The sequence below is a fragment of the Azospirillum griseum genome, assembly GCF_003966125.1.
In the GTDB taxonomy this organism is placed as follows: domain Bacteria; phylum Pseudomonadota; class Alphaproteobacteria; order Azospirillales; family Azospirillaceae; genus Azospirillum; species Azospirillum griseum.
Window position 1 is genome coordinate 261,445 of sequence record NZ_RXMA01000001.1, and the last position, 109,884, is coordinate 371,328.

A 109,884-nucleotide genomic window follows, 5' to 3' on the forward strand; every position below is an offset into this window, starting at 1 on the left:
CAGCTCGTCCAAATCATCGACCAGGGTGGTGAAATCGGCCAGATGGTGGATTTGCCGGTTGGCGAGCGGCCGGTCGGACAGGCCCTGGTTGCGCCAGTCGAAGGCCAGCGCCTGGAAACCGCGTGCGGTCAGCCCATGGGCGGTCTCCGTGTATTTCTCGATGAACTCGGCGCGCCCGGTCAGGATCAGCACCGTGCCGCGCGGTGGGGTCGCCGTCGGTTGCCAGCGCGCCCAGCGCAGCGTCGTGCCGTCGCGCAGGCGCAGCGTGTCAAAGACCGGGTCGGCCATCGGCGGTGTCTCCCCCATTCCCGGCGCCCCATTCCCGGCGCCCCGTTGGCGCAGCCGTCGCCGGGCGGTGATTGAAGCAGCCCGCCGCCCGCCCGTCCACCCCCTCCGTCCTTGGGATCATCCGTGCCCGGCCGGGTCGCGACGGGCCAAGTCGCGGCAGCGGCATGGTGTCGCAGCGCGCCTTGTCACCAAGTAACCACACCCGCCGGTTCGGGTTTCCCGTCGAGTCGCGGCCGCTCGCGGCAACGCAACAGACATTTCGTTGCGCCAACGAACAAAGAGCCGCAAATCCTCCTTTTTGTTGCAACCCGGCGGTCATTTGTGGACAGGATGTTGCGCCAAAACGCTCGATCCACCCTCGCGCGCCCGTTTTTCGGCCTGATCCGGGGGTTTTACGCTAAGCCACTGGACAATATGAGCTTCTTCGGAGCCGCTTCTGCGGCGAAGTATTCGCACCAACACCAACCCGGCTTTTTCGTCCGCAGGACTTTGTGGCAACGCGGTCGCAGGGGCCGACAATCCGCCTGAATCTTCGTCGTGGCGTTAGAGATTTTTTTGCATTTTTGCCGGACACATGGTGCCATTCGCCTCGTTGCACTGCACATGACGCGGTGCGGCACAGTGGCTGAATCAAGTGGCTGTATCAGTGGCATCGGGCGCCGGGGTTCGGCGCGGGAAAAAGGAAAGCGCGTGATGGACGATGTGCGTCAGGTCCGCAAGGACATCGAAGGGTATTGCATCGAAGACCTCGCCGTCGGCATGACGGCGTCGTTCGCCAAGACCGTGACGGAAGCGGACATCGTCCTGTTCGCCGGCATTTCGGGCGACACCAACCCGGTCCACCTCAATCAGGAATACGCCGCCGGGACCATGTTCCAGGGCCGCATCGCCCACGGCATGCTGACCGTCGGCTTCATCTCCGCCGTTCTGGGAACCAAGCTGCCCGGCCCGGGCGCGATCTACATGTCGCAGAACCTGAAGTTCAAGGCCCCGGTGCGCGCCGGTGACACCGTGACCGCGCGGGCCACCATCACCGAACTGATCCCGGAAAAGCGCCGCGTCGTCGTCCGCACCGTCTGCACCGTCGGCGAGACGGTGGTGGTCGATGGCGAAGCGATGCTGATGGTTCCGTCGCGCGGCTGAGCGCCGCCACGCTGATCGCTGGAAAGGGTCCGCGTCCCGCCGTCGGTGCGTTTACCGCGCGCCGACGGCGTTCTATATAGACGCCCCAGAAGGTTTCTCCAGATCGGGGCGCGCATGCGACTCTACAGACACACCGCCGACCTGCCCGCCGGGGAGCGCGGGGCCGTTGTGGCGCTCGGCAATTTCGACGGCGTGCATCACGGCCACCGCGCGGTGATCGGCACCGCCCAACGTCTGGCGCGGGATTTGGGCGCGCCGTCCGCCGTCCTGACCTTCGAACCGCACCCGCGTTCGGTCTTCCGCCCGGACGATCCGCCCTTCCGCCTGACCCCCTTCCACATCAAGACCCGCCACATCCAGGCGCTGGGCGTCGATCAACTGATCGTCCGCCATTTCGACGAACGTCTGCGCACCAAGACGGCACAGGCCTTTGTCGACGACATTCTGGTCGGCGATCTGGGCGTGCGTCACGTCGTCTGCGGCTATGATTTCCTGTTCGGGCACAAACGCGTCGGCGACCCGGCCTTTCTGGAAGCGGCGGGGCAGGCCCACGGCTTTGGCGTGACCATGGTCGGGCCGGTCAGCGATCCCGAGGGCGGCGTCTACTCCTCCACCCGCGTGCGCGACGCCCTGGTGGCGGGCCGCCCGCGCGAGGCCGCCCATGTGCTGGGCAGCCCGTGGGAGATCGAGGGCCGTGTCGCCCATGGCGACAAGCGGGGCCGCACCATCGGCTTTCCCACCGCCAACATCGCGTTGGACGAGTATCTGCGCCCGGCCTTCGGCGTCTACGCCATCCGCGCCGGTCTGGATCGCGGGGCCGAGACGGTGTGGCACAAGGGCGTCGCCAATCTGGGGGCACGCCCGACCGTGGGCGGCACGGTGGAGCGGTTGGAAGCCCATCTGTTCGACATGAGCGCCGACCTGTACGACCAGCATCTGCGGGTGCAACTGGTCGAGTTCCTGCGCCCGGAGCAAAAATTCGCCAGCTTTGATGCGCTGAAGGACCAGATCATTCGCGACGCCGAGGCCGCCCGCGCGGTTCTGGCCGACTCCTGACACCGGAACAGACGGACGGGGACCGACGATGGAACGCGTGCTGATGCTGCTGTTCATGCTGAACCAGGGCGGGCCGACCACCCTGGATTTCGCGACAATGGAGCAATGCAAGGCGGCCGAGCCGCTGATCGTCCAGAATTACCGGGAGATGACCGGAAACAGCGTGCTGGCGCGCTGCGTCCGCCTGTCGCTGCCGCCCTCACCCCTACCGCCGCCCTCGCCACAGACCCCGGCCAAACGGCCCTGAGCAACCCGCTTACAGCCCGAAACCGCATTCCGGCTCCCCGCAGCCGGTCTGGTCGGGAGCGACGCGGGCGTTCCAGGCGTGGAGCCAGTCGGCAAAGGCATCGGGGGGCATCGGGCGGGCGTAGTGATAGCCCTGCCCCATGCAACAGCCGTCCGCCTTCAGCATCCGGCTTTGCGTCTCGCGCTCCACCCCTTCGGCGATCACGGTCAGCCCGAGGCTCTGGCCGATCTGGATCATCGCCCGGACCAAGGGGCGGTTGGCCGCGTCGATGTCCAGTTCCTTGACGAAGCTGCGGTCGATCTTCAATTCACCGACCGGGAAGCGTTTCAGATAGCTCAGGCTGGAATAGCCGGTGCCGAAATCGTCGATCGACAGGGTGACGCCGAGGTCACTGAGGGCGTCGAGCGTGTCGTGCACGCTGACCTCCTCGATCATCATCAGCCGTTCGGTGATTTCCAGCGTCAGATCGCCGGGCGGGACCCGCGCCACCGCCAGAACATGGCGCACCTGTTCGACCAGATCGCCATGGGCGAAACGCTCGGGCGACAGGTTGACCGCCATCCCCGGAACCACCAGCCCATCCGCCCGCCAACGCGCCAACTGCGCAACCGCGTTTTCCAACACCCACCGGTCGATCTGGCCGACCAACCCGCATTCCTCGGCCAGCGGGATGAACTCCATCGGCGACACCGCGCCCCAACGCGCGTGGGTCCACCGGATCAGCGCCTCGACCCGATGGAGTCGCTGCGTCTCCAACCGGATCTGCGGCTGGTAGTGCAGGGTGAAATCACCCCGGTCCAGCGCCTCGCGCAGCGCCGCTTCCATCTCCAGCCGCCGCACCGCCTGCTCGTTCATGTCGCGGCGGTAGAAATGGCAGCGGTTGCGCCCGGCCTGCTTGGCCCGGTACATCGCCGCGTCGGCCTGACGCAGCAGCGTGTCAAAATCCAGCCCATCGTCGGGATGGACGGCGATGCCAATGCTGGCCGTCGGCGTCAGGGTCAGATCGGCGATGGTGATTGGCAACGACAGGGCGGCCAGAATGCGTTCGGCCACCAGAGAGGCGTGGGCGGCGTCGCAGCCCGGCAGCAGGGCAACAAACTCATCCCCGCCCAGACGCGCCAACGTGTCGCCATCCGGGAACAGGCGGGTCAGCCGCTGCGCCACCTCCACCAGCATGCGGTCGCCCGCCGCGTGGCCCAAGGAGTCGTTGATCGTCTTGAAACGGTCCACGTCCAGGAACATCAGCGTCACCGGTTGCTTGGTGCGCCCGGCCAGCGCCAGCGCGGCGGTGGCCCGGTCTTTCAGCAATTGCCGGTTCGGCAGGCCGGTCAGGGTGTCGTAGAAGGCCAGCCGGTTGATCTCCGCCCGCGCGCGGTCATGCTCGATCGCCAGCGCGCACAGATGGACGCAGGCCTCCAGCATGCGGCGGTGAAAGGGCGTGGCCTGCCGGGGTTCCCGATAATACAGGGCGAAGGTCCCCAGCACGCGGGCGTCGCGCCCCTTGATCGGGTGGGACCAGCAGGCGGCCAGACCATGCGACAGGGCCAGATCGCGGTAATCGGCCCACAGCGGATCGGTGGCGATGTCCGACACCTCGACCGGCGCGTTGCGCCACGCCGCCGTCCCGCAAGACCCCACCGACGGGCCGATCCGCACGCCATCGATTGACGCGCAAAAGGCGCTGGGCAGCGACGGGGCCGCCGCGTGGCGCAGGCTGGTTCCATCCTCCAGCAGCAGCACCGAACATGTGACCTCCGGCGCGCAGGTTTCCACCTGGCGACAGAGGAAATCCAGCACCAGCTTCAACGACCGTCCGGCGGCAACCAGTTCCAGCACGTCCTGTTGCAAACGGGCGATGGCGTTGGCGCGCTCGCGCTCCTCAAACCCCTGCATCTGGCAAAAGGCCAGGGGTTCGGGAAAGCCGGTCAGCATCTGCCAATGGAGATCGACGGGAACCGGTTCGGCGCGCAACGGGCGGATGATCCCCGCGCCAGGCAGCGGCCCTTCCTCGCGCAGGGCGGCCCACACCGCCCCCCATTCCCAGCCGCCCAGATCCAGCACCGTCAGCAAGGGCCGCCCGATCAGACCAGCCCCCCCGCCGCCGCGCGCGGGACGCCCGGCCCATTCGGCAAAACAGGGGTTGCCGCTGACAATCAGGCCGTCGCCCCCAACCCACACCAAACCGGTCCCGCACTGCTCAACGGTCGCCCGGATCAGGGAATCGGGCATAACGGCCTTGTCCAACGTTCCGTCGGCGAAATCCATGGCGCGCGTCCTCCCGGATGCCTGCGTGGCCCGGCCTGATTCTTAAGGAAAATGTTACCATGGATACAGGCCGGACGGTCAAGCCCCGCAACACGCCCGAGGACTGGCCAAGGCCAGACAAACGAAAAGGGGAGAGTGGTTGCCCACCCTCCCCTTTTCCTTTGGTCGTCTTTACAGCGCGCCGTTCATCATCGGGAGATCAACGGCTTTTGCCATCACGAGCAGCCGGTGGTCGAACCGCAGCTGTCGCACTTCAGGCAGGTGCCGTTGCGCACCAGGGTCATGTTGCCGCACTCGCCGCAGGGATCGCCCTCATAGCCACGGGCGCGCGCCTCGCGGATGCGGTCAAACCGCTGGTCGCTGGTGCTGCCGCCATAGGCGGTGCTGGTCACGGCGCTGGCGGCAACATGGCCTTGCGCGGCCACCACGCTGCCCACCGCCGGGCTGGACGCCACAGCACCCTGCGCCGCGCTCGCCACCGCCTGGGTGGTGGTGTCGGTGCCGGCCGCCGCCAGGGCCGCCGCCGCGCTGGCGCGCTGGACCTGCCCATGGCCGCCGTGCAGGACGCGCAGGTTGTTGCGGACATAGCCGGTCGAGGCCACACGGCGGACGAAGTCCGACGGCTGCGGGTTGTCCGGCAGGTCGCCCTGCTTGTCGCCGCTGCCGACGGTGAAGGGCAGCAGATCTTCCGGCGTGGCGTGGGCCAGATCGGTGCGGCCCAGATAGGAGATCGCCACCTCGCGGAAGATGTAGTCGATGACCGAGGTCGCCATCTTGATGGTGTCGTTGCCCGTCACCATGCCCGACGGCTCGAACCGGGTGAAGGTGAAGGCCTCGACGAACTCCTCCAGCGGCACGCCATATTGCAGGCCGATGGACACCGCGATGGCGAAGTTGTTCATCAAGGAGCGGAAGGCGGCCCCTTCCTTGTGCATGTCGATGAAGATTTCGCCGATGCGGCCATCCTCATACTCGCCGGTGCGCAGATAGATCTTGTGGCCGCCGACGTTGGCCTTCTGGGTGTAGCCCTTGCGGCGGTGCGGCAGGCGTTCGCGCGACGAGATCTTCCGCTCGACGATCTTTTCGACCACCTTTTCGACGATGCGTTCGGACACGATCTGCGTGCGGGTGGCGTTCGCCCCCTCGACCACCGCGTCGATGGTCTCGCCGTCCTCCTCATCCTCCAGCACGGCGGCTTGCAGCGGCTGGCTGAGCTTGGAGCCGTCGCGGTACAGCGCGTTGGCCTTCAGACCCAGACGCCAGGACAGCATGTAGGCGTCCTTGCACTCCTCCACCGTCGCCGAATTCGGCATGTTGATGGTCTTGGAGATGGCCCCGGAGATGAAGGGCTGCGAGGCCGCCATCATGGTGATGTGCGACTGCCAGGACAGGAAACGCTTGCCGATGCGGCCGCAGGGGTTGGCGCAATCGAACACCGGCAGATGCTCGTCCTTCAGGAAGGGCGCGCCTTCCAGGGTCATCGCGCCGCAGCAATAGGTGTTGGCGGCGTCGATCTCCACCTTGCTGAAGCCCAGATGGGTCAGCAGGTCAAAGCCCGGCGCGTCCAGCGCCTCCATCGGCACGCCCAACGTCTGCACGCAGAAGTCGGCCCCGATGGTCCAGCGGTTGAACACGAACTTGATGTCGAAGGCGGTGGCGAGGTTGCCTTCCAACCGCTCCAGCAGCTCGTCGGTGAAGCCCTTGGCCTTCAGCGCGGCGTGGTCGATGCCCGGCGCGGTCTTCAGCGTGCCATGGCCGACGGCGTAGCGCTCGATCTCCCCGATCTGCTCCGGGTTGTAACCCAGCGTCTTCAGCGCTTCCGGGACCAGACGGTTGACGATCTTGAAGTAACCGCCACCGGCCAGCTTCTTGAACTTCACCAGGGCGAAATCGGGTTCGATGCCGGTGGTGTCGCAATCCATCACCAGTCCGATGGTCCCGGTGGGGGCGACCACGGTGGCCTGCGCGTTGCGGTAGCCATGGGCCTCGCCCAATTCCAGCGCCTCGTCCCACACCCGCACGGCGGCGGCGGCGAGATCCTGGTCGGGGCAGAGGTCGGCGACGAAGGGGACCGGGGCAACGGTCAGCCCCTCATACCCGTCCATCGCGCCGTTGGCGGCCCGGCGGTGGTTGCGGATGACCCGCAGCATGTGGTCGCGGTTGGCGTCATAGCCGGGGAACGGCCCCAGCTCCTGCGCCATTTCCGCCGAGGTGGCGTAGGCCACGCCGGTCATGACGGCGGAGATGCCGGCGCAATAGGCGCGGCCCTCGTCCGAGTCGTAGGACAGGCCGGACGCCATCAGCAGGCCGCCGAGGTTGGCAAAACCCAGGCCCAGCGTGCGGAATTCATAGGAGAGCTGGGCGATTTCCTTGGACGGGAACTGCGCCATCAGCACGGAGATTTCCAGCACGATGGTCCACAGACGGCAGGCGTGTTCGAACGCCTCGGTGTCGAAGGAGCCGTCCTTCAACCGGAAGGTCATCAGGTTCAACGACGCCAGATTGCAGGCGGTGTCGTCGAGGAACATGTATTCCGAGCACGGGTTCGAGGCGTTGATGCGCCCCGACGCCGGGCAGGTGTGCCATTCGTTGATGGTGCTGTCGAACTGCACGCCGGGATCGGCGCAGGCCCAGGCGGCGTAGCCGACCTTGTCCCACAGATCGCGGGCGCGCAGCGTCTTCATGACCTTGCCGTTGGTGCGACCGATCAGGTTCCAATCGCTGTCATCCAGAACGGCCTGGACGAACTCGTTCGACACGCGCACCGAGTTGTTGGAGTTCTGGCCCGCCACCGTCAGGTAGGCTTCCGAATCCCAATCGGTGTTGTAGGTCTTGAACTCGATGCTCTTGAAGCCCTGACCGGCGAACTGGATCACGCGCTGGATGTAGTTCTCCGACACCTGATCCTTGCGGGCGGCCAGGATGGCCTTCTTCAGCTCCTTGTTTTCCTTGGGATCCAGCCCGCTTTGCGCGGCGGCCATCACCGCCGTCAGATGCTTCTGGCAGATCTTGGAACCGGTGACGAGGGCGGCGACCTTCTGCTCCTCGTTCACCTTCCAATCGATGTAGCCTTCGATGTCCGGGTGATCCATGTCCACCGAGACCATCTTGGCCGCGCGCCGGGTGGTGCCGCCCGACTTGATCGCGCCCGCCGCGCGGTCGCCGATCTTCAGGAAGCTCATCAGGCCCGACGACTTGCCGCCACCCGCCAGCTTCTCGCCCTCGCCGCGCAGCTTGGAGAAGTTGGAGCCGGTCCCGGAACCGTACTTGAACAGGCGCGCCTCGCGCACCCACAGATCCATGATGCCGCCCTCGTTCACGAGGTCGTCGGCGACCGACTGGATGAAGCAGGCGTGCGGCTGCGGGTGCTCATAGGCCGAGGCCGAGGAGGTCAGCAGGCCGGTCTTGAAATCGACGTAGAAATGGCCCTGGCTGGGGCCGTCGATGCCATAGGCCCAATGCAGGCCGGTGTTGAACCATTGCGGGCTGTTGGGTGCCGCCATCTGGGCAGCCAGCATGAAGCGCATTTCGTCGAAGAAGGCGCGCGCGTCGGCCTCCTGATCGAAATAACCGCCCTTCCAGCCCCAATAGGTCCAGGTCCCGGCCAGACGGTCGAACACCTGACGGGCGGAGCTTTCGCCGACGAAACGCTTTTCCTTGGGCAGGGCCGCCAGCTTCTCGGTGTCGGCCTCCTTGCGCCACAGCCAGGAGGGAACGGTGTTCTCCTCAACCGGCTTCAGGGCGGCGGGCACACCGGCCTTGCGGAAATACTTCTGGGCCAGAATGTCGCTGGCGACCTGGCTGAAGCCTTCCGGCACCTCGATGTTGGTCTGCTGGAAAACGATCGAACCGTCGGGGTTGCGGATTTCGCTGGTGGCGCGACGGAAGCCAAGGCTGGCGTACGCATCCTGGGCTTCATTCGTAAAACGACGCTCGATCCGCATGGTCCCGCTATCCCCTGATGAATCTCGACAAAGCAAGGTGACGACGCGGCACACGCTTGCGCTGGTCGCTGGTCGTCGGTTGCTGTAAGGTTGATGTCATCCTAGACACCGACGCCCCCACAGGCAAGAGGCCGAACGGCCCCGGACACCACATATTGTGGTTGACACGGAAAACTGCGACCAAATCCAGCACGCCCAGCGTTTCCGCCATTTTCCAGGCCGCCCTCAGGACCGCGACCGGCTTTTTAAAAACCGCCTCAGAAGCGCGGCGTTTTGCGACCGCTTTGTCCACCCGGTTTTCAACAGCGCCAGGGGTTGGGAACGCAAGATTTTGTGGGCTTTTCCACAGATCGCCACCATCAGGCCCCTTGGGACGACTCGGGGATGATCGCCATCGCCACGACACCGGGCGGAAGGGCGCGACTCGGGTCGGTCCGATTCCGACCGGGCGAACCGGTTGCGGGGTGAACAATGCGTTTCAAAAACCACCCGTCCGGGCGCGCGGGGCACGCCGCGCCGTCACCCGCACCCACAAGATATAGTCGGTCGGGCCGGACGCGCCCCAAAAGGACCGCCCCGGCCCGCAGGCCCCGGCCGGCTCAGTCGATCAGCAGATCCAGGGTGGACCGCACGACCTGGACGATTTCCGCCCCTTGCAACGGCACCGGCAGATCGCGCCCGCCGACGATGATCGACAATTCATGCTCGGTGGTCGGGGCGAACCGGGCAATCTCCTGCACCAGATCGTCGGGCAGGATGACCTCGCGCGGCACGCCTTCGCGAGCGGCCACGCGGTCGCGCCAGCCGTTGAGGGCGGCGGCGATCGCCGCCTCGATCTGCTGCGATTCCTCCTTGCGCCGCAAATCGGCGTAGAGGACCAGCACACGCCAGCCGTCCACGGCGTAGGCCGTATCAATGCGCTGGACCTCGACCGTCCGCAGGAAATTGGACAGCCGGAGCTGCGCCTCGTCGGCGGCAGCGTCGGGAATGATGAAGGTGCGGATTTCGGTGCTCATCGCCCGTCCTTGTGGTGAAGGATCCCCCGGTGTCCCACAAGCCTACACGACAAGCGGCCCGGCGGGCAAACCGCGACCACAGCGCCCGGTCCCGCCCGACGGTCCCAACCGGGACGGTGCCGCGATCGGGATGCAAAAATGCGATCCATCGCGGCGATCGTGTGTATTATTTCTTAAAATGCCAGACACCCCCATGTTCACAATAAGGACACTTGCGCATGTGAACAGCTGCGTGTGATAAGCCCGCAAGTGACGGCCCACACAACACGGGCTGTCATCAAAATGAAATCTTTTGCATCGTAAGATGAAGGCTCAGGTCATGCTGATGACGTCACCGGACCATTCGATCCCCGCCCCGCGTTGGGTCCGGGAACAACCACGGAGCGCCGCCATGGACTTCACCGTTATCGATGGTCCCACCAGCACCGAAATCCGCCTGCAGGGCCGGATGACCTTTTCCGACCATGACACCTTCCGTTCGGTGATCGCCGCCTTCGACCGTCCGGCGGGCCACCGGATGGTTTTCGATCTGTCGGGGCTGGATTTCGTTGATTCCTCCGGTCTGGGCATGTTCATCATCGCCCGCGACACGGCGCAGAAAAAGAAGCTGGACTTCACCATGCGCGGCGCGCGGGACGAGGTGCAGCGCCTCATCACGCTGGCCAAGCTGCACAAGGTTTTCACCATCGACGCCTGACGGCGGAACCCGCGCGGAGGGCGGGGCGCATGGAGGGTTCTATCGAAACTCCCGCCTCGCTCTATGGCCTGGATCTGGGACTCCCGCTGGGGGATTTCCGGGTCCTGATCGCCGACAACAGCCGGTTCAACCGCCGCACGCTTGCCCGCTTCCTGCAATGGATCGGCATCGACAAGGTGGCCTTCGCCACCGACGGGCCGGAGCTGATGGACCAGATCGAGGCGTTCGACCCCGATCTGTTGATGATCGACGCCCAATTGCCCCCCATCGATGGCATGGCGCTGTGCCGCATCCTGCGCGCCAACCCGCGCTGGCGCGACCTGCCGATCCTGATGCAAAGCACCCGGCAAACCGACCAGATCCGCTCGCTGTGCTTCCAGGCCGGGGCCACCGACCTGCTCGCCAAGCCGATCAACCCCGGCGAATGCGTCGCCCGCGTCCGGTACCATCTGGAACGCCGCGCCATGGTGAGGGAGTTGCGCGCCTTCCACGAACGGGTGGAGCGCGACCTGAAACAGGCCCGTTCCATGCAATTGGCGCTGGTCCCCGACTCCGAGTGGCTGGAGGCGATGGCCGGGCGCAACGGTCTGCGAATCGACCCGGTCTTTCAAACCTCCCACGAGGTCGGCGGCGATTTCTGGACGGCGTTCGAAATTGGCGGTGGGCAGGTCGGTGTCTTCGTTGCCGATCTGTCGGGGCACGGCATCGCGTCGGCCATCAACGCCTTTCGCCTGCACACCCTGCTGACCCGCACGCCGGCCGAGGAACTGCGCGACCCCGCCCGGCTGATGACCCAGTTGAACCAGCGGCTGACCGACATCCTGACCGTCGGGCAGTTCGCCACCGCCTTTTACGGGGTGATCGACCCGGCGCGTGACACGCTGCTCTACGCCGCCGCCGGTGCCCCGAATCCGCTGCTGGGCAGCCGGGGCGGGTTCCGCACGCTCGACGCGTCGGGCATGCTGCTGGGGGCCTTCGCCGACGCCGAGTATGAGACGCGCGTCACCCGCTTCCTGCCCGGCGACACGCTGTTCCTCTATTCCGACGGGCTGACCGAGGCGCGCGACCGCAGCGACACCATGCTGGGGGAGCTGGGCTTGGCCGATCTGGTGGAGGAGGCGGTGCGCACCGCGCCCGAACACCCCTTTCCCTGGCTGATGGCGCGCTTTGCCGAGCGATTCGGCACCGGCCTGTACGATGATCTGACCGCCCTGTGGATCGCCCGCGACCCGCTTTGAGCGTGGATGGACAGGGGGGCCTGGGGGACGGTTGGACGAAGGCGCAATGGGGAAATCCGGTTGCCTTTCCGTCGGTTTCCCGGCAGCACAGTCGGCCATGACCGACACCCGCCACCCGATTCCGCCGCCCACCCTGCCCGTCCTGCCGATCGACCCGGTGCTGCCCGACCTGCTCGCCGCCCTGGAGTCGCGCGGGGTGGCCGTGCTGCAAGCCCCGCCCGGTGCGGGCAAAACCACGCGGGTCCCGCTGGCGCTGCTCGATCAGGCGTGGTTGGGCGGGGGCAAGATCCTGGTTCTGGAGCCGCGTCGGCTGGCCGCGCGCGCGGCGGCCCGGCGCATGGCGGCGATGCTGGGCGAATCGGTGGGCGAGACCGTCGGCTACCGGGTCCGGCTCGACACCCGCGTCGGCCCGCGCACCCGGATCGAGGTGGTGACGGACGGCCTGTTCCTGCGCCAGCTTCAGGAGGATCCCGAATTGCCGGGCGTCGGCGCGGTGCTGTTCGACGAGTTCCACGAACGCGGCATCGACAGCGATCTGGCGCTGGCCCTGGTGCAGGAGGCGCGTGGGGCGCTGCGCGAGGATCTGCGGCTGGTGGTGATGTCGGCCACGCTCGACGCCGGACCCGTCGCCGCCCTGCTGGGCGACTCGGCCCGGGGCGACGCCCCGATGGTGACGAGCCAGGGCCGCGCCTTTCCGGTCGAAACCCGCCATCTCGACGCCCCGCCGCCGGGCGGACGGATCGAGGACGCGGTCGCCGCCGCCATCCGCCGCGCCCTGCGCGAGGACACCGGCAACGCCCTGGTCTTCCTGCCCGGCACCGGCGAGATCCGCCGGGTGCAAAGCCTGTTGGAAAAGATCGATCTGGGCGGGGATGTGGTGGTCGCCCCGCTCTACGGCGATTTGAGCGCCGAGGCGCAGGACCGCGCCATCGCCCCCGCCCCGCCCGGCCAGCGCAAGATTGTGCTGGCCACCGCCATCGCCGAAACCAGCCTGACCATCGACGGCATCCGCATCGTCATCGACAGCGGCCTGATGCGCGTCCCGCGATTCGACCCGCGCGCAGGCATGACGCGGCTGGTGACGGTGAAGGTCAGTCAGGCGTCGGCGGAACAGCGCCGGGGCCGCGCCGGACGCCTGGAGCCGGGCGTCTGCTACCGCCTGTGGCCGGAGGCGACGCACAAGGCGCTCGCCCCCTTCAGCGCGCCGGAGATCCTTGACGCCGATCTTGCCCCGCTGGCGCTGGAGTTGGCAGTGTGGGGCGTGGCCGATCCCGCCGCGCTGTGCTGGCTCAACCCACCGCCCGCCCCGGCGCTGGCGCAGGCGCGCGGCTTGCTGGCCGGGTTGGGAGCGATGACGGCGGACGGGGCCATCACCCCGCACGGCCGCCGCATGGCCGGATTCGGCGTCCACCCCCGGCTGTCGCACATGATGCTGACCGGGCGGCGGCTGGGGCATGGCGCGCTCGCCTGTCTGGTCGCCGCACTGCTGGGCGAACGCGACATCCTGCGCGCCGCCCCCGGATTCCGCGACGCCGACCTGCGCCTGCGCGTCGATCTGCTGCGCGGCGAGGAACAGGGCGGGCGCGGGGCCGCGCGGGGCCTCAGCCTGGACCGGGGGGCGGCGCAACAGGCGCTGAAGCAGGCGCGCAACTGGCGGCGGCAGCTGGGCCTGCGCGAGGAGGCGGGGCCGACCGGCGGCGACAGCCACGCGGTTGGTCCGCTGGTGGCGCTGGCCTACCCCGACCGCATCGGCCAGCGCCGCCCCGGCGGCGCGCCGGGCGGGGTGGCGGCGCAATACCGGCTGTCGGGCGGGCGCGGGGCCTATTTCCAGGACGCCGAACCGCTGTCGGCGGAGGAATGGCTGGCGGTGGCCGATCTGGACGGGGCGGCGCGCGAGTCGCGAATCTTCCTCGCCGCCCCGGTCGCCCTGGCCGATCTGGAGGAGCTGTTCGCCGACCACATCCGCCTGGAGACCATCGTCGCCTGGGACGCGCGCGAACAGGCGGTGTTGGCCCGCCGCCGCCGGATGCTGTTCGCCCTGATCCTGAAGGACGAGCGTCTGGCCAACCCTCCCGCCGGGGCCATCACCGCCGCGATGATCGAGGGGGTCCGCGCCCTGGGGCTGGAGGTTCTGCCCTGGTCGGACGAGCTGCGGAGCTGGCGCACCCGCGTCGCCTTCCTGCGTCAGCGCGAGGGGGAGGAGTGGCCGGATCTGTCCGACGCCGCCCTGCTCGCCACGTTGGAGGACTGGCTCGCCCCCTTCCTGGACGGCGTGTCGCGCCGCGCCCATCTGGAGCGCGTCGATCTGTCCAACGCCCTGCGCGCCCTCCTGCCGTGGGAGCTGAAAAACCGCCTGGACGCCGAAGCCCCCACCCACATCACCGTGCCCAGCGGGTCGCGCGTGCCGATCGATTACAGCGGCGATGAACCGGTGCTGGCGGTGCGGCTGCAAGAGATGTTCGGGCTGGCCGAAACCCCGCGCATCGCCGGGGGCCGGGTCCCGCTGCTGCTGCATCTGCTGTCGCCCGCCCGCCGTCCGGTGCAGGTCACGCGCGACCTCGCCAGCTTCTGGGCCAACGCCTACAAGGCGGTCAAAGCCGATCTGAAGGGGCAGTACCCAAAGCATTACTGGCCCGACAACCCGCTGGAGGCCGAACCGACCGCGCGGGCCAAGCCCCGCCCGCGTTGACCGGCAGGCCACCGCGAACGAGCACACGCCGCTGTCGCCCGCCCGGTGGTCGGTGTATCCTGAACCAAACGTCCCGCCGGGGTTGCGCGCCATGCCGGTCATTGATGCCGCCCAACGCCAGAAGATCGAAGACGCCCTGCTCCGCAAGGCCGAGGATCTGATGCGCCGCATGCGGCGGGAGGCGGACACCGCCGCCCCCGACCAGATCGACGCGCTGGCAACCGCGATGGCCGAGATGCTGAAGGCCAAGGAGTTTCCCAGCGTCCGCGCCGCCGAGTTCCGCGAACTGACCAAGATCGTCCAGCGCGGCGTCTACCAGCGCAGCGTCGACACGCTGTTGATCCAGGCCGAACGCTGCGGCCATCGCGGCGACGACAAGGGCCGCAACGCCCTGCTGACCGCCGCCAAGGACCATTTTGCCAAGGCGCTGCGATTCGGCGCCGACGACGAGTTCCGCCACGGGGTGGAACGCCGGGTGCAGGCGACCTTGATGACCAGCAAGGACGGGGTGGACGACCGCACCAAGGAAGCCGCCAAGCGCAAGCTGGACCAGCACGACACCGGTGCGCGCCCACCCAATGGGATCGAACACCGCCGCGCCATCCGTTACCTCGACCCACCGCTGACCGTGCTGGCGGAAGGGCGGCGTTGCACGACGATCAACTGGAGCACGCGCGGCCTGCTGGTCGATCTGCCGCCGGAGGAGTTCCACCACGCCATCGGCGGCAAGCTGCGGCTGGAGCTGAGCTGCACGGAGGTGCCCGGCGTGGGCGGGCGGCAGATCGCCCACGTCGTCCGGCTCGACCCCGACCGCCGCGCCGTGGCCCTGGCCTTTCCCGACATCAGCACGGTCATTCTGGACCTGATGCACGCCATGAAGGACGCGGGCATCAAACCCGAACCGGAACGCTGACATCAAGACGGACGGCAGCGGAGACACCCGCCGCCGTGCCGGTCCGGCCTGTTCTCGGCCCTGCTTTGCTCGGCCCCGCTTTATTCGGCCCTGCTTTACTCGGTCGTCACCTGCTGACGGGCAAGGTCAAGGAGATGGGCCATCTCCTTTTCAACCCGGTGGTCGGAGATGTCCACGCCCTTGGCGTGCAGGTCGGCGGTGATGCGGTCGCGGATGTCGTGCGGCCCCGGCGTGCCGATGTCCACCTCGACGATCTGACGGGCGTAGGCCTTGGCCTCCTCCTCCGTCATCCCCATCAGCCCGGCGGCCCACAGACCCGCGAGCGTGTCGCGGCGCGTGCGGATGCGAAACAGCAGGTCTTCGTCGTGCTGGAACTTGTTCTCGAAGGCCTTTTCGCGGTCATCGAAGGTCGTCATGGACCTCGGCTCCTTGCATTTGGTGAGACGCGTTTGGGGTGCACGCGTTTGGATTTCGCTCCCAGTTGGCTGATTATACAGCCGGATGGGGGCCGCCGTCACGATCAAGCGTCAGGGGGGGCAAGCGTCCGTTGGGCAACCACCCCCTTGCGGAGACGGGATGGCCCGCCGACATATCGGGCCGACATAAGGGGTGCGCCATCAAGATGACAAGGTTCCCATGTGCAGCGTGATCCTTCTGCGGCAACCAGACGCAACCTGGCCGTTGCGCCTGGCCGCCAACCGCGACGAGATGGCCGGACGCCCGTCCCAGCCGCCCGGCCGCCATTGGCCCGACCGCCCGAACGTGGTGGCCGGACTGGATGAGTTGGCGGGCGGTTCCTGGCTGGGGTTGAACGATGAAGGGCTGGTCGCCGTCGTCCTGAACCGGGAAGGCACGCTGGGGCCGGAAACCGGCAAACGCTCGCGCGGGGAACTGGTGCTCGACGCGCTCGACCACGCCGACGCCGCCGACGCCGCCCGCGCGCTGGCCGCGCTCGACACCCGGGCCTACCGCCCCTTCAACCTGCTGGTCGCCGACAACACGAACGCCTATCTGGTCCGCCATCGCGGCGACTCCCCGCGCCATCGGCCCGAGGTGACAGAGGTTCCCCCCGGCACCCACATGCTGACCGCCCGTGATCTGGACGACCCCCGCGACCCGCGCATCGCCCTCTATCACCCGCTGTTCGACCACAACACCCCGCCCGACGGCGAAACCCCGGAATGGGGGCAATGGCCGACCCTGCTGGGCAGCCGGATATGGGAAGGCGAGAAGGGCGAGCGCGGGGCGATGGATTTCCGCCTGCCCATGGGATTCGGCACGGTGTCGAGCGCGCTGATCGCCCTGCCCCACCGCGACCGCCCCGACCTGACCCCGTCCTGGCTCTTCGCCCCCGGCCGCCCCTTCGAAACCCCCTTCGCCCCGGTGGATCTCGGGTGAGCGGAGCCTCGCGCACTCGGCACCCCGAGGTCGCGTTCCCCCGACATTGTGTTCCCCCGACCGGCTTGCTATATGACTGGTCGCACCTTCCTGGACCGGCAAGCTCTCTTGACCGGTCCTTACGCATTTGGACGACCACGCGATGACACGACGCCGGCGCATCTATGAAGGCAAGGCGAAGGTTCTGTTCGAAGGGCCGGAACCCGGCACTCTGGTGCAGTACTTCAAGGACGACGCGTCCGCCTTCAACAACCAGAAGAAGGGCGTCATCACCGGCAAGGGGGTGCTGAACAACCGCATCTCCGAATATCTGATGAGTCGGCTGTCGGAAATCGGCGTGCCCACCCATTTCGTGCGCCGTCTGAACATGCGCGAACAGCTGGTGCGCGAGGTCGAGATCATCCCGATCGAGGTCGTCGTGCGCAACGTCGCCGCCGGGTCGCTGTCCAAGCGTTTCGGCATCCCGGAAGGCACGCCGCTGCCGCGTTCGATCATCGAGTATTATTACAAGTCCGATGAGCTGAACGACCCGATGGTGTCGGAGGAGCACATCACCGCCTTCGGCTGGGCCGCCCCGGCCGACCTGGACGACATGGTGGCGCTGTCCCTGCGGGTGAACGATTACCTGTCGGGCCTGTTCCTCGGCAACGGGCTGCGGCTGGTCGATTTCAAGCTGGAATTCGGCCGCCTGTGGGAAAATGACGAGATGCGCATCGTGCTGGCCGACGAGATCAGCCCGGACAATTGCCGCCTGTGGGACGTGAAAACCAACGAGAAGTTGGACAAGGACCGTTTCCGCCAGGATCTCGGCAAGGTCGAGGAGGCCTATCAGGAGGTCGCGCGCCGCCTGGGCATTCTGCCCGAGGGCGGCCCCAGCGACGTCAAAGGCCCCAAGACCCTTCAGTAACCCGATTCCACCCGCCCCCACTTCTATCCTTTAGCGAGCGACATCCGATGAAGGCCAAGGTTCACGTCACCCTCAAGCGCGGCGTTCTGGATCCCCAGGGCAAGGCGATCGCCCACGCGCTGCAAACGCTGGGCTTTTCGGGTGTCAACGACATCCGCGTCGGCAAGGTGATCGAACTGGAACTGACCAGCACCGACGAAACCGCCGCCCGTGCGGAGGTTGAGGCGATGTGCACCAAGCTGCTCGCCAACACGGTGATCGAGGATTACGCCATCGAGCTGGTGGCCTGATCGCGCGGACCACAGGGATCGGGGGCGGCGGTTCATGAGCATCGACGATCAGACCGCCCGTCTCGCCGCCCTCGACCCGATCTTTGCCGAATGCCTGCGCGTCGGCGGCCCCCTGCGGCGTGATTTCTCCCGCCCCAGCGGTTTCATCGGCCTGCTGCGCATGGTGATGGAACAGCAGCTCTCCACCACGGTCGCGCTGGCGCTGTGGGACAAGCTGCGTTCCCGTTTGGGCGACGTGACGCCCGACACTATTCTCAACACCGACGACGACACCCTGCGCGCCTGCGGCTTTTCCCGGCAAAAGGTCGGCTACGCCCGTGGCTTGGCCCAGGCGGTGGCCGATGGCCGTCTGGATTTCGACGCCATCCACAGGATGCCCGACGAAGAAGCGATCGCCGCCCTTGTCACCCTGAAGGGAATCGGGCGCTGGAGCGCCGAGGTCTATCTGATGATGGCGCAGGACCGGCCCGACATCTGGCCCGTCGGCGACCTTGCCATTCAACTGGGCGTGCAGCGTCTGAAGGGCTGGGCCGACAAACCCACCCCGGCGCAGCTTCTGGCCGTCGCCGAACCCTGGCGACCCCACCGCAGCCTCGCCGCCAAGCTGGTCTGGCACCATTACGTCAGCCTGCAGGAACAGGCGCGCGCGGCCAAAACGACGGCTGGCAAAGCAACGGCTGGCAAAGCGAAACAGGCCCCCCGATGATCGACCTCCCCCTGCGCGCCGTTCTGGTTGGCCGCGTCGCTCCCTTCGGGCCGGAGGGGCGGACCAGCGCCATCCACAAGGCCCCGGTCGATGGCCCGCGCGCCGTTGGGGTGAACGGCTTTCTCGACGACGAACAGGCCGACCGCCGGGTCCATGGCGGGCCGGACAAGGCGATCCACCATTACCCGCTCGACCACCACGCCGCGTGGCGGGCCGAGTTGGGGGCGAGCGTGCCGCATCTGGACGCACCGGGCGCGTTTGGTGAAAATCTGTGCACCGACGGGGTGACGGAGGCGGACGTCTGTCTGGGCGACCGCCTGCGCGTCGGCACCGCCCTGCTGGAGGTGGCGCAGGCCCGCCAACCCTGTTGGAAGCTGAACCACCGCTTCGGCGTGCCCGACATGGCCAAGCGGGTGCAGACCACCGGCCGCACCGGCTGGTATTATCGGGTGATCGAGGGCGGCTCCATCGGCCCCGCCGACCGCCTGACCCTGGTCGAACGCCCCTGCCCCGACTGGCCGCTCACCCGCCTGCTGCGGGTGCTCTATGTCGACACGCTCGACCGCGCGGCGCTGACCGACATGGCCGCCCTGCCCGCACTGGCCCAAAGCTGGAAGACCCTCGCCGACCGACGTTTGACCCGCGACGCGGTGGAGGACTGGACCGGACGCCTGACCGGCGGCTGATCCGGCAACCGCCACAACCACATCAGCGGCCCACCGATCCTGTCCAGGAAGCCGCGCCCCGAGAGAGACTCCGCGTTCCGGCGTGGGTGCGCAAACGCCCCCGTCGCGGAACGTCACCCAGGCCGCCCGGTGGCCATCCGGACACCAAAAGGCCCGGCTGAAGCCGGGCCTTTGCGTCTGAGCCCGATGCCATCCGGGATCCCTTGGGTCAAGCCCTCAACTCGCCCTTGCGGGAAAGTGCGGCGGCTGGGTCTTCCGCCCTCAGCAGACGCCTTCGCAACGCGCAAGGCGATGGAAGGGTGGCCGCCGGGCAGGGACGTAACCCCCCTGCGTTCGGTCGGGCCACCTTTCGGTGGGCCGACGCCAGCCCGTATTGTCCGGTCCACACGGCAGCCAAGGCACACAATGGAGCCGTGGCAAAAATTTGCAAGAAACAATTTTTGGTTGGCGGAGGCGCGCCGGTGGGGATAGCCATAACCTCCCCATGCACCCTTGGGATGCAGCCGGCTTGTATGTGCCCGGCGCGCGCTCACCCTATACGAGTTCCGGCCACCCCTCAAGCCATCGTCGTTGCCGCAAACGTCACGATCACCCTGCTCGCAGACGGCGACGGCCCGGAAGCGGTTGGTGACACCAAAAGGCCCGACCGAAGCCGGGCCTTTGCGTCTGAGCCGTGCCCTATTGCGGATCTCTTGGGATAAACCCTCAACTCACCCGTACGGGAAAGTGCGGCGGCCAGGTCTTCCGCCCTCAACAGACGCCTTCGCAACGCGCAAGGCGATGGAAGGGTGGCCGCCGGGCAGGGACGTAACCCCCCTGCGTTCGGTCGGGCCACCTTGCGGTGGGCCGACGCCGGCCCGTATTGTCCGGTCCACACGGCGACCAAGCCTCATAGTGGGCCAACAGAAAGAATGCGCAAGGCCCAATTTTGGGTTGATTCCCACTGGCGGGTGTCCGCGCGTCGGCCTGCCCCATCAGCGGACATCACAGCGCCGCCCGGACCGGGTTCCCACCGTTGCGGCGGGCGGGCTGGGTGCCTTGAAATGCCCCCGTTCGGGCATCACCCGCCCAAACCCTCATCACTTGGCATCCTTCTTGCGCAGGAAACGGGCAGCCCGGATCGGGTTCGCCCGCCTTTTGCGCTGTTTTCTTGGCCCCTGCCCGCTCCGTCGGCACTTCCGCGCTTGCGCAAAACTGCACGATCTGTTAGCAGATTGCCTATTATTTAGGCATAACGCTGAAGGTTTGTGCAAATGGATGCGGCAAAGACGGGGGGCGACGTTCTGTTCGTCCTGATTGGCGCGGTCATGGTGCTGGCGATGCACTGCGGTTTCGCCCTGCTGGAGGTTGGGACCGTCCGGCGCAAAAATCAGGTCAACGCGCTGGTGAAGATCCTGTCGGACTTCGCCGTTTCGACCTTGGTCTATTTCGTCGTCGGCTACAGCGTGGCCTATGGCGTCGATTTCCTGGTCGATGCCAAGACCCTGGTCGGCAAGGGCGGCCCCGGCTTCGCCGCCTATGGCTATGATCTGGTCAAGTTCTTCTTCCTGGCCACCTTCGCCGCCGCCGTTCCCGCCATCGTGTCGGGCGGCATCGCCGAACGCGCCAAATTCTGGCCGCAGCTGGCCGCCACCGCCGCGCTGATCGGCCTGTTCTACCCGCTGGTGGAAGGCAGTCTGTGGGGGACGCGGTTCGGCCTGCAAGCCTGGATGACGGCGACCTTCGGCCAGCCCTTCCATGATTTCGCCGGATCGGTGGTGGTGCACGCCTTTGGCGGCTGGGTGGCGTTGGGCGCGGTGCTCAATCTGGGCAACCGGCGCGGGCGCTACCGGGCCAACGGCTCGCTGATCGCCATCCCGCCGTCCAACATCCCGTTCCTGGCGCTGGGGGCCTGGGTGCTGTGCGTCGGCTGGTTCGGCTTCAACGTGATGAGCGCGCAGACGCTCGACGGCGTGTCGGGTCTGGTGGCGTTGAATTCGCTGATGGCGATGGTTGGCGGCATCATCACCTCGCTCCTCATCAGCCGGACCGATCCGGGCTTTGTCCACAACGGGGCGTTGGCCGGTCTGGTCGCCGTCTGCGCCGGGTCGGACATCATGCACCCGCTGGGGGCGCTGGCCGTTGGCGGCATCGCCGGGCTGCTGTTCGTTTGGGCCTTCAACAAGTGCCAGATCAATTGGAAGATCGACGACGTGCTGGGCGTGTGGCCGCTGCACGGGCTGTGCGGCCTGACCGGCGGCCTGCTGGCCGGTGTGTTCGGGCAGGAGACGTTGGGCGGCCTGGGCGGGGTGTCGCTGGCCGCGCAGACCGTCGGCACGCTGGGCGGGGCGCTGTTCGGGCTGGCCGCCGGTTATGCCGTCTATGGCGTGCTGAAGCGCACCGTCGGCATCCGGCTGGATCCCGAGCAGGAATACAAGGGGGCCGACCTGTCCCTGCACCACATCACCGCCTATCCCGAGGAAGACGCGCCCGGCATGTGAAACGGGGCCCTGTGAGCGGGCGGCATGCGAGAGTCGCGTGATTTTGCGGACCGCCGCCCTTGCTTTGGCGGGGCGGCGGCTTTAGTGTCCGGCCCGAACAACTCCCCCCTTGATGCCGGATTTTGCCCGCCCCATGAAGGCCGCCATCGTCGTTTTCCCCGGCTCCAACCGCGAACGCGACGCCGTCGCCGCGCTGGAAGCCGCCAGCGGAACCAAGCCGTATCTGGTCTGGCACCGCGACACCGAACTGCCCAAGGTCGATCTGATCGTCGTGCCCGGTGGTTTTTCCTATGGCGATTACCTGCGCTCCGGCGCCATGGCGGCGCATTCGCCGATCATGCGCGAGGTGAAGGCGCGGGCCGATCAGGGCGTGCGGGTGCTGGGCGTCTGCAACGGCTTCCAGATCATCACCGAAGCCGGTCTGCTGCCCGGCGCGCTGATGCGCAACGGCGGGCTGAAATTCGTCTGCCGCGTCCAGCATCTGCGGGTGGAGAACACCGACAGCCCCTTCACGGCGAAATACGCCAAGGGGCAGATCGTGCGTTACCCGGTCGCCCATGGCGACGGCAATTATTGGGCCGACGCCGACACGATCCGGCGGCTGGAGGGCGAAGGCCAGGTGGCCTTCCGCTACGTCGCCGACGAGACCCGCGCGGACCCGCGCGGCAACCCCAACGGCTCGGTGTCCGACATCGCCGGCATCTTCAACGCCAAGCGCACCGTGCTGGGCCTGATGCCGCACCCCGAAGACGCGGTGGAGGGCCTGCACGGCAACACCGACGGCAAGCCGATGTTTGATGGTCTGGTGGAGGCCCTGTCGTGACCGCCGAAGCGACCCGCGCGCAAGAGCGCCCCGTCACCCTGGAACTGGCCCGCGAATTCGGCCTGTCCGAAGCGGAATACAAGAACGCCCTGGAGATTCTGGGCCGCGTCCCGACCTTCACCGAAATGGGCATCATTTCGGTGATGTGGTCGGAGCATTGCTCCTACAAATCCTCCAAGCGCTGGCTGAAGACGCTGCCCACCACCGGCCCGCAGGTGATCTGCGGCCCCGGTGAAAACGCGGGCGTGGTCGACATCGGCGACGGCGACACCGTCATCTTCAAGATGGAAAGCCACAACCACCCGTCCTACATCGAACCCTACCAGGGTGCGGCGACCGGCGTGGGCGGCATTCTGCGCGACGTGTTCACCATGGGCGCGCGCCCCATCGCCAACATGAACGCCCTGCGCTTCGGCGCGCCCGACCACCCCAAGACCCGCCATCTGGTGGCGGGCGTGGTGTCGGGCATCGGCGGCTATGGCAACTGCGTCGGCGTCCCCACCGTGGGCGGCGAAACCAACTTCCACCCGGCCTACAACGGCAACATCCTGGTCAACGCGATGACCGTGGGCGTGGCCAAGGCCGACAACATCTTCTATTCGGCGGCGGCGGGCATCGGCAACCCGGTGGTCTATGTCGGCTCCAAGACCGGGCGCGACGGCATCCACGGGGCCACCATGGCCTCGGCCGAATTCACCGAGGATTCGGAGGAGAAGCGCCCGACCGTGCAGGTTGGCGACCCCTTCACCGAAAAGCTGCTGATCGAAGCCTGCCTGGAGCTGATGGCCACCGACGCCATCGTCGCCATCCAGGACATGGGGGCCGCCGGTCTGACCTCCTCGTCGGTCGAAATGGCGGGCAAGGGCGGTCTTGGCATCGAGCTGACGCTCGACAGCCTGCCGATGCGCGAACAGGCGATGACGCCCTATGAGATCATGCTCTCCGAAAGCCAGGAGCGCATGCTCATCATCCTGAAGCCCGGTCGGGAAGAGGTGGCCAAGGCCATCTTCGACAAGTGGGAGCTGGATTTCGCCGTCATCGGCACGCTGACCGACACCGGCAACCTCGTCATCAAGATGTATGGCGAAACCTGGTGCGACATGCCGATCGCCCCGGTGTCGAACGCCGCGCCGGAGTATGACCGCCCGTGGGAACCGACCCCGGCGGCGGCCGAGGTGCCGGACAGCGTGTTCGACGGCTACAGCCTGTCGCTGGGCGAGGCCCTGGAAACGCTGTTCGCCTGCCCCGATCTGGCCTCCAAGCGCTGGATTTGGGAGCAGTATGACAGCCTCGTCGGCGGCGACACCCGATTCATGTCGGGTCAGGCCGACGCGGCGGTCGTCCGCGTGCCGGGCCAGACCAAGGCGGTGGCGATCACCACCGATTGCACCCCGCGCTATTGCTTGGCCGATCCGGTGCGCGGCGGCGCGCAGGCGGTGGCCGAGGCGTGGCGCAACCTGTCGGCGGTCGGTGCCCTGCCGCTGGCCATCACCGACAACATGAATTTCGGCAACCCCGAAAAGCCCCGCATCATGGGCCAGTTCGTCGGTGCGGTTCAGGGCATTTCCCAGGCATGCACGGCGCTGGATTTCCCGGTCGTGTCGGGCAACGTCTCGCTCTACAACGAGACGAACGGCGAAGCGATCCTGCCCACCCCGGCCATCGGTGCCGTCGGCACCCTGCCCGACGCGATGATCGCGGTCGGCATCGCCTTCCAGGCGGAAGGCGACGTCATCCTCGCCATCGGCGAACCGGGCCGCCACATCGGCCAGTCGCTGTTCCTGCGCGAAATCCTGGGCCGCGAGGACGGCCCGCCGCCGCCGGTGGATCTGGCGGTGGAGCGCCGCAACGGCGATTTCGTGCGCGGCCTGATCCGCGAGGGTCTGGTGGCGTCGAGCCACGACGTGGCCGACGGCGGCCTGATCGTCACCATCGCGGAAATGGCGCTGGCCAGCGGCATCGGCGCGCATCTGCCCGCGCTGGACAACGCCCACCCGCGCGTTCTGTTCGGCGAGGACCAGGCCCGCTACGTGCTGGCCGTCCGCCCGGACGTGGCGGCGACGGTGCAGGAGAAGGCCAAGGCGGCGGGCGTCCCGGTCACGGTGCTGGGCGAAACGCGTGGCGCGGCCCTGTCCTCCAGCGCTGGCGAGATCGTTTCGCTGAAGCGCCTGAAGGACGTGAACGAACGCTGGCTGCCGACCTACATGGCGGCGGAGTCGTAAGACCGGCGGTCCGCCGCCCCCGTCCCCGGTTGGATCGGGGGCGGCGGACCAGCCCACTGCCGCACGGCCCAATGCCTCCGGTGTGGCCCCGCGCCATACCCACACCCCGCGCAGGGCCACAAATCCACGGCCCGAGGGGTGACAAACCGCGCCCAGCCCCCTACCTTCTTGCCCTGAACGGTTGCCCCGGCGGGGCACCCCCGGACCGGGGACACGGAACAGAGCGAGGATGCGCCATGGCGATGGAAGCCGCCACGATTGAACAGCTCATCAAGGAAGGCATCCCCGACGCGGTGGTGCAGATCGTTGATCTGCGCGGCGACGGCGATCACTACGCCGCGCACGTCGTCTCGGCCACCTTCAAGGGCAAGAGCCGGGTGAAGCAGCACCAGATGGTCTATGGGGCCTTGCAGGGCCGCATGGGCGGCGAACTGCACGCGCTGGCCCTGACCACCGCCGTGCCGGACAACGCCTGATCCGCGAGCGCCGCCGGCACGACACCACCACACAGGACATCAGCGCCCACCCCGCCAACGGCGCAGACCGCCGGGGCCGGGCCTCATCGAAACAGGGAGACGGGACATGGTCGATCAGAACGTCGTCGAACGCATCAAGCAGGACCTCGCCAGCAGCGACGTGGTTCTCTACATGAAGGGAACCCCGGTGTTCCCGCAATGCGGCTTCTCCGCCGCCGTCGTCCAGGTGTTGAGCCATGTCGGCGTCGCCTTCAAGGGCATCAACATCCTGGAGGATCCGGGCCTGCGCCAGGGCCTGAAGGAATTCTCCAACTGGCCGACCTTCCCGCAGCTCTACGTCAAGGGCGAGCTGGTCGGCGGCTGCGACATCGTCCGCGAAATGTACGAAACCGGCGAGTTGCAGCAGCTCTTCACCGACAACGGCGTGGCCACCGGCGTCAACGCCTGAGTGGTTGTTCCGGTCGTCAGACGCAAAAACCCCGCTTCGGCGGGGTTTTTTGTTGCCTTCCTGGAAAGCACAGACCAACGCGTCATGCCCGCCGCGCAGCCGGGCCATGCCATCGCCCCGCTGCTCGACTGCACAAATTGTGTGCTAAACGAACCGTATGGCACATCCCATTTCCGCCCCGGCGGGCGACCGCTCCACCGCCACCGCGTTTGCGGCGGCTTTGGGGTCCTTTCTGATTTGGGGACTGGTCAATCCGGTCTATTTCAAGCTTCTGGGCGGCATCGGGCCGGTGGAGATCGTCGCGCACCGGGTGGTGTGGACGGTCGTTCTGGTCGGGATCGCCGTGCTGGCGCTGCGCGGGCCGATGGCGGTGGTGCGCGGGGTTGGCTCCTGGCGGCGGCTGGGCATCTTCATCGTCACCACCCTGCTGGTGACGGTCAACTGGACCGTCTTCATCTGGGCCATCGGCAACAACCGCCTCGTCGAATCGAGCCTTGGTTATTACATCAACCCGCTGGTCAACGTGCTGTTGGGCGTGCTGTTCCTCAGCGAACGGCTGAACCGCAACCAGATCGCCGCCGTGGTCATCGCCGGGCTGGGGGTGGGCAGCCTCGTGCTGTCCTACGGCTCGGTCCCGTGGGTGGCGCTGTCGCTGGCGATTTCCTTTGGCTTCTACGCGCTGATCCGCAAGAAGGCGGCGATTGACCCGGTCATCGGCCTGCTGGTGGAAACGCTGCTGCTGGTCCCCTTCGCCCTGACCTATCTGCTGACGCTGGGCTGGGACGGCTCCTTTGGCCACACAGTCGGGACCAGCCTGCTGCTGACGCTGGCCGGGCCAATGACCGCCGTGCCGCTGCTGCTGTTCATGGTGGGCGCGGCCAAGCTGAAGCTGTCCACCGTCGGGCTGCTGCAATATGTCGGGCCGACCGGCCAGCTTCTGTTGGGCGTTCTGGTCTATGGCGAGGCGTTCACCCAGGCACACGCCATCGCCTTCGCCTGCATCTGGGTGGCGTTGATGGTGTTTTCCGCCGACGCCTTCACCACCCACCGCGCCGCCAAGGCGGCGGCTGCGGCGGAGTGATCAAAGGGTTGCACGGACGCGCCCCGGCTCGTCCGGGCCGGGGCGCGTCTGAGCCTCAGTGGATTTTCTGCGAGTCCCCCGCCCCGTTGCGGTAGACGTGGACGTAATAGGCGGCCATCGGGTTGTCGTCCAGATAGCGCAACAGCGCCTGTTCCGTGCGCGGTGTTGCACCGCGAATCAGGACTTGCCACGCCGGTTCCATCGTCGCCCGCCGGGTGTCGGTGTGCGGCAGCATGATGAAACCGCCCCATTCCGGGCCGAAATCAGCCAGATAGCTTTGGGCGTAATGTTTCATCATGGCGGCGTCGTTGACGGTGACGTTGGCCATGTTTTCAAAGCACACGCGCAGATCCATCGCCGGTCTCCCCATGCCGGGCCAATCCGGTTGGCTCATCCGGTGGACCGGGCGCGTCCGTTGATCGGGGCCGCACCCATCGATCCACACAAACACTCATACAACAAAGATGGGGCCGCTCCCCCCCGTTCGGCAAGTGGGGGCGGCCCTCATCCCGCGCGTCGATCACGGCGTCTTGCGCGTCGCCAGGATCGACACCACCCCCGCCGCCCCCACGCCCGACCGGGTGCCGATGACCGCCAGGGTCTCGCCGCTGGCCGCTTCGATGTTCGACGCCTGCAGGCGGGTGATCGCCTCGTCCGGTGACAGACCAAAGGCGGGGGCGGCCGCCGCCAGCGGGGCGCGGGACAGCGCGCCGAAAACCGCGCCGGGGTTGACCTGACTCGTCGAGCCGGTCATGCCGGTGAAGATCAGCGACAGCAGCAGGCTGACGGCAAAGGCGGCGACGGCGGCGTTGCGCTTCAGATAGGCCAGGAACGCCCCCCAATTCTTCGCCAGATGCCACAGCCCGACCGCCGAAAAGACCACGCTCAGCCATTCGTGGGAAAAGCGCACCAGACCGGCGTTCCAGTGGAGCAACAGCATCACCCCGGTGATGGTGGACACCACAAAGGTGACGATCGTCACCGGCGTCACGACGTTGCGGGTGATGGCTTTCCACGCGGTGGGTTTCGACGCCGTGGGTTTGAAGGCGATGGCCATGATGGCGTGTCCTGTGATGAGATCGGTTGTGATGCCCCTCAGGATTGTCCACAATTGTAACAGGGGGATGTCCGCTCTCGCGCCGCTGTGCAACAGAGTGTAACAGAGACTCACCCCAGCCCGACCGCAGACCCACCCGCTCAGGCCCCCGCCCGTTCAGGACCGACCGACCATGACCGACACCCTGACCGACGCCCTGCGCCTGCACCAGAGCGGGCGTCTGGCCGAGGCCGCCGACCTCTACGCCGCCCTTCTGCGCGCCAATCCCCTGCACGCCGACGCGCTGCATCTGCTGGGGATCCTGCGGGCGCAGCAAGGCGGCCCGGTGCGGGACGCGGTGGCCCTGATCGGGCAAGCGGCGGCGCTGAACCCGACGGCGGCCAGCTATCGCGGCAATCTGGGCAAGGCGGTGCGCGGTGATTGGCCCGCCGCCGCCGCCGGGCTGCGCGACGCCGGGGATGCCCTCTACGATCACGGCCAGCCGGGGATCGCCGCCCGCGCCTACCGCGCCGCCGCCCTGATCCAACCGGATGACCCGCTCGCCTGGGGCAACCTGGCGGTGGCGACCCGCGACCAGGGCGCGCCGGGCGACGCCGTGCCTCCGATCCGCCGGGCCAGCGCGCTCGACCCGGCCAACGCCGCCATCACCCGGCTGGCGGCCTCGCTGCTGCTCGACGCCCGCCACCCCGCCGCCGACGCCGCGATCCGCCGGGCCATCGCCGACGCGCCCGCCGACGCCGCGCTGCGCCGCGCGCGCGCCGACGCCGCCAAGATCGCCGGGGATCGTCCTGCCGCCGAAGCCCTCTACCGCACCGCCCTGACGCTCGACCCGGCGGAGGCGACCGCGTGGTTTCATCTGGGGGTGGTGTTGGGCGACCAGGGGCGGCACGGCGACAGCGTCCCGGCCTACGCCCGCGCGGTGCGGCTGGACCCGGCGGCGGTCGATCCGCGCTACAACCTCGCCCACGCCCAGCTCATCACCGGGGATTGGCGGGCGGGGTGGGAGTCCTTCGCCGTCCGCTTCGCGCGCGGCGTCGCCCTGCCCGCCCACGCCCCGCCGCGCTGGCGGGGGGAGCCGCTGACCGGCCAAACCCTGCTGTTTTACGGGGAACAGGGGCACGGCGACGCCATCCAGATGATCCGCTACGCCCCGCTGATCGCGCGGGCCGGTGGCCGGGTGGTGGTGGAATGCCTGCCAGCGCTGGTGCGGCTGTTCGCCGAGGCCCCCGGCGTCAGCGCCGCCGTGCCGCTGGGCAGCGCGCCCAAGGCTGATTGGCTCTGCCCGATGATGGACGCCCCCGGCCTGTTCGCGACCACGCCCGACCGCTGCCCGAACGCGGTCCCCTATCTGCGCCCGCCCGCCGACGCCCGCAAGCCCGAGTTGCCGGACGACCCGGCGCGCCTGACCGTCGGGCTGGTGTGGGCGGGCGATCCGCACCGCGACGACGCCCGGTGGAGCCACGCCGACACCCGCCGCAGCCTGCCTCTGAGTGGATTCGCCCCGCTGTTCGACCATCCCCGTCTGCGGCTGGTCAGCCTGCAAAAGGGCAGCGCCGCCGCCCAGGCTGACGCCCCGCCCTTTGCCGGGCGGCTGTGGACGCGCGACATCGCCGCCGCCCGCGATTTCGCCGACACCGCCGCGCTGGTCCAGCGTCTGGATCTGGTCATCAGCGTCGACACCGCCGTCGCCCATCTGGCCGGGGCGCTGGGGGTTCCGGTGTGGGTGCTGTCGCGCTTTGACGGCTGTTGGCGCTGGCTGCTCGACCGCGACGACAGCCCGTGGTATCCGACCGTCCGCCTGTTCCGCCAACCGACCTTGGGCGAGGATTGGACCCCGGTTCTGGACGCGGTGGCGGCCGCATTGGATGCCGCCGTGGACGCGCTGGTCAGGGCGCGGGCGACGACGCCCTGATCCAGGCGACCACCCGCGCCAGTTCCCGCCCGACGCGTGCCACCATCCCATCCATCCCGTCCAGCCGCCGGTCCACCGCCGCGAGTTCCACCGCGTCGGCGGCGGCGGCCAGATCGCGCGCGCCGACCGTGCGCGAGGATCCGGCCAGCTTGTGCGCCGCCTGCCGGACGTCGCCCCAATTCCGCGCCGCCAGCGCCTCGCCCAGCCAACGATGGGAGGCTTCGTTCGAGGTGATGAACTCACCCAAAAGCTGATGGACGAACTCCAGGTCGCCTTCGAACAGCCCGGCCAGCGCGTCGATGTCCAGCGGCGGGAGGTCCACCGGCGCGGGAACCGGTGCGACCGGCTGCGGGTCCGCCGCCGGAGCCGAATCCACGCCCGCCACCGGCGGCAGGAAACGGTCCAGCACCCGGCGCAGTTGGGTCAAATCCACCGGCTTGGACAGGCTGTCGTCCATCCCGACGGCCAAACACTTCTGCAACTCGTCCTCCAGCGCGTTGGCGGTGACGGCCGCGATGGGGATGCGGCGGCCGTCGCCCGCCCGCGCCTCCTCGGCGCGGATGGCGCGGGTCAGTTCAAACCCGTCCATCACCGGCATCTGGCAATCGGTCAGCAACAGCCCGTAACGCCCGTTGCGCCACATCGCCAGTGCCTCCGCGCCATCCTCCGCCATCTCCATGGCATGGCCCAGCATCGCCAATTGCCGCTGGATGACCAGACGGTTGGTCGGGTGATCCTCCGCCACCAGGATCAAGCGGCCGTGCGCCCGCGCCTCCTCCACCGTCGGCGGACGGATGGACGGCAACGCCGCAGGAATGGCGGACGAGTCGGGCGCTTCCACCGGGGCCACCCGCCCCGCCGCCGCCAGCACGGCACGGACCAGATGGGACCGCCGCACCGGGCGGTTGATCCCCGCGCTGTCCGCCGGGGCCACATCGCCCGGCCCGCACAGCACGACCCGCCCCCGCACCCGACCGCGCGGATCGCCGTTCAAAGGCCGCGTGTCCACCCCTGCGTCCATCACCACCACGTCACAGGCGGCGTTGGGCAACAGGATGTTCAAGGCGGTGGCGGCGTCGGGGGCGTCGACCACCAGGGCACCGTCGCTGTTCAGATAACGGGCGAGGAAGCCGCGTTCCGCATCGTCCGGGATCAGCAACAGCACGCTGACACCGGCCAGCGGCGGCTCGACCTCGACCACCGTTTCCTCGGCGGGCAGAGCGGCCGACACGGTGAACCAGAAGGTGGAACCGGCCCCCGGCGCGCTGGACACGCCGATCTCGCCCCCCATCAATTCGGCCAGGCGGCGGCAGATCGACAGGCCAAGGCCGGTTCCGCCAAAGCGCCGGGTGGTGGACGCCTCCGCCTGGGTGAAGGGGTGGAACAGGCGGGCCTGATCCTCGGGCGCGATGCCGATGCCGGTGTCGGTCACGGCCACCCGGATGCCCACGCGGTCGCCGTCGAAGCGGGCCAGCTCCGCCTTGACCGTCACCGACCCGCTGGGGGTGAATTTCACCGCGTTGCCGGTGATGTTGAACAGCACCTGCCGGATGCGCACCGGATCACCCAGCACCAGCGGCGGCAGATCGGGATCGACGAAGGTTTTCAGCGACAGGCCCTTGTCGCGGGCACCGGGGGCCAACGTGTCGGCCACCCCCTCGACCACCGCCGCCAGCGAAACGGGAACACGCTCCAGATCCAGCCGCCCGGCCTCGATCTTCGAAAAATCGAGGATGTCGTTGATGATGGTCAGCAGCGCGCCCGCCGAATCGCGGACCACATCCACCAACTCGCGCTGGTCGGTGGTCAGGCTGGTGTGTTCCAGCAGCTCCAACATGCCCTGGACACCGTTCATCGGCGTGCGGATCTCGTGGCTCATGGTGGCCAGGAACAGGGATTTCGCCTGATTGGCCGCTTCGGCTTCGGCCCGCGCCGTCTCCGCCGCGTCGGTGGCGGCAACCAGATCGCGGGTGCGGTCCTCCACCTGCTGCTCCAGGCTGCGGTTCAGCTCGGTCAGCTCCTCGTAAAGCTGCACATTGTCGAAACCGACCGCGACCTTGGAACAGAAAACCTCCATCAGCCGCCGCTCGTCCGCCGACAGCGCCCGCCGGTGGTTGAGATAGAAGGCCGTCTTGTGCCCCAGGGAGCCGGAGCGGAAGACCAGCACGCTGTGCGCCCGTTCGTACCGGTTCCGCCCGTCGGCCAGCGCGTCGCGCAGCAGGGACACCGCCGTCTCGGGCAGCACCGTGGCCAGGGGTCTCCCCACCGCCGTGGCGTATTGCCCGGCCCCGCCGAGAAACCGGGGGTTGCCGGTCTGCCCCGCGCAGCCGCTGACGAGCGCCACCCCGTCGCCCAGCGGGCAGACATCAACCAGTTGCGCCACCGCGTCGTCGACAAAGGCCGCCATCGTCCGCTTGTCGAGCAGGGAGGAGGAGGCCTCCAGGATCCGCTCCAACCCTTCGCGGTGATCCTCGATGGCGGAAATGTCCTGATAGCCGCGCAGGGCGGCGACGACGGAGGTGAACAGCTTTTGCGCCGTCAACTCGGTCTTGGATTTGTAATCGTTGATGTCGTAGCTGAGGATGACGTCGCGTTCCGGGGCCTGGCCCGGTTGGCCGGTGCGCAGGATGATGCGGACGCGGCGGTTGTTCAGCTCGCTGCGGATGTGGCGGACCAGCCGCAAGCCGGCGTCGTCGGATTCCATCACCACGTCGAGCAGCACCACGGCGATGGCCGGGTTGTCGCGCAGCACCGCGCGCGCCTCCGCCGCCGTGCCCGCCGACAGGAACTGCGCCGGGCGACCTTCGAAGGTGAAGCCGCGCAGCACCATCTTGGTGGTGGCGTGGATGGCCGGATCGTCATCGACGATCAGGATGACCCAGGGTTCGACCGGCTCCGGTTCCGGAGCGGCGACAGCGGCGTCAACCGTCGGCTCTTCGTCGGCGAACAGAAACTCGTCGCTCATCCCCACCCCCGCCCCACCGCCAGCAGCGTCCCGCGCGGCGACGATACCACAGCGGGCCAAGCCGGTGCCAGTCGCCCCCCGCCCGCAAGGCAACCCACGGAAAGGATGGATTTGCGGTTCCGCAACCGCCATGGTGGGGTCCGACCCATCTCCTTCCCGACCCAGCCGCCCGCCATGAATTTGTTGAGCTGCATCCACGACACCGCCCCGATCATCGAGGCCAAGGATTCCGATCTGGGCGACCTGTTCCCGCCGGGGTTCCTCGATCTGTACGAGGTGCACAGCTACCGCAACGCCGCCCGCATCCTGGCTCACGCCTGCCCGGCGGAGTTTGCGGAGATCACCGCCCGGCTGATGGCCTTCCGCATCCGCACCGAGGACATCGTGGCGGCGGGCGGCAACAAATCGCAGATCGCCAAGTCGATGGAACAGATGCTCAACCCGCTGGGCTGGAACGAGACGCGGATTCGCGGCGACCTGTTCATCACCAAGATGATCGTCACCCACGAGGAAAAGCGGCGGATCGCGGGCAAGAACCGGGGCCAGACGGTGACGGAACAGCGCCAGCACGACGAGATTTACAAGGTGCAGGGCTTCATCGACGGCCACAAGATCGACTTCGTCAAAGGCCGCGTCGCCTTCGATCTGGAATGGAACAGCAAGGACCAGACCTTTGACCGCGACCTCTACGCCGCCCGCACCTTCTACGAATGCGGCATCGTCAGCGCCGGTGTGCTGCTGACCCGCAGCGCCGAACTCGCCCCCCTGTTCACCGAGGTGGCGCGCCGGGTCGAGATGAAGAATTTCCAGAACAAATACGGCTCCAGCACCACCTGGATGAAAAAGCTGCTCTACCGGCTGGACGCCGGTCGCGGCGGCGGCTGCCCCATCCTGGCGCTGGGCATCCGCCCGGCGGTGGTGTCGGATTTCGACGACTGGAAGGCCCGCCACCCGGTGATCCGCCACGCCGTGTCCCTGGACATCGACGGGCACGACGACGAGGACGAGATGGGGTGACGCCAACCGAAACGCCCGCGTCTCCCACAACGCAGCTTCTGCGTTGATCCAACGCCTTTCACCTCACGCAATCGATCAGGACAAAGCCTATGGACCGCAGCACCTCAGGCAACACGGCCACCGCAGTCCCGTCCCGCGCCTCCGCCCTGGAAACGCTGCGGATGCTCGTGCGTTACAAGGCGTGGGCGAATGACCTGACCTTCACCGGCGTTCAGGCCTTGCCCGACGGGGAAGCCACCCGCCAGCGCCCGACCCGCTTTGGCAACATGGTGCACACGCTGAACCATGTGTTTGTCGTCGATGACATTTTCAGGCATCACCTGGAGGGGCGCAAACACGGCTACACCGCCCGCAACACCGAAGAAACGCCCCCGCTGGACACCCTGTGGCGGGCGGTCCAGGAGATGGATCGCTGGTACATCGATCAGGTTGATTCCTGGACGGAAACGGATTTGGCCGCGCTGATCCGTTTCACATTCGTGGGCGGCGGCGACGGTGCCATGACCCGCGAAGAGATCGTTCTCCACGTCGTCAACCACGGCACCTACCACCGTGGCTTTGTCGGCGACATGATGTATCAGGTTCCCGCCATGCCCGCGTCCAACGATCTGCCGGTGTTCCTGCGGGACGTGTACCGGAAGGATCGCTGAAAACCGCGCGGCACGGATGACAGGCAACTGTCTGCGTCATCCGTGCCGCGAGTGCCCACAATGGGGCATTGTGGTTCGTTCAGTAGGCAAACTCCGTGAACACCGGATCGACCGAGCCAGCCCAGGCCCCGTTGAACCGGGCCAGCAACTCGTCCGCCGGGCTGCGGTTGTCGCGCAGGATGGCGTCGAGTGTGTCGAGGTAGCGGCTTTCGTCCTGCCCGGCCCCGTTCAGGCGGGCGCGGCGGGTCAGGCCGCTGCGGGCGATGGCCAGCGTTTCCAGGGCGACGTCGCGCACCGTCCGGTCGCGGAAGGGGGTGCGCAGTCCGTGGCGCGGCACCTCGGCGCGCAGGCTGGCGCGCTCCGCCGTCGTCCAGCCCTTCACCAGATCCCACGCGGCGTCGAGTGCCGCGTCATCGTACAGCAGACCAACCCACAGGGCCGACAGGGCGCACAGGTTGGGCAGGCTGCCGGCGTCGGCCCCGCGCATCTCCAGATACTTCTTGAGCCGGACCTCCGGGAAGGCGGTGGTCGTGTGGTCGGCCCAATCGGTCAGCAGCGGCGTTTCACCCGGCAGGGCGGGCAGCGTGCCATTCAGGAAATCGACGAAGGACTGACCCGACGCGTCGATGTAGGCTCCGTCGCGGTAGACGAAATACATCGGCGTCTTCAGCAGATAATCGACGTAGCGTTCAAAGCCGAAACCGTCTTCGAAAACGAACGGGATGTCGCCGGTGCGGTCGGGATCGGTGTCGGTCCATATGTGGCTGCGGAAGCTCTGGAAACCGTTCGGCTTGCCTTCGGTGAAGGGCGAGTTGGCGAACAGGGCCGTCGCGATCGGCTGCAAGGCCAGCGACACGCGGAACTTTTTCACCATGTCGGCTTCGGACGCGAAATCGAGATTCACCTGAACCGTGCAGGTGCGCGTCATCATGTCCAGCCCCAGCGAACCGACCTTGGGCATGTAGTTGCGCATGATGACGTAGCGGCCCTTGGGCATCCACGGGATGTCATCGCGCGTCCATTTGGGTTGGAAGCCCAAGCCCATCATGGCGATGCCCAGCTCCGCCCCGACCGCGCCCACCTGGGCCAGATGCTGGGACAGTTCAGCGTGGGTTTCGTGCAGGGTCTCCAGCGGCGCGCCCGACAGCTCCACCTGTCCGCCCGGCTCCAGCGTGATGTTCGCCATGCCATCGACGAGCGCGATGATGTTGCCCTTCTCCTCCACCGGGGTCCAGCCGAAGCGGGTCAGGCGGGTCAGCAGCTCGCGGATGCCGTCCGGCCCGTCATAGGGCAGCGGGCGGTGGTCGGCGACGCGGTAGGCGAATTTCTCGTGCTCGGTCCCGATGCGCCAGGCCGAGGCGGGTTTGCACCCCGATTCGAGATAGGCGACCAGTTGGCGGCGGTCGGTGATCGGTTCACCGCGCGTTGTCGGGGGTGCGGACATGGAAACTCCCGCAGAAAGGTGACTCTGATGTCAGGCCGTCGGTTCGGCTGACGAACGGAAAGGCGGTCGTGTGTCACCGCCGTCGGCCGTCCAATCCCCGGACAGGGATTGCCAGCAAGCCAGCGCCGCCACAACCGCCGTGTCGGCCCGCAGGATGCGCGGCCCCAAACCCACCGGAACAACAAAGGGAAGTTTCCCCAGTTCGTCAAGTTCGGACTGGTCGAACCCCCCCTCCGGCCCGATCAGCACCGCCGCCGGGCAGGGTCCCGTGGCGCGCATGGCCTCGGCGATCGGGCGGGCGGTCCCGGCCTCCGCGCACAGGAACAGCTTGCGGTCCGTCGGCCAATCGGCCAGCGCGCGGAACAGGGGCAGCGGCTCGGTCAGGTCGGGCACGCTCAGGCGTTCGCACTGTTCGGCGGCCTCGACGGCGTTGGCGCGCAGGCGGTCGCTGTTCACCCGGTTGGGGTCAGTGCGGCGGGTGAAGACCGGCATCAGGCGCGACACGCCCATTTCGGTCGCCTTTTCCGCCACGAAATCGATGCGCCCCTTTTTCAGCGGGGCGAACAGCAGCCACAGATCGGGCGATCCGCTTTGCGGGCGGCGCTGCTCGACGACGGTCAGCGAGCACCAGCCCTTGCCGAATCCGTCGATCACCGCGCGCCATTCGCCGTCGCGCCCGTTGAACACCGCCACCGCATCGCCCCGATCAAGCCGCAGGACGTGGCGCAGGAAATGCGCCCGCTCATGATCCAGCCCGACCGACTGGTCGGCGGCCAGCGGGCTGTCCACATAGAGGCGGGTGCGGACGGGGCTTTGCGACGGTTCGGTCATGACATCCCTTTTACGCGGTCTCGCGACCGCCATTGTGACGATCCGCGACGCGAATCAGCCTTGGCCCGCCAGACGGTCGATGTGGGTGCGCAGCTCCGCCGGGGCGACCGGCTTGTGCAGCACGGTCAAGCCATCGCTCTGCGCGGCGGCGACCAGATCGGCCCCGGCGTCGCCGGTCAGGATGATGGCGGGAACCGACGCGCCGCACAGGGCGCGGATCGCCCGCACCGTCTCCACCCCCGACAGGCCGTGCAGGCGGTAATCGGAAATGATGACGCAAGGCGTGGGCAGCGGTGAGCGCGCGCGCAAAGCCGCCAGCGCCCCCGCCCCGGTGTCGGCGGCGATGACGCCATAGCCCCAGCTGTCCAGCATCATTTCCATGCCGGTCAGGATGATGGCGTCGTCGTCGATCATGATGGCCAGCCGGTCGGGCGCGGTGTCCAGGGTCATGCGGGTGGGCGGTCCGTTGCCGTTGATGCGTTGCGCGCCAGTATCGGGTCCAGGCACGCGCTGGCAAGCCTTTCTTGCCCCAGGCTGGACGCAACCGCCCCCGCCCGATAGGGTGCGGCCTCAATCCACCCTCCCCGATCGCCCCACCCATCGCCCTCATTGGCCCCACCGCATCATGACCAGCGCCCCCACCCCCGACTCCGCCGGTTACACCGACATCCGCCGCGATGGCTGGATCGGCCGTTGGCTGCCCGCCGCGTGGCGGCCCTACGCGACCCTGGCCCGGCTTGACCGCCCGATCGGCACCTGGCTGCTGCTGTTTCCCTGTTGGTGGAGTCTGGCGCTGGCGGCCCCGCGCTGGCCCGACCTGTGGCTGATGGCGCTGTTCGGGCTGGGGGCGTTGGTGATGCGGGGGGCGGGCTGCACGGTCAACGACATCCTCGACCGCAAGTTCGACGCGATGGTGGAGCGCACGCGCAGCCGCCCGATTCCGTCGGGTCAGGTGTCGGTCCGGCAGGCGTTGGCCTTTCTGGTGGCGCAATTGCTGGTCGGGTTGGCGATCCTGCTCCAGCTTCAGCCCGCCGCCATCGGCTTGGGCGTGCTGTCGCTGGCGCTGGTCTTCACCTACCCGCTGATGAAGCGGATCACCTGGTGGCCGCAGGCCTTTCTGGGATTGACCTTCAACTGGGGCGCGCTGATGGGCTGGGCGGCGGTGCAGGGCGACGTCGGCCTGCCCGCGCTGGTGCTCTACGCCACCGGGCTGGTCTGGACGCTGGGGTACGACACCATTTACGCCCACCAGGACAAGGAGGACGACGCCCGCATCGGCGTCAAATCCACCGCGCTGCGGCTGGGCGACCAGAGCAAGATCTGGATTTACGGCTTTTACAGCCTGACCTACGCCGGGTTGGGCTTGACCGGCCTGCTGCACGGGTTGGGCGGGCTGTATCTGCCGGTGCTGACGCTGGCCGGGATGCATCTGGCCTGGCAGGTCGCCACCTGGCGACCCGACGATCAGACCGATTGCCTGGACAAATTCAAATCGAACCGCTGGTTCGGCTGGCTCGTTCTGGCCGCGATCCTGGCGGGCAAGCTGTAACAGACCGGGCAAGCGGCGGGGAAACCGGGCAAAAGAAAAGCGGGGCAAACGCCCCGCTTGTTCGTTTCACTGTGTTCGAGCCCGATCACCGCCGGATCAGCGCTCGTCCTCCACCAGTTCGGCCACCGCGTTGACGCTGGTGGTCGAGCCGGGCTTGCGATTCGGCATCAGGGTGCGCAGGCCATCGACCGACGCCACCATGTTCTTCAGGTTGGTCGGCAGAGTGGGCTTGCGGTTCGGCGTCAGCGCGGCGACATCGACCCGCTCGGCCTTGCCGGTGGTGGCCTTGGCCGGAGCGACGACCGGAGCGGCGGCGACCATCGCCGCCTGCGGCTTGCGGCCCGGAGCGGCGACCGCGTGGGCCACGGTGACGCGCGGCTTGAGCGACGGCGCGGCGTGGCGCGCGTTGTTCAGAGAGGCTTCCATCATGCGCGGGCCGGGGGCGCGCGCCTTGGCACGGCCCGACGGCGCGACGGAGAAATCGGTGTCCATGCCCCGGTCGCCCGCGTCCAGCGCGCGCGACTTCGGCGCGTCGCTTTCGCCTTCCGGCATGATGAAGCCGTAGGAGGCGTAGACGCGCATGCCCATCTGGTCGGTCGGCTCATGCCAGACACGAACGGAGGACCAATCGTTGTTGCGGGAAACGTCAACCACACGCATGCCACGGCGCAGACCGTCGCCGTTGATCCAGGTGTGATCCACCTCGATGGTGCGGCGGTCGATGACCGCGCTGACGAGGGACACGTGCCCCCGGCGCATGTGGCCGGTGCGCTTGAAGACGAGAACGGAGCCGACGGCGGGGTGGCTTTCGCGGTCATAGACCCCAGCGGCGTGATTCCACCAGGTCCAGGCGTCGCCGCGAATGGTGAAGTCGGAGATCGCGCGCACGGTGCGCACGCAATCCTGAGCGGCGGCCGTGGACACGGTGAAAGGGCTGAACGCGATCATAGCCGCGAACGACAGGCTTATGGCGGTTCCCCTCGGCCGCATGACTCCCCCATTCCCTTTGTCTTTACCCTTACAAACGGGTAACACAGGGTTTGCGCCCCTGTCTACACCGTTTGATCGCTGTATAGGCGGTGCGCCGCCGACGGATTCCCCGGCACCTGCGGAAGCCATTGAGACTCCTGGCATGAACAACAGCACCCCGTCCGATTTCGTGCGCGACAACACGGCCCTGACGACCACGGCTTTGCTGCCGGAAATCAAGCTTTATCTTGCGACCGAAGTCACTCCCCTGTGGTTGGCCACAGAGGAAACCTTGGTGGAGAAGAATTTGCCTCCGCCTTATTGGGCCTTCGCTTGGCCAGGTGGGCAGGCGGTGGCTCGATTGTTGCTGGACCGTCCCGATCTCGTTGCGGGAAAATCGGTGCTCGATTTCGCCGCAGGCACGGGCGTGGTCGGGGTCGCGGCGATGCTGGCCGGGGCCGCGCGGGTGCAGGCCTGCGACATCGACCGCTTTTCCCTGGCCGCCATCTCCTTGAACGCGCAGGCCAATGGGGTGGCGGTGAAGCCGGTCAGCGTCGATCTGGTCGGGCGCGATCTGCCCGGCATCGACGTCGTTCTGGCGGGCGACGTCTGTTACGAAAAACCAATGGCCGAGAAGGTGACGGCGTGGCTGCGCCGAATCGCCGCGACCGGCACGCTGGTGCTGCTGGGCGATCCGGGCCGGGCCTATGTCCCCACCAGCGGGCTGGAACAGGTGGCGCGCTACACCGTTCCCACCTCGCTGGAGTTGGAAGACCGTGAGACTCGCGACACCGTTATTTGGCGTCTGCTGCCGGAATGACCGGCGGTGCGGTGGCCAACGCGGCGAGGATGTCGGCGACGCTGGCCACCGTGCAGAACTCGTAGCCCAGCGTCGCCACATGGACGGCGTGGACGGTGGCGGCGGGAATCACCCCTCCCGCCCCGTCGGGCAGATCGAAGCAATCGCAAGCGTCGGCGGCCAGGATCATCGGCCAGCCCAGATTCGCCCCGGTACGAATCGTGGTGGACACGCACATGTCGGTCGAAATCCCGAATGCCACCACCCGACGCGCGCCCAACCGCCGCAGCCGCAGATCCAGATCGGTGGCGATGAAGGCGGAATTGACGCTTTTCGACAGCACGGCTTCGCCCGGCAGCGGCGCGAATCCCGGACGGAACGCGTTCCCCGGCTGTCCGGGCCGCAGGGTGGAGCGCGGTTCCGCCGAATCGTGGCGGACATGGATGACCGGCAACCCGGCCCGCCGCCAGCCGTCGAGCAGCGCCCGACCCAGCGCGTCGGCCCGCTCGTTCCAGCGCGGCGGCCAGGCGGGATCCTCGAATCCCCGTTGCAGGTCGATGGGCAGCAGAACGGCCCCGCTCAGATCCAGCGTCATGATGGTTTCCCTTTGGAACGGACGGTTGAGGTGGCGAACAGGCCGCCAGCTTTGCCTTTGCCGCCGCCGGTTCCAATCGGCATGATGCCGCCCGCACCGGCGTTTTGCCGGTCGGACCGCCCGTCCGCCTGCGGGTGAATCGACACGCACGACTCAGCAAGACCACATCAGCGGAAACCATCGCCCATGGATGACAAGGATCGCCTGCTGCTGTCGCTGCTGCGCCGGGACGCGCGCCGGTCCCTGGTGGCGCTCGCCCGCGATCTTGGCCTGTCGCGCAGCGCCACGCAGGAGCGGTTGGCGAAATTGCAGGATTCCGGCGTCATCACCGGCTTCACGGTGGTGGAGGGCGCGGCGGAACGCCGATCCACCGCCCATCTGCTGATCCGCCTGGCTCCGGGGCGGCACTGCGCCCAACTGGTCCCACGGGTGAAAACCATCCCGGCGGTGGTTCAGATCCACTCCGTCGCCGGGGCCATCGACCTGATCGTCCGGGTCGAGGGCGACGGCGTCGCCCCGCTCGAACAGGCCCGCGCCGCCATCGCCGCCATCGACGGAATCGCCGAGGTTTCCACCTTCATCGTGCTGGACCATCACCTCGGCTGACGCCCACCGCGTTGCCGCACCCGCACCGCAAGGCTTGACCTTCGGCCATTCGCGTCGATCTTCTCCCCACACGACCAACCCAACGGACCCCCGCACCATGCCCTACACCTCGTTGCGCGATTTCATCGACCGGTTGGAAAAGGCCGGGCGGCTGGTGGTGGTGAAGGAGCCGGTGTCCAGCGTGCTGGAAATGACCGAGATCCAAACCCGGCTGCTGGCGGAAAACGGCCCGGCGGTGCTGTTCGAAAACGTCATCAAGGCCGACGGGACGCGGTCGGAGATGCCGGTGCTGGTCAATCTGTTCGGCACGGTGGAGCGCGTCGCCTGGGGCATGGACCGCGAGCCGCACCAGCTCCGCGCCGTCGGCGAAACGCTGGCCTTCCTGAAACAGCCCGAGCCGCCCGGCGGCTTCCGCGAGGCGCTGGAGCTGATCCCGCTGGCCAAGACCGTGCTGTCGATGAAGCCGAAGACCGTCGGCTCCGCCCCCTGTCAGGAGGTGGTGTTGACCGGCGACCAGATCGATCTGGGCCGCCTGCCGGTGCAAAGCTGTTGGCCGGGCGAACCGGCCCCGCTCATCACTTGGCCGCTGGTGGTGACGAAGGGGCCGACCGGCAAGCGCGAGGATGATTTCAACCTCGGCATCTACCGCATGCAGGTGCTGGGCAAGAACAAGACGATCATGCGCTGGCTGAAGCATCGCGGCGGCGCGCAGCATCATCACCGCTGGGCCGCCCATCAGGACAAGCAGGGCGGCAAGCGCGAGCCGCTGCCCTGCGCCGTCGTGCTGGGGGCCGATCCCGGCACCATCCTGGCCGCCGTCACCCCGGTCCCCGACACCCTGTCGGAATACCAGTTCGCCGGGCTGCTGCGCGGCAAAAAGGTGGAGCTGGTCGATTGCAAGACCATCCCGCTGAAGGTCCCGGCCCAGGCCGAAATCATCCTGGAAGGCCATGTCAGCCTGGACGAATACGCCGACGAGGGGCCGTATGGCGACCACACCGGCTATTACAACTCGGTCGAATCCTTCCCGGTCTTCACCGTCACCGCGATGACGATGCGCCGCAACCCGATCTACCTCTCCACCTTCACCGGCCGCCCGCCCGATGAACCGTCGGTGCTGGGGGAGGCGTTGAACGAGGTGTTCATCCCGCTGCTGATCCAGCAATTCCCGGAAATCGTCGATTTCTGGCTGCCGCCGGAAGGCTGCTCCTACCGCATCGCCGTGGTCAGCATGAAGAAGGCCTACCCCGGCCACGCCAAGCGGGTGATGATGGGCGTGTGGTCCTTCCTGCGCCAGTTCATGTACACGAAATGGGTCATCGTGGTGGACGACGACATCGACGCGCGGAACTGGAAGGACGTGATGTGGGCCATGTCCACCCGCATGGATCCGGCGCGCGACATCACGGTGATCGAAGGCACCCCCATCGACTATCTCGATTTCGCCAGCCCCGAATCGGGACTGGGCGGCAAGGTCGGCCTGGACGCCACCAACAAATGGACGCCGGAAACCAAGCGCGAATGGGGTGAGAAGATCCGCATGGACCAGGGCGTGGTCGATCAGGTCAGCCGGAAATGGGACCTCTACGGCCTGCCCGGCAGCGGTCGGCCGATTTGGAAGTGACGGGTTGGGCGGAGGCGGGTTTATCCGAGATAATTGTTGCTGAAAATGGAACGTGACGTCCTGAAAATCGTCGATTATCGCGGAAAAAGAAACGCGTAATCTCCCTCTCAGACGAACCGCCCGCCACCGGGCCAACCCTGAGACACCCGACCGAGACGAGGGAGATCACGACCATGACCACCGCCACCGCCCAGACCGCCGCCACCATCGACGCCCGCACCGCCCCCTACGCCGCGCTGATCCTGCGCGTCGCCCTGGGTGCCCTGTTCCTCGCCCATGGCTTTCTGCTGAAGGTCCTGACCTTCGGCGTCGCCGGAACGGTGGGGTATTTCGAGAGCATCGGCTACCCCGGCTTCTTCGCCTATCTGGTCATCCTGGGCGAGGTGGGCGGCGGGCTGCTGCTGATCGCCGGGGTCTTCACCCGCTGGATCGCGTTGGCCCTGCTGCCGATCATGATCGGTGCGACGCTCCAGCATGTCGGCAACGGCTGGATGTTCGCCTCCCCCAACGGTGGTTGGGAATTCCCGGCCTTCTGGACGGTTCTGCTGGCGGTCCAAGCCCTGCTGGGCAACGGGGCCTTCGCCCTGACCATCCCGGCGCTCGACGGGGTGGAGCAACGCCAGACCGCGTGATGACGGAAGCCCACCAACCGATCATGCAGGCTGAACGCCCCCACCCCCTTGTGCTGCGGGGTGGGGGTGTTTGTTTTGGCAACGCCATGTTCCGGCGGCCATCGCCGTTGTCGGTCGTGGTCGTTCGTGCAACAATCGCTTGACGAACAAACAATTTTTGCTCGACACGCTCCAAGCTCTCAGCAACAAAAAAGTCTATTTGCGCAACAATCCATCCTTTTCCGCCTGCAAAGGGGGCGCAGAATGACGAAGTGGCTTGTTCTTCTGCTTGGGCTGGCCTTTACCGCACCAGCTCACTCCCAAACGGTTGTGCGCGTTGGTTATTTTGACTACCCGCCGACCATAGCGACCGACAAGGCCGGGAAACCCTATGGACCGCTGGTTGAAATCTGGGAAAAGCACCTGGCCCCCCGTGGCGGCTTCACGGTTCAATGGGTGGGGCCGGAACCGTTTGCCCGCCTGCTGGACTCCGCCCGCAAGGGTGACATCGATGCCTGGTGCCAGTTGTTTCCAAACAAGGAGCGGCGGGAGTGGTTCGATTTTCCGACGATTCCCATTGGGTCCTTCAATCAGGTCATCTGGGTGCGCCAGGACAACCCGATGACCGAAATCACCAGCGTGGACGACATCAAGGGCAAACCGATTGGAAAGTTGCTGGCCGGTTTCCTGCCGCCCTTCATGGAAGACAACATCGGCAGTCTGGTGTTGCAGGAGCATGGCGGCAGCGACGCCCCCGTCGTGGCCGTGCGCAAACTGCTGCTGGATCGGTTGTGGGGGCTTTACTTCGTCTATGGCGACTCGATCCGCTACGCCGCCGCCAAGGAAGGCGTTCTGGACCGGATCAAGGCGCTGCCCATCCGCATCGGCGACCCCGACCAACCGATCTACACCGCCATGCACCGGGGGATTGCGGCGGACAAGAAGGCCATGATCCTCAAGGCGCTGGAGGCGTCGCAGGGAGCCTACTCCTACAAGGCGCTGGCCGACGACTTCATCGCCCACGCCAAGGAGCACATCGGGCGCTGAATCGGGGGCAGAACGCCAACGGGCCGTTCCCAAGTCAGGGCAGCGGGCGCACCCGTGCCGCCGCCAACACGCGGGTCGCGGGCGCTCCGCCCTCCTGCGTCAGAACCAGGGCGTAGCCGCGCCCGGGTTTGACTTCTGGCAGGGGGATCACGCGGTCCACCGCCTCCCCCGTCCACCGTCCGAGATCCTCCGTCACCGCCACGACGTTGACGTTCAACAGACGCCGTCCGGCGTTCTCCCCCGCCTTGACGTCGGTGTCGGGTTTGCGGTCGAAGCCGAACAGGGTCAACCGACCGGTCAAGCCCGGTGCGGCGGCGATCCCCAACCGGGCCTGCCCCGAGTCCACCCGCTCCAGCGACAGCGCGACCGCCGCGCCCTCCCGACGCTGTCGGTCCAGGATGCGGCCAACCGTCGCGCGGTCGGCCCCCACCGCCTGCTCCCGCCCGCCCACCACCATTTGCGGGGTGTAGACATAAGGCTGGCTGAGCGCGGCCTGATAGGTGTGCTGCCGCCGGGTGTTCCAGCTGTTGGCGTAGGGATCGCGCCAGCCCAGCCGATCCCAGTAATCGACGTGGAAAGACAGCGCGATCACGTCGTCGCGCTCGGCCAGTTCCTTCAAAAAGGCGTCGGCGGGCGGGCAGGACGAACAGCCCTGCGAGGTGAACAGCTCAACCAGGACCGGCGCGGCGGGTGCTGGAGTCGGGGCCGGATTGGGAGCGGCCGCGCCGACGGACCAACCAAGCGCCGCCGCCGTCAGCAGGGTGGCCAGCGGTGCGGTGGCACGGGCAAATCGACGGAAGGGGCGTTTCTGTGACATGACCGAACCTTATCCGTTGCCCACTCCTCCGGCCAATCACAAGCCCGCGAGCGGTGCGTGAACGCCCGCCCGCCCCTTCCCGGTTCCGTGCGGACCTCCCATTTGCTAGACAAGAGGAAGACCAACCGGAGAACCCGATGCCCGCCAGCCCGAACGACCAGCCGGAGATCCTCAATCTGCTGGGCGACCTGATCGCCAAGGCGCGCGCCGCCGGGGCGGACGCCGCCGACGCCGTGCTGTTCGACAGCGCGTCGGTGTCCCTCAGCCAGCGCCTGGGTGAAACGGAAAAGCTGGAACGCTCCGAATCGGGCGATCTCGGCTTGCGCGTGTTCGTCGGCAAGCGTCAGGCCATCGTCTCGTCCTCCGACCGCAGCGCCGGGGCGCTGGCCGAACTGGTCGAGCGCGCCGTCGCCATGGCCCGCGTGGTCCCGGAGGATTCCTTCGCCGGGTTGGCCGACCCCGACCAGATCGCCCGTGACTACCCCGCCTTGGATCAGTTGGATTTGCTCGATCCGGTCGAACCGGCGCTGGACATCCTGATCGAACGCGCCCGCCAGGCCGAGGAATCGGCGATGGCGGTGGCAGGTGTCACCAACTCCGAAGGGGCCGATGCGGGGTGGAGCCGCTCCACCGTCGCCATCGCCGCGTCCAATGGCTTTGCCGGAACCTACGCGGTGTCGCGGCAATCGCTGTCGGTGTCGGTGCTGGCCGGGACCGGCACGGGGATGGAGCGGGATTACGATTACGACAGCAAGATTTACGGGGCCGACCTGCGCGAGGCCAGCGCCATCGGGCGCGAGGCCGGGGAACGCGCGGTGCGCCGCCTGAATCCGCGCCGGATGAAAAGCGGCCGCCTGCCGGTGGTGTTCGACCCGCGCGTGTCGCGCGGCCTGCTCGGCCATCTGACCGGGGCGATCAGCGGCCCCAGCATCGCGCGCGGCACCAGCTTTCTGAAAGACAAGCTCGGCGAGCGCATCTTCCCCGAAGGCATCACCGTCATCGACGACCCGCATGTGGCGCGCGGCCTGCGCTCCCGCCCCTTCGACGCCGAGGGGGTGGCGGTGCGCAAACACACGCTGATCGAGGATGGGCGGCTGACCACCTGGCTGCTCGATCTGCGCTCCGCCCGCCAACTGGGCCTGACCACCACCGGCCACGCCTCGCGCGGGACCTCCGGCCCGCCCGGCCCGTCCCCGGCCAACGTCTATATGGTCGGCGGAAAGCGCAGCCCGGCGGAGCTGATCGCCGACATCCAGGAAGGTTTCTACGTCACCGACCTGATGGGCATGGGCGTCAACGGCGTGACCGGCGATTACAGCCGGGGGGCCGGTGGCTTCTGGATCGAAAACGGCGTCATCACCCACCCGGTCAACGAAATGACCATCGCCGGCAATCTGAAGGACATGTTCCTGAATCTGGAGGCCGCGAACGACCTGGAGCTGCGCTTCGGCATGGACGCGCCGACCCTGCGCATCGAAGGCATGATGATCGCCGGGCTGTAACGCCCAAAACCGAACGGGGCGTTCACCGACGCCCCGTTCGCAACGGCCTTTACCCCACCAGCACCGGAAGCGTCCACCCCGCCAGCGCGATGTCCACCGGCAGGCGGGCGGCAACGTCGCCGTCGCCCTGCACGGCGTCGCCCTCCGGCCCCTCGATGCGCAGGGCGCGCGCCGGGACGACGCGGTAGTCCGGGAAACGGTGCAACCGCCCGGCGGTGACACCCCAGACATAGCGCAGCGCGTTCCAGCGCCCGCCGCGCGGAAACAGGCAGACCTGCAACAGCGGGTCGGTCAGCCGGGCGTCGGGGGTGCAGACGAAGCGCCCGCCGTAGAAATGCCCCTTGGCCGCGATCACCGCCGCCACCTCCTCCACCGGGCCGCCGTCGATGCGGACGCGGTAGCGGTGATCGGGCCGCAGCGCCAGTTGCTTGAGGGTTTCGACGACATAGGCCCCCTTGCCGATCCGCCGCTTCAACCGGGTGTCCACGCACTCCACCACCCGCGCGTCCAGCCCGACCCCGGCCATCATCGAAAACACCCGGCCGTTGGCGACCGCCGGGTGAATCCGCGTCAGCCGCCCGGCGGCCAGGACACGCGCCACCCCGTCGGCGTCGGTCGGCACGCCCAATTCGGCGGCCAGCACGTTGGCGGTCCCCATCGGCACGATGCCCAACGGAACCGGAAGCCCTGCCGCCGCGTGGGCGGCCAGCCCGTTGATGACCTCGTTGATCGTTCCATCGCCGCCCGCCGCCACCACGGCGTCCACCGCGCCAGGGACCACCGCGCGGGCGAAGGATTCCGCATCGCCACGCCCGCCGGTGGCCTGAACGCGCACCTGGATGCCGTGCCGCTCCTCCAACCGTTGGACCACCGCCCGCAACCGCCGCGCCTTGCGCCCGCCCGCCACCGGGTTGTGAATGACCAGCAGACGACGGATCGCCGTGGCTGTCTGGTCCGCGACGCCCGCCGCGCCGTCCGTCCGTGAAGGGGAGTCCAACACCGATTCGCTCCTGTCGACCGGCGGCCCGACCGCCGTGTGTTGCGGATTGATGACTGCATCACGACAAAGATGTTTCAATAAAAATTCACCATCGTGACTGAGACACAGCAATCATCGAATGTGTAAGTGCGATCTATCCCGCTCATTGTCAAGCAATGCGGATGCGACTATACGGGTTTTGATTTGAACGGCCTTTGTCATGACGACGATGGAGCGGGCGATGGACGCCACACCGGCGGTGAAACGGTACCGCAGCATCTTCATTTCCGACGTTCATCTGGGAACGCGGGGGTGCAAGGCCGACTATCTCCTGGATTTTCTCAAGCACAACGAATCGGATCATCTGTTCCTGGTCGGTGACATCGTCGATGGCTGGCGGCTGAAAAAGGGCTGGTACTGGCCGCAAACCCACAACGACGTCGTGCAGAAGATCCTGCGCCGGGCGCGCAAGGGCGATCAGGTCTATTACGTCCCCGGCAACCACGACGAAGCGGCGCGCGACTATTGCGGCCTGCAATTCGGCGGGGTCCATGTGGTGGACGAATGGATCCACACCACCGCCGACGGCCGCCGCCTGCTGGTGATCCACGGCGACCAGTTCGACGCGGTGGTGCGCTACGCCAAATGGCTCGCCCTGCTGGGGGACCACGCCTATGTCGTGCTGCTGCAACTGAACACGGTGTTCAACTGGGCGCGGCGCAAGCTGGGGTTCCGCTATTGGTCGCTGTCGGCCTACCTGAAGCACAAGGCGAAAACAGCGGTCGAATTCATCGGCAAATTCGAAGAGGCGCTGGGCGACGAGGCCCGCCGCCGCAAGGTGGACGGCGTCGTCTGCGGCCACATCCACACCGCCGAGATCCGCGACATGGAAGGGATCCTCTATTGCAACGACGGCGACTGGGTCGAATCCTGCACCGCTTTGGTCGAGCACGACAACGGCGTGTTGGAGATCATCCACTGGGCGGAAGCCATGGCGCAACGCACAGCGGTGAAGGCGGCGGCGTGAACATCCTCATCATCAGCGACGCGTGGCACCCGCAGGTGAACGGCGTCGTCCGCACCATCACCACCGTGCGCAGCGAGTTGGAGGCCATGGGCCACACGGTGGAGGTGATCGGCCCCGACCGCTTCCGCACCCTGCCGATGCCCTCCTACCCGGAAATCCGGCTGGCCATCGGGGCCAAGCGGTCGCTGTGGCGGATGATCGAGGCGTTGCGGCCCGATTGCATCCACATCGCCACCGAAGGGCCGCTGGGCTTCGCCGCCCGCTCCTATTGCCTGAAGCATGGCAAGCCCTTCACCACCGCCTACCACACCCGTTTCCCCGAATATGTCCGCGACCGCGCGCCGATTCCGCTGATTCTGTCCTACGCGGTGGTGCGGCGCTTCCACAAGCCGTCCTCGGCGGTGATGGTGGCGACCCAGACGATCGAGGACGCGCTGGTCGGGCGCGGCTTCGCCAACATCAAACGCTGGACGCGCGGCGTGGACACCGAGCTGTTCCGCCCGCGCGACAAGGGCTTTCTCGACTTGCCGCGCCCGGTGTCGATGTATGTCGGGCGGGTGGCGGTGGAAAAGAACCTGGAGGATTTCCTCAAGCTCGACCTGCCGGGAACCAAGGTGGTGGTCGGTGACGGCCCGGCGCGCGAGGAGTTGCAGCGCAAATACCCCGGCGTCCATTGGGCCGGGGCCAAGCATGGCGAGGATCTGGCCCGCCATTACGCCGCCGCCGACGTGTTCGTTTTCCCCTCGCGCACCGACACCTTCGGTCTGGTGCTGCTGGAGGCGCTGGCATCCGGCGTGCCGGTCGCCGCCTACCCGGTGCCGGGGCCGCTCGACGTGGTCAACGGATCGGGCACCGGCGTGCTGGACGAGGATTTGAAGCGCGCCGTCGAAGGGGCGCTGACCATCCCCGCCGACAAATGCCGCGACTACGCGCTGGGCTACTCCTGGCGACGGTCGGCGGAACAGTTCCTGTCCAACCTGCGACCGTTTTCGTAAGACCGGGTCGGCACGCCCTTCCCCATCGCGCCGACCGGGCGGGCGTGCTACTCTGCGCACGCTCGCGCTGCCGGTCTGGTCCGGCGGCGTGTTCGTTGTCGTCACGTTTCTGTCGCCGAGCCGCATGCTGCACACCCTTTATCGCGGCCTGACCACCATCGCCGGGCCGGCGGTTCGCTTGTACCTCGACCGTCGCCGGGCCGTCGGCAAGGAGGATTCCGCCCGTCAGGCGGAACGCTTCGGCGTGGCCTCGCGTCCGCGCCCCGATGGTCGGCTGCTGTGGATCCACGCCGCCAGCGTGGGGGAGGCGAATTCGGTCCTGGTCCTGATCGACCGGCTGCTGGCTCAAGACCACGACCTGACCGTGCTGATGACCACCGGCACGGTGACGTCGGCGGAGTTGATGGCCCGGCGGCTGCCCGCGCGCGCGATCCATCATTACGTCCCGGTCGATCTGCCCGGCGCGGTGGATCGCTTCCTCGACCATTGGCGGCCCGACGCCGTGCTGTGGACGGAATCGGAGATCTGGCCGAATCTGCTGGCGGGCATCCGCGCCCGCGCCATTCCGGCGGCGCTGATCAACGCGCGGATGTCGGAACGCTCCTTTCGCCGCTGGCGCAACGCGCCGGGCTTTGCCGGGGCGCTGCTCTCCACCTTCCGCGTCACCCTGGCGCAGACGGCGGGCGACGCCGACCGGTTGCGCCGCCTGGGCGCGCCCGGTGTTGCCAGCGTCGGCAATCTGAAATTCTCCGCCGAACCGCCGCCCGCCGCCAGCGCGCCGATGGCCGCGCTGTCCGCCGCGCTGGACGGCCGCCCGCTCTGGCTGCTCGCCAGTTCCCACCCCGGCGAGGACGACATCGCGGCGGAGGTGCACCGCGCCCTGTCCCCCGCCCTGCCCGACCTGCTGACCGTCGTCGTTCCCCGCCACGCCCACCGGGGGGAGGCCATCGCCGCCCTGATGGAAGGCCAAGGGCTGCGCGCCGTCCGCCGTGCCGATGGCGGACTGCCGGGGCCGCAGGATTCGGTTTATGTCGCCGACACCATGGGCGAGCTTGGCCTGTTCTACCGCGCCGCCCCGGTGGTGTGCATGGGCGGATCCTTCGTGCCGCACGGCGGGCAGAATCCGGTGGAACCGGCCCTGTTGGGCTGCGCCGTGCTGTATGGCCCGCACATGTTCAATTTCGGCGAGATCACCCACATGCTGGAAGCGGCGGGCGGATCCCTGCCGGTGGCCGACGCCGGAGCACTCGTCACCGCCACCCGCCGCCTGTTGACGGATGAGCGAGCCCGCGCCCGGATCGTCGCCGGGGCCGCCCGCGTGACCGACGACAACCGCCGCATCGTGGACCGCGCGCTGGACGCCCTCGCCCCCGTCTTGGGCGCGGCGGGCATCCGGTCCGCCGCCTGATCGGGGAGACGCAAGAGGGTGCGCACCCCGGCTTTCTGGTACCGCCCCCCGGGTCTGGCCGCCGCGCTGCTGTCGCCGCTGGGCGCGCTCTATGGCGTGGCCGGGCGGCGGCGCTGGGCAACGGCCACGCCGCAGCGGGTGACGGTCCCCGTCCTGTGCGTCGGCAATCTGGTGGCGGGGGGCGCTGGCAAGACGCCGGTCGGGTTGGCGCTGCTCGCCGCGCTGCGCGCGCGCGGCGTGGCGGCGCACGCGCTCACCCGTGGCCATGGCGGGCGGGAAACCGGGCCGCTGCGCGTCGATCCCACCCAACACAGCGCCGCCGATGTCGGGGACGAGGCGCTGTTGCTCGCCGCCGCATCCCCCTGCTGGGTGGCGCGCGACCGCGCCGCCGGGGCGCGGGCCGCCGTGGCGGCGGGGGCCGGGGCCATCGTGATGGACGACGGTTTCCAGAATCCCGGCCTGCACAAGGACGCGTCGCTGATCGTCGTCGATGGTGCGGTTGGCTTCGGCAACGGGCGGCTCGTTCCCGCCGGGCCGCTGCGCGAGCGGGTGCGCGATGGCGTGGCCCGCGCCGACGCGCTGGTCATCATCGGACCGGACCGGGCCGGGGTCGCCGCGTTGACCGCCTCTCTGACCCCCGGCCTGCCGGTGCTGGGCGCGCGGCTGGTCCCGGATGCGACGGGATTGGCGCTGACCGGACGCCGCGTTCTCGCCTTTGCCGGGATCGGTCGCCCGGAGAAGTTCTTCGCGACGCTGGAGGAGCAAGGGGCCGATCTGGTCGGGCGCGTCGCCTTCGCCGATCATCACCCCTACCGGGCGGCGGAGGTCGCGGCGCTGCTCGACCGCGCCGCCGCGTTGGACGCCCTGCCCATCACCACCGCCAAGGACGCGGTGCGCCTGCCCGCCGATCGGCGCGCCCGCGTCGCCGTGCTGCCGGTCGCCATCGCCTGGGACGATCCGGCGGCGCTGGACCGGGCCGTGCTGGATCGACTGCTCGATCATCCATCGTTGAAGGGAGGCTCGCATGGCGAAGCCGCGTAGCCCGCTCGTCACATGGCTGACCCGCCGTGTCGCCCACCCGCTGGAGGCCCTGTTCGTTCACGGTGTCCACCGGCTGTTCCGCGCCCTGCCGCTCGACCGCGCGTCGGCGCTGGGCGGATGGATCGGGCGGGCGGTGGGGCCGTGGCTGCCCGGCACCCGCACCGCCCGCCGGAACCTGACCCGCGCCTTTCCCGGCAAAACGGCGGCGGAGATCGACGCGATTCTGCGCGGCATGTGGGACAATCTGGGCCGGACCATCGCCGAATACCCCCATTTGGAGGAGATCGGGCGCGAGCGGGTGGAGATCGTCGGTGGCGAGCATGTGGACTCCATGCGCGACGATGGCCGCGCCGGGATCATGGTGGCCGGCCATCTGGCGAATTGGGAGGTGCAATCCGTCGTCTCCCGCCTGCGCGGGTTGAAGCTGGCGGTGGTCTACCGCGCGCCCAACAACCCGGCGGTCGGCAAGCTGCTGGTGGAGCTGCGCGGGGCCGCCAGCGACATCCAGATCCCGAAGGGGGCCGACGGCGCGCGAATGCTGCTGCGCGAACTGGCGGCGGGTCGGCACGTCGGCATCCTGTTCGACCAGAAAATGAACGACGGCATTCCGGTCCCGTTTTTCGGTCGCAACGCGATGACCGCCCCTGCCGCCGCGCAGTTGGCCATCCGCTTCGGCGTGCCGCTGTCCTTGGCCCTGACCGAACGGCTGGATGGCGCACGCTTCCGCGTCACCGTGCTGCCTCCGTTGGAACACCCGTCCAGCGGCGACCGCAACGCCGACGCGCGGATTGTCATGGAACGGCTGAACCGGATGCTGGAGGATTGGGTGCGCGACCGTCCGGCGCAATGGCTGTGGCTGCACCGCCGCTGGCCGGACTGACCTCCTCCTTTTCACACCGGACACCCCCGCCATGCCGCTCGACCCCCATCTGTTCCAACTCTATCTGGTCGCGGTCGCCGTGCTGGTGCTGGCACCGGGGCCGGATTTTCTGCTGGTGCTGACCCGCAGCGTCGCCGATGGCCGCCGGGCCGGGGTGGTCGCCACGCTGGGCATTTCGCTGGGCAACGTGATCCACGCACTGTTGGCCGCCATCGGCGTGTCGGCGCTGATCGCCGCGTCGCCCGCTCTGTTCGACCTGCTGCGCTACGCCGGGGGCGGCTACCTCGCCTGGATCGGCGGACGGTCGCTGTGGAGCGCGCTGACCAGCCGGAACGCTGACGCCGGGGAGAGCGCCGGGGTGGCGCGCGCCGACTCGGTCCGGCTTTCGGCCGTGTTCACCCAGGCGCTGTTGACCAACATGCTGAATCCCAAGATCATCCTGTTCCAACTGGCCTTCGTTCCCCAGTTCGTCGCGCCGGAACTGGGCCATGTCGCCGTGCAGATCTTCCTGCTGGGCAACGTCATCACCGTTCTGGGCTGCTGTTACCTGATCGGAGTCGCGGCGTTGAGCGCCGGAACGGCCCGCCGGGTGTTGGCCAGCCAACGGATGAAGACGGCGTTGGACGGGCTGGCCGGGGTTCTGTTCCTTGGATTTGCCGTCCGCCTGCTGTTGACCGAACGAAAGTTCGCCTGACCTCAAGCGCTTGCGCCCTTGGCCCCGACGGCGGTGTGGACGTGGCGGCGTCGCGGTGTCATAGTGCGGCCCGCATTCGACCGGCCGTCCCCGCTTGGGGGCGGAACAGCTTCCCCGAATCCGCGAGCGACGATGACCGAGCCTATCTCCCTGTTCACCAGACTGGCGAACATCCACATCCAATTCGTGACGTGGCGCCGGGGCGCCAAGGTCGGCAGCGACCGTTTCGGCAACGTCTATTACCGCAGCAAGACCACCCCGGCGGGCGCGCGCGAGCGCCGTTGGGTGATCTACGCCGGTGAGCCGGACGCAACGAAGATTCCGCCGGAATGGCACGGCTGGCTCCACCACACGGTCAAGGATCCTCTGCCCGAAGGCTCCAGCGGCTTCCACAAGCCGTGGCAGAAGGAGCATCTGCCCAACCTGTCCGGTTCGACCCAGGCGTACCGTCCGCCCGGCCACGCTTTGGCCGGCGGTCAGCGCGTCGCCGCGACCGGCGATTACGAGCCTTGGACTCCGGCCTGATTGGCCGGACTCCGCAGCAGGATCATCCCATGCGTCGGAACGTGATCGAAACCGTGCTGGGTGGCGTCGTCCTCGTCGCCGCCGGCGTCTTCCTGGCCTTTGCCTACAAGAGCGCGGATCTGCGCAAGGTGCAGGGCTATGAGGTGACGGCCAATTTCTCCAGCATCACCGGCTTGCAAAACGGCTCCGACGTGCGGATCAGCGGCGTGAAGGTCGGCAACGTCGTCGGCCTGACGTTGGATCCCAAGAGCTTTCAGGCGGTCGTTCGCCTGGCCATCGACAACACGGTCAAGCTGCCGAAGGACACGGCGGCGGTGATCGCGTCGGAAAGCCTGCTGGGCGGCAAGTTCCTGTCGCTCGAACCCGGCGGCGATCCGGACATGATCAAGCCGAACGGGCGGATCGAGTTCACCCAGAGCACGCCGGGCCTGGAACAGCTTCTGGGTCAGGTCATCTTCTCGCTGCAAAGCATGGGCAAGTCCGGCGACGCCAACAGCAACGCCGGGGCGCAACCGCCCAAGCTGTGAGCGCGCCATCCGCATCGCTGTGAAGACAGGGGCCGCAAGGCCCCTTTTTCATGCCCGCGCTGTGCAGGATGGATCCGATCCGATTTGATTTCGGAATCGGAACAATACGTGGAAAATCATGTTTGATATGATTTCAAAACAAATTCACTCCGCTCAACAAACCCGCGTGCAGCCCTGCCCCGTTCCGCACCCCATGGACGGCGGCGCGCTTCCGGGATAGAAGGCGGGACCGATCCGATCACACCACGAAAGCGATCCGACGTGACGACGTTTTCGACGCTCCTGCCCCGGTTGGCCGCCGTTGCGGCTTTGGTTGGGGCCACCCTGCTGTCCGCCCCGCCGACCGCCAACGCCGCCGCCAAGCCGGAACAGATGCTGTCCCGCCCCGGTGCGAAGCTGCAATGGCTGGACAAGGTGACGGCCCGGACCTCCACCTTCACCATCGCGGTGGGGGAGACCAAGGCGATGGGCAGCCTGCGCATCACCCTGCGCGCCTGCCGGGAAAACCCGCCGATCGAGCCGCCGGAGGCCGCCGCCTTCCTGGAAATCACCGAAATCAAGCCCGGCGAACAGGCCGAGGCCGCCTTCAGCGGTTGGATGTTCGCCTCCAGCCCCGGCCTGTCGGCGATGGAAAACGCCATTTACGACGTCTGGGTCCTGTCCTGCACCGCGTCCTGACCCGGCATCCGCACGCAGCAAAAAGCCGCCGCTGATCCCAGCGGCGGCTTTTGTCGTTTCGGCACCGTTATGAAAGCGGGCCGCCCGTCACTCGACCGGGGCCGCAATCGTCGGGTTGGTGCCCACGGAGGTCGCCAGATAGTCATCGACCTGCGCGGCCAGATCGTCGGTGCGGTTGGCGAAGAAATGGCTCGCACCCGGAACGACCCGGTGGTCGATGCGGATGTCCTTCTGGTGCGACAGCTTCGTCACCAGTTTCGTCACCGCCGCCGCCGGGACCAGTTCGTCCCGGTCGCCGTGGATGATGAGACCGGAGGACGGGCACGGGGCCAAAAAGGAAAAATCGAACATGTTCGCCGGGGGGGAGACCGAGACGAACCCGTCAATCTCCGGCCGCCGCATCAGCAATTGCATGCCGATCCACGCGCCGAACGACACCCCGCCGACCCAGCAGACCGGGGCGTTGGGGTTGTGCGTCTGCAACCAATCCAGCGCGGCGGCGGCGTCGGCCAACTCCCCCTCGCCCTTGTCGTAGGTGCCCTGGCTGCGCCCGACCCCGCGAAAGTTGAAGCGCAGGGCCGAATAGCCGCGCTTGATGAAGGACTGGAACAGGGTGAAGACCACCTTGTTGTTCATCGTCCCATTGTGCTGCGGAAGGGGGTGCAACAGCAGCGCGATCGGGGCGTTCGGCTGCTTGCCATGGGTGTAACGGCCTTCCAGGCGACCGGCGGGACCGTTGATGAGCACTTCAGGCATGGGAGCGACGATCCTGACGCGAACGAAGGGTTGTCGAAACAGCCGCAGGGCCGGAAACCGGCCCCAACGGCGCGTTAACGGGGTTTCCCGTCACGGAGTGGGGTTTTTCGGCACACAATACTTGACCGCTGTGGTTGGTCATCCTATATGCGTCGAATGGTCCTCCGGGGCAACCCGCGCGCCCCGCCTCCGTGGTTGGGCCGCTGTGCGGCGTCCGTCCCTGGGGGCCAAGCGGCTGGACTCCTGCGAAAGATCGCTCTTTCAGCAAGAGGGCGGACTATACCACGGCGGGTGATGGCGTGTTCAAGCATCTTCGCGAAGAGATCGACGGGATCCTGGCCCGCGACCCCGCCGCGCGCTCCCGGTTGGAGGTGGCGTTGTGCTACCCCGGCCTGCACGCCCTGGTGCTGCACCGTCTGGCCCGCCGCGCGCGCGACGCCGGGCTGCATCTGCCCGCCCGGCTGATTTCCCACCTGGCCCGTGCGTTGACCGGCATCGAAATCCACCCCGGGGCCACCATCGGCCGCCGCGTCTTCATCGACCATGGCATGGGCGTGGTCATCGGCGAAACGGCGGAGATCGGCGATGACGTCACGCTCTATCACGGCGTGACGCTGGGCGGCACCTCGCTGAACCATGGCAAACGCCATCCCACGCTGGGCAACGGCGTGATCGTCGGCGCCGGGGCGAAAATCCTGGGGGCGATCACCATCGGCGCTGGGGCGCGGGTCGGGGCCAACGCCGTGGTGGTGGCCGATGTCGCCCCCGGCGCGTCGGTCGTCGGCATCCCGGCCAAGCCGGTGACGGCCTCCGCCAGCGCCACCGCCCTGCCCGGCAACACACCCGCCTTTCTGCCGTATGGCACCCCCTGCGGCGACCTTCCCGACCCGATGGCGCGCGCGCTGTCCGGCCTGCTCGACCAGATGACGGCGCTGCACGCCCGTGTGGCCGAGTTGGAGGCCGCCGCATCCCCCCACACCAGCCCCCCACCCCACCGCAACGGCGGAACCGGGGACGTTCAAGGAGACACGCGATGAGATTGAGCACCAAGGGACGCTACGCCGTGATGGCCATGGTCGATCTGGCCGCGACCAGCCAGGGCAGCCCGGTCGCGCTCGCCGACATCGCCGAGCGGCAGGAAATCTCCCTGTCCTATCTGGAACAGCTCTTTGCCAAGCTGCGCAAGGGCGGCCTGGTCAAGAGCGTGCGCGGCCCCGGCGGCGGCTATCTGCTCGCTCATCCGGCCGACGAAACCCGCGTGTCCGACATCATCCTGGCGGTGGACGAGCCGATCCGCACCACCCGTTGCGCCAACGGCACGCCGCAGGGCTGCCGGACCAACCGCTCGCGCTGCCTCACGCATGATCTGTGGGAAGAGTTGGGCAACCAAATCCACATGTATCTCAGCTCCGTCACCATCGCCGATGTGGTGGAACGGCGGATCATCGGAACCAGCGGCCTGTCGCTGCCCCGCGCGATCCTGCCCGACGGTGTCCTGCCCGACGGCGACGCCGCCGTCGCCGCCGAGTGACGTCGCTGCACCGTGGTCCATCCGTGATGGGAACGCCCCGATGACCACCCTTGGACCCGAGCGGATCTATCTGGATCACAACGCCACCACCCCGCTGAAACCGGCGGTGCGGGACGCGATGATCCAGGCGATGGATCTCGTCGGCAACCCGTCGTCGGTCCACGCCTTTGGCCGCCGCGCCCGCCGGGCGGTGGAGGACGCGCGCGCCGCCGTCGCCGCCCTGGTCGGGGTCAAACCGGCCCAGGTGCTGTTCACCGGCAGCGGGACGGAGGCCAACAACATGGCGCTGCGCGGCTTTCCCGGCCGCCGCGTCCTGACCTCCGCCATCGAGCATGAGTCGGTGCTGGCCGCCGTGACCGACGCCGACCGCCTGCCGGTGACGCCCAGCGGCGCGCTGGCGCTCGACGCGCTGGCCGAAGCGCTGGAGCGGGTCGAGCCGAACCGGGCGCTGCTGTCGCTGATGGTCGCCAACAACGAGACCGGCGTGCTTCAGCCGGTGGCCGAGGCCGCCGCGCTGGCCCGCGCGCGCGGCGCGCTGGTCCACGCCGATGCGGTGCAGGCGGCGGGGCGGTTGCCGCTGTCGCTGCCCGCCCTGGGCGTCGATCTGCTGACCCTGTCGGCGCACAAGCTGGGCGGACCGGCGGGGGTCGGCGCGATGATCCTGGCCGAAGGGCTGGAACCCGACGCGCTGGTGCGCGGCGGTGGGCAGGAAAAGCGCAAACGGGCGGGAACCGAAAACCTGCTGGGCATCGTCGGCTTCGGGGCCGCCGCCCGGTTGGCGCGCGCGGAGTTGCCCGCCGCCGCCACGCTCGCCCCCCTGCGTGACCGGTTGGAGCGCGAGGCCCTGGCCGCCGCGCCGTTGGCGCGGGTGATGGGGGCCGACGCCCCACGCGTGCCCAACACCAGCTGTCTGGTGCTGCCCGGCCTGTCGGGGGAAACGCAGGTGATGGCGCTGGATCTGGCCGGGGTGGCGGTCAGCGCCGGGTCGGCCTGTTCCAGCGGCAAGGTCAAGCCGTCGCATGTGCTCGCCGCGATGGGGGCGGACGCGGCCAGCGCCTCGTCCGCCATCCGCGTCAGCCTGGGTTGGACCAGCGACGACGCGGCGGTGGACCGCTTCCTGGCGGCGTGGAGCGCGCTGGCCCGCCGGAGCGTGGCGGCATGAGATCCCGGGCGGCGTGAAATCCCGCATTGCGCCCGGCGGCGGTTCTGGGTATGACGCGGCTGGAGCACCGACGCATGGCCTGTCGCGTGGCCTGTCGTCTTGGCGTTTTGGTGGACCGCACGCATGACCCGTTCCGAATCCGGCCCGTCCAGCGGCGGCCCCAACGCCCCCGATCCTTGCGGCCCCGGTCCTTGCGGCCAGTGCGGGGCGGTGGTCGGCGCGCGCGCCATGTTCTGCCACGCCTGCGGGGCCGTGCTGCCGCCCGCCCCGCTCGATCCCTTCACCCGGTTGGGGTTGGAACGCCGCGCCGATCTCGACCCGGCGCGCGTCGCCCGGCAATACAGCGGCTTTGCCCGCGCCTTCACCGGTGACCGTTTCGCCAACCGGGACGAGGCCCAGCGCGCCAACGCCCGCGCCCAACTGGCGGCGTTGGACGACGCGCTGGCGACGCTGACCGACCCGGCCCGCCGCGCCCGCGCGCTGAAGGCGCTGGACGAGAGCACCGGCGCTCCCGCCCCGACCACCCCCTGACCCCACCCCCGCCATCCAAGAAGAAACGAGGATAGCCATGCCGAAGATGACCTTCATCGAAACCGACGGTTCCCGCCGCGAGGTCGAGGCCCCGTTGGGCCTGTCCGTGCTGGAAATCGCCCACAAGAACAGCCTGGATCTGGAAGGGGCCTGCGAAGGCTCGCTCGCCTGCTCCACCTGCCACGTCATCATCGAGCCGGAATGGTTCGACGTTCTGCCCGACGCGGCGGAGGACGAGGAAGACATGCTGGATCTCGCCTTCGGCCTGACCAAGACCTCGCGTCTGGGCTGCCAGATCATCATGACCGAAGAGCTGGACGGCCTGGTCGTCCGCCTGCCCAGCGGCGCGAACAACGCCTCCAAGGGCTGACGCTTCGGGACAGAGGGCGGGTTGACGCCGCCGCCCGGCGGTCAAATTTGGCTTTGACCGGTTCCGGTGGCACCCCGCCCCCATCCCACAACGCGCCCGTTCCCACCGCCGGGGGCGGCGCGGTTTCGACGGTGAACGTCATGAACTCCCTCGGTCTTGCCAAACGCCCCCAGGACACCCGCGTGGTGGTCGCCATGTCCGGCGGGGTGGATTCCTCCGTCACCGCCGCCATGCTGCGGGAGGAGGGCTACGACGTCGTCGGCATCACCCTGCAACTCTACGATCACGGTCTGGCGGTGATGAAGGCCGGGGCCTGCTGCGCCGGTCAGGACATCTACGACGCCCGGCAGGTCGCCGACCGCATCGGCATCCCGCATTATGTGCTGGATTACGAGGGGCGCTTCTCGCAGGACGTGATGGATGATTTCGCCGACAGCTACCTGCGCGGCGAAACCCCGATCCCCTGCGTGCGTTGCAACCAGCGGGTCAAGTTCCGCGACCTGCTGAACACCGCGCGGGAACTGGGGGCCGAAGCGCTGGCGACCGGCCATTACGTCCGCCGTCTGGTCGGCGCGCAGGGGGCCGAACTGCACCGCGCCGTCGATCCGGCCAAGGACCAGAGCTATTTCCTGTTCGCCACCACGCGCGAGCAGTTGGAGTTCCTGCGCTTCCCGCTGGGCGGCCTGACCAAGCCGGAAACCCGCGCGCTGGCCGAACGCCACGGGCTGGAGGTGGCGAGCAAGCCCGACAGCCAGGACATTTGCTTCGTTCCCGATGGCGATTACGCCGCCGTCGTCGCCAAGCTGCGCCCAGGCTCGGTCGAGCCGGGCGAGATCGTCCACATCGACGGCCGCGTGCTGGGACGGCACCAGGGCGTCGTCCATTACACGGTCGGCCAGCGCAAGGGCTTGGGCATCGGCGGCATCAAGGGCGAGGACGAGGCGCTCTACGTCGTCCGTCTGGAGCCGGGGCAACGCCGCGTCGTCGTCGGCCCGCGCCGCGATCTGGCCCGCTCCGTGGTGATGGTGCGCGAGGTCAATTGGCTCGGCCCCGACCGGCCCATCAGCGCCGGAGCCGAAGGCATGGACGAGAGCGCGGGCCTGCCGGTGTCGGTCAAGCTGCGCTCCGCCCAACCGCCCGCCGCCGCCCTGTGGCACCGCACCGGCCCCGACAGCGCCCGGGTGGAGTTGCTGGAACCGCAGCACGGCGTGGCCCCCGGCCAGGCCTGCGTCGTCTATCAGGGCGACCGTGTTTTGGGCGGCGGCTGGATCGCCGGAACCGCTGCGTGAAAAAATCAAAAAAGTGAAATCGGGCGCTTGACAAAAAACCGCCCCCTATTCTATAGAAGCGGCCCGGCCGGAAACGACCGGACAGGATGGTGGCCACGATGGCAGCGTAGCTCAGTGGTAGAGCAGGGGAATCATAATCCCTTGGTCGGGGGTTCAAATCCCTCCGCTGCTACCATCATCCGGTCCAACCGACCGACGCGCAAACCCCGCTCAGAGCGCTCTGAGCGGGGTTTGTTGTTTTCAGGCGTTTCCGGTGCCGATTTTCAGGGGGCCGGCTTCACCAGATCGCGGTAGGCGTGCCAACTGGCGTGGCCGATCAGCGGCAGGGCCACGATCAGACCCAGCATCGCCGTGGCTAGGCCGATGCCGGTGATCAGCACGATCAAACCGGCCCACAGCGCCATGGCGCGCGGGTTCTTCACCACGGCGACAAAGGACACCAGCGCCGCCGCGAACACGTCCTCCTGCCGGTCCAGCATCATCGGCAGGGCGGTGACGTTGGTGACGAAGGCAACGGCGGCGAAGGCAAAGCCCAGCGCGGTGACGAACAGGGTGAAGGCCATCCCGTCGAGCGTCAGGGTCTGGGCGAGCAGGCTCGACAGGCTCATCGACACGTAGGGGAAGAACAGCGCGAAGGCGATGACGTTCAGCCGGATCCAGATCATCATGAACAGCATCAGCACCAGCCCCGCCGTCAGAATGTGATAGGGGTTGGCCCGCCACGCCGTCAGCGCCCGCCACAGGCTGGGCCGACGCCCCTCCTCCACATCCTTGGACATCTGGTAGAGGCCGAGCGTCAGCAACGGGGCCACCAGAAGGAAGGCCCCGATCATCGGGGCGATCAGATAGGCCATGCCCGCTTCGGTCAACCCCACGGTCAGGCCCAGCCCGATGGCGACGAACATCGCGCCGTAGGTCAGGCTGACCCAGCCCGCCGCCCGCAGATCGGCCCAGCCCAACCACAGCCAGCCGACCACCTGGGCCGGTGTGACCGTGCGCACCCGATGTTCGTAGGGCAGCGCGCCGTAACGGGGGGAGGCGGAATCGTCGGTCGGTCGCAGGTCGGTCATCGGGCGTCTCGTCCACAGGCCGCAGGGTCTGTTTATAGGAGCGGAAAGCGCGACGCCGGGGAAGAGAAAAAGTTCAGGATTCAAACTGTCCGTAACCAAAGTCATATACAGTCAGGATGAATGCGCTCCGCTTGGCCCCATCGGATCTCAGGCCAGCCGCGCCAGCACCGCCCGCCAAAACGCCGCTGGCGACAGGGCGGCCCGCACATGGTCCCGCCCGCGCTGGGCGATGGCGCGGGCCTCCTCGGGGTGGTCGCGGTAGTAATGGGCCTTGGCCGCAAGGTCGGCGGCGTCGGTGAAGGGAACGTAATGCTCCATCGGTCGCAGCCAATGGGCGGTCGCCGGGTTGTCCTGCTCCAGCAGCAGGGTGCCGGAGAGCAACGCCTCGAACACCCGGCCTTTGACGTGGGGAACCCCGCCGGTTTGGCTGAGCGGCAGGTTGATCGTCATTTGCGACCGCCGCAGCGCGTGGGCGTAATCCTCCAAGCTCAGGGGCGCGTCGCCGCGCTGCCCCCCGGCGATGTGGAGGGACAGACCGGCGGCCTGCGCCTCGGCCAGGAAGGCCGCACGGGCGGCGCGGACCTGACCGACAAAGCTCACCACCCAATCGCGCGGGCCGCCATCGTCGAAAAAACGGGTGGGATCGACCGGCGACCACGCCCCCAACACCGGCCAGCCCGGCAAGCGCGCCTGGGCCAGCGGTTGCGGCAGATCGAGCGACACCACCAGATCGACCAGCCCCTCCAGCGGCCAGACCGGGGCCAGCCCCCAATCGTCGGCCATGTCATAGAGCGTGACCGCCAGCGCGAAGCCGTGCGCCCGCTTCAGCCGGGCCAGCGTCGCCGCGCTGGGGTCGAGCGCGGTCAACAGCCCGTTCACCTGCGGCGACAGCATCACCACATCGGGATCGACCTCCGCCACCGCCCGTTCGATCAACCGGTCGATCGGCAGACCATGGCCGCGCGCCAAATCATCGACAAAGACCCCGACCGACGCGCCGGGCGTGCAGGCCTCCCGCCCGTCGATGGTGAAGATCATGCAATTGGACTCGCCCCGCCGAGGATCGAGCAGGAACCAACGCTCGCTGACGAACAGGATGACCGGCTCGGTTCGCCGCCCGCGCGGCGGCAATGGGATCGGGCAGCCGCGTTCCGGCGACCAGCCCAACGGGTGCGGCGGCGCGTCGTCCGGCCCCAGACCGGCGCGGATTTCGGCCAACAGGGCGCGGCAATAGCTGGCGCTGGCCAGATCGGGGCGGCCCACCGCCTCGTAGCTTTTCTGCAAATCCTGGTGGAAGACCGGAACGAAGGGGTGCAGCGCGGTGGCCCGTTCCAACAGCGGGATGGAGGCCGGAGCCTGCCCGGCCTGACGCAGGAACACCCCCAACAGGCGCAGCGCGTTGTGGTTGGCCGGGTTGACGCCCAGCAGACGACGCAGCAGCGTCACCGCCCTCAACGCCCGGCCCGCGTGGTGGCAGGCGATGGCGGCGTCGATGACGTCCTGTTCAACCAACCCCGGTTGGCCGGGGGTTTGGGGAGAGGCTTGATCCGTCACGCTGGGCGGCTCCGCAAGGCAAGGGCGTTGGCACTGTGCCGGACCCGCCCGCCCCGCTTCAAGCCTTACAGGCCCCGCCCTCTCCCATCGGTGGCGGCGATCACCCCAGCGCGATCTTGAGCGCCAGCGGAATCAGCAGACCGGCGAACAGCCGTTTCAGCAGCGCCCCCGGCAAGCGCGACGACAGCCGCGCGCCCAGCGGCGCGCACAGGGCGCTCGCCACGCCGATTTCCAGCAGGGCCGGGATGTGCAGATAGCCGATCTGCCCCGGCAGATCGACGCCGTCGCGCAGGCCAAGCCCGGTGTAGAGCAGTGCGCCTGCCACCGTCACCGGCAGGCCGATGGCGGTGGAGGTGGCGACCGCGCGGACCATCGGATGCCCGCGCCCGCTGAGAAAGGGAACCATCAGCACGCCGCCACCCGCGCCGATGAAGCTGCCCGCCAGCCCGATCGCCGCCCCGCCCAGCCGATAGCGGGTGGTGGAGGCCGCCGCCGGGGCCGCCGCGCCGGACGTCGCCCCGCCGGTCAGCATCCGCCACGCCGTGTGCAGCAGGAACAGCGCCACCAACAGGCGCAGGGCGCTGGCGGGCAATTGGGTGGCGACCACGCCACCGACCACCACCCCGGCCAGGCTGGCCGGAACGGTGACGCGAAACACCGGCCACAGCACATTGCCCATGCGGTGATGCGACAGCACCGACGCCACCGAGGTCAAGGCCACCACCGCCATCGAGGTGGCCAGCGCCGTCAAGGGCGCATCCGCCGTCGGCACGCCCAGCCAGGGCAGCACCAGGGTCAGCAGCGGCACGGCGATCAAGGCCGTTCCCACCCCCAACGCGCCCAGCATCAGCCCACCGGCCACGCCGCCAGCGACAAAGATCAAGGCCCCAACCATGACGCGCCCCTTCCCCCGGTGTGCGGGAGCGTCACTTTAACGAAGGGAGGGGACGGCGGCAGCGAAAAAGCCGGTCACAGGCCCAGCCGTGACCACATCAACCGCTCCTCCACCGCCGCGACGGCGGCGGCGGGCAAGGCGTCGGCCAGCGCCGTGCCCGCGTTCGTTCCCGCGTTCGTGCCGGGCAAGGCAGTGCCGAAGCCCAGCTTGCCCCGGAACCACCCGCGCTCCGCCTCCACCACCCGCAGGCGCACCTTGTCGCCGTAGCGGCCGCGCAGCACGCCGCGCAGGTCGCCCAGCCCGTCGATCAGGCCCAATTCCTTGGCCTTGCGCCCGGCCCAGAAGGCCCCGGAGAAGAGTTCGGCCTCGTCGCCCACCAGCCGCGACCCGCGCCGTTCGCGGACCAGCGCCTTGAACGCGTCGTGCACGTCGGCTTGCAGGCTTTTCAACCGCTCCACCCCGTCCGCCCGCTCCGGCGAGAAGGGGTCGAGCAGCACCTTGTTTTCCCCGGCGGTGTAGAGCCGCCGCTCAATGCCGTGGCGGGCGATCAGCTCGTGCAGGCCGAAGCCGGAGGACACCACGCCGATGGAGCCGACGACCGACGCCTCATCGGCCCAAATCTCGTCGGCGGCACAGGCCAGCCAATAGCCGCCCGACGCCGCCGCGTCCTCGCAAAAGGCCAGGACGGGGATCTTTTTTTCCTCCGCCAGCGCGCGGATGCGCTTGGCGATCAAGGCCGACTGCACCGGCGACCCGCCGGGGGAGTTGACGATCAGCGCCACCGCCGCCTGCTCCTTCGGCGCGAAGGCGCGCTCCAGGATCGGCGCCAGCGCGGCCAGCGTCAGGCCGGGGCGCAGCGCGCCCCCCGCCCCGATGATCCCGGACAGCCGGACGACGGACACCAGCGGCCCGGCGTTGCGCCAGGGGCCGAAGGGCAGCTTCTTCAGAAGGGAATTCACGCTCATGGCGCACATGTGGGGTGTGGCGACCCGCCTGTCAAAGCCTCTCGCAGCCTGTCACGGCGTCAACGCGCCCGCGTCCCGCAAAATCCGGTCGGCCTCGGCGCTGTAGGAGCCATCCTCCCGGTGCACCACCAGCCCCGCCGTCAACCGCAACGGCGTGTTCACGCCCTTGCGGGCGCTGACCAGCACGCGTTTGGCCTCCTGCCCGGCCTTGGGCCACAGCGGCACGATGACCACAGCGCCGAAGCGCCCGCGCAGGGCGTCCAGGATGTCGTCCAGCCGGTCGGCGCGGTGAACAAGCGTCACCACCCCGCGCGGGGTCAGCATGGCGTGGGCGAAGCGCAACCAATCGGCCAGCACCGCCGCGCCCTCCACATTCGCCGCCGCCTTCCAGGGGTCGGGCGGCGGGCTGGCCCGACCGGCGCGCAGATAGGGCGGGTTCATCATCACCCGGTCGAAGGAGCCGGGGCGCAGATCGGGCGGCGGATCCAGCAGATCGCCGTGAAGGACCGCCACGCGCCCGTCCATCCCGTTCAGCGCGGCGTTGCGGCGGGCGAAGGCAACGGCGTCGGCGCGCTGTTCCAGCCCGACCAGCGTGGCGTCCGGCGCGCGGGCGGCGAGACACAACGCCGCAGCCCCGGTGCCGGTGCCGACGTCCAACACCCGCTCGCCCGGCGCGGCGGCGGTGATGGCGGCGAGGAACACCGGGTCGATGGCCGCGCGATAGCCCCCAGCGGGCTGCACCAGCCGCACCCGGCCGTTCAACAGAAAGTCGGTGGGCAACAGGAAATCCGTGGGTGTCGCCGCCGACTCCGGGGTCGGTGCGTCGCCGCTCACGCCTCACCCGCTTCGCGCAGGACGCGCAACGCCTGGGCCGCGTCCTCCGCGTCCACCATCACGCGGCGGGGAATGGCACCGATGGAGCCTTCGAGCACACTGGTGTGCGCGTCGAGCACCACCGCCTCGATCCCGGCGTCGGCCAGAAGGGCGATCAGCCAGGACAGGCGCACGGGATCGTTGGTTCGCAGCAATTCTGTCATCGGTCCACGGGTTCGCAGCGCCCTTGCGGGCTTGACCATGAAGGCAAGGCCGTTATGCTCCCTACCGCAATTCCTGGCGTCAATCACCTGTGGAGTCGACCTTGGCGGTCGTGACCAATCTCGAGCCGAAACGGCGCACGTCCACCCCGCTCGATGACCTCACCGCTCTGGTGGCCGAAGACCTGAGCGCCGTCAACGAGATCATCATCCAGAACATGCAGTCGTCGGTGGAGCTGATTCCCCAGCTTGCCGGTTATCTGATCGCGGCGGGGGGCAAACGCCTGCGCCCGGTGCTGACGCTGGCCGCCGCCAATCTGTGCGGCTATCAGGGCGACAAGCACCGGCTGTTGGCGGCGGTGGTGGAGTTCATCCACAGCGCCACCCTGCTGCACGACGACGTCGTCGACGAAAGCGATCTGCGGCGCGGTCTGGCCTCGGCCAACGCCGTGTTCGGCAACAAGGCCAGCGTGCTGGTCGGCGATTTCCTGTTCTCGCGCTCGTTCGAGATGATGGTGCAGGTCGGTTCGCTCGACGTGCTGCAAATCCTGTCGCGCGCGTCGGCCGTGATCGCCGAGGGCGAGGTGCTGCAACTGCGCACCACCAACGACACCGAGACGACCGAAGAGGCGTATCTGGAGGTCATCAAGGGCAAGACGGCGGAGCTGTTCGCCGCCGCTTGCCGCGTCGGGGCCGTTGTCGCCAACCGACCGGAGGCGGAGGCGCAGGCGCTCTACGATTACGGCATGAATCTGGGCATCGCCTTCCAGCTGGTGGACGATGTGCTGGACTACTCCGCGCTTCAGGCGACCTTGGGCAAGACGGTCGGCGACGATTTCCGCGAAGGCAAGCTGACCCTGCCGGTGGTGCTGTCGATCAGCCGGGGCGACGCGACCGAACGCGCCTTCTGGCACCGCACCATGGAGGAACTGGAGCAGGCCGATGGCGATCTGGCCCACGCCCAGGCGCTGATGGCCAAGCACGACGCCCTGACCGACACGGTGGCCCGCGCCCGCCATTACGGCGCGCTGGCGCGCGGCAATCTGGCCGTCTTCGCCGACGGCCCGATCAAGACCGCCATGCTGGAAGTCATTGATTTCGTGATCGACCGGGATTTTTGAGGCCTGACATTTTTTTCACCGCATCGTGCTTTTTTGCGTTGCGCACCGCGTCCAACCCGTCTATACACCCCTCCCACCGGCGGACGTCACCGACCGCTGGTCAAACCGGAGTGTAGCTCAGCCTGGTAGAGCACTGCTTTCGGGAGGCAGGGGCCGGAGGTTCGAATCCTCTCACTCCGACCATCACAAAAGACCCTTCAGAGCGATCTGAAGGGTCTTTTGCGTTTCGCGGTCACGGATCAACCGTTTGAGCCGACAGGGCTGTGCCGCGAACGCAATCATCCCGGCTTCGCAATCAGTTTCATGCCACAGAGAACGTTTCGAAACCGGCTTGATTGCACAGGCCACGCAGCAACCGCGCAGAGGCGCTTTCTGGGGGGCTGGGAACACGCCGAGGGCATCCTCGACCGCACACCCGGCCAAACGTCTCAGACATCATCAGACGGGCGGAGAGAGCCGGGAAACAGGCATGGCGACGCCCTCCCCTCCGCCAACGACGGCACCGCGTGGAAATCGTTGGCCGTCACCGCCCCGCCGGTGGCCGCCGCGATGCGAACCATCACCGCCGGACGCGGAACCCGGAGGCCATGGCGGTAGCGGTTGACCGCCGCCTGGCTGGTGCCAATGCTGGCGGCGAAGGAGTCTTCCTTGGTGGCGGTGCGGATCAGCCAATCGTCGAGCGTCATACCGCAATGGTTTACACCAAACGGACTTTTTCCCACAAGCCACCCAATCACGCCAGGATGGACTTTTCAAACCATTCTGGTATGAAGGCGTCATGTCCACACTCCGCGCATTGCGGCAGGCCGCCGGGTTGAGCCAGGAAAAGCTGGCCGAACTCGCGGGAACCTCGCAGCCGCAGATCAACAAGCTGGAAACCGGCCAGCGCAAGTTGACCGTCGATTGGGCGGTGAAGCTGGCCCCGCCCCTGGGCGTGGAACCAACGGCCTTGCTGGGGCTGGACAGGCCCACCGGTGCCGATGCGCGCCCTGCCACCCAACCCAGCCTCCCCACGCGCCGCGTCGGACCACCGCCCTTGCTGCGGTCGTCCACGGCGCCAACGCTCACTAGCCATCAGACCAACACACCGGAACCGATGCCGGTGCGCGCCGCCGCGCGCGGCGGGGTGGATCAGGAGATGTTTCTGGAAGACGGGCCGATCGATTGGGTGGCCAAGCCTGACTATCTGAAAAACGCCCGCGCGCCCTACGCCATGTATGTGGTGGGCGAATCGATGATGCCGCGCTTCCGTCCCGCCCAGCTTCTGCACATCAACCCGCACAAACCGCCCGCCGCCGGGTCCGGGGTGGTGGTGGTCAAGCGCAACCGCGCGGTTCTGGTGAAGGAGTTCGTTCGCCGCGCGCCTGATGGCGTGGTGCTGCGCGAATACCACCCCGAAGACCGGGAATTCACCGTACTGAACGAGGATTTGGACACACTGCACAGCGTGGTCGGCCTTCAGGAACCGTAAGTGGCGCCGTGTCACACCAAAACGGTATGGAGATTCGTTGGATTGAATAATCCAAAATGGATTATTCCTGATCGCAGGCCGGGCCAACCGCCCCGCCCCGCCCCGGACGGACCGCCGGGACCGCGCGAGACAGGAGTGTTCCATGCGCCACCAACCCCCGCGTTTCTTCCCCGGCCCCTGCCCCGGCCGCCTCGACAGCTTTTCCGAACAGGGTGCCCGCGAACTGGCGCAGCGCATCCGCAGTTCCTGGAACCGGCTGGGATGGGAGGTGGAGGTGCGGATCGAACGGATCGCCAGCGAGGACATGGGCGACACCCGCAGCAAAGCCCACTACACCGTCCGCAGCGACCTGATCAACGGTATGCCGCAGCGCCGCCTGTCACCGCCCGCAGACGGTCGGGCGTAGATCACTTCAACCGCTCGTCCAACTCCACCTGATACCCATGCACTAGACGGTTGGTTTCGTTGGCCATGCCGACCACCGCCAGCAGTTCGCCGAACTGGGCGTCGGTCATGCCAGCCTTGCGCGCCGCCGCCTCGTGCGAGCGGATGCAGTACTGGCATCCGTTGGTGACGCTGACCGCGACGAAAATCATCTCCTTCACCAGTGGATCAAGCGCACCGGGTGCCATCACCTCCTTCAGACTGTCCCAGGTCCGCGCGAGGGTTGCCGGGTGATGGGCCAGCATTTTCCAGAAATTGTTCACATCCGGCACGTTGCGCGTCGCCATGATGTCGTCGTAGACGGCCCGCACGTCCGGCGTGGCGTCAGCGTGATCAATGGGGGGCAGAGGCATCGCAGTCTCCGTTTGGGCGTGGAACAGGCAAAGCGGGCGAACCAAAGGTGGCCTGACTTGTCAGAGATAGCAATTTCCACGCCCCACCCATCCGCGTTTTTTCGCTCTGTGGAAGCCTTGCCCGCGTTGACCCGGCCATCCTTCTGCTGGTAGTACAAGAACCAAAATCCGGTCGCCTGCCCCACCATCAGCGGCGCGACCAACCGACAAGAACGCGCCGGTCAGGCGCGCGACGTTCTCATGCAGCCCGCCGTCGGTTCGACCCCGGTGCGGGTCGGGAGGTGGAGCGTGAACGGATCGGTTATGGAGCGGCCCATGGAGCGGCTGCCCGACGCTGACACGTTGGATTCCCAGGCGGCATCGCTCCTGGTCCGGGCGGCCTCGGGGCTGCGCCGCATCGCGCAGTTTCACGCCGACGCTCCCAGCGTGGCCTTCATGACCGGGCTGCACGCGGCCCCGCTTCACGCCACCTTCGCTTTGCATCTGGACCGCGACGACGCCCACCAGGCCATGGCTCTGATCGATGAGGTGGTCAGCGACCTGCCCGCTCCGGTGACGGAGGAGTCGTTGGCCGCCCTGTGGGCCGAACACACCGCCATCTATCACAGCGGTCTCTACCGCACCGATCCAACGGAAACGGCGTGGCTGGGCGAGGATGGCCACCCGCCATCCGGACCGGTTCACGACACACGCCACAGCGACCGGGCGGTGACAAATGCCGAGTCGCTGCCGCCCGCCGATCATCTGGTGTCCGGGTTGCTGCAGCTGGCCATCCTGCTCGAGCGGGGCGATATCCTCTGCGCCACCGCCGCGATGGACGAGCATCTGCTGCGTTGGGTCCCCGCCTTTTGCAGCCGGGTCGCCACCCGGTGCCGCGAACCCTTTTACGCCGGGGTGGCGATCCTGACGAACGCCCATCTGGATCACCTGCGGGATCTGTTGGCGGCGTCCGGCGGACCGGCGCGCCCGACCGAGGATGGGACCACCGACACCCGACGCCGCCGATGGACCGAGGGGCGCGTGCCACGCACCTGCGGCGGCGACGCCTGAACGCTCGGGCGGTGTTACAGCAACACCGCAAGGAACATCGGTGCCCACAGCGCCATGCACCACACCAGACCCAGGCAGAGACCCGCCGTCAGATCATCAAAAGTGGGGGCTTGCAGCCTGTGCAAACTCCACATCGCGCGCAGTTCGGCTTCGGTCGGCGGGAATGAGGAAGACTGAACGGGCTTTTGGTCTTCTGGAGTTGAAGGCTTCGGCATGGCGGACACCTCGCAGGGGCACCGGCAGGGGGCGGAGATGGTTGAGACCCGCAACAACATGGCCCACCCCACGTCCCGGCCCAGCGTCCGCTGAAAAAAATGTCATCCCCGCCAAAGCACGGCCCCAAGGCACGGCCCCAAAGCACGGCCTTTGATGACGACGCACGCCACGCGCACCAAGCGGCCACAAAAAGGCCCTCACCTTTGCGGGTGAGGGCCTTTTCACGGACCCGATCACAACCGAGTCCCATCCCGTCGGATCACAGATCCAGCCGCGTCACTTGGCCGGGCGGATCACCGGGGTGAGCTGGTCGCCCCAGTTGCCGGTTTCGTTGTGGTAACGGGCGGTGCGCATCAGCTCCACCGTCACGCCCGCCTCAACCGCCTTGACCACCGACTCGTTCAGGCGGTGCAGGTTGTTGGCGACGATGCGGATGGCGCTTTCCTGCTCCGCCGTGAAGGCCGAACCCTCGTCCGGCGGCGCGGCTTGAAAACCCGACTTGCTCATGCGGTGTTCCTTCCCCTGGTCTTGGTCGCCGGGTCGGCCACGCGGCCCGACCGGACGAACCGGCGGCGCGGGGCCGCCCTGGCGGCGGCTGGTCGCCAAGATTTAGCACATCGCGCGGTCAGCACAAACATTGCGTCGCAGCAATCCGTTGCGACCTTTGATGCATCCCTGCGCTGCCGCAGTTGGGGCTTTGCCACCACCACCCGTCGGCTTTAGGGTCGTGGACCAAACGGACCATCGCGATCCCCCACAACCACAACAACAGAGCACAGCATCATGACCGACAGCAGCAGCGCCCCGCGCAAGGTCGCTTTCCTTGGGTTGGGCACGATGGGCGGCCCGATGGCCGGTCATCTCGCCAAGGCCGGGCACGACGTCACCGTCTACAACCGCACCGCCGCCAAGGCCGAGGCCTGGGTCGCCGCCCATGGCGGTGGCCGCGCCGCCAGCCCGAAGGAGGCCGCCGCCGGGGCCGAGGTGGTGTTCCTGTGCGTCGGCGGTGACGACGACGTGCGCGCGGTGGCCGGGGAGGCGATGGAGAGCCTGGCCCCCGGTGGGGTCATCGTCGATCACTCCACCGTGTCGGCCAGCGTGTCGCGCGAGATGGACGCGCTGGCGCGGGGCCGGGCCCTGTTCTTCCTCGACGCGCCGGTGTCGGGCGGTCAGGCCGGGGCGGAAAAGGGCATCCTGACGGTGATGGTCGGCGGCGACGCCGACGCCTTTGCCCGCACGCAAGCGCTGATGGCCTGCTTTGGCCGGTCGGTCGTGCATATGGGGCCGTCGGGGGCCGGGCAATTGACCAAGATGGTCAACCAAATCTGCATCGCCGGTCTGGTCCAGGCCCTGGCCGAAGGGTTGAGCTTCGCCCAACAGGCCGGGTTGGACGGTCACAAGGTGGTGGACGTGATTTCCAAGGGGGCCGCCCAGTCCTGGCAGATGGAAAACCGGGGCCACACCATGCTCGACGGCAAATTCGATTTCGGTTTCGCCGTCGATTGGATGCGCAAGGATCTGGGCATCGTGCTGGACGAGGCGCGGCGCAACGGGGCCAAGGTGCCGGTCACGGCGCTGGTCGATCAGTTCTACGCCGATGTCCAGGCGATGGGCGGCAACCGCCTGGACACCTCCAGCCTGATGAAGCGCCTGACCCGCTGAGGCGCGGCACCACCGGGCACACCATCAGGCACACCGCCCGGCAACATCACCGGGCGGCGGGGATCACCCCTCCGCCCGGTCGAATTGCAGCGCGGCCAAGCGGGCGTACAAACCGCTCTGCGCCACGAGTTCGGCGTGGGTCCCGGTTTCAACCACGCGCCCCTGTTCCATCACCAGGATGCGGTCGGCGGTCAGCACCGTGGCCAGACGGTGGGCAACGATCAGGGTGGTGCGCCCGCGCATCAGCCGGTCGAGCGCGTCCTGCACCATCTTTTCGCTTTCGGCGTCGAGCGCGCTGGTCGCCTCGTCCAACAGCAGCACCGGCGGGTCGCGCAGGATGGCGCGGGCGATCGCCAGCCGCTGGCGCTGACCGCCCGACAGCCGCACGCCCTTTTCGCCCAGGAAGGTGTCCAGCCCCTCGGGCAGCGCGTCGAGGAACTCCAGCGCGTGCGCCGCCTCGGCCGCCGCGCGCACCTCCGCGTCGCTGGCGTCGGGGCGGCCGTAGCGGATGTTTTCCCAGGCGTTGGCGGAAAAGATCACCGGATCCTGCGCCACCAGCCCCATGCGGCGGCGCACCTCCACCGGGTCGGCGTCGCGGATGTCCACACCGTCCAGCCGCACCGATCCGGCTTGCGGGTCGTAATAGCGCAGCAGCAGTTGGAACACGGTGGATTTGCCCGCCCCGGACGGGCCGACCAGCGCCACCCGCTCCCCCGGTTGGATGTCCAGCGACAGCCCTTCCAGCGCCGCCCAATCGGGACGGGACGGGTAATGGAAGCGCACCGAATCGAAACGCAGCGCCCCGCGCGCCGGTGTGGGCAGCGGTTGCGGCGTGGCGGGGGGCGCGATCTCCGAGTCGATGGCCAACAGGCCGAACAGCCGCTCGGTCGCCCCGGCGGCGCGTTGCAGGTCGCCGATCACCTCGCTGATCGCCCCGACCGACCCGGCCACCACCACCGAATAGATGACGAAGGCCGACAGATCGCCCGGCGTCAACCGCCCGGCCAAAACATCATGACCACCGATCCACAGGATGATGCCGACCGCGCCGAACACCAGCACGATGACGATCACCGTCATGATGGCGCGCACCCGCACCCGGTCGATGGCCACGCCGAACGCGCCCTCCGCCCGGTCGGCGAAGCGCTGGCGGTCGATGGTCTCGTGGGTGTAGGCCTGGACGGTGCGGATCGCCGCCAAGGTTTCCTCGACAAAGGATCCGACGTCGGCGATGCGGTCCTGGCTGTCCTTCGACAGTTTGCGCACCCGCCGCCCGAACAGCACGATGGGGGCGACGACCAGCGGAACCACCAGCGCCACCAGCCCGGTCAGCTTGGGCGAGGTGATCAGCAGCATGCCCGCCCCGCCCAGGAACAGCAGCGTGTTGCGCAGCGCGATGGACGCCGAAGACCCGACGACCACCTGCAACAGCGTGGTGTCGGTGGTCAGGCGTGACAGGATTTCGCCGGTCTTGGTGGTTTCGAAAAAGCCCGGCGACAGCGTCAGCACATGGTCGAACACCGCGCGGCGGATGTCGGCCACCACCCGTTCCCCGATCCAGCTCACCAGATAGAAGCGGCTGTAGGTGGAGGCCGCCATCAGCGCGATGACGCCCAGCATCACCAGCAACGCGCGGTCGAGCAGCCCGGCGTTGCCCGCCGCAAAGCCATGATCGACCAGCAGCCGCATCCCCTGCCCCATGCCCAGCACGGTCCCGGCCGCCACCACCAGCGCCACCAGCGCCCCGGCGATCCGCCAGCGGTAGGGTTTCAAAAAGGGAATCAAACGGCGCAACGGCCCCAGATCGCGCCGGCGCTCGGCGGCCTTGAGGTCAACGGAATCGGACAGATGGGACACGAGGGGAACCCGCAAGGCAGCGCACCGGATCGGCGCGGATGGGGTGCCATATAGCAACCCCACCCCACGCCAACAAGGCGCAGCCCATCATCCCCCAGCCCCATCATCCTCCAGCCCCATCGTCACGCGGCGACACCCTCCTCGGCCCGCCGTCGCCAGCGCGGCCAGCGGGCGATGGTCAGCGCCCGCAACGCCCATTCCACCGGGCCATAGGCGAAACGCGCCAGCCACCAGCGGCTGACCGGCAATTGAAGCGCGAACAGCAGCGCCGCCAGCCCGATGGTGGTCAGCGGAGCCACCCGGCCGATCAGGCCCGCGCCATAGCCGGTGAACAGAAACGCGCACACCAGCGATTGCGTCAGATAGTTGGTCAGGGCCATCCGCCCCGCCGGGGCCAACCACCCCGCGACCACCCGCCCGGCGCGGGTCTGGATCCCCAGCAGGAAGGCCGATCCATAGGCCGCACTGAGCAGCGGCGCGGTCAGCACGCACACCCCCAACCCGACCACGTCCCAACCCGTCCCGATGAATCCCTGGCTGAGCCACGCGTAGAGCAGCGCGCCCGGCCCGCCGATTGCCAAGCCCAGCCCCAGCAAACGGCGGAACAGCACGCGGTGCGCGGTGACATGGCGCAGCAGATCCCGCCGCCCGGCGACAAAGCCAACCAGGAACATCGCCAGCGCGCACGGGGCCTGAATCATCAGCAGCATCCCCCAAACCGAGGGCAGCTCCGCCACCCGTTGCGCGATCACCCGCCACGGATCGCCGCGATAGGCCGCCTGCGCCGCCACCGCCTGGGCCGTCACCACCGCGCGGTTCATCCGCTCGCCGCTGGCCCATTGCAGCAGGCCAAGACCGATCCACAGCGCCGCGCTCACCAGGATCAGCAGCGCGGCCAACCGCAGGGCCGCCGAGTCGGAGCGATGGCGCAGCGCCAGCAGGATCAGCCCAAGGATGGCGTAGATCGTCAGAATGTCGCCGTAGAACAGCAACGCGCCATGCGCCAGCCCCAGGGCCAGCAACCCGGTTTGCCGCCGCAGCATCCGCCCGGTCAGCGCCTCCCCCGCCCGCTCCGCCGCCGCCATCTGAAGCGTGACGCTGTAGCCGAAGAGAAAAGAGAACAGGAGGTAGAACTTCATTTCAAACAGCACGGCGATCAGCGCGCGCACCGTGTGATCCATCGCGCCGTTGAACTGCGGGTCGCGCACCCCGGCCCCATAGAAGGCGGAGGCGAAGGCGCAGACATTCACCACCAGAATCCCAAACAGCGCCGCCCCGCGCAGCGCGTCCACATCGGCGATGCGGTCCGCTTTGGTCATTGCCGTCCCCCCCGGTGCCATGATCGCTGCGCCACGGTCGCCCGCTGGTCCAGACCGCGCCTGCGCGGCCATGGCGTCATCCCAACGGACAGACCAGCGGACCGATGTTTCAGTAGCCCTGCAACGGACACCGCGCAAGCCGCCCACACCCGACAAGGCGGCCAGACCTGAATCCCACGAACGGGCATGGATCGGGGTTGCATCGGCGGGGGGGGTTTGGTATAGACCGCGCTCGTTTAGCAGGAACCTCGGCCATGAAGACTGACATTCACCCCGATTACCACGAGATCAACGTCGTCATGACCGACGGCACCTCGTTCAAGACCCGTTCCACCATGGGCAAGGCGGGTGACACCATCCGCCTCGACATCGATCCGAAGTCGCACCCGGCGTGGACCGGCGTGCAGAAGCTGTTGGACACCGGCGGGCAGATCGCCAAGTTCAACAAGCGCTTCGCGGGCTTCGGTCTCAAGAAGTAAGCGCCTTCGCTGGACACACGAAAAGGGCACCCGACGCTTGCGGGTGCCCTTTTCGTTTTGCTGCCCTTTCAATCGGTGACGCCTGCCGGTGCGTCGACCGACCAATCAGCCACAGGTTGCGCTGTTCATCGCATTGTCATCGTCGTCGATCGCACCAGACCGTTCGACCTCGTCACGCACCATCCGCTCCAGCCGCTCGACCCGCTGATACAACCGATGACTGCGTTCGAGCAGACTGCGCAGTCCGGCGGGAAGCTCCTCATTCTCCGGACCGCTGGCGTCGGTGCAGACCTCGCCACCCGAGAGCGCGAAATCATCGCTGACCCCCTTCGCCTTGCTGATTTCCCCGGCATGAACCGCCTTTTGCGCCAACAGCCACGCCATCACCTGGGTCAGACGGCTGGTGACGCGCATGGATTCATAGGAGATTTGCAAGCGAACCTGGGGGGACAGTTTCCGATGTTCCGATGCGTCGTGGTAGGCGACGTAATTCCGCGCCTCGACCAGCAGAGCCATGGTGTCGTCGTAGGGACCATTGAAAAAGAAGCTGTGCGAAACCATGGCACTGTCCCCTTTTTGCAACCTTAGGCGCAAGGTTCAGGGTCTGCCCAACTGATTAACAATCCGTGACTCGATCATTCGCGAGAACCCTAAGCGGCGGACCTCGCCATCCGCATGTCACCCCCTTGAACCGTCAAAACGCCCTCCTATCTCAGGATCATCGGCGGATGCCCAATGGGGTTCGCCGGATCACCCGCCAACGGGGGCCGACCATCATCGTGGCTCCCCTCACGCTGTATCGCTCTTTGGAGGATAGGCCATGCGCAATTACGACCTTTCGCCGCTGTTCCGTTCCACCGTCGGTTTCGACCGCCTGTCGCGCTTGCTGGAAAGCGCCACCGCCGGGGACGACGCTGCCAACGCCTACCCGCCCTACAACATCGAAAAGCTGGGCGAGGACTCCTACCGCATCACCATGGCCGTCGCCGGGTTCGCGCTGGAGGATCTCGGCATCACCGTCCATCAGAATTCGCTGATCGTCAGCGGCAAGGCGACCAAGCCTGAATCAACCGGTCAGTTCCTGCACCGGGGCATCGCCGGACGCGCCTTCGAGCGCCGGTTCCAACTGGCTGATTTCATCAAGGTGGCGAACGCATCGCTGCTCAACGGGCTTCTGCACATCGAACTGACGCGCGAGGTGCCGGAAACGATGAAGCCCCGCTCGATCCCCATCGTCACCGCAGCGGGCACACCCGCCCTGACTGACCCGCAGCCCGCCCCCGTGTTGACGCAAGCGGCCTGAGCCAGCCGTCACGCCCTGCGGTCCACCGGACCGCAAAAGCGCCCCGGACCGTCCGGGGCGTTTTTGCATGGGTCAGCCCAGCAAATCCTCCACCGTCACGATCCGGTCGGGCGGCAGACGGATCGTCACAGTGCAACCCTGATTCACCTGGCTGTCGATGGTCAGGGTCCCGCCATGGGCCTCCACCAACCGCCGCGCCAACGGCAACCCCAGCCCCACCCCTTCGAATTTTCGGGCCATGGATTGGTCCAATTGCACAAAGGGCTGTGTCACCTTGTGGACATCGGCCGGATCCAGGCCAATCCCGGTGTCGCGCACCACCAAGGCCACCCACCCCGCCGCGTCGCACCCCGCCGATACGGTGACGGTTCCCTGCGGATGGCTGAACTTGATCCCGTTCGAAATGAGGTTGCACAGGGCCTGACGCAAGCGCCGCTCGTCGCCGCGCACCGGTGGCAAATCCGGGTCCAGCGCCACCTCCAGCGCGATGGCGTGGTGATTGGCGAAGAATTGCTGATCGGCCACCGCTTGCACCACCACGCCACCCAGATCCAGGGCGTCGTCCGCCAGTTCCAACCGCCCCGATTCCACCCGCGCGATGTCCAGGATCTCGTCGATGATCGCCAGAAGCTGCTCCCCCGACTGGCGGATGGACCGCACATAGTCGGGATAAAGATTGATCGCCGCCGGATCGTTCAGCTTCATTTCCAGCAATTGGGCAAAGCCGATCACCGCGTTGAGCGGTGTGCGCAACTCGTGGCTCATCGTTGCCACGAACGCCGATTTGGCTTTGTCCGCCGCTTCCGCCGCCTCCTTTGCGGCGATGATCTCGCGTTCGATGCGGCGGCGTTCGGTGACGTCGCGCAGGATGCCGGTGTAAAAGCGCCGTCCCTCCACCTCGCTGGCGCTGACCGACAGTTCGATGGGCAGTGCGGAGCCATCGGGTCGCCGCGCCTCAATCAACCGGGAACGGGCAATCACCGCCGTGGTCTGGCCGGGGGCAAAGGCGAACCGCTCCCCCGCCGCCTCGCGCAGATGCGTCGCCGGAAACAGAGCGTCAACGGCGTTCCATTGCACATCGGCGGCGCTGACCCCGAACATCTCCTCCGCCGCGCGGTTGAAGCTGACGATGCAATCCCGGTCGTCGATGGTCAGGATGGCGTCGGCCACGGTGTCCAGCGTGGCCTGGTTGCGCGCCTCCGACAGCAGCAGGGCGTTGGCGGTGCGCACATACTCGCTGACGTCGGTGATCGTGCCGATGAAGCCGCCACCGCCCTCCAACGGCACCCGCTGGCACAGCACCCGCATGTCCACCGCCGCCATGGCGTCGTGAAAGCGAAAATCCAACAGCAACGGTCGGTCGGTCGCCAACCCCGCCCGCCACTCCGCCGCCACCTGCGCCCGGTCCTGCGGGTGAATCGCATCGAACCAGCCATCCCCCAACAGACGTTCGGGCGGCAGACCGGCGATGCTGGCAAGCCGGGCGTTGGCGTACAGAAGGCCCCCGTCGGCGTCGGTCTGGAAAATGCCGACCGGTGCCGATTCGGCAAGCGTCTGATAGCGCGCTTCGCTGACCCGCAGCCGTTCGGCGGTGTCGAGCTGCTCGGTCACGTCGCGCACGTTCAACACCACACCACCGATGTCAGGATCATCGGATTGGTTGTTGCCGGTTGCCTCCACCCAACGCCACCGACCATCGGCATGGCGAAAACGGAACACCGCCGTGCCGGACAGGGTGGAGGGGGCTTCCCATCTTGCGGCAAAGCGCCGCACGACCTCGTCGCGCTCGTCGGGATGAGCGTGATCGGTCAGATGCGTGCCGATCAATCGCTCTGGCGCATAACCCAGAACCCGCGCCGCCGCATCACCGACATAGGTGAAGGTTCCATCGGCACCAACCACGGTCGCCACGTCACGGGCGTTGCGCATCAGGGCGCGAATCGTCTTTTCCGTAACCTGCACTGCGCCCTCCGGTGGTTCCCAGGTGACACGCGCGCCGGGATGCAGGGAGTGTCGATTCCCGCACCGCAGCATCCCTCACAATAGACCGTCAAAGATTAACGGACCATGTGGAGTATGACCGAACCGCGCATCCCTTTGGATTGATGGGGATCAAACGCGCCGCAAGTCCAGAAACCCACGCAACGCCTCGACCGTGGCGTCGGGTGTTTCGGTCATCATCATGTGACCAGCCTGTTTAATTGTGACAATTTGCGACATCTTGAGGCGACTGGCCAGGGCACGCCCGGCTTTGGCCGAGGCCATACGGTCCAACGCCCCGATCACCACCAGGGCCGGGCAGCCTACCGCCTCCGCAGCGGTGGCCCCGGTCGCGTAGGCGTTGCAGGCGGCCAGATCGACTCCCAGCACGCCGGGCGTGATCCCCGCCATCAGCCGCCGTCCGCCCGGGATCAAGGCCAGGCCGGGCGCGGCGCTGCCGCCGGTGTGGCCGCGCGGGCCATGGCCCCAGCCGATCACCAGATCGTTGGCGGAGGGATCGCCCGCCGCCGCCGACGCCAGCAGATCGGGGTGGACCGGCATCCGCTCCGCCGCGCCCATCAGAACGATCGACTCGATCCGATCGGCGCGGCGGGCGGCGGCGTCCAGGGCCACCAGCGCCCCCATGGAATGGCCGATCAGCGCGGCCTTGGCCACACCCGCCGCGTCGAGCAAGGCCACCACCCAATCGGCGAGCGCGGCGATGCTGTCCAACGGCGCGCCGCCCGAACGGCCATGGCCCGGCAGGTCAACCGCCAGCACCGACCGGCCATGATGGGCGAGGTAGCGGGTTTGCAGGCTCCACACCGTGTGGTCCATGCCCGCCCCGTGCAGCAGCACCGCCACCGGCCGGGACGGATCGAACGGACGCCCGCCGGTGTGGGCGTAGACGGGATGGCCGTGAACGAGAAAGGACGGTTGGGTCATGGCCCGGCTCACCCCTTGGCGGCGGCGCGCAGCGCCTGTTTCAGATCGTCGATCAGATCGTCGGCGTCCTCCAGCCCGATGGACAGGCGGATCATGTCCTCCCCCACCCCCGACGCGGCCAGGGCGGCGGCCTCCAACTGGGCGTGGGTGGTGCTGGCCGGGTGGATGACCAGCGATTTGGCGTCGCCCACATTGGCCAGGTGCGAGAACAGCGACAGGGCTTCGATGAAGCGTCGCCCGGCGTCGCGCCCGCCGCCCGGCCCCTTGACGCCAAAGGAGATGATCGAACCGCAGCCGTGCGGCAGCAGACGCGCGGCGAGCGCGTGATCGGGGTGATCGACCAGTTCGGGATAGGACACCCAGGCCACCGCCCCCTTGTCCGACGCCAATTCGGTTTCCAGGAAGCCGACGATCTTGCGGGCGTTGTGGATGTGCCCCTTCATCCGCAGCGACAGGGTTTCCACCCCCTGCAGAATCTGGAAGGCGTTCATCGGACTCATGCAGGCCCCGAAATCGCGCAGCCCCTCGGCCCGCGCCCGCATGATGAAGGCGGCGGGGCCGTATTCCTCGGCGAAATCAATGCCGTGATACCCGGCGTAGGGTTCGGTCAGCGTCGGGAACTTGCCGGACGCCTCCCAATCGAAGGTTCCACCGTCGATCACCACCCCGCCAATCGCCACGCCATGCCCGGCCAGCCATTTGGTGCAGGAGTGCATCACCAGATCGGCCCCATGCGCCAGCGGGCGGCAGAGATAGGGGGTGGTGAAAGTCGAATCGATCATCAGCGGCACGCCCGCCGCGTGGGCGATGGCGGCGACAGCGGGCACGTCCAGCACCTCAAGCCCCGGATTGCCCAGCACCTCGCCAAACACCAGCCGGGTGTCCGGACGGATCGCGGCGCGGATGCCGTCCAGGTCGCGCGGGTGGACAAAGCTGGTGGTGATGCCCAAGCGCGGCAGGGTGTAGGCCAGCAGGTTGCGGCTGCCGCCATAGATGGACGACGACGCGACGATGTGCCCGCCCGCGTCCATCAGGGTGAGGATCGCCAGCGTCAAGGCCGCCTGTCCGCTGGCGGTGCAGACCGCGCCGACCCCGCCCTCCAAAATCGCCAACCGCTCCTCCAGCACCGCCACCGTCGGGTTGGAGATGCGGGAGTAGATATGCCCGGCGCGTTCCAGATTGAACAGCGCCGCCGCGTGGTCGGTGTCCTGAAAGACGTAGGACGAGGTCATGTGGATCGGAACCGCCCGCGCCCCGGTGGCCGGATCGGGCTGTTGCCCCGCGTGCAGGGTCTGCGTGTCGAATTTCAGGAATTTGGCGTCGGCCATCCCGGCATATCCTCCCCTGGACCCGCGCGGGGGGATGCCGCCATCGGACAGCCGCGCGTGTCGCGCGAGGATGCGGGGCGGCCGCGCGGGGGTTTGAAAAGTGAGGGCCGCATCGGATGCGCGGCCCTCGGTCCTTTTTTGAACCGTCGGCCAGTCTGGCTTCGGTCTTTGTTTGCCTGCCCTGTTCAACCCGCGTTGGACGGTGTTGACGGTGCGGGAGCGTATGGAGAGCCGCCGCAAAGGTCAAGCCGAAGCAACAGGCCACCCCATCGGCCAAACGGCAGAGGGAAGCGCCAAAGCCCGCTTTGCCGACACCCCAGGGCAATCGCTTGAAGCACCATGCATCATGGTCAAAACAACAATAGACACGAATTTCACGGATTTTTTCACGGATTTCGCGGAACGCGCCCCAGAGCGGCCCTGCTTGCGATCTGGCGACAAACCTCATGACGGGATGCAGGAGGCAATTGGAGTCGAAAATCCGTGTAATCCTTACCGATTGTCCGTGAAATCCGCGTCCATTCTTGTTTGCGTGACGATGAGCGTTCGTTCAAGCGATTGCCCTGGCCAACACCCGCTTTGATTGACAAACGGCGGGGCTGACCCCACATTCGGGGACAGGCAGACGGGGACCGCTATCCCCGCCCGCCCATCCCGATCCTCAGCGGTTCAGCAGGTCAAGGCACGCCTTGATGAGCTGCAACAGCAGGATCAGGAGAGTCAGGATCTTCATCATCCTGTGTTCTCCCCTGTGAGCGGCGGGGGCGACGGCCATTCCGTCACCCCGTCCGCACCCCCTCGTAACACGTCGCACGCGCCGCACTCCACTGGGATTGCAGAACCCCCTTGGAAACCACCCTTCCGGTTGCGGTTTGCGTTGGCGCGCGGGTCCGGGGCAATCCCCCTTGCGAATGTGCAAACTATCTCATGTAAGCTGGTCGGGTCGCCCGTTTGGGCATCACCACCGAAAGGCCCGTCATGCGCGCCGTCACCGTCGCCCTTGCTGCGTTTCTGATGGCCGTGCCGATGGCCGCCCAGGCGGCGGACGATCCGCTGGAATCCTTCAACCGGCCGATGTTCGCCTTCAACAAGGGGCTGGTCGATTGGGTCATCAACCCGATGGTCAACCATGTCGGCCCCTGGATCCCCGGTCCGGTGAAAACGGGGCTGGGCAACGCCTACAGCAACCTGACCGAGATCGAGATGATCCTCGACAACGCGTTGCAGGGAAAGGCGACCAACACGGCGGTGTCGGCGGCGCGATTCGCGGTGAACTCCACCGTCGGCATCGGTGGTCTGTTCGATCCGGCGAGCGCGGTCGGCCTGACCCGGCGCGAGGCCAATTACGGCGCGTCGCTGTGCCAGACCGGCTTGCGCCCCGGCTCCTATCTGGTGCTGCCCTTCGTCGGCCCGACCAACACGGTGGGGGCGGCGGCGCTGACCGTGGGCGTGGCGGCGGAGGTCTACGCGCTGAGCTTCATTTCAACGACGTTGGCGACGCTGGATTTCCTGGTGATCGATCTGGGCGGCTCCGCCTCCGCCCTGCGCCACGCCAAGAACGTGCCGACGGCGGGCGAGGATCTCTACGCCGTCCAGCGCGCCGATTATCAGACCTACATCACCCAGAGCTGCGGCCCGGCGGCAACCAAGGCCGCCCTGCCCGGCCCGCGCGCGCCGACCAAGCCGGGCACACCGTCGCACAGTTGATGGCCGGAGTCGATGGCCGGTTGACCGATGGATGGGGGCCACGCCAATCACGTGGCCCCCATCATGCGGCTTCTTGCACCCCGACCATGGTTTCCTCGGCCAGCCAATCCACCACCTTGTGCAGAGCTTCCCAGCCGGTGGCCCCGTTCTCCAACGCCTCCTGATAAATCGCCACCTGGCGGTGGGCGCTGGTTCCGCGCGCCAGAATGTCGCGCGCCCGCTCCACCTCGGCGGTGCAGCCGAAATGCGCGGCGTCCTCGCGCGTCAGGTCGATGATCTCTTCCAACAGGTCGGGATAGGGCACGATCCGGCCCTGGCCGAAATCCACCAGCCCGCTGTCCAGGCCATAGCGCTGGGCGCGCCAGCGGTTTTCCTCGATCAGCATGTTCTTGTAGGGCCGCCAGGTGACGTTGCGCAGCTTCAACCGCCACAGCATCCGCAGCAGGCAGCGGTAGAGCGCCGCGACCGTCACCGCGTCGTCCAGGCGGGTGCAGATGTCGGTGATGCGCATCTCCAGCGTCGGGAAGCGGGCCGACGGGCGGATGTCCCACCAGAGCTTCGTCGCGTCCTCGATCACGCCCGCGTTGACCAGCGCGCCGACGTGGCTCTGATACTCGCCAAAGCTCTGGAAGCTGGCGGGCATGCCGGTGCGCGGCAGTTCGTGCCACACCGACAGCCGATAAGACCGGCGCTCCATATCCCGCCCGCGCCAGAAGGGGGAGGAGGTGGACAGCGCCAGCAGATGCGGCAGGAAGTAACGCACCTGATTCATCAGATCGATGCGCAGATCGTCGTCCTCGATGCCGATGTGAACGTGCATCCCGCAAATCATCAGGCGGCGCGCCGGCGCGCCCAGATCACGGGCGAGCATGTTGTAGCGGTCGCGGTTGGTGTGCTTCTGCGGCTCCCACGCGGCGAAGGGGTGGGTCGAGGCGGCGATCGGGGCCAGACCGTGGCGGTCGGCCACCCCGGCGACGATGGAGCGCAGCGAGGCCAGCTCCGTCCGCGCCTCCGCCAGGGTCGAGCAGACCGGGGTTCCGACCTCGATCTGGCAGCGCAGAAACTCCGGGTGGATGCGGCCGGGGGCCTGAGCCTGACAGGCCTCCAGCATGTCTTCCGGCGGGCTGGTGACGATGTCGCGGGTGGCGCGATCCACCAGCAGATATTCTTCTTCCAGCCCCAGGGTGAAGGAGGGTTCCATGCGTTCAGACCCGTGGATAATGGCGGATGATCGTCAGATCGGCGGCGGACAGCAGCGGGGCCAAGGCATCGCCCAGCACCTGCGCCCACAGATCCACGCCCCCGTCGTCGGTGATCAGATCCTGGCGCACCTCAAGCAAAACGTTGGGGTAGCCCGCAGGGGTGGCGTGGGTTTCCACCGTGCCACCGGTGGTGTCGCGCCCGGAATAGGGTTCGTTGTCGCCCACGCACCACCGCCCATCGGCGCGCAGCGCGGCAAGCAGCGGGACCGGCAGGCGCGGGTCGCGGTCCCACAGCACCCCGATGTGCCAAGGCCGGGCCACGCCGCGCATGGTGGGCGTGAAGCTGTGGACCGACAGCAGAATCGGCACCTGACCGCTGGCCCGGATGCGCGCCACCTGCTGCCCAACCGCCTCTTGGTAAGGACGGAACACCGCGTCGACGCGCTGGGCCTGGGCGTGTGCGTCCAACGCACGGTTGCCGGGTATCACCACCCCATCGCTGATGACCGGGATCGCGGTCGGGTCGTCCAGATTGCGGTTTGGGTCGATCAGCAGGCGCGAATAGCCCGACAACACCGCCGTGGCGGCGAAGCGCGCGGCCAAACGGTGGGACAGGGCCGCCGCACCGATGTCGTAGGCGATGTGCCGCTCCAACTCCTCCTCCGGCAAACCCAGGCTGCCCAGCGCGCGCGGTAAAGCGCGCGACGCGTGGTCGCAGACGATCAGGAGCGGGCCGGTCGCCTGCGGGTTCACAACGGTGTAAGGCGGTGGATCGTCTGGACCGAGCAGGGGGACATCGCCCGCCCGCGCGGGAAAGGGCGCGGTGACAGGACGGTCATGCGCGACCGGTCCATGCCCGCCATCAGAGGAAGTGGAGGAGGTCATACGCACACACTACCCTAAGCCGTTGATCGGGTGAAGCCACCCCAACACCCAACCGGCGGCGCCCACCGGAGCGCCGTGGCGAAGCCTTTGTTATCTTGCTAGACTCGGGCGGCTCATTTGGGGGGAACCACACCGATGCTTCGTCTGTTGACGCTGTGTCTGGGTCTGATCGCGCTGCTCAGCGCCTGCGGACCGATCTACGAAACGCAATACAGCATGATCCCGCCGACCAGCGCCCAGGGCCGCCTGTGCGTGTCGCAATGCCAGCAGGAACGGAGCATGTGCCGCCAAAGCTGCACCATGCAGGAGCAAACCTGCCGGGCCGAGGCCCGCAGCCGCGCGGCCTATGATTACGAAGCCTATGTCCGCCGCCAGACGGCCGAAAAGCAGCCGATCAAGAAGCGCGTCAGCGACTTTGAAAACAGCTATGGCTGCGGCAACAGCAGTTGCCATGACCGTTGCGAATCCAACTACCGCGACTGTTTCGGCGGCGTGTGCGGCGGGCAGGTGATCGCGAACCGGGTCTGCACCATGTTCTGCGATCAGCAGGGATCGTCCGCCCCGGCGATGACCCCGGCCCCGTCCTCCGGTGGCCAGAACACGGTTCCGCTGTCGTCCCTGTCCGGTTCAACGTCCGGCACGGCCCCGACCTCGGGGTCGCGCACCCTGTGCTCGCGCGGCATGCAGGTCGAGGTTCAGTGGCAGGGCGATTGGTATCCGGCCGTCGTCACCGGCGCGCAGCGCTCCGATGGCCGTTGCCCGGTCCATTATGAGGGCTACGGCGCGGAAGACGACGAATCGGTGTCGCTGAACCGCATCCGCCCGCGCTGATGATTTGGCGCTGAAAACTCTGCCGCGCCGTCCCCAGATCGCCCACGGACGGCGCGCAGTGCTGGTATGACACCCCCAGGGCGCTCGCCGTCTGGCACGCCCGCCAGTGGCTGGCTATAAGCGGGGGATGAGCGACACGCACGCCTTCCCGCTTCCATCCGCCGCGCATGCCCAACGCAACGCCCTGCTGATTTTGCTGGCGGGTGCGTTGAGCATCGCCTTTGCCCCGATTTTCGTCCGGCTGGCCGATGTCGGGCCGGTGTCCATCGCCTTTTGGCGCATGGCGCTGTCGGCCCCGCTGCTGGCCTTGTGGATGGCGATGGAACCCAAGGGCAAGGGGCGCAGCCGCCCGCCCTCCTCGCCCCGCGACTTCGCCCGGCTGATCCTGGCCGGGCTGTGTCTGGCGGGCGATCTGGTGATCTGGCACATCTCGATCGGCTACACCTCGGTCGCCAACTCCACGCTGCTGGCCAATTTCGCCCCGCTGTTCGTCGCCCCGGTCGCTTGGTTCCTGTTCAAGGAGCGCTTCACTGCAAAGTTTGTGCTTGGCATGGCGATGGCTTTGGCGGGCGCGATGATCCTGATGGGCGACAGTGTGCGCCTCAGCGCCGACCACCTGTTCGGCGACGCGCTGGGCTTGCTGACGGCGGTCTTTTATGGCGGCTACATCCTGTCGGTCGGTCATCTGCGCAGCGAATTCTCCACCGCCACCATCATGACCTGGAGCGGCGTCATCACCGCCGTGATCCTGCTCCCGATGGCGCTGCTGTCCGGCGAAGCCCTGCTGCCCGCGCAGTGGAGCGGTTGGGCGGTGCTGGCCGGGCTGGCCCTGTTCAGCCACGCCGGGGGCCAAAGCATGATTGCCTACGCTCTGGCCCATTTGCCCGCCTCCTTCTCCTCGGTCAGCCTGCTGTTGCAACCCGCCGGGGCCGCGATTCTCGCCTGGATCTTGTTGGGGGAGCCTCTGGGCGTCCTGCAAGCCATCGGCGCGGTGGTGATCCTGGCGGGCATTCTGCTGGCGCGGCGCGGCAGCCGCTGATCCCCTAGGTTTCACGCGCCGCCTTCAGTCGTTGGTCTTGGCGCGCGGAACCGATGCCGCTACCATTCAACGCTTTTGATTGAGAGGGTGATGCCCGTGTCCGCCATCGACGACAGCGCTCCAGGCTCTTCCTCCTCCCCGCGCATCTCGGAATGGGTGGCGCAACAGCTTCTCGACCGCATTTCGCGTGGCGAACTGGTGCCTGGGCAGCGCCTGCCCGGTGAACGTCAGCTGGCCGAACAGCTCCATGTCAGCCGCGTGTCGGTGCGCGCCGCCTTGCAAACCCTGAAGACCCAGGGCTTCCTCACCGCCGTCCAGGGTGGTGGTACCCGAGTCGTGTCGTCCGCCGGGGTGATGGATGGCGCCCTGACCGCGATGGTGCGCGGCAAGCATGACAATCTGTGCGACCTCGTGGAAATCCGCATGGCGCTGGAAGGCTGGGCCGCCCGCCGCGCCGCCCAGCACGCGACGCCGGAGCAGATCGCCAACATCGGCCGCATCCTGGCGGCGATGACCCAGACCAGCGGCGACGGCAACCGCGCCGCCGACGACATGGATTTTCACCTCTCCGTGGCCCAGGCGTCGGGCAGCCCGGTCTATCTCCACCTGCTGGCGACGATCCGCGAGATCCTCGGCAACATGGTGGAGTTGAACCACACCGAACCCTACATGGAAAACCACGAAGCGCTGATGATCGAGCATCACCGCGCGATTTACGAGGCCATCGCCAGCCGTGACGCCGATGGTGCGGTCGCCGCCGTCACCGCGCATCTGGGCTGGGTGCTGGCCCGCTACCACGCCATGAGCGTGGCCCCTGCGGCCGCACCCGAATCCGAATCGACCGATTCCGCCTCCGCCGAAGCCTGAAACCGATCAATTGATCCACACACGAAAAGACCGCAGCCCTTTGCCGAGGGCTGCGGTCTTTTCGTGTTCAGCCCCCCGTTGTCGGAGGGGATGCGGATCCATCAGGCGAGAATCGCCTCGATCTGTCGGGTGACTTCGTCGATGTCGGCCATGCCGTCCACCGTCTTCAGAACCCCGCGCGCCTCATAGTAAGGCAGGATGGGCGCGGTCTGCTGGTGATACTGCCCCAGACGGGTCGTGACCGTTTCAGCGTTGTCGTCGGCCCGGCGCTTGAACTCCGTGCCACCGCAGGAATCGCACACGCCCTCGACCTTCGGCTTCTCGAAGCTGTCGTGATAGCCCTTGCCGCATTTGGCGCAGGTGTAACGCCCCGTGACCCGCTCCACCAGGACGGCGTCGACGACGCGCATCTCGATAACGTGGTTCAGCTTCAGGCCCTTCTCGGCCAGCATGGCGTCCAGCGCCTCGGCCTGGGCGACCGTGCGCGGGAAGCCATCCAGGATGAAGCCGTTGGCGACGTCCGGCTTGGAAATGCGCTCACCGATGATCTCGACCATCAGGGCGTCGGGCATCAGTTTGCCCGCCGCCATGATCTCTTTCGCCTGCTGGCCCAGCGGACCACCTTCGGCCACCATCGCGCGGAGCATGTCGCCGGTGGACAGCTGGACAAGCCCCCGCGTGTCCTCCAACCGGCGCGCCTGCGTCCCCTTCCCGGCACCCGGCGGTCCGAGCAGTATCAGGTTCATTGCTTTCTCCCCCGGAGCTTTGATTTCTTGATCAGTCCCTCATACTGGTGGGCCAGCAGGTGGGAATGAATCTGAGCAACCGTGTCCATCGTCACGGTGACGACGATCAGCAGGCTGGTGCCGCCAAAATAGAACGGAACGGAGTGCTGGGAAATCAAGATTTCCGGCAAGAGACAAACCGTCACAAGGTACGCCGATCCGATGACCGTCAGACGGGTCAAAACATAGTCGATGTGATCGGCGGTGGTCTTGCCAGGGCGGATGCCGGGGATGAAACCGCCATACTTGCGGAGATTGTCCGCCGTCTCACCCGGGTTGAACACGATGGCGGTGTAGAAGAAGCAGAAGAACACGATCATCGCCGCGTACATCGCCATGTACAACGGGGTGCCGTGCGCCAGATAACGCGACACCGTTTGCAGCCACTCCGGCCCCTCACCCCCGGCAAAGCCGACGGCGGTCAAGGGCAGCAGCAGCAGCGACGACGCAAAGATCGGCGGAATGACGCCCGCCGTGTTCAGCTTCAGCGGCAGGTGCGACGCCTCGCCGCCAAACACCCGGTTGCCAACCTGACGCTTGGGGTATTGGACCAGCAGGCGGCGTTGGGCGCGCTCCATGAACACGATGAAGAACACGACGCCAACCGCCATCACCAGCATGACGATGATGAAGATGGTCGACAACGCGCCCTGACGGCCGAGTTCCAGCGTGTTGACCAACGCGCGCGGCAGTTCCGCGACGATGCCGGCGAAGATGATGAGCGAGGTGCCGTTGCCGATCCCGCGCGCGGTGATCTGCTCGCCCAGCCACATCAGGAACATGGTCCCGCCCACCAGCGTGATGACGGTGGCGATGCGGAAGAACAGGCCGGGGTCGATGACCGCCGGGCCGGTGGATCCGCGCATGGCTTCCAGACCGACCGCCAAGCCGTAAGCCTGGACGGTGGCGAGAACGACCGTGCCGAATCGGGTGTATTGGTTCAGCTTCTTCCGACCGGCCTCGCCTTCCTTCTTCATCGCCTCCATCTGCGGCGACACGGCGCTCAAGAGCTGCACGATGATCGACGCCGAGATGTACGGCATGATGTTCAGGGCGAAGATGGTCATGCGGTGCAGCGCCCCACCCGCCAGCATGTCGAACATGCCGAGGATGCCGCTGCCCTGCTGCTTGAACACATCCTGCAGGATGTGCGGGTCGATGCCCGGAATCGGGATGTAGGTGCCCAGCCGGTAGACGATCAGGGCCGCCAAGGTGAACCAAATCCGCTGTTTCAGCTCGGTCGCCTTGGAAAACGCCCCGAAATTGATGTTGGCGGCAAGCTGCTCGGCCGCTGATGCCATGGTCCGATCCCTGTCCCGTAAGTGCGAGCCTAAAAGCGCGCATGGGGCGGTCCTGCTGGTGCAGGCCGCCCCATGCGACTACGCGTCTTGTAGTGCCGAAAACGGCGCCGCGCAAGCGCGACGCCGTTCTGTCACTGTCACTCGGCGGCTTCGGCGGCGGGTTCGGTCAGCGTGACGCTGCCACCAGCCTTCTCAACCGCTTCAATGGCCGACTTCGAGGCACCCGCGACGGTGAAGGACACCTTCGCGGTCAGCTCGCCCTTGGCCAGCAGGCGGACGCCGTCCTTCTTCACCCGGCCGGTGATGCCAGCCGCGAACAGGGCGGCGGCATCCACGGTGTCACCGGCGTTGAGCTTGCCGGCGTCGATGGCCTTCTGGATGTGACCCAGATTCACCACCGAATATTCCTTGGCGAAAATGTTGCGGAAGCCGCGCTTCGGCAGACGGCGGTGCAGAGGCATCTGCCCGCCTTCGAAGCCGTTGATCGCCACACCGGTGCGCGAGGTTTGACCCTTCACGCCACGGCCAGCGGTCTTGCCCTTGCCGGAACCGATACCGCGACCAACGCGCATGCGCGCCTTGCGGGCACCGGCGTTGTCACGCAGGTCGTTGAGCTTCGTCATGGCATCAGCCCTCGTTCTCGACGCGGACCAAGTGCGCGACCTTGGCAATCATGCCCCGCACAGCCGGAGTGTCCTCCAGTTCGCGGGTCCGGTTCAGCTTGTTCAGGCCCAGGCCGACCAGCGTTTCGCGCTGATCGTGCTTACGCCCGATCGGGCTGCCGGTCTGGGTCACGACGACGGTCTTCTTCTCGGACATGGCTTAGGCCTCCTGTCCAGCGCCGGCCTCACGACGGCCGAGGATGTCGCTCACACGACGACCACGACGCGCCGCGACCGAACGCGGGCTGGTAGCTTGGGCCAGGGCGTCGAAGGTCGCCTTGATCATGTTGTGCGGGTTCGAGGTGCCGATCGACTTGGTCACGACGTCCTGGACGCCGAGAGCCTCGAAGATTGCGCGCATCGGACCACCGGCGATGATGCCGGTACCGGCCGGGGCCGCACGGAGAACGACGCGACCAGCACCGAAGTGACCGTTCGAATCGTGGTGCAACGTGCGGCCTTCGCGCAGCGGAACGCGGATCATGCCGCGCTTGGCCTGATCGGTCGCCTTGCGGATCGCTTCCGGCACTTCACGGGCCTTGCCCGATCCGACGCCGACGCGGCCCTTGCCGTCGCCAACAACGACCAGAGCGGCGAAGCCGAAGCGACGACCACCCTTGACCACCTTGGCAACGCGGTTGATGCCAACGAGCTTTTCAATCAGCTCGCTTTCTTCCCGCTCGCGCGGCTGCCGGTCGCGGTTGTCCCGACCGCCTTGTTCACGTGCCATTTCCGGGCCTCCTTAGAACGACAGCCCGCCCTCGCGGGCGGCGTCGGCCAGGGCCTTCACCCGGCCATGGTAGATGTAGCCGCCGCGATCGAACACGACCTCGGAGACGCCAGCCGCCTTCGCACGTTCGGCGATCAGGCCGCCAACGCGCTTGGCCGCATCGACGTTGCCGCCGTGCTTGAGCTGCTCGCGCAGCTCCTTCTCGACCGTCGACGCCGCAGCAAGGGTCTTGCCGTTGGCGTCGTCGATGATCTGGGCGTAGATGTGCAGATTCGACCGGAAGACGGAGAGGCGAACACGCCCGCCGGCCTTCTTGGCAATCTGCGCGCGAACGCGCTGCTTGCGACGCTCGTTGAGTTGCTTGGGCTTCAGCATGGCGGTTACTTCTTCTTACCTTCCTTGCGCAGGACGGTTTCGGTCTCGTACTTGATGCCCTTGCCCTTGTAAGGCTCCGGCTTCTTCCAACCACGGATTTCCGCGGCGACTTGACCGACCTTGTGCTTGTCGTACCCCGACACCGAGATCGAGGTCGGCTTGTCGCACTTGATGTTGATGCCTTCCGGAATCGGATACTTCACATCGTGCGAGAAGCCGAGCTGCATGACCAGCTCCTTCCCCTGCACCGCCGCACGATAACCAACGCCGTTGATTTCGAGGTTGATCGTGTAACCGGTGCTGACGCCCGTGACCATGTTGTTGATCAACGTGCGCGAGGTCGCCCACATGGTGCGGGCGCGCTTGCTGTCGTTTGCCGGCTTCACCACGACCTTGCCGTCTTCCAGCGAGGCCGTGATGTCGTCGATCAGGGTCAGGCTGAGGGACCCCAGCTTGCCCTTGGCCGTCACCAGCTGGCCGTTGACGTTCACGTCAACACCAGCCGGGACCGGCACAGGATGTTTGCCAATGCGCGACATCGCGAATCCCCCTTAGAACACGCGGCAGAGGACTTCGCCGCCGACATTGGCAGCGCGGGCCTCGTTGTCCGACATCACGCCACGCGGAGTCGAAAGGATCGACAGGCCCAGCCCGTTGAACACGCGGGGCAGGTCCGAGATCTTCGAATAGACGCGGCGGCCGGGCTTCGACACACGGGCGATCTGCTTAATCACAGGTTCGCCTTCGTGGTACTTCAGCTCGATCTTCAGGTTCTTCACGCCAGGGCGCAGGGTCTCTTCCGAGTACCCGCGAATGAACCCTTCGCGCTTCAGGACTTCCAGAACATTGGCGCGCAGCTTGGACGCCGGGCTAACCACAACAGACATGCGAGCGTGCTGACCGTTGCGGATGCGGGTCAGCATATCGCCGAGCGGATCGCTCAAAGACATCGTCAGCCCCCCTTACCAGCTCGACTTCGTCATGCCCGGAATCTGGCCGGTCGAGGCCAGTTCACGGAGCATCACACGACACAGCTTGAACTTCCGGTAGAACGCCCGGGGACGCCCGGTCAGTTCGCAGCGGTTGCGCACGCGAGTCTTGGAGGAATTGCGGGGCAGTTCGGCCAGCTTCAAGCGGGCGGCGAATTGCTCCTCGGGAGGAAGCGAACGGTCGCTGGCGATGGCCTTCAGCTTGGCACGCTTGTTGGCGTACTGCTTGGCCAGCTGGGCGCGACGCTTGTTCTTTTCGATGGAACTGGTCTTAGCCATGGTCGTGCTCCAGCCTCAGCTCACGAACGGCATGTCGAAACCCTTCAGGAGAGCTTTCGCTTCCTTGTCGGTTTTCGCCGAGGTGACGATGATGATGTCCATCCCGCGGATTTGATCGATCTTGTCGTAATCGATTTCCGGGAAAATGATCTGCTCCTTGACGCCCATGGCATAGTTGCCACGGCCGTCAAAGCTGTTGCCCGGGATGCCACGGAAGTCACGGACGCGCGGCAGAGCAATCGTCACCAGGCGGTCGAGGAATTCGTACATCCGATCACGGCGCAGCGTGACCTTGCAGCCGATCGCCATGCCTTCGCGCAGCTTGAACTGGGCGATCGACTTGCGCGAACGGGTCACAACCGGCTTTTGCCCGGTGATGGCGGTCAGTTCGGCAACGGCGAGCTGGATCTTCTTGGAGTCGGCGACGGCTTCGCCCACACCCATGTTGATGACGATCTTCTCAAGGCGCGGAACTTCGAGATCGTTCGAGTAGTTGAACTCGGACTTCAGCGAAGCGCGGATCTTGGAGTCGTAAACGTCTTTCAGACGTGCGGTCATGCCCCGGCCCTCACAGGTCAATGACTTCGCCGGACCGCTTGGCGACACGCACCTTGCGGCCATCCTCCAGAATCTTGAAACCGACGCGGGTCGGCTTCCCATCCTTCGGATCGATGTGAGCGAGGTTCGATGCCTGGATCGGCGCTTCGAACTCGACAATGCCACCCTGCGTCGTCTGGGTGGAACGCTGGTGCTTCTTCACCAGATTCACACCCTGCACGACGACACGGCCCTCCTTGGGGAGGACCTTGATGACTTCGCCGGTCTTGCCCTTGTCACGGCCGGTCAGAACGACGACCTTGTCCTTGGTCTTGATCTTCGCGGCCATCACAGCACCTCCGGCGCCAGCGAGATGATCTTCATGAACTTCTTGCCGCGCAGCTCACGAGTGACCGGCCCGAAGATACGGGTGCCGATCGGCTCGCCTTGCTTGTTGATCAGCACGGCAGCGTTGCGGTCGAAACGGATCGCCGATCCGTCCTCCCGACGCAGTTCCTTCGCGGTGCGGACGATGACGGCACGATGCACGTCGCCCTTCTTGACGCGCCCCTTGGGAATGGCTTCCTTGACCGAAACGACGATGACGTCGCCGACCGTGGCCACCTTCCGCTTGGAACCGCCAAGCACTTTGATGCACTGCACCCGGCGCGCCCCGCTGTTGTCGGCGACTTCCAGGTTGGTTTGCATCTGGATCATGGTTTACGACCTTTCGGTTGTCACGCGGCGCCGGTATCGGCGACCGCCTCAGTCACGACCGTCCAACGCTTGCGCTTGGAGATCGGACGGCATTCGATGATCGAAACCGTATCGCCGACCTTGAACTGGTTGCCCTCGTCGTGGGCGGCGTACTTCTTCGACTGGCGAATGAACTTCTTGTACACGGGGTGCATGACGCGGCGTTCGACGAGAACCGTAACGGTCTTGTCGCCCTTGTCGCTGACCACCGTGCCCTGCATAACGCGGCGAGGCATGAGAATCCCCTTACTTGCCGGCTTCGGCGGAGCGGGCACGCTCGCCGATGATGGTCTTGATGCGGGCGATGTCGCGACGCACCACGTTCACCCGCGCGGTGTTTTCCAGCTGGCCGGAGGCCTTCTGGAAACGCAGGTTGAACTGTTCCTTCTTGAGCTGGATGAGCTGCTCCTGCAGCTCATCGGCGCTCTTGCTCCGAATGTCTACGGCTTTCATGCCGCACCCTCCTCGACACCGCCGAGGCGGGTCACAAGCTTAACCTTGATCGGCAGCTTCGCAGCGGCCAAAGCGAAGGCGGTTTTTGCCACATCTGCGGGCACGCCGTCCAGCTCAAACAGGATGCGACCCGGCTTAACGCGCGCAGCCCAGTATTCCGGCGAACCCTTACCGGAACCCATGCGGACTTCGGCGGGCTTCGTCGAGACCGGCAGATCCGGGAACACCCGGATCCAGACGCGGCCCTGACGCTTCATCGCGCGGGTGATCGCGCGGCGGGCCGCTTCGATCTGACGGGCGGTGATGCGCTCCGGCTCCAGAGCCTTCAGGCCGTAGGCACCGAAGTTCAGGTCGGTGCCGCCCTTGGCGTTGCCGTGAATGCGGCCCTTGTGGGCCTTGCGGAATTTCGTGCGCTTGGGAGAAAGCATCGCTCGGCCCCTTTACTCGCGGTCGGAGCGCTCGGAGCGCTCGCGACGGTCACGGCGCTCGTGGCGCTCGCGACGCGGCTCACCATCGGTGGGCACGACTTCCGAACCCATGCGCTTGTCCTGCGCCATCGGATCGTGAGCCATGACCTCGCCCTTGAACACCCACACCTTGACACCGCAGGTGCCGTAGGTGGTCTTGGCGGTGCCGATGCCGTAATCAATGTCGGCACGCAGGGTGTGCAGCGGCACGCGACCTTCGCGATACCACTCCATGCGGGCGATTTCCGCCCCGCCCAGACGGCCGGAGCAGTTGATCCGGATGCCCTGAGCGCCCAGACGCATGGCCGACTGGACGGCCCGCTTCATGGCGCGGCGGAACGCCACTCGGCGCTCCAGCTGGCTGGCGATGTTCTCGGCGATCAGACGGGCGTCGATTTCCGGCTTGCGGATTTCGACGATGTTCAGGCTGACCTCGCTGCCGGTCATCTTCGACAGCTCAAGACGCAGCTTCTCGATGTCCGCGCCCTTCTTGCCGATCACCACACCCGGACGGGCCGAGTGGATGGTGATGCGGGCCTTCTTGGCCGGACGCTCGATCACGACGCGCGACACACCGGCCTGTTGCAGGCGGCCCTGGAGGTAGCCGCGCAGCTTCAGGTCTTGGTGCAGGAGGTTGGCGTAGTCGCGCTTGGCGAACCAACGGCTGTCCCAGGTCCGATTGATGCCGAGACGCAGCCCAATCGGGTTGATTTTCTGACCCATCTTACTCGGCCCCTTCGGCAACAGCAGCGTCGCGTTCGCGAACGATGATCGTCAGGTTGCTGAACAGCTTTTCAACCCGGGCGCCGCGACCGCGGGCACGAGCGTGGAAGCGCTTCATCACCAGAGCGCGACCAACGGTCGCCGACGACACGTACAGACGGTCGACGTCGAGCTGGTGGTTGTTCTCGGCGTTCGCGATCGCCGCCTGCAGGACCTTCTTCACCTCGCCGGCGATGCGGCGCTTGGAGAAGGTCAGCTCGGCGACGGCGCGGCTGGCGTCCATGTTCCGGATCAGCTGGGCGACGAGGTTGAGCTTGCGCGGGCTGGTGCGGATCATCGGATTGCGGGCCAGGGCCTCGTTCTCCGCGACCCGGCTGGGGTTGGCAGACTTGCCCATGGCTTACTTCCTCTTCGCCTTCTTGTCCGCCGCGTGACCGTAGAAGGTGCGCGTCGGAGCGAACTCGCCGAACTTGTGACCGATCATGTGCTCGGTGACGAGAACCGGCAGGAACTTGTGGCCGTTGTAGACGCCGAACGTCAGACCCACGAACTGCGGCAGGATGGTCGAGCGACGCGACCAGATCTTGATGATCTCGTTGCGACCCGAAGCCCGGCTCTTGTCCGCCTTCTTGAGCAGATAGCCGTCGACGAACGGGCCTTTCCAAACGGAGCGTGCCATCGTTCGACCTCCTTACTTCGAATGACGGCGGCGCAGGATCAGGCCATCCGTCTTCTTGTTGTGACGCGTCTTCTTGCCCTTGGTCGGCTTGCCCCACGGCGTGACCGGATGACGGCCCCCCGAGGTGCGACCCTCACCACCACCGTGCGGGTGGTCGATCGGGTTCATGGCCACACCGCGCACCGACGGACGAACGCCAAGCCAACGCTTGCGACCGGCCTTGCCGAGGTTGGTGTTCATCTGGTCCGGGTTCGACACCGCACCGATCGTCGCCATGCACTCGCCACGCACCACGCGCAGCTCGCCCGAGGGGAGCTTGAGCTGGGCGTAGCCGCCGTCACGGCCGACGAGCTGGAGATAGGTGCCGGCCGAACGGGCGACCTGACCACCCTTGCCAGCCTTCAGCTCGACGTTGTGCACGACCGAACCGACCGGGATGGAGCGCAGCGGCATCGCGTTGCCGGGCTTCACGTCGACCTTTTCGCCGGACACGACCGTGTCGCCAACCTTCAGGCGCTGCGGCGCCAGGATGTAGGACAGGGTCCCATCCTGGTACTTGATGAGCGCGATAAAGGCCGTGCGGTTCGGATCGTATTCCAGCCGTTCAACAACGGCGGGAACGTCGAACTTGCGGCGCTTGAAGTCCACCAGACGGTAGACGCGCTTGTGGCCACCACCAATCCGGCGCGCGGTGATGCGACCGGTGTTGTTGCGACCGCCGGACTTGGTCAGACCCTCAGTGAGGGACTTGACCGGCTTGCCCTTCCACAGCTCCGAGCGGTCAACGATGACCAGCTGGCGGAGCGACGGGGTAATCGGGCGATATTGCTTCAGAGCCATCGGATCACACTCCCGCTCAGATGCCCGTGGTCACGTCGATCTTGTTGCCCTCGGCGAGGGTAACAACGGCCTTCTTGACGTCCGACCGACGACCAACGATGCCACGGAACCGCTTGGTCTTGCCCTTGGAAATCAGGGTGTTGACGGCAGTCACCTTGACGTTGAAGAGACCTTCAACGGCGGCCTTGATCTCCGGCTTCGTAGCCGAGAGGGGCACCCGGAAGACAACCTGGTTGTGTTCCGACACCATCGTCGACTTCTCGGTGATGACGGGAGCGAGGATCAGGTCGTACATCCGCTCCTGAGTCACCGAAGGTTTCGACTGCTTGCTCATTTCAGGCGAGCCTCCAGTTGCTCAACCGCGTTGCGGGTCAGGACCAGCGTGTCGCGGCGGAGAATGTCGTAGACGTTGGCACCCTGTTCGGGCAGCACGTCGATCAGCGGGATGTTGCGCGAGGCCTTGAAGAAGTTCTCGTTCAGGTTCGCGCCATCGATGATCAGAGCCGAGGTCAGGCCCAGGCCAGCCAAGCGGGCGGCCAGTTCCTTGGTCTTGTGGCTCTCAGCGGCGGCGGCGTCCAGAACGACCAGCTTGCCTTCGGCCAGCTTGGCCGACAGCGCGGTCTTCAGGGCCAGCTTGCGGACCTTCTTGGTCAGGTCATGCTCGTGCGAACGAACGACCGGACCGAAAATGGTCGCACCACCACGGAACTGCGGCGAGCGGATCGAACCCTGACGGGCGCGGCCGGTGCCCTTCTGCCCGTAGGGCTTCTTGGTGGTGCCGCTGATCTCGCTGATGCCCTTGGTCTTGTGGTTGCCCGACCGACGCTTGGCGAGCTGCCAGTTGACCATGCGCGCCAGCAGATCGCTGCGGGTGGGCAGGCCGAACACGGCGTCCGACAGTTCGATCTCGCCAACGGCTTCGTTGTTGAGGTTCTTGATCGTGGCCTTCATGGCGCTCACTCCTGCGACTCGGCCGGGGCCTCAGCCGCCGGCGCGGCCTTGATGGCCGCCGGGAAGGGCAGGCCTTCCGGGGCCTTCTTCTTCACAGCGTCGCGGATGCGCAGCCAACCGCCTTCGGCGCCGGGGACGGCACCCTTCAGCAGGATCAGACCACGGGCCTCGTCAACCGACACGACCTGGAGATTCAGGACCGTGACCTTCTCGTCACCCAAATGGCCGGCCATCTTCTTGTTCTTGAAGACCTTACCGGGATCCTGACGGTTGCCCGTCGAACCGTGCGAGCGGTGCGACACCGACACGCCGTGCGTGGCGCGCAGACCACCGAAGTTCCACCGCTTCATCGCACCGGCAAAACCCTTACCGATGGAGGTGCCGGTGACGTCAACGAACTGCCCGGCGACAAAGTGGGCGGCGGAGATTTCCGCGCCAACTTCGATCAGAGCATCGGCATCGACGCGGAACTCGGCCAGCTTGCGCTTGGGTTCCACGCGCGCCTTGGCGAAATGCCCGCGCTCAGGCTTCGTGACATTCTTGACCTTGATGGCGCCCGCGCCGAGCTGAACGGCGGTGTAGCCGTCCGTCTCTTCGGTGCGAACGGCGACGACCTGGCAGCTGTCGACTTTCAGCACAGTCACCGGGATATGTTGACCGTCGTCGGTGAAGACGCGGGTCATACCCAGCTTCTGCGCGATCAAACCGGATCGCATTGTTCTTTATCTCCTGACCAGGGACATCCGTTGAGCGGAGAGGTCCCTTACCAAACCGAAAAAATCAGAGCTTGATCTCGACATCCACGCCAGCGGCCAGATCGAGCTTCATCAGCGCGTCGACCGTCTGAGGCGTCGGATCGACGATGTCGAGCAGACGCTTGTGGGTGCGGATTTCGAACTGCTCGCGCGACTTCTTGTCGATGTGCGGCGAACGGTTCACCGTAAACTTTTCAATCTGCGTCGGCAGGGGAATCGGCCCCCGCACGCGCGCGCCGGTCCGCTTGGCGGTGTTCACGATCTCGCTGGTCGACTGGTCGAGCACGCGATGATCGAACGCCTTCAGGCGGATGCGGATGTTCTGGCTGTCCATGTCCAAACGTCCCTTGCACCTCGTAGCGATGACGCGGACGCGCCACCGGAACCCCCACAAACCTTCGCGGACCGCCGACGGCAAAAGAGCCACCCACCGTGCCGCGAAAGCGGGCGACGGGCGACGCTCTGACCGTTTTGACGGGCCGATACGAAAAGAACATCCCCCGCGCTTTCGCGCGGACGGGATGTTCCGGTCGACTCTGAGCGCTGCGTGGCCAGAACTGGCCGAGGCGCTGGTTGCCGTTCGTTATCGGGCTGCGTCTAGGCCGAAAACGCCTACCACCAACCCAAAATCCAGAGGGCGTAATCTCTATGATGACGCCGCCCCCGTGTCAATCCTGATTCTCCCCGCTTGGGGAGAATGCCTGATCGGCACATGGTGGCGGCGTGACAGAGAGCGCCCGATGTCTAGAACCCACCGGTGGGGACGGTCGGACACCGCCCTTCCCCACCGGCTGAACACACACTGACTGACGTCAGATCACGCGATGATCGTGGCGACGACGCCGGCACCGACGGTGCGGCCGCCTTCACGGATGGCGAAGCGCAGGCCTTCGTCCATGGCGATCGGAGCGATCAGCTCGACGTTCATGGCGACGTTGTCGCCCGGCATCACCATCTCCACGCCTTCGTTCAGCGTGACCATACCGGTCACGTCCGTCGTGCGGAAGTAGAACTGCGGACGGTAGTTGGTGAAGAACGGGGTGTGACGACCGCCCTCTTCCTTCGTCAGGATGTAGGCTTCGGCCTTGAACTTGGTGTGCGGGGTGATCGAACCCGGCTTGGCCAGAACCTGGCCGCGCTCGACGTCTTCACGCTTCGTGCCGCGCAGCAGCGCGCCGATGTTGTCGCCAGCCTGGCCCGACTCGAGCAGCTTGCGGAACATTTCAACGCCGGTGACGGTGGTCTTCACCGTGGCCTTCAGGCCAACGATCTCGACTTCCTCACCAACCTTGACGATGCCGCGCTCGACACGACCGGTCACGACGGTGCCACGGCCCGAGATCGAGAACACGTCTTCGATCGGCATCAGGAACGGACGGTCAACCGGACGCTCCGGCTGCGGGATGTACTCGTCAACCGTCTTCATCAGGGCCAGAACGGCGTCGCGGCCGATTTCCGGCGAACGGTCTTCCAGCGCGCACAGCGCCGAACCCTTCGTGATCGGAATGTCGTCGCCGGGGAACTGGTAGGACGACAGAAGCTCGCGCACTTCCAGCTCGACCAGTTCCAGCAGTTCCGGATCGTCGACCATGTCGACCTTGTTCATGAACACGACCAGCGCCGGGACGCCGACCTGACGGGCGAGCAGGATGTGCTCGCGGGTCTGCGGCATCGGGCCGTCGGCGGCCGACACGACCAGGATCGCGCCGTCCATCTGGGCGGCACCGGTGATCATGTTCTTGACGTAGTCGGCGTGGCCGGGGCAGTCGACGTGCGCGTAGTGGCGGTTGGTCGTCTCGTACTCGACGTGGGCGGTCGAGATCGTGATGCCGCGCGCCTTTTCTTCCGGCGCCTTGTCGATCTGGTCGTAAGCGGTGAAGGTCGCGCCGCCGGACTCCGCCAGCACCTTCGTGATCGCCGCCGTCAGCGACGTCTTGCCGTGGTCGACGTGGCCGATCGTGCCAACGTTGCAGTGCGGCTTCGTCCGCTCGAACTTTGCCTTAGCCATGGGTGGTTTCTCCGTTTCTCAATCGTTCCAGCGGGCTTCAGGCCACCTTGGCGCGGACATGATCCGCGATGGCCTGCGGCACCGGTTCATAATGGTCGAACTGCATGCTGTACTGGGCGCGGCCCTGACTCATCGAACGCAGCGTGTTCACATAACCGAACATGGCCGCCAAGGGAACCTGTCCCGTGACGACCCTGGCGTTGCCGCGCTGATCCATGCCGGTGATCTGGCCCCGGCGACTGTTCAGATCGCCGATGACGTCGCCCATATACTCTTCCGGGGTGATGACCTCGACCCGCATCAACGGCTCAAGCAGCACCGGCCCGGCCTTGGTCAGCCCATCCCGATAGGCCGAGCGCGCGGCCAGCTCAAAGGATTGGACCGACGAATCGACGTCGTGGAAGCTGCCATCCATCAGCACGGCGCGCACATCCACCAGCGGGAAGCCCGCCACCACGCCCGCGTCCTTGGCCGCGTCCAAGCCCTTCTGCACACCGGTGACGAACTCCTTCGGCACGGCGGCGGTGGGCGCGCGATTCTCAAAGACAAACCCCGAGCCACGCGGCAGCGGCTCAAAGCGCAGCGCGACTCGGGCAAACTGGGCGCGGTCGCCGATCTGGCGGCGGTGCGTGTGGTCGATGTCGGCAGCGTGGGCGATGGTTTCCCGGTAGGCGACCTTGGGAGCGCCAACCGCCGCATCCACGCGGAACTCGCGCTTCATGCGGTCGACAATGATTTCCAGATGGAGTTCACCCATGCCCCGGATCACGGTCTGGCCGCTCTCACGGTCCACCGACACCCGCATCGACGGGTCTTCCTGGTTCAGACGGCCCAGGGCGACGCTCATCTTGTCGTGGTCGGCGTCGGTGCGCGGTTCCACCACGATCTCGATCACCGGTTCGGGGATATCGAGTCGCTCCAGCACGATCGGGCTGTGCGGGTCGCACAGCGTCTCGCCGGTCCCGGTGTGCTCCAAACCCGCAAAGGCGACGATGTCGCCCGCGCCAGCCCGCGCGATGTCCTCGCGGCTGTTGGCGTGCATTTCCAGCATGCGGCCGATCTTCTCCCGCTCGCCCTTGGTCGGGTTGAACACGGTGTCGCCGACCCGGACGGTTCCGGAATAGACGCGGAAGAAGCTCAACGGCCCGACATAGGGGTCGTTCATCACCTTGAAGACCAGACCGGCGAAGGGCGAATCATCGTTGGCGGCGCGTTCATCCGCTCCGCCGCCCTCGAGTCGGTGCCCCTTCACCGCCCCAGATTCGCCGGGTGCGGGCAGATAATCGACGATGGCGTCCAGCATCGGTTGAACGCCCTTGTTGCGGAAGGCGGAGCCGCAGAGCACCGGAACGAATCGGCCCGACAGCGTCGCCTTGCGGATGCAGGCGCGCAGCGTGTCGGCGGACGGTTCCTCGCCGCGCTCCAGATAGGCCACGGTCGCGGCCTCGTCGAGGTCAAGGACGGCGTCCAGCAGCGCCTTACGGGCGCGCGCGGCCTCGTCCTTCAAACCCTCGGGAATGTCGGTGTGTGTGTATTCCGCGCCCAGCGTCTCGGTCTTCCAGACGGTGGCGCGCATCATCACCAGATCGATCACGCCGACAAAAGCGGCCTCCGATCCGATGGGCACTTGCAGAACCAGCGGCGTCACGCCCAGCCGGTCGCGGATCATCGCGACGGTGCCCGAAAAATCGGCACCGACCTTGTCCATCTTGTTGATGAAGCCCATGCGCGGCACGCCGTATTTGTCGGCCTGACGCCACACGGTTTCGGTTTGCGGCTCAACCCCCGCCACCGAATCAAAAATCGCAACAGCACCATCGAGCACGCGCAGGGACCGTTCAACCTCAATCGTGAAGTCGACGTGACCGGGCGTGTCGATGATGTTGATGCGATGATCGCGCCAGAAACAGGTCGTCGCCGCCGAGGTGATCGTGATGCCGCGCTCCTGCTCCTGCTCCATCCAGTCCATAACGGCGGTGCCGTTGTTGACTTCGCCCATCCGATAGGATTTGCCGGTGTAGAACAGGATGCGCTCGGTCGTCGTCGTCTTCCCAGCATCAATGTGGGCCATGATGCCGATGTTGCGGTAACGGTCGAGGGCGTGCGAGCGGGGCATGAACGATCACCAGGTCCGGCGGTGGCCTTACCAGCGGTAGTGCGAGAACGCCTTGTTGGCTTCCGCCATGCGGTGCGTGTCTTCGCGCTTCTTGACGGCGGTGCCGCGCTGGCTGGCCGCGTCGAGCAGCTCACCCGACAGACGCTCGGTCATGGTGTTTTCCGAACGGGCGCGGGCGGCGCCGATCAGCCAACGGATGGCCAGAGCCTGGGCGCGGTCCGAACGGACCTCGACCGGAACCTGATAGGTCGCACCGCCGACGCGGCGCGAACGCACTTCCAGGTGCGGCTTGACGTTGGTCAGGGCGTCGTGGAAGACCTGAACGGGATCGTTCTTGGTCTTGGCCTCGATGCGGCCCAGAGCGCCATAGACGATGCCTTCGGCGGCGGACTTCTTGCCGTCCAGCATCAGGCAGTTCATGAACTTGGTCAGAACGCGGTCGCCATACTTGGCGTCCGGCAGGACTTCACGCTTCTCGGCGCGGTGACGACGGGACATCGTGGACTCTCCTTACTTCGGACGCTTCGCGCCGTACTTCGAACGACGCTGCTTACGATCTTTGACGCCCTGGGTATCCAGCGTGCCGCGAATGATGTGATAGCGCACGCCGGGAAGGTCCTTCACACGACCGCCACGGATCATGACCACCGAGTGTTCCTGGAGGTTGTGGCCCTCACCGGGAATGTAGCTCGTCACCTCGAAGCCGTTCGTCAGACGAACACGGGCGACCTTACGGAGCGCGGAGTTCGGCTTCTTCGGGGTGGTGGTGTACACGCGGGTGCAGACGCCACGCTTCTGCGGGCAGGCCTCCATCGCGGGCACCTTGTTGCGCGCGGCCAACGGCTCACGCGGCTTACGGATCAACTGGTTGATCGTCGGCATGTCTGCCCTTTATCCCTTCAAGGCAATCGCCCGACCGAGCCGGACGATGCAAAAGCCCGCCTTCGAAGCTTTGCCGCTTCGAGCGAGCCGAATGAGCGAACACCGATCCCGTAACGAAACCGGCTATGTCGATGAGGTCCAACGGAAATCCCAACGCCGGATAGACTACGGCCCTGAGGTCCCTTTGAAGTGCGCGGACTATAGGGAACGGTGATAGGGGCGTCAAGCGCGGTTTTGCCAGATCCCGGCCCCAACCCACGATTCCCGCGCGCTCCCAGACCGCAACGAAAAGGGGCGCGTCCCGGTCGGAACGCGCCCCCTTCCCTACCCCACGACGGAGTGTTTTAGGCCGCCGTGCTTTCTTCGCCCGGCTGCGGCAGCGCCTGGATGTCGGCGGTTTCGCCCGCCGCTTCCAGACCGGCCACCCGGTCGCGTTCCGCCGCGATCAGCTTCAGACGGTTGACCACCGAGCCGGTCCCGGCCGGGATCAGACGTCCGACGATGACGTTTTCCTTCAGGCCTTCCAGGTTGTCGACCTTGCCGCCGACCGCCGCCTCGGTGAGGACGCGGGTGGTTTCCTGGAACGACGCCGCCGAGATGAAGGAGCGGGTTTGCAAGGACGCCTTGGTGATGCCCTGGAGCACCGGGTGGCCCGCCGCAATTTGCAGCCCTTCCGCCGCCGTCTTCTCGTTCTCCTCGTCGAACTCCTGACGGTCCACCTGCTCGCCCACCAGAAAGGTGGTTTCGCCGGCGTCGGTGATCTCGACCTTTTGCAGCATCTGGCGAACGATCACCTCAATGTGCTTGTCGTTGATCTTCACGCCCTGGAGTCGATAGACGTCCTGGATCTCGTTGATGAGGTAGTCGGCCAGAGCCTCCACGCCCATCACCGCCAGAATGTCGTGCGGCACCGGGTTGCCGTCCATCAGCAGGTCGCCGCGCTCGACGTAATCGCCTTCCTGCACCGAGATGTGCTTGCCCTTCGGGATCAGGTATTCCTTCTCCTCGCCGGTCTCCTCGCTGCGGACGACGATGCGACGCTTGGTCTTGTAGTCCTTGCCGAACTCCACACGGCCGCTGAGTTCCGAGATGATGGCGAAGTCCTTCGGACGACGGGCTTCGAACAGCTCGGCCACGCGCGGCAGACCGCCGGTGATGTCACGCGTCTTCGACGATTCGCGGGGGATACGGGCCAGCACGTCACCGGCCTTCACCTCGGCCCCGTTCTCGACCGACAGAATGGCGTCCACCGACATGAAGTAGCGGGCTTCCAGGCCGTTGCCGAGCGTGATGATCTCGCCACGGTCGTCCAGCAGGGCGATGCGGGGCTTGAGATCGGCACCGCGCGGCTGCTGACGCCAGTCCACGACCACCTTGGAGGAGATGCCCGTCGCTTCGTCCATCACCTCGCGGACCGACACGCCTTCGACGAGGTCGAGGTAGCGGGCGGTACCGGCGCGCTCCGTGATGATCGGCAGGGTGTAGGGGTCCCACTCCGCCAGCTTCTGGCCGCGCTCGACCTTCACATCGTCGTCGGCCAGCAGCTTCGCACCGTACGGCACGCGGTGACGCGCCCGTTCGCGGCCCTGCTCGTCCAGCAACACCACTTCGGTGCTGCGGCCCATCACCACCGGCACACCGGCGCTGTTGATGACGACGTTGCGGTTGTTGATGCGCACCGTGCCGTCGAAGGAGGCTTCGACCTGGCTCTGCTCCGCACCGCGCTGCGCCGCGCCACCGATGTGGAACGTGCGCATCGTCAGCTGCGTGCCCGGCTCACCGATCGACTGGGCGGCGATGACGCCGACCGCCTCACCGGTGTTGACCAGCGTGCCACGGGCCAGGTCGCGGCCATAGCACTTGGCGCAGACGCCGTCCTTGGTCTCGCAGGTCAGGACCGAGCGGATCAGGACGCTGTCGATGCCGGACCGCTCGATGCGGTCCACCGTCGGCTCGTCGATCAGGCCGCCGTCTTCGATGATCAGCTCGCCGTTCAGCGGATCGATGACATCGCCCACCGTGGTGCGGCCAAGGATGCGGTCGCCCAGCGGCGAGATGACCTCGCCACCGTCGATCACCGCCTTCACGGTGATGCCCTTGGTGGTGCCGCAGTCATGCTCGACGATGATGGCGTCCTGCGCCACGTCGACCAGACGGCGGGTCAAGTACCCGGAGTTCGCGGTCTTCAAGGCGGTGTCGGCCAGACCCTTGCGGGCACCGTGGGTGGAGTTGAAATACTCCAACACGGTCAGGCCTTCCTTGAAGTTCGAGATGATCGGCGTCTCGATGATTTCACCCGACGGCTTGGCCATCAGGCCGCGCATACCGGCGAGCTGACGGATCTGCGCGGCGGAACCACGGGCACCGGAGTGGGCCATCATGTACACCGAGTTCACCGGCTTGCCGGCGGCGGTGGTGGAGATGGCCTTCATCATCTCGGACGCCACCTTTTCGGTGCATTCCGACCAGACGTCGACGACCTTGTTGTACTTTTCACCCTGGGTGATCAGACCGTCGAGATACTGCTGCTCGAACTCCTTCACCCGCTCCTTCGACTCGTTGACCAGACGGTTCTTGGCCTCGGGGATGACCATGTCGTCCTTGCCGAACGAGATGCCGGCGCGGCAGGCGTGGCCAAAGCCCAGCTTCATCAGGCGGTCGGCGAAGATCACCGTCTCTTTCTGACCGCAATGGCGGTAGACGGCGTCGATGACGTTGCCGACGTCCTTCTTGGTCAGAACGCGGTTGATCAGCCCGAAGGGCACGTTCGGGTGACGCGGCAGGATTTCCGACATCAGCATGCGGCCCGGCGTCGTCTCGACCACCGAGATCTTGGTCTCGCCGTTCTCGTCGACCCCGACGTAACGCGCCTTGATCTTGGCGTGGATCGACAGAACCTTCGCGTTCAACGCCTGCTCGATTTCCGAGACGTTGGAGAAGGTCATGCCCTCGCCCTTTTCACCGGGGCGGTCCATCGAGATGTAATAGATGCCGAGAACGATGTCCTGGCTGGGGACGATGATCGGCTTGCCGTTGGCGGGCGACAGGATGTTGTTGGTCGACATCATCAGGACGCGCGCTTCCAACTGCGCTTCGAGCGACAGCGGAACGTGCACGGCCATTTGGTCGCCGTCGAAGTCGGCGTTGAAGGCGGTGCAGACGAGCGGGTGGAGCTGGATCGCCTTGCCTTCGATCAGCGTCGGCTCGAACGCCTGGATGCCCAGACGGTGCAGCGTCGGCGCGCGGTTCAGCATCACCGGATGCTCGCGGATGACCTCTTCCAGGATGTCCCACACCTCGGGACGTTCCTTTTCCACCATCCGCTTGGCGGCCTTGATGGTGGAGGCCAGACCGTACAGTTCCAGCTTGGCGTAGATGAAGGGCTTGAACAGCTCCAACGCCATCTTCTTGGGCAGGCCGCACTGGTGCAGCTTCAGTTCCGGACCGACGACGATGACCGAACGGCCGGAATAGTCGACGCGCTTGCCGAGCAGGTTCTGACGGAAGCGGCCCTGCTTGCCCTTCAGCATGTCGGACAGCGACTTCAGCGGGCGCTTGTTGGCGCCGGTGATGACGCGGCCACGGCGGCCGTTGTCGAACAGCGCGTCCACCGCCTCTTGCAGCATGCGCTTTTCGTTGCGGACGATGATGTCCGGGGCCTTCAGCTCGATCAGCCGCTTCAGACGGTTGTTGCGGTTGATGACGCGGCGGTACAGGTCGTTCAGGTCAGACGTGGCGAAACGGCCGCCGTCGAGCGGGACGAGCGGGCGCAGCTCGGGCGGGATCACCGGAACAACTTCCAGGATCATCCATTCCGGGCGCGACTGCGACGACATGAAGGCGTCGATCAGCTTCAGGCGCTTGACCAGCTTCTTGCGCTTGGCTTCCGAATTGGTGTCGCGCAGCTCTTCGCGGCAGCTCTTCTTTTCCTCTTCGAGGTCGAGCGCCGACAGCATGATGCGCAGCGCTTCCGCCCCGATGGAGGCGGTGAAGGCGTCTTCGCCATACTCGTCCTGGGCGTTCATGTAGTCTTCCTCGCTGAGCAGCGAATGCAGCTTCAGCGGGGTCAGGCCCGGCTCGATGACGACGTAGTTCTCGAAATAGAGGATGCGCTCCAGATCCTTCAGCGTCATGTCGAGCAGCAGGCCAATGCGGCTCGGCAACGACTTCAGGAACCAGATGTGCGCGACCGGCGACGCCAATTCGATGTGGCCCATGCGCTCGCGCCGGACCTTCGACAGCGTGACCTCGACGCCGCACTTTTCGCAGATGATGCCGCGATACTTCATGCGCTTGTACTTGCCGCACAAGCACTCGTAATCCTTGATTGGCCCGAAAATGCGCGCGCAGAACAGACCGTCGCGCTCCGGCTTAAAGGTGCGGTAGTTGATGGTTTCCGGCTTCTTGATCTCGCCGAACGACCAGGAGCGGATGCGCTCGGGGCTGGCGATCTGGATTTGGATCTGATCGAAGCTCTGAGGACCCTGGACTTGGCCGAAAATATTCATCAACTCATTCATGACCGTCTCCCGCTGGCAGCGCCGCGTTGTCGGTTGAGGGCAGTGCAGAACCCCGGAAGAACGATCCGTCCTTCCGGGGTTGGTCACAAGGTCAGACT

At 67.0% G+C, this 109,884-nt stretch carries 117 protein-coding genes and 2 tRNA genes (2 of these 119 cut by a window edge); 56 read left to right on the plus strand and 63 right to left on the minus strand.

The window, feature by feature from the left end; translation table 11 throughout:
- Positions 1–288: the beginning of an alpha/beta fold hydrolase gene (locus EJ903_RS01235; RefSeq protein WP_126611339.1), read on the minus strand. The gene continues 669 nt to the left of window position 1, outside the view; 288 of the gene's 957 nt are visible here — the first part of the coding sequence; its start codon is at positions 286–288; its stop codon lies beyond the left edge, outside the window.
- 693 nt (positions 289–981) lie between these two features.
- Between EJ903_RS01235 and EJ903_RS01240 the strand changes: the two genes are divergently transcribed.
- The 3 genes from EJ903_RS01240 to EJ903_RS01250 all read left to right on the plus strand — a co-directional run bounded on the left by EJ903_RS01240 (position 982) and on the right by EJ903_RS01250 (position 2,734).
- Positions 982–1,431: a MaoC family dehydratase gene (locus EJ903_RS01240; RefSeq protein WP_126611341.1), complete on the plus strand. Its 450-nt coding sequence runs from the start codon at positions 982–984 to the stop codon at positions 1,429–1,431.
- Between the two features lie 114 nt (positions 1,432–1,545).
- The gene (locus EJ903_RS01245; protein WP_126611343.1) at positions 1,546–2,487 is read left to right on the plus strand and encodes a bifunctional riboflavin kinase/FAD synthetase; all 942 of its coding nucleotides are present in this window, start codon (positions 1,546–1,548) and stop codon (positions 2,485–2,487) included.
- Between the two features lie 28 nt (positions 2,488–2,515).
- Complete coding sequence (locus EJ903_RS01250) at positions 2,516–2,734, plus strand: hypothetical protein (RefSeq protein WP_126611345.1); 219 nt, start codon at positions 2,516–2,518, stop codon at positions 2,732–2,734.
- Positions 2,735–2,743: 9 nt separating this feature from the next.
- Here EJ903_RS01250 and EJ903_RS01255 read toward each other — a convergent pair whose 3' ends face one another.
- From EJ903_RS01255 to EJ903_RS01265, 3 genes are all read right to left on the minus strand, one after another.
- A complete protein-coding gene (locus EJ903_RS01255) occupies positions 2,744–4,999 on the minus strand; it encodes a putative bifunctional diguanylate cyclase/phosphodiesterase (RefSeq protein ID WP_126611347.1) in 2,256 nt (751 codons plus the stop codon).
- A gap of 215 nt (positions 5,000–5,214) precedes the next feature.
- Positions 5,215–8,943, minus strand: a complete 3,729-nt coding sequence (locus tag EJ903_RS01260) for a vitamin B12-dependent ribonucleotide reductase (RefSeq protein WP_126611348.1) — start codon at positions 8,941–8,943, stop codon at positions 5,215–5,217.
- 599 nt (positions 8,944–9,542) lie between these two features.
- Positions 9,543–9,959, minus strand: a complete 417-nt coding sequence (locus tag EJ903_RS01265) for an HRDC domain-containing protein (RefSeq protein WP_126611349.1) — start codon at positions 9,957–9,959, stop codon at positions 9,543–9,545.
- A gap of 391 nt (positions 9,960–10,350) precedes the next feature.
- Between EJ903_RS01265 and EJ903_RS01275 the strand changes: the two genes are divergently transcribed.
- The 4 genes from EJ903_RS01275 to EJ903_RS01290 all read left to right on the plus strand — a co-directional run bounded on the left by EJ903_RS01275 (position 10,351) and on the right by EJ903_RS01290 (position 15,496).
- Positions 10,351–10,656, plus strand: a complete 306-nt coding sequence (locus EJ903_RS01275; protein WP_126611350.1) for an STAS domain-containing protein — start codon at positions 10,351–10,353, stop codon at positions 10,654–10,656.
- A gap of 29 nt (positions 10,657–10,685) precedes the next feature.
- Complete coding sequence (locus tag EJ903_RS01280) at positions 10,686–11,894, plus strand: PP2C family protein-serine/threonine phosphatase (protein WP_126611351.1); 1,209 nt, start codon at positions 10,686–10,688, stop codon at positions 11,892–11,894.
- Between the two features lie 97 nt (positions 11,895–11,991).
- Positions 11,992–14,583, plus strand: a complete 2,592-nt coding sequence (gene hrpB, locus EJ903_RS01285) for an ATP-dependent helicase HrpB (protein WP_126611352.1) — start codon at positions 11,992–11,994, stop codon at positions 14,581–14,583.
- Between the two features lie 91 nt (positions 14,584–14,674).
- Positions 14,675–15,496 carry a hypothetical protein gene (locus EJ903_RS01290; RefSeq protein ID WP_126611353.1) on the plus strand — a complete coding sequence of 274 codons (822 nt, stop codon included), beginning with the start codon at positions 14,675–14,677 and terminating at the stop codon, positions 15,494–15,496.
- Positions 15,497–15,591: 95 nt separating this feature from the next.
- Here EJ903_RS01290 and EJ903_RS01295 read toward each other — a convergent pair whose 3' ends face one another.
- Entirely contained in the window at positions 15,592–15,912 is a 321-nt protein-coding gene (locus tag EJ903_RS01295; RefSeq protein ID WP_126611354.1) for a DUF1476 domain-containing protein, read from the minus strand.
- A gap of 220 nt (positions 15,913–16,132) precedes the next feature.
- On the opposite strand from EJ903_RS01295, the gene EJ903_RS01300 reads away from it, so the two are divergent.
- The 11 genes from EJ903_RS01300 to rarD all read left to right on the plus strand — a co-directional run bounded on the left by EJ903_RS01300 (position 16,133) and on the right by rarD (position 27,013).
- Positions 16,133–16,894, plus strand: a complete 762-nt coding sequence (locus EJ903_RS01300) for an NRDE family protein (RefSeq protein WP_126611356.1) — start codon at positions 16,133–16,135, stop codon at positions 16,892–16,894.
- A 142-nt stretch (positions 16,895–17,036) separates the two neighbouring features.
- Positions 17,037–17,801, plus strand: a complete 765-nt coding sequence (purC, locus tag EJ903_RS01305; RefSeq protein WP_126611358.1) for a phosphoribosylaminoimidazolesuccinocarboxamide synthase — start codon at positions 17,037–17,039, stop codon at positions 17,799–17,801.
- Positions 17,802–17,848: 47 nt separating this feature from the next.
- Positions 17,849–18,091: a phosphoribosylformylglycinamidine synthase subunit PurS gene (gene purS / locus EJ903_RS01310; protein WP_126611360.1), complete on the plus strand. Its 243-nt coding sequence runs from the start codon at positions 17,849–17,851 to the stop codon at positions 18,089–18,091.
- A gap of 34 nt (positions 18,092–18,125) precedes the next feature.
- Positions 18,126–18,797: a DNA-3-methyladenine glycosylase family protein gene (locus EJ903_RS01315; RefSeq protein ID WP_126611362.1), complete on the plus strand. Its 672-nt coding sequence runs from the start codon at positions 18,126–18,128 to the stop codon at positions 18,795–18,797.
- Positions 18,794–19,483, plus strand: coding sequence for an MOSC domain-containing protein (locus EJ903_RS01320; RefSeq protein WP_174237226.1), 690 nt, complete (start codon positions 18,794–18,796; stop codon positions 19,481–19,483). The genes EJ903_RS01315 and EJ903_RS01320 overlap by 4 nt, the downstream gene beginning before the upstream one ends.
- A gap of 1,253 nt (positions 19,484–20,736) precedes the next feature.
- The gene (locus EJ903_RS01325; RefSeq protein ID WP_126611363.1) at positions 20,737–21,963 is read left to right on the plus strand and encodes an ammonium transporter; all 1,227 of its coding nucleotides are present in this window, start codon (positions 20,737–20,739) and stop codon (positions 21,961–21,963) included.
- Positions 21,964–22,096: 133 nt separating this feature from the next.
- Complete coding sequence (gene purQ, locus EJ903_RS01330) at positions 22,097–22,786, plus strand: phosphoribosylformylglycinamidine synthase subunit PurQ (protein ID WP_126611365.1); 690 nt, start codon at positions 22,097–22,099, stop codon at positions 22,784–22,786.
- On the plus strand, positions 22,783–25,008 hold the full coding sequence (purL, locus tag EJ903_RS01335) for a phosphoribosylformylglycinamidine synthase subunit PurL (protein ID WP_126611367.1): 2,226 nt from the start codon (positions 22,783–22,785) through the stop codon (positions 25,006–25,008). Before purQ ends, purL begins: the two co-directional genes overlap by 4 nt.
- A gap of 236 nt (positions 25,009–25,244) precedes the next feature.
- Positions 25,245–25,484: a BolA family protein gene (locus EJ903_RS01340; RefSeq protein WP_126611369.1), complete on the plus strand. Its 240-nt coding sequence runs from the start codon at positions 25,245–25,247 to the stop codon at positions 25,482–25,484.
- A 106-nt stretch (positions 25,485–25,590) separates the two neighbouring features.
- Positions 25,591–25,932, plus strand: a complete 342-nt coding sequence (gene grxD, locus EJ903_RS01345) for a Grx4 family monothiol glutaredoxin (protein WP_126611371.1) — start codon at positions 25,591–25,593, stop codon at positions 25,930–25,932.
- 157 nt (positions 25,933–26,089) lie between these two features.
- Positions 26,090–27,013 carry an EamA family transporter RarD gene (gene rarD / locus EJ903_RS01350; RefSeq protein ID WP_126611373.1) on the plus strand — a complete coding sequence of 308 codons (924 nt, stop codon included), beginning with the start codon at positions 26,090–26,092 and terminating at the stop codon, positions 27,011–27,013.
- A 55-nt stretch (positions 27,014–27,068) separates the two neighbouring features.
- Here the strand turns inward: rarD and EJ903_RS01355 are convergent, their stop codons facing one another.
- Both EJ903_RS01355 and EJ903_RS01360 read right to left on the minus strand, forming a co-directional pair.
- Entirely contained in the window at positions 27,069–27,368 is a 300-nt protein-coding gene (locus EJ903_RS01355) for a hypothetical protein (protein WP_126611375.1), read from the minus strand.
- 165 nt (positions 27,369–27,533) lie between these two features.
- Positions 27,534–28,070, minus strand: coding sequence for a DUF4405 domain-containing protein (locus tag EJ903_RS01360; protein WP_126611377.1), 537 nt, complete (start codon positions 28,068–28,070; stop codon positions 27,534–27,536).
- Between the two features lie 172 nt (positions 28,071–28,242).
- Here EJ903_RS01360 and EJ903_RS01365 point away from each other — a divergent pair, with 172 nt between their 5' ends.
- Positions 28,243–29,982 (plus strand): tetratricopeptide repeat protein, encoded by a 1,740-nt coding sequence (locus tag EJ903_RS01365; RefSeq protein ID WP_126611379.1) that lies wholly within the window; start codon positions 28,243–28,245, stop codon positions 29,980–29,982.
- On the opposite strand, the gene EJ903_RS01370 is transcribed toward EJ903_RS01365, so the two are convergent.
- Positions 29,957–32,947 carry a hybrid sensor histidine kinase/response regulator gene (locus EJ903_RS01370; RefSeq protein WP_126611381.1) on the minus strand — a complete coding sequence of 997 codons (2,991 nt, stop codon included), beginning with the start codon at positions 32,945–32,947 and terminating at the stop codon, positions 29,957–29,959. The genes EJ903_RS01365 and EJ903_RS01370 overlap by 26 nt on opposite strands.
- Positions 32,948–33,052: 105 nt before the next feature.
- On the opposite strand from EJ903_RS01370, the gene EJ903_RS01375 reads away from it, so the two are divergent.
- Positions 33,053–33,964, plus strand: a complete 912-nt coding sequence (locus EJ903_RS01375; RefSeq protein ID WP_126611383.1) for a BglII/BstYI family type II restriction endonuclease — start codon at positions 33,053–33,055, stop codon at positions 33,962–33,964.
- Between the two features lie 89 nt (positions 33,965–34,053).
- On the plus strand, positions 34,054–34,614 hold the full coding sequence (locus EJ903_RS01380) for a DinB family protein (RefSeq protein WP_126611384.1): 561 nt from the start codon (positions 34,054–34,056) through the stop codon (positions 34,612–34,614).
- Positions 34,615–34,693: 79 nt separating this feature from the next.
- On the opposite strand, the gene EJ903_RS01385 is transcribed toward EJ903_RS01380, so the two are convergent.
- Genes EJ903_RS01385 through EJ903_RS01395 form a run of 3 tightly spaced genes read right to left on the minus strand, consistent with a single transcriptional unit; the run spans position 34,694 to position 37,396 of the window.
- The gene (locus tag EJ903_RS01385) at positions 34,694–36,058 is read right to left on the minus strand and encodes a glutamate--cysteine ligase (protein ID WP_126611386.1); all 1,365 of its coding nucleotides are present in this window, start codon (positions 36,056–36,058) and stop codon (positions 34,694–34,696) included.
- A 30-nt stretch (positions 36,059–36,088) separates the two neighbouring features.
- Positions 36,089–36,889 carry a 16S rRNA (uracil(1498)-N(3))-methyltransferase gene (locus EJ903_RS01390; protein ID WP_126611388.1) on the minus strand — a complete coding sequence of 267 codons (801 nt, stop codon included), beginning with the start codon at positions 36,887–36,889 and terminating at the stop codon, positions 36,089–36,091.
- Between the two features lie 54 nt (positions 36,890–36,943).
- On the minus strand, positions 36,944–37,396 hold the full coding sequence (locus EJ903_RS01395; RefSeq protein WP_246015069.1) for a response regulator: 453 nt from the start codon (positions 37,394–37,396) through the stop codon (positions 36,944–36,946).
- Between the two features lie 118 nt (positions 37,397–37,514).
- On the opposite strand from EJ903_RS01395, the gene ubiA reads away from it, so the two are divergent.
- Positions 37,515–38,438, plus strand: coding sequence for a 4-hydroxybenzoate octaprenyltransferase (ubiA, locus tag EJ903_RS01400; RefSeq protein ID WP_126611389.1), 924 nt, complete (start codon positions 37,515–37,517; stop codon positions 38,436–38,438).
- Positions 38,439–38,534: 96 nt separating this feature from the next.
- On the opposite strand, the gene EJ903_RS01405 is transcribed toward ubiA, so the two are convergent.
- The gene (locus EJ903_RS01405; protein WP_417281845.1) at positions 38,535–39,572 is read right to left on the minus strand and encodes a CHAP domain-containing protein; all 1,038 of its coding nucleotides are present in this window, start codon (positions 39,570–39,572) and stop codon (positions 38,535–38,537) included.
- Here EJ903_RS01405 and EJ903_RS01410 point away from each other — a divergent pair.
- Positions 39,571–40,227, plus strand: a complete 657-nt coding sequence (locus tag EJ903_RS01410) for a class I SAM-dependent methyltransferase (RefSeq protein WP_126611392.1) — start codon at positions 39,571–39,573, stop codon at positions 40,225–40,227. The genes EJ903_RS01405 and EJ903_RS01410 overlap by 2 nt on opposite strands.
- Here the strand turns inward: EJ903_RS01410 and EJ903_RS01415 are convergent.
- Positions 40,202–40,801: an isochorismatase family protein gene (locus tag EJ903_RS01415; protein WP_126611394.1), complete on the minus strand. Its 600-nt coding sequence runs from the start codon at positions 40,799–40,801 to the stop codon at positions 40,202–40,204. The two genes, EJ903_RS01410 and EJ903_RS01415, sit on opposite strands and share 26 nt — an antisense overlap.
- Before the next feature lie 186 nt (positions 40,802–40,987).
- On the opposite strand from EJ903_RS01415, the gene EJ903_RS01420 reads away from it, so the two are divergent.
- The 4 genes from EJ903_RS01420 (at position 40,988) to EJ903_RS01435 (ending at position 44,689) form a co-directional block, all read left to right on the plus strand.
- Entirely contained in the window at positions 40,988–41,407 is a 420-nt protein-coding gene (locus EJ903_RS01420) for an Lrp/AsnC family transcriptional regulator (RefSeq protein WP_126611396.1), read from the plus strand.
- 97 nt (positions 41,408–41,504) lie between these two features.
- Positions 41,505–43,031: a UbiD family decarboxylase gene (locus tag EJ903_RS01425; RefSeq protein WP_126611398.1), complete on the plus strand. Its 1,527-nt coding sequence runs from the start codon at positions 41,505–41,507 to the stop codon at positions 43,029–43,031.
- 173 nt (positions 43,032–43,204) lie between these two features.
- Positions 43,205–43,663: a DoxX family protein gene (locus EJ903_RS01430; RefSeq protein ID WP_126611400.1), complete on the plus strand. Its 459-nt coding sequence runs from the start codon at positions 43,205–43,207 to the stop codon at positions 43,661–43,663.
- 243 nt (positions 43,664–43,906) lie between these two features.
- Positions 43,907–44,689 (plus strand): substrate-binding periplasmic protein, encoded by a 783-nt coding sequence (locus tag EJ903_RS01435; protein ID WP_126611402.1) that lies wholly within the window; start codon positions 43,907–43,909, stop codon positions 44,687–44,689.
- Positions 44,690–44,723: 34 nt separating this feature from the next.
- On the opposite strand, the gene EJ903_RS01440 is transcribed toward EJ903_RS01435, so the two are convergent.
- A complete protein-coding gene (locus EJ903_RS01440) occupies positions 44,724–45,506 on the minus strand; it encodes a DUF1223 domain-containing protein (RefSeq protein WP_126611404.1) in 783 nt (260 codons plus the stop codon).
- A gap of 137 nt (positions 45,507–45,643) precedes the next feature.
- Here EJ903_RS01440 and EJ903_RS01445 point away from each other — a divergent pair, with 137 nt between their 5' ends.
- Entirely contained in the window at positions 45,644–47,008 is a 1,365-nt protein-coding gene (locus tag EJ903_RS01445) for a TldD/PmbA family protein (protein ID WP_126611406.1), read from the plus strand.
- A 49-nt stretch (positions 47,009–47,057) separates the two neighbouring features.
- On the opposite strand, the gene EJ903_RS01450 is transcribed toward EJ903_RS01445, so the two are convergent.
- Positions 47,058–48,005, minus strand: a complete 948-nt coding sequence (locus tag EJ903_RS01450; protein WP_246015073.1) for a diacylglycerol/lipid kinase family protein — start codon at positions 48,003–48,005, stop codon at positions 47,058–47,060.
- A 202-nt stretch (positions 48,006–48,207) separates the two neighbouring features.
- On the opposite strand from EJ903_RS01450, the gene EJ903_RS01455 reads away from it, so the two are divergent.
- The 9 genes from EJ903_RS01455 (at position 48,208) to EJ903_RS01495 (ending at position 55,762) form a co-directional block, all read left to right on the plus strand.
- On the plus strand, positions 48,208–49,014 hold the full coding sequence (locus tag EJ903_RS01455) for a UDP-2,3-diacylglucosamine diphosphatase (protein ID WP_246015075.1): 807 nt from the start codon (positions 48,208–48,210) through the stop codon (positions 49,012–49,014).
- Positions 49,011–50,009 carry a glycosyltransferase family 4 protein gene (locus EJ903_RS01460; RefSeq protein ID WP_126611410.1) on the plus strand — a complete coding sequence of 333 codons (999 nt, stop codon included), beginning with the start codon at positions 49,011–49,013 and terminating at the stop codon, positions 50,007–50,009. Before EJ903_RS01455 ends, EJ903_RS01460 begins: the two co-directional genes overlap by 4 nt.
- A gap of 124 nt (positions 50,010–50,133) precedes the next feature.
- Positions 50,134–51,417, plus strand: coding sequence for a 3-deoxy-D-manno-octulosonic acid transferase (locus tag EJ903_RS01465; protein ID WP_126611412.1), 1,284 nt, complete (start codon positions 50,134–50,136; stop codon positions 51,415–51,417).
- An 18-nt stretch (positions 51,418–51,435) separates the two neighbouring features.
- Complete coding sequence (gene lpxK, locus EJ903_RS01470) at positions 51,436–52,458, plus strand: tetraacyldisaccharide 4'-kinase (protein WP_126611414.1); 1,023 nt, start codon at positions 51,436–51,438, stop codon at positions 52,456–52,458.
- Positions 52,442–53,338 (plus strand): lysophospholipid acyltransferase family protein, encoded by an 897-nt coding sequence (locus tag EJ903_RS01475; protein WP_126611416.1) that lies wholly within the window; start codon positions 52,442–52,444, stop codon positions 53,336–53,338. Before lpxK ends, EJ903_RS01475 begins: the two co-directional genes overlap by 17 nt.
- A gap of 31 nt (positions 53,339–53,369) precedes the next feature.
- Entirely contained in the window at positions 53,370–54,032 is a 663-nt protein-coding gene (locus tag EJ903_RS01480) for a LysE family translocator (RefSeq protein ID WP_126611418.1), read from the plus strand.
- A gap of 132 nt (positions 54,033–54,164) precedes the next feature.
- Entirely contained in the window at positions 54,165–54,557 is a 393-nt protein-coding gene (locus EJ903_RS01485) for an NADH:ubiquinone oxidoreductase subunit NDUFA12 (protein WP_126611420.1), read from the plus strand.
- A gap of 29 nt (positions 54,558–54,586) precedes the next feature.
- The gene (gene mlaD, locus EJ903_RS01490; RefSeq protein ID WP_126611422.1) at positions 54,587–55,084 is read left to right on the plus strand and encodes an outer membrane lipid asymmetry maintenance protein MlaD; all 498 of its coding nucleotides are present in this window, start codon (positions 54,587–54,589) and stop codon (positions 55,082–55,084) included.
- 261 nt (positions 55,085–55,345) lie between these two features.
- Entirely contained in the window at positions 55,346–55,762 is a 417-nt protein-coding gene (locus EJ903_RS01495) for a DUF2155 domain-containing protein (RefSeq protein ID WP_246015076.1), read from the plus strand.
- Positions 55,763–55,849: 87 nt separating this feature from the next.
- Here EJ903_RS01495 and EJ903_RS01500 read toward each other — a convergent pair whose 3' ends face one another.
- On the minus strand, positions 55,850–56,518 hold the full coding sequence (locus tag EJ903_RS01500) for an alpha/beta hydrolase (RefSeq protein ID WP_126611424.1): 669 nt from the start codon (positions 56,516–56,518) through the stop codon (positions 55,850–55,852).
- 299 nt (positions 56,519–56,817) lie between these two features.
- On the opposite strand from EJ903_RS01500, the gene cysE reads away from it, so the two are divergent.
- From cysE to EJ903_RS01535, 7 genes are all read left to right on the plus strand, one after another.
- The gene (gene cysE, locus EJ903_RS01505) at positions 56,818–57,555 is read left to right on the plus strand and encodes a serine O-acetyltransferase (protein WP_126611426.1); all 738 of its coding nucleotides are present in this window, start codon (positions 56,818–56,820) and stop codon (positions 57,553–57,555) included.
- Positions 57,552–58,049 carry an Rrf2 family transcriptional regulator gene (locus EJ903_RS01510; RefSeq protein ID WP_126611428.1) on the plus strand — a complete coding sequence of 166 codons (498 nt, stop codon included), beginning with the start codon at positions 57,552–57,554 and terminating at the stop codon, positions 58,047–58,049. The genes cysE and EJ903_RS01510 overlap by 4 nt, the downstream gene beginning before the upstream one ends.
- A gap of 40 nt (positions 58,050–58,089) precedes the next feature.
- The gene (locus tag EJ903_RS01515) at positions 58,090–59,211 is read left to right on the plus strand and encodes a cysteine desulfurase family protein (RefSeq protein ID WP_126611430.1); all 1,122 of its coding nucleotides are present in this window, start codon (positions 58,090–58,092) and stop codon (positions 59,209–59,211) included.
- Positions 59,212–59,334: 123 nt separating this feature from the next.
- The gene (locus EJ903_RS01520; RefSeq protein WP_126611432.1) at positions 59,335–59,742 is read left to right on the plus strand and encodes a hypothetical protein; all 408 of its coding nucleotides are present in this window, start codon (positions 59,335–59,337) and stop codon (positions 59,740–59,742) included.
- Between the two features lie 37 nt (positions 59,743–59,779).
- Positions 59,780–60,112, plus strand: a complete 333-nt coding sequence (locus EJ903_RS01525; RefSeq protein WP_126611434.1) for a ferredoxin family 2Fe-2S iron-sulfur cluster binding protein — start codon at positions 59,780–59,782, stop codon at positions 60,110–60,112.
- Between the two features lie 140 nt (positions 60,113–60,252).
- Positions 60,253–61,401 carry a tRNA 2-thiouridine(34) synthase MnmA gene (gene mnmA, locus EJ903_RS01530; RefSeq protein ID WP_126611436.1) on the plus strand — a complete coding sequence of 383 codons (1,149 nt, stop codon included), beginning with the start codon at positions 60,253–60,255 and terminating at the stop codon, positions 61,399–61,401.
- 100 nt (positions 61,402–61,501) lie between these two features.
- Positions 61,502–61,576: transfer RNA gene (locus EJ903_RS01535), tRNA-Met, on the plus strand.
- Positions 61,577–61,664: 88 nt separating this feature from the next.
- On the opposite strand, the gene EJ903_RS01540 is transcribed toward EJ903_RS01535, so the two are convergent.
- From EJ903_RS01540 to EJ903_RS01565, 6 genes are all read right to left on the minus strand, one after another.
- The gene (locus EJ903_RS01540) at positions 61,665–62,471 is read right to left on the minus strand and encodes a DUF2189 domain-containing protein (RefSeq protein WP_126611438.1); all 807 of its coding nucleotides are present in this window, start codon (positions 62,469–62,471) and stop codon (positions 61,665–61,667) included.
- A 147-nt stretch (positions 62,472–62,618) separates the two neighbouring features.
- Entirely contained in the window at positions 62,619–64,025 is a 1,407-nt protein-coding gene (locus EJ903_RS01545) for a glycosyltransferase (RefSeq protein WP_126611440.1), read from the minus strand.
- A 100-nt stretch (positions 64,026–64,125) separates the two neighbouring features.
- The gene (locus EJ903_RS01550) at positions 64,126–64,920 is read right to left on the minus strand and encodes a sulfite exporter TauE/SafE family protein (protein ID WP_126611442.1); all 795 of its coding nucleotides are present in this window, start codon (positions 64,918–64,920) and stop codon (positions 64,126–64,128) included.
- 74 nt (positions 64,921–64,994) lie between these two features.
- The gene (locus tag EJ903_RS01555; protein ID WP_126611444.1) at positions 64,995–65,885 is read right to left on the minus strand and encodes a S49 family peptidase; all 891 of its coding nucleotides are present in this window, start codon (positions 65,883–65,885) and stop codon (positions 64,995–64,997) included.
- 51 nt (positions 65,886–65,936) lie between these two features.
- Positions 65,937–66,665, minus strand: coding sequence for a tRNA1(Val) (adenine(37)-N6)-methyltransferase (locus EJ903_RS01560; protein ID WP_246015078.1), 729 nt, complete (start codon positions 66,663–66,665; stop codon positions 65,937–65,939).
- A 50-nt stretch (positions 66,666–66,715) separates the two neighbouring features.
- Positions 66,716–66,922, minus strand: a complete 207-nt coding sequence (locus EJ903_RS01565; RefSeq protein ID WP_126611446.1) for a putative signal transducing protein — start codon at positions 66,920–66,922, stop codon at positions 66,716–66,718.
- A gap of 101 nt (positions 66,923–67,023) precedes the next feature.
- On the opposite strand from EJ903_RS01565, the gene EJ903_RS01570 reads away from it, so the two are divergent.
- The gene (locus EJ903_RS01570) at positions 67,024–68,040 is read left to right on the plus strand and encodes a polyprenyl synthetase family protein (RefSeq protein WP_126611447.1); all 1,017 of its coding nucleotides are present in this window, start codon (positions 67,024–67,026) and stop codon (positions 68,038–68,040) included.
- Positions 68,041–68,146: 106 nt separating this feature from the next.
- Positions 68,147–68,223, plus strand: a tRNA-Pro gene (locus EJ903_RS01575).
- Between the two features lie 245 nt (positions 68,224–68,468).
- On the opposite strand, the gene EJ903_RS01580 is transcribed toward EJ903_RS01575, so the two are convergent.
- Complete coding sequence (locus EJ903_RS01580; protein ID WP_246015080.1) at positions 68,469–68,726, minus strand: XRE family transcriptional regulator; 258 nt, start codon at positions 68,724–68,726, stop codon at positions 68,469–68,471.
- Positions 68,727–68,818: 92 nt separating this feature from the next.
- On the opposite strand from EJ903_RS01580, the gene EJ903_RS01585 reads away from it, so the two are divergent.
- Together EJ903_RS01585 and EJ903_RS01590 are read left to right on the plus strand one after the other, a co-directional pair.
- A complete protein-coding gene (locus EJ903_RS01585; RefSeq protein ID WP_126611449.1) occupies positions 68,819–69,511 on the plus strand; it encodes an XRE family transcriptional regulator in 693 nt (230 codons plus the stop codon).
- Positions 69,512–69,653: 142 nt separating this feature from the next.
- Positions 69,654–69,917 carry a hypothetical protein gene (locus EJ903_RS01590; RefSeq protein WP_126611451.1) on the plus strand — a complete coding sequence of 88 codons (264 nt, stop codon included), beginning with the start codon at positions 69,654–69,656 and terminating at the stop codon, positions 69,915–69,917.
- A 1-nt stretch (position 69,918) separates the two neighbouring features.
- Here the strand turns inward: EJ903_RS01590 and EJ903_RS01595 are convergent, their stop codons facing one another.
- Positions 69,919–70,308 carry a carboxymuconolactone decarboxylase family protein gene (locus tag EJ903_RS01595; RefSeq protein ID WP_126611452.1) on the minus strand — a complete coding sequence of 130 codons (390 nt, stop codon included), beginning with the start codon at positions 70,306–70,308 and terminating at the stop codon, positions 69,919–69,921.
- Between the two features lie 288 nt (positions 70,309–70,596).
- Between EJ903_RS01595 and EJ903_RS01600 the strand changes: the two genes are divergently transcribed.
- Positions 70,597–71,358: a TorD/DmsD family molecular chaperone gene (locus EJ903_RS01600; RefSeq protein WP_126611454.1), complete on the plus strand. Its 762-nt coding sequence runs from the start codon at positions 70,597–70,599 to the stop codon at positions 71,356–71,358.
- Positions 71,359–71,372: 14 nt separating this feature from the next.
- Here EJ903_RS01600 and EJ903_RS01605 read toward each other — a convergent pair whose 3' ends face one another.
- Complete coding sequence (locus EJ903_RS01605; protein WP_126611456.1) at positions 71,373–71,573, minus strand: hypothetical protein; 201 nt, start codon at positions 71,571–71,573, stop codon at positions 71,373–71,375.
- Positions 71,574–71,850: 277 nt separating this feature from the next.
- The gene (locus tag EJ903_RS01610) at positions 71,851–72,081 is read right to left on the minus strand and encodes an SMc00767 family acetate metabolism repressor (RefSeq protein ID WP_126611458.1); all 231 of its coding nucleotides are present in this window, start codon (positions 72,079–72,081) and stop codon (positions 71,851–71,853) included.
- Between the two features lie 276 nt (positions 72,082–72,357).
- Here EJ903_RS01610 and EJ903_RS01615 point away from each other — a divergent pair, with 276 nt between their 5' ends.
- Positions 72,358–73,236, plus strand: coding sequence for an NAD(P)-dependent oxidoreductase (locus EJ903_RS01615; protein WP_126611460.1), 879 nt, complete (start codon positions 72,358–72,360; stop codon positions 73,234–73,236).
- Positions 73,237–73,299: 63 nt separating this feature from the next.
- Here the strand turns inward: EJ903_RS01615 and EJ903_RS01620 are convergent, their stop codons facing one another.
- On the minus strand, positions 73,300–75,093 hold the full coding sequence (locus EJ903_RS01620) for an ABC transporter transmembrane domain-containing protein (protein ID WP_246015082.1): 1,794 nt from the start codon (positions 75,091–75,093) through the stop codon (positions 73,300–73,302).
- A 122-nt stretch (positions 75,094–75,215) separates the two neighbouring features.
- Positions 75,216–76,412 carry a DUF418 domain-containing protein gene (locus EJ903_RS01625; RefSeq protein WP_126611462.1) on the minus strand — a complete coding sequence of 399 codons (1,197 nt, stop codon included), beginning with the start codon at positions 76,410–76,412 and terminating at the stop codon, positions 75,216–75,218.
- 254 nt (positions 76,413–76,666) lie between these two features.
- Between EJ903_RS01625 and rpmE the strand changes: the two genes are divergently transcribed.
- Complete coding sequence (gene rpmE / locus EJ903_RS01630; RefSeq protein ID WP_126611464.1) at positions 76,667–76,891, plus strand: 50S ribosomal protein L31; 225 nt, start codon at positions 76,667–76,669, stop codon at positions 76,889–76,891.
- A gap of 105 nt (positions 76,892–76,996) precedes the next feature.
- On the opposite strand, the gene EJ903_RS01635 is transcribed toward rpmE, so the two are convergent.
- Positions 76,997–77,452, minus strand: coding sequence for a DUF1465 family protein (locus tag EJ903_RS01635; protein ID WP_126611466.1), 456 nt, complete (start codon positions 77,450–77,452; stop codon positions 76,997–76,999).
- 259 nt (positions 77,453–77,711) lie between these two features.
- Here EJ903_RS01635 and EJ903_RS01640 point away from each other — a divergent pair, with 259 nt between their 5' ends.
- Positions 77,712–78,194, plus strand: a complete 483-nt coding sequence (locus EJ903_RS01640; protein ID WP_126611468.1) for an Hsp20 family protein — start codon at positions 77,712–77,714, stop codon at positions 78,192–78,194.
- Positions 78,195–78,266: 72 nt separating this feature from the next.
- Here the strand turns inward: EJ903_RS01640 and EJ903_RS01645 are convergent, their stop codons facing one another.
- From EJ903_RS01645 to EJ903_RS01655, 3 genes are all read right to left on the minus strand, one after another.
- A complete protein-coding gene (locus EJ903_RS01645) occupies positions 78,267–80,156 on the minus strand; it encodes a PAS domain-containing sensor histidine kinase (RefSeq protein ID WP_377005579.1) in 1,890 nt (629 codons plus the stop codon).
- 150 nt (positions 80,157–80,306) lie between these two features.
- Complete coding sequence (locus tag EJ903_RS01650) at positions 80,307–81,119, minus strand: alpha/beta fold hydrolase (RefSeq protein ID WP_126611472.1); 813 nt, start codon at positions 81,117–81,119, stop codon at positions 80,307–80,309.
- A gap of 8 nt (positions 81,120–81,127) precedes the next feature.
- Positions 81,128–82,447: an O-acetylhomoserine aminocarboxypropyltransferase gene (locus EJ903_RS01655; RefSeq protein ID WP_126611474.1), complete on the minus strand. Its 1,320-nt coding sequence runs from the start codon at positions 82,445–82,447 to the stop codon at positions 81,128–81,130.
- 978 nt (positions 82,448–83,425) lie between these two features.
- Between EJ903_RS01655 and EJ903_RS01660 the strand changes: the two genes are divergently transcribed.
- Positions 83,426–84,154, plus strand: a complete 729-nt coding sequence (locus tag EJ903_RS01660) for an MlaA family lipoprotein (protein ID WP_126611476.1) — start codon at positions 83,426–83,428, stop codon at positions 84,152–84,154.
- A gap of 61 nt (positions 84,155–84,215) precedes the next feature.
- Here the strand turns inward: EJ903_RS01660 and EJ903_RS01665 are convergent, their stop codons facing one another.
- Together EJ903_RS01665 and EJ903_RS01670 are read right to left on the minus strand one after the other, a co-directional pair.
- Positions 84,216–85,355 (minus strand): carboxylate-amine ligase, encoded by a 1,140-nt coding sequence (locus EJ903_RS01665; protein ID WP_126611478.1) that lies wholly within the window; start codon positions 85,353–85,355, stop codon positions 84,216–84,218.
- Positions 85,356–85,359: 4 nt separating this feature from the next.
- On the minus strand, positions 85,360–86,241 hold the full coding sequence (locus EJ903_RS01670) for an N-formylglutamate amidohydrolase (protein ID WP_126611479.1): 882 nt from the start codon (positions 86,239–86,241) through the stop codon (positions 85,360–85,362).
- Between the two features lie 135 nt (positions 86,242–86,376).
- On the opposite strand from EJ903_RS01670, the gene EJ903_RS01675 reads away from it, so the two are divergent.
- The 3 genes from EJ903_RS01675 to EJ903_RS01685 all read left to right on the plus strand — a co-directional run bounded on the left by EJ903_RS01675 (position 86,377) and on the right by EJ903_RS01685 (position 88,978).
- The gene (locus tag EJ903_RS01675) at positions 86,377–87,072 is read left to right on the plus strand and encodes an MBT domain-containing protein (RefSeq protein WP_126611481.1); all 696 of its coding nucleotides are present in this window, start codon (positions 86,377–86,379) and stop codon (positions 87,070–87,072) included.
- Between the two features lie 127 nt (positions 87,073–87,199).
- Positions 87,200–88,111, plus strand: coding sequence for a DMT family transporter (locus tag EJ903_RS01680; protein WP_126611483.1), 912 nt, complete (start codon positions 87,200–87,202; stop codon positions 88,109–88,111).
- A gap of 90 nt (positions 88,112–88,201) precedes the next feature.
- A complete protein-coding gene (locus EJ903_RS01685) occupies positions 88,202–88,978 on the plus strand; it encodes a FadR/GntR family transcriptional regulator (RefSeq protein WP_126611485.1) in 777 nt (258 codons plus the stop codon).
- A 101-nt stretch (positions 88,979–89,079) separates the two neighbouring features.
- Here EJ903_RS01685 and EJ903_RS01690 read toward each other — a convergent pair whose 3' ends face one another.
- The 29 genes from EJ903_RS01690 to rpoB form a co-directional block, all read right to left on the minus strand.
- On the minus strand, positions 89,080–89,724 hold the full coding sequence (locus EJ903_RS01690; protein ID WP_126611487.1) for an adenylate kinase: 645 nt from the start codon (positions 89,722–89,724) through the stop codon (positions 89,080–89,082).
- Entirely contained in the window at positions 89,721–91,064 is a 1,344-nt protein-coding gene (gene secY / locus EJ903_RS01695; RefSeq protein ID WP_126611489.1) for a preprotein translocase subunit SecY, read from the minus strand. Before secY ends, EJ903_RS01690 begins: the two co-directional genes overlap by 4 nt.
- Before the next feature lie 137 nt (positions 91,065–91,201).
- A complete protein-coding gene (rplO, locus tag EJ903_RS01700; protein WP_126611491.1) occupies positions 91,202–91,687 on the minus strand; it encodes a 50S ribosomal protein L15 in 486 nt (161 codons plus the stop codon).
- A gap of 4 nt (positions 91,688–91,691) precedes the next feature.
- On the minus strand, positions 91,692–91,883 hold the full coding sequence (gene rpmD, locus EJ903_RS01705; protein ID WP_126611493.1) for a 50S ribosomal protein L30: 192 nt from the start codon (positions 91,881–91,883) through the stop codon (positions 91,692–91,694).
- 3 nt (positions 91,884–91,886) lie between these two features.
- On the minus strand, positions 91,887–92,456 hold the full coding sequence (gene rpsE, locus EJ903_RS01710; protein WP_126611494.1) for a 30S ribosomal protein S5: 570 nt from the start codon (positions 92,454–92,456) through the stop codon (positions 91,887–91,889).
- Between the two features lie 12 nt (positions 92,457–92,468).
- Positions 92,469–92,831, minus strand: a complete 363-nt coding sequence (gene rplR, locus EJ903_RS01715) for a 50S ribosomal protein L18 (protein WP_126611496.1) — start codon at positions 92,829–92,831, stop codon at positions 92,469–92,471.
- A gap of 5 nt (positions 92,832–92,836) precedes the next feature.
- Complete coding sequence (gene rplF / locus EJ903_RS01720; protein ID WP_126611498.1) at positions 92,837–93,370, minus strand: 50S ribosomal protein L6; 534 nt, start codon at positions 93,368–93,370, stop codon at positions 92,837–92,839.
- A gap of 12 nt (positions 93,371–93,382) precedes the next feature.
- Entirely contained in the window at positions 93,383–93,781 is a 399-nt protein-coding gene (gene rpsH / locus EJ903_RS01725; RefSeq protein WP_126611500.1) for a 30S ribosomal protein S8, read from the minus strand.
- 12 nt (positions 93,782–93,793) lie between these two features.
- The gene (rpsN, locus tag EJ903_RS01730; RefSeq protein ID WP_126611502.1) at positions 93,794–94,099 is read right to left on the minus strand and encodes a 30S ribosomal protein S14; all 306 of its coding nucleotides are present in this window, start codon (positions 94,097–94,099) and stop codon (positions 93,794–93,796) included.
- Between the two features lie 15 nt (positions 94,100–94,114).
- Positions 94,115–94,657: a 50S ribosomal protein L5 gene (gene rplE / locus EJ903_RS01735; protein ID WP_126611504.1), complete on the minus strand. Its 543-nt coding sequence runs from the start codon at positions 94,655–94,657 to the stop codon at positions 94,115–94,117.
- 10 nt (positions 94,658–94,667) lie between these two features.
- Complete coding sequence (rplX, locus tag EJ903_RS01740) at positions 94,668–94,985, minus strand: 50S ribosomal protein L24 (RefSeq protein WP_126611505.1); 318 nt, start codon at positions 94,983–94,985, stop codon at positions 94,668–94,670.
- Entirely contained in the window at positions 94,985–95,353 is a 369-nt protein-coding gene (gene rplN / locus EJ903_RS01745; RefSeq protein WP_012973215.1) for a 50S ribosomal protein L14, read from the minus strand. Before rplN ends, rplX begins: the two co-directional genes overlap by 1 nt.
- 20 nt (positions 95,354–95,373) lie before the next feature.
- Positions 95,374–95,628, minus strand: a complete 255-nt coding sequence (rpsQ, locus tag EJ903_RS01750; protein ID WP_126611507.1) for a 30S ribosomal protein S17 — start codon at positions 95,626–95,628, stop codon at positions 95,374–95,376.
- Between the two features lie 10 nt (positions 95,629–95,638).
- The gene (gene rpmC, locus EJ903_RS01755; protein WP_126611509.1) at positions 95,639–95,845 is read right to left on the minus strand and encodes a 50S ribosomal protein L29; all 207 of its coding nucleotides are present in this window, start codon (positions 95,843–95,845) and stop codon (positions 95,639–95,641) included.
- The gene (rplP, locus tag EJ903_RS01760) at positions 95,842–96,273 is read right to left on the minus strand and encodes a 50S ribosomal protein L16 (RefSeq protein ID WP_126611510.1); all 432 of its coding nucleotides are present in this window, start codon (positions 96,271–96,273) and stop codon (positions 95,842–95,844) included. Before rplP ends, rpmC begins: the two co-directional genes overlap by 4 nt.
- 12 nt (positions 96,274–96,285) lie before the next feature.
- Positions 96,286–97,035, minus strand: coding sequence for a 30S ribosomal protein S3 (gene rpsC / locus EJ903_RS01765; protein ID WP_126611512.1), 750 nt, complete (start codon positions 97,033–97,035; stop codon positions 96,286–96,288).
- Position 97,036: 1 nt separating this feature from the next.
- Positions 97,037–97,432, minus strand: coding sequence for a 50S ribosomal protein L22 (rplV, locus tag EJ903_RS01770; protein ID WP_012973210.1), 396 nt, complete (start codon positions 97,430–97,432; stop codon positions 97,037–97,039).
- 3 nt (positions 97,433–97,435) lie between these two features.
- The gene (gene rpsS / locus EJ903_RS01775) at positions 97,436–97,714 is read right to left on the minus strand and encodes a 30S ribosomal protein S19 (protein ID WP_012973209.1); all 279 of its coding nucleotides are present in this window, start codon (positions 97,712–97,714) and stop codon (positions 97,436–97,438) included.
- 12 nt (positions 97,715–97,726) lie between these two features.
- The gene (rplB, locus tag EJ903_RS01780) at positions 97,727–98,554 is read right to left on the minus strand and encodes a 50S ribosomal protein L2 (RefSeq protein WP_126611513.1); all 828 of its coding nucleotides are present in this window, start codon (positions 98,552–98,554) and stop codon (positions 97,727–97,729) included.
- Positions 98,555–98,570: 16 nt separating this feature from the next.
- Positions 98,571–98,888, minus strand: coding sequence for a 50S ribosomal protein L23 (locus tag EJ903_RS01785; protein ID WP_126611515.1), 318 nt, complete (start codon positions 98,886–98,888; stop codon positions 98,571–98,573).
- Positions 98,885–99,505 (minus strand): 50S ribosomal protein L4, encoded by a 621-nt coding sequence (gene rplD / locus EJ903_RS01790; RefSeq protein WP_126611517.1) that lies wholly within the window; start codon positions 99,503–99,505, stop codon positions 98,885–98,887. Before rplD ends, EJ903_RS01785 begins: the two co-directional genes overlap by 4 nt.
- Positions 99,506–99,510: 5 nt before the next feature.
- Positions 99,511–100,221: a 50S ribosomal protein L3 gene (gene rplC, locus EJ903_RS01795; protein ID WP_126611519.1), complete on the minus strand. Its 711-nt coding sequence runs from the start codon at positions 100,219–100,221 to the stop codon at positions 99,511–99,513.
- Between the two features lie 64 nt (positions 100,222–100,285).
- Positions 100,286–100,594: a 30S ribosomal protein S10 gene (gene rpsJ / locus EJ903_RS01800; RefSeq protein ID WP_085555136.1), complete on the minus strand. Its 309-nt coding sequence runs from the start codon at positions 100,592–100,594 to the stop codon at positions 100,286–100,288.
- Positions 100,595–101,077: 483 nt separating this feature from the next.
- Positions 101,078–102,268 (minus strand): elongation factor Tu, encoded by a 1,191-nt coding sequence (gene tuf / locus EJ903_RS01805; protein WP_126611520.1) that lies wholly within the window; start codon positions 102,266–102,268, stop codon positions 101,078–101,080.
- Between the two features lie 37 nt (positions 102,269–102,305).
- Positions 102,306–104,384, minus strand: a complete 2,079-nt coding sequence (gene fusA, locus EJ903_RS01810) for an elongation factor G (protein ID WP_126611522.1) — start codon at positions 104,382–104,384, stop codon at positions 102,306–102,308.
- Between the two features lie 27 nt (positions 104,385–104,411).
- The gene (rpsG, locus tag EJ903_RS01815) at positions 104,412–104,882 is read right to left on the minus strand and encodes a 30S ribosomal protein S7 (protein WP_126611524.1); all 471 of its coding nucleotides are present in this window, start codon (positions 104,880–104,882) and stop codon (positions 104,412–104,414) included.
- Between the two features lie 12 nt (positions 104,883–104,894).
- Positions 104,895–105,266, minus strand: coding sequence for a 30S ribosomal protein S12 (rpsL, locus tag EJ903_RS01820; RefSeq protein WP_012973201.1), 372 nt, complete (start codon positions 105,264–105,266; stop codon positions 104,895–104,897).
- Between the two features lie 344 nt (positions 105,267–105,610).
- Entirely contained in the window at positions 105,611–109,786 is a 4,176-nt protein-coding gene (rpoC, locus tag EJ903_RS01825) for a DNA-directed RNA polymerase subunit beta' (RefSeq protein ID WP_126611525.1), read from the minus strand.
- 97 nt (positions 109,787–109,883) lie between these two features.
- Position 109,884, minus strand: partial view of a DNA-directed RNA polymerase subunit beta gene (rpoB, locus tag EJ903_RS01830; protein ID WP_126611527.1) — a 1-nt sliver only. Its footprint extends 4,193 nt past the window's final position; only 1 of the gene's 4,194 nt is visible here; the start codon falls outside the window, past its right edge; the stop codon is cut by the window's right edge — 1 of its three bases falls inside, at position 109,884.

What these genes read in the sequence shown, in the direction of transcription:
- EJ903_RS01240 (WP_126611341.1), top strand. Translation starts at nt 982, where the DNA reads ATGGACGATGTGCGTCAGGTCCGCAAGGACATCGAAGGGTATTGCATC.
- EJ903_RS01245 (WP_126611343.1), top strand. Translation starts at nt 1,546, where the DNA reads ATGCGACTCTACAGACACACCGCCGACCTGCCCGCCGGGGAGCGCGGG.
- EJ903_RS01250 (WP_126611345.1), top strand. Translation starts at nt 2,516, where the DNA reads ATGGAACGCGTGCTGATGCTGCTGTTCATGCTGAACCAGGGCGGGCCG.
- EJ903_RS01255 (WP_126611347.1), bottom strand. Translation starts at nt 4,999, where the DNA reads ATGGATTTCGCCGACGGAACGTTGGACAAGGCCGTTATGCCCGATTCC.
- EJ903_RS01260 (WP_126611348.1), bottom strand. Translation starts at nt 8,943, where the DNA reads ATGCGGATCGAGCGTCGTTTTACGAATGAAGCCCAGGATGCGTACGCC.
- EJ903_RS01265 (WP_126611349.1), bottom strand. Translation starts at nt 9,959, where the DNA reads ATGAGCACCGAAATCCGCACCTTCATCATTCCCGACGCTGCCGCCGAC.
- EJ903_RS01275 (WP_126611350.1), top strand. Translation starts at nt 10,351, where the DNA reads ATGGACTTCACCGTTATCGATGGTCCCACCAGCACCGAAATCCGCCTG.
- EJ903_RS01280 (WP_126611351.1), top strand. Translation starts at nt 10,686, where the DNA reads ATGGAGGGTTCTATCGAAACTCCCGCCTCGCTCTATGGCCTGGATCTG.
- hrpB (WP_126611352.1), top strand. Translation starts at nt 11,992, where the DNA reads ATGACCGACACCCGCCACCCGATTCCGCCGCCCACCCTGCCCGTCCTG.
- EJ903_RS01290 (WP_126611353.1), top strand. Translation starts at nt 14,675, where the DNA reads ATGCCGGTCATTGATGCCGCCCAACGCCAGAAGATCGAAGACGCCCTG.
- EJ903_RS01295 (WP_126611354.1), bottom strand. Translation starts at nt 15,912, where the DNA reads ATGACGACCTTCGATGACCGCGAAAAGGCCTTCGAGAACAAGTTCCAG.
- EJ903_RS01300 (WP_126611356.1), top strand. Translation starts at nt 16,133, where the DNA reads ATGTGCAGCGTGATCCTTCTGCGGCAACCAGACGCAACCTGGCCGTTG.
- purC (WP_126611358.1), top strand. Translation starts at nt 17,037, where the DNA reads ATGACACGACGCCGGCGCATCTATGAAGGCAAGGCGAAGGTTCTGTTC.
- purS (WP_126611360.1), top strand. Translation starts at nt 17,849, where the DNA reads ATGAAGGCCAAGGTTCACGTCACCCTCAAGCGCGGCGTTCTGGATCCC.
- EJ903_RS01315 (WP_126611362.1), top strand. Translation starts at nt 18,126, where the DNA reads ATGAGCATCGACGATCAGACCGCCCGTCTCGCCGCCCTCGACCCGATC.
- EJ903_RS01320 (WP_174237226.1), top strand. Translation starts at nt 18,794, where the DNA reads ATGATCGACCTCCCCCTGCGCGCCGTTCTGGTTGGCCGCGTCGCTCCC.
- EJ903_RS01325 (WP_126611363.1), top strand. Translation starts at nt 20,737, where the DNA reads ATGGATGCGGCAAAGACGGGGGGCGACGTTCTGTTCGTCCTGATTGGC.
- purQ (WP_126611365.1), top strand. Translation starts at nt 22,097, where the DNA reads ATGAAGGCCGCCATCGTCGTTTTCCCCGGCTCCAACCGCGAACGCGAC.
- EJ903_RS01340 (WP_126611369.1), top strand. Translation starts at nt 25,245, where the DNA reads ATGGCGATGGAAGCCGCCACGATTGAACAGCTCATCAAGGAAGGCATC.
- grxD (WP_126611371.1), top strand. Translation starts at nt 25,591, where the DNA reads ATGGTCGATCAGAACGTCGTCGAACGCATCAAGCAGGACCTCGCCAGC.
- rarD (WP_126611373.1), top strand. Translation starts at nt 26,090, where the DNA reads ATGGCACATCCCATTTCCGCCCCGGCGGGCGACCGCTCCACCGCCACC.
- EJ903_RS01355 (WP_126611375.1), bottom strand. Translation starts at nt 27,368, where the DNA reads ATGGATCTGCGCGTGTGCTTTGAAAACATGGCCAACGTCACCGTCAAC.
- EJ903_RS01360 (WP_126611377.1), bottom strand. Translation starts at nt 28,070, where the DNA reads ATGGCCATCGCCTTCAAACCCACGGCGTCGAAACCCACCGCGTGGAAA.
- EJ903_RS01365 (WP_126611379.1), top strand. Translation starts at nt 28,243, where the DNA reads ATGACCGACACCCTGACCGACGCCCTGCGCCTGCACCAGAGCGGGCGT.
- EJ903_RS01370 (WP_126611381.1), bottom strand. Translation starts at nt 32,947, where the DNA reads ATGAGCGACGAGTTTCTGTTCGCCGACGAAGAGCCGACGGTTGACGCC.
- EJ903_RS01375 (WP_126611383.1), top strand. Translation starts at nt 33,053, where the DNA reads ATGGATTTGCGGTTCCGCAACCGCCATGGTGGGGTCCGACCCATCTCC.
- EJ903_RS01380 (WP_126611384.1), top strand. Translation starts at nt 34,054, where the DNA reads ATGGACCGCAGCACCTCAGGCAACACGGCCACCGCAGTCCCGTCCCGC.
- EJ903_RS01385 (WP_126611386.1), bottom strand. Translation starts at nt 36,058, where the DNA reads ATGTCCGCACCCCCGACAACGCGCGGTGAACCGATCACCGACCGCCGC.
- EJ903_RS01390 (WP_126611388.1), bottom strand. Translation starts at nt 36,889, where the DNA reads ATGACCGAACCGTCGCAAAGCCCCGTCCGCACCCGCCTCTATGTGGAC.
- ubiA (WP_126611389.1), top strand. Translation starts at nt 37,515, where the DNA reads ATGACCAGCGCCCCCACCCCCGACTCCGCCGGTTACACCGACATCCGC.
- EJ903_RS01410 (WP_126611392.1), top strand. Translation starts at nt 39,571, where the DNA reads ATGAACAACAGCACCCCGTCCGATTTCGTGCGCGACAACACGGCCCTG.
- EJ903_RS01405 (WP_417281845.1), bottom strand. Translation starts at nt 39,572, where the DNA reads ATGCCAGGAGTCTCAATGGCTTCCGCAGGTGCCGGGGAATCCGTCGGC.
- EJ903_RS01415 (WP_126611394.1), bottom strand. Translation starts at nt 40,801, where the DNA reads ATGACGCTGGATCTGAGCGGGGCCGTTCTGCTGCCCATCGACCTGCAA.
- EJ903_RS01420 (WP_126611396.1), top strand. Translation starts at nt 40,988, where the DNA reads ATGGATGACAAGGATCGCCTGCTGCTGTCGCTGCTGCGCCGGGACGCG.
- EJ903_RS01425 (WP_126611398.1), top strand. Translation starts at nt 41,505, where the DNA reads ATGCCCTACACCTCGTTGCGCGATTTCATCGACCGGTTGGAAAAGGCC.
- EJ903_RS01430 (WP_126611400.1), top strand. Translation starts at nt 43,205, where the DNA reads ATGACCACCGCCACCGCCCAGACCGCCGCCACCATCGACGCCCGCACC.
- EJ903_RS01435 (WP_126611402.1), top strand. Translation starts at nt 43,907, where the DNA reads ATGACGAAGTGGCTTGTTCTTCTGCTTGGGCTGGCCTTTACCGCACCA.
- EJ903_RS01440 (WP_126611404.1), bottom strand. Translation starts at nt 45,506, where the DNA reads ATGTCACAGAAACGCCCCTTCCGTCGATTTGCCCGTGCCACCGCACCG.
- EJ903_RS01445 (WP_126611406.1), top strand. Translation starts at nt 45,644, where the DNA reads ATGCCCGCCAGCCCGAACGACCAGCCGGAGATCCTCAATCTGCTGGGC.
- EJ903_RS01455 (WP_246015075.1), top strand. Translation starts at nt 48,208, where the DNA reads ATGACGACGATGGAGCGGGCGATGGACGCCACACCGGCGGTGAAACGG.
- EJ903_RS01465 (WP_126611412.1), top strand. Translation starts at nt 50,134, where the DNA reads ATGCTGCACACCCTTTATCGCGGCCTGACCACCATCGCCGGGCCGGCG.
- EJ903_RS01475 (WP_126611416.1), top strand. Translation starts at nt 52,442, where the DNA reads ATGGCGAAGCCGCGTAGCCCGCTCGTCACATGGCTGACCCGCCGTGTC.
- EJ903_RS01480 (WP_126611418.1), top strand. Translation starts at nt 53,370, where the DNA reads ATGCCGCTCGACCCCCATCTGTTCCAACTCTATCTGGTCGCGGTCGCC.
- EJ903_RS01485 (WP_126611420.1), top strand. Translation starts at nt 54,165, where the DNA reads ATGACCGAGCCTATCTCCCTGTTCACCAGACTGGCGAACATCCACATC.
- mlaD (WP_126611422.1), top strand. Translation starts at nt 54,587, where the DNA reads ATGCGTCGGAACGTGATCGAAACCGTGCTGGGTGGCGTCGTCCTCGTC.
- EJ903_RS01500 (WP_126611424.1), bottom strand. Translation starts at nt 56,518, where the DNA reads ATGCCTGAAGTGCTCATCAACGGTCCCGCCGGTCGCCTGGAAGGCCGT.
- EJ903_RS01510 (WP_126611428.1), top strand. Translation starts at nt 57,552, where the DNA reads ATGAGATTGAGCACCAAGGGACGCTACGCCGTGATGGCCATGGTCGAT.
- EJ903_RS01515 (WP_126611430.1), top strand. Translation starts at nt 58,090, where the DNA reads ATGACCACCCTTGGACCCGAGCGGATCTATCTGGATCACAACGCCACC.
- EJ903_RS01520 (WP_126611432.1), top strand. Translation starts at nt 59,335, where the DNA reads ATGACCCGTTCCGAATCCGGCCCGTCCAGCGGCGGCCCCAACGCCCCC.
- EJ903_RS01525 (WP_126611434.1), top strand. Translation starts at nt 59,780, where the DNA reads ATGCCGAAGATGACCTTCATCGAAACCGACGGTTCCCGCCGCGAGGTC.
- mnmA (WP_126611436.1), top strand. Translation starts at nt 60,253, where the DNA reads ATGAACTCCCTCGGTCTTGCCAAACGCCCCCAGGACACCCGCGTGGTG.
- EJ903_RS01540 (WP_126611438.1), bottom strand. Translation starts at nt 62,471, where the DNA reads ATGACCGACCTGCGACCGACCGACGATTCCGCCTCCCCCCGTTACGGC.
- EJ903_RS01550 (WP_126611442.1), bottom strand. Translation starts at nt 64,920, where the DNA reads ATGGTTGGGGCCTTGATCTTTGTCGCTGGCGGCGTGGCCGGTGGGCTG.
- EJ903_RS01555 (WP_126611444.1), bottom strand. Translation starts at nt 65,885, where the DNA reads ATGAGCGTGAATTCCCTTCTGAAGAAGCTGCCCTTCGGCCCCTGGCGC.
- EJ903_RS01565 (WP_126611446.1), bottom strand. Translation starts at nt 66,922, where the DNA reads ATGACAGAATTGCTGCGAACCAACGATCCCGTGCGCCTGTCCTGGCTG.
- EJ903_RS01580 (WP_246015080.1), bottom strand. Translation starts at nt 68,726, where the DNA reads ATGACGCTCGACGATTGGCTGATCCGCACCGCCACCAAGGAAGACTCC.
- EJ903_RS01585 (WP_126611449.1), top strand. Translation starts at nt 68,819, where the DNA reads ATGTCCACACTCCGCGCATTGCGGCAGGCCGCCGGGTTGAGCCAGGAA.
- EJ903_RS01590 (WP_126611451.1), top strand. Translation starts at nt 69,654, where the DNA reads ATGCGCCACCAACCCCCGCGTTTCTTCCCCGGCCCCTGCCCCGGCCGC.
- EJ903_RS01595 (WP_126611452.1), bottom strand. Translation starts at nt 70,308, where the DNA reads ATGCCTCTGCCCCCCATTGATCACGCTGACGCCACGCCGGACGTGCGG.
- EJ903_RS01605 (WP_126611456.1), bottom strand. Translation starts at nt 71,573, where the DNA reads ATGCCGAAGCCTTCAACTCCAGAAGACCAAAAGCCCGTTCAGTCTTCC.
- EJ903_RS01610 (WP_126611458.1), bottom strand. Translation starts at nt 72,081, where the DNA reads ATGAGCAAGTCGGGTTTTCAAGCCGCGCCGCCGGACGAGGGTTCGGCC.
- EJ903_RS01615 (WP_126611460.1), top strand. Translation starts at nt 72,358, where the DNA reads ATGACCGACAGCAGCAGCGCCCCGCGCAAGGTCGCTTTCCTTGGGTTG.
- EJ903_RS01625 (WP_126611462.1), bottom strand. Translation starts at nt 76,412, where the DNA reads ATGACCAAAGCGGACCGCATCGCCGATGTGGACGCGCTGCGCGGGGCG.
- rpmE (WP_126611464.1), top strand. Translation starts at nt 76,667, where the DNA reads ATGAAGACTGACATTCACCCCGATTACCACGAGATCAACGTCGTCATG.
- EJ903_RS01635 (WP_126611466.1), bottom strand. Translation starts at nt 77,452, where the DNA reads ATGGTTTCGCACAGCTTCTTTTTCAATGGTCCCTACGACGACACCATG.
- EJ903_RS01640 (WP_126611468.1), top strand. Translation starts at nt 77,712, where the DNA reads ATGCGCAATTACGACCTTTCGCCGCTGTTCCGTTCCACCGTCGGTTTC.
- EJ903_RS01650 (WP_126611472.1), bottom strand. Translation starts at nt 81,119, where the DNA reads ATGACCCAACCGTCCTTTCTCGTTCACGGCCATCCCGTCTACGCCCAC.
- EJ903_RS01655 (WP_126611474.1), bottom strand. Translation starts at nt 82,447, where the DNA reads ATGGCCGACGCCAAATTCCTGAAATTCGACACGCAGACCCTGCACGCG.
- EJ903_RS01660 (WP_126611476.1), top strand. Translation starts at nt 83,426, where the DNA reads ATGCGCGCCGTCACCGTCGCCCTTGCTGCGTTTCTGATGGCCGTGCCG.
- EJ903_RS01665 (WP_126611478.1), bottom strand. Translation starts at nt 85,355, where the DNA reads ATGGAACCCTCCTTCACCCTGGGGCTGGAAGAAGAATATCTGCTGGTG.
- EJ903_RS01670 (WP_126611479.1), bottom strand. Translation starts at nt 86,241, where the DNA reads ATGACCTCCTCCACTTCCTCTGATGGCGGGCATGGACCGGTCGCGCAT.
- EJ903_RS01675 (WP_126611481.1), top strand. Translation starts at nt 86,377, where the DNA reads ATGCTTCGTCTGTTGACGCTGTGTCTGGGTCTGATCGCGCTGCTCAGC.
- EJ903_RS01680 (WP_126611483.1), top strand. Translation starts at nt 87,200, where the DNA reads ATGAGCGACACGCACGCCTTCCCGCTTCCATCCGCCGCGCATGCCCAA.
- EJ903_RS01685 (WP_126611485.1), top strand. Translation starts at nt 88,202, where the DNA reads ATGCCCGTGTCCGCCATCGACGACAGCGCTCCAGGCTCTTCCTCCTCC.
- EJ903_RS01690 (WP_126611487.1), bottom strand. Translation starts at nt 89,724, where the DNA reads ATGAACCTGATACTGCTCGGACCGCCGGGTGCCGGGAAGGGGACGCAG.
- secY (WP_126611489.1), bottom strand. Translation starts at nt 91,064, where the DNA reads ATGGCATCAGCGGCCGAGCAGCTTGCCGCCAACATCAATTTCGGGGCG.
- rplO (WP_126611491.1), bottom strand. Translation starts at nt 91,687, where the DNA reads ATGACGAAGCTCAACGACCTGCGTGACAACGCCGGTGCCCGCAAGGCG.
- rpmD (WP_126611493.1), bottom strand. Translation starts at nt 91,883, where the DNA reads ATGTCCGAGAAGAAGACCGTCGTCGTGACCCAGACCGGCAGCCCGATC.
- rpsE (WP_126611494.1), bottom strand. Translation starts at nt 92,456, where the DNA reads ATGGCACGTGAACAAGGCGGTCGGGACAACCGCGACCGGCAGCCGCGC.
- rplR (WP_126611496.1), bottom strand. Translation starts at nt 92,831, where the DNA reads ATGCTGAAGCCCAAGCAACTCAACGAGCGTCGCAAGCAGCGCGTTCGC.
- rplF (WP_126611498.1), bottom strand. Translation starts at nt 93,370, where the DNA reads ATGTCGCGCATTGGCAAACATCCTGTGCCGGTCCCGGCTGGTGTTGAC.
- rpsH (WP_126611500.1), bottom strand. Translation starts at nt 93,781, where the DNA reads ATGTCTTTGAGCGATCCGCTCGGCGATATGCTGACCCGCATCCGCAAC.
- rpsN (WP_126611502.1), bottom strand. Translation starts at nt 94,099, where the DNA reads ATGGCTAAGACCAGTTCCATCGAAAAGAACAAGCGTCGCGCCCAGCTG.
- rplE (WP_126611504.1), bottom strand. Translation starts at nt 94,657, where the DNA reads ATGACCGCACGTCTGAAAGACGTTTACGACTCCAAGATCCGCGCTTCG.
- rplX (WP_126611505.1), bottom strand. Translation starts at nt 94,985, where the DNA reads ATGGCCGCGAAGATCAAGACCAAGGACAAGGTCGTCGTTCTGACCGGC.
- rplN (WP_012973215.1), bottom strand. Translation starts at nt 95,353, where the DNA reads ATGATCCAGATGCAAACCAACCTGGAAGTCGCCGACAACAGCGGGGCG.
- rpsQ (WP_126611507.1), bottom strand. Translation starts at nt 95,628, where the DNA reads ATGCCTCGCCGCGTTATGCAGGGCACGGTGGTCAGCGACAAGGGCGAC.
- rpmC (WP_126611509.1), bottom strand. Translation starts at nt 95,845, where the DNA reads ATGAAAGCCGTAGACATTCGGAGCAAGAGCGCCGATGAGCTGCAGGAG.
- rplP (WP_126611510.1), bottom strand. Translation starts at nt 96,273, where the DNA reads ATGCTTTCTCCCAAGCGCACGAAATTCCGCAAGGCCCACAAGGGCCGC.
- rpsC (WP_126611512.1), bottom strand. Translation starts at nt 97,035, where the DNA reads ATGGGTCAGAAAATCAACCCGATTGGGCTGCGTCTCGGCATCAATCGG.
- rplV (WP_012973210.1), bottom strand. Translation starts at nt 97,432, where the DNA reads ATGGGCAAGTCTGCCAACCCCAGCCGGGTCGCGGAGAACGAGGCCCTG.
- rpsS (WP_012973209.1), bottom strand. Translation starts at nt 97,714, where the DNA reads ATGGCACGCTCCGTTTGGAAAGGCCCGTTCGTCGACGGCTATCTGCTC.
- rplB (WP_126611513.1), bottom strand. Translation starts at nt 98,554, where the DNA reads ATGGCTCTGAAGCAATATCGCCCGATTACCCCGTCGCTCCGCCAGCTG.
- EJ903_RS01785 (WP_126611515.1), bottom strand. Translation starts at nt 98,888, where the DNA reads ATGAGCAAGCAGTCGAAACCTTCGGTGACTCAGGAGCGGATGTACGAC.
- rplD (WP_126611517.1), bottom strand. Translation starts at nt 99,505, where the DNA reads ATGAAGGCCACGATCAAGAACCTCAACAACGAAGCCGTTGGCGAGATC.
- rplC (WP_126611519.1), bottom strand. Translation starts at nt 100,221, where the DNA reads ATGCGATCCGGTTTGATCGCGCAGAAGCTGGGTATGACCCGCGTCTTC.
- rpsJ (WP_085555136.1), bottom strand. Translation starts at nt 100,594, where the DNA reads ATGGACAGCCAGAACATCCGCATCCGCCTGAAGGCGTTCGATCATCGC.
- tuf (WP_126611520.1), bottom strand. Translation starts at nt 102,268, where the DNA reads ATGGCTAAGGCAAAGTTCGAGCGGACGAAGCCGCACTGCAACGTTGGC.
- fusA (WP_126611522.1), bottom strand. Translation starts at nt 104,384, where the DNA reads ATGCCCCGCTCGCACGCCCTCGACCGTTACCGCAACATCGGCATCATG.
- rpsG (WP_126611524.1), bottom strand. Translation starts at nt 104,882, where the DNA reads ATGTCCCGTCGTCACCGCGCCGAGAAGCGTGAAGTCCTGCCGGACGCC.
- rpsL (WP_012973201.1), bottom strand. Translation starts at nt 105,266, where the DNA reads ATGCCGACGATCAACCAGTTGATCCGTAAGCCGCGTGAGCCGTTGGCC.
- rpoC (WP_126611525.1), bottom strand. Translation starts at nt 109,786, where the DNA reads ATGAATGAGTTGATGAATATTTTCGGCCAAGTCCAGGGTCCTCAGAGC.